This is a genomic window from Actinomyces bovis, from assembly GCF_900444995.1.
In the GTDB taxonomy this organism is placed as follows: domain Bacteria; phylum Actinomycetota; class Actinomycetes; order Actinomycetales; family Actinomycetaceae; genus Actinomyces; species Actinomyces bovis.
On sequence record NZ_UAPQ01000009.1, the window covers coordinates 115,343 to 230,685 of the forward strand.

The 115,343-nt window shown below is 63.8% G+C and carries 96 protein-coding genes, 6 tRNA genes, 1 other RNA gene and 1 pseudogene; 33 read left to right on the forward strand and 71 right to left on the reverse strand.

All coding sequences use genetic code 11. The features are described 5' to 3' along the window. Positions 1 to 285: 285 nt before the first annotated feature. Positions 286 to 2,802, forward strand: a complete 2,517-nt coding sequence (locus DR039_RS08675) for a DEAD/DEAH box helicase (RefSeq protein ID WP_111837086.1) — start codon at positions 286 to 288, stop codon at positions 2,800 to 2,802. 100 nt (positions 2,803 to 2,902) lie between these two features. Here DR039_RS08675 and DR039_RS08680 read toward each other — a convergent pair whose 3' ends face one another. The 5 genes from DR039_RS08680 to DR039_RS08700 all read right to left on the reverse strand — a co-directional run bounded on the left by DR039_RS08680 (position 2,903) and on the right by DR039_RS08700 (position 9,401). Continuing rightward, positions 2,903 to 4,618 carry a GTPase gene (locus DR039_RS08680; protein ID WP_229116902.1) on the reverse strand — a complete coding sequence of 572 codons (1,716 nt, stop codon included), beginning with the start codon at positions 4,616 to 4,618 and terminating at the stop codon, positions 2,903 to 2,905. Continuing rightward, on the reverse strand, positions 4,615 to 6,363 hold the full coding sequence (locus tag DR039_RS08685; RefSeq protein WP_229116903.1) for a dynamin family protein: 1,749 nt from the start codon (positions 6,361 to 6,363) through the stop codon (positions 4,615 to 4,617). Before DR039_RS08685 ends, DR039_RS08680 begins: the two co-directional genes overlap by 4 nt. Before the next feature lie 14 nt (positions 6,364 to 6,377). Beyond that, positions 6,378 to 7,775 carry a histidine--tRNA ligase gene (hisS, locus tag DR039_RS08690; protein ID WP_111836984.1) on the reverse strand — a complete coding sequence of 466 codons (1,398 nt, stop codon included), beginning with the start codon at positions 7,773 to 7,775 and terminating at the stop codon, positions 6,378 to 6,380. An 82-nt stretch (positions 7,776 to 7,857) separates the two neighbouring features. Then, entirely contained in the window at positions 7,858 to 8,664 is an 807-nt protein-coding gene (locus tag DR039_RS08695; RefSeq protein WP_111836985.1) for an MBL fold metallo-hydrolase, read from the reverse strand. 62 nt (positions 8,665 to 8,726) lie between these two features. Continuing rightward, positions 8,727 to 9,401, reverse strand: coding sequence for a DUF1345 domain-containing protein (locus DR039_RS08700; RefSeq protein WP_126622247.1), 675 nt, complete (start codon positions 9,399 to 9,401; stop codon positions 8,727 to 8,729). A gap of 168 nt (positions 9,402 to 9,569) precedes the next feature. Here DR039_RS08700 and DR039_RS08705 point away from each other — a divergent pair, with 168 nt between their 5' ends. Together DR039_RS08705 and DR039_RS08710 are read left to right on the forward strand one after the other, a co-directional pair. Next, positions 9,570 to 10,187, forward strand: coding sequence for a class I SAM-dependent methyltransferase (locus DR039_RS08705; RefSeq protein WP_111836987.1), 618 nt, complete (start codon positions 9,570 to 9,572; stop codon positions 10,185 to 10,187). 291 nt (positions 10,188 to 10,478) lie between these two features. After that, complete coding sequence (locus tag DR039_RS08710; protein WP_172458377.1) at positions 10,479 to 12,098, forward strand: DUF349 domain-containing protein; 1,620 nt, start codon at positions 10,479 to 10,481, stop codon at positions 12,096 to 12,098. Positions 12,099 to 12,163: 65 nt separating this feature from the next. Here the strand turns inward: DR039_RS08710 and DR039_RS08715 are convergent, their stop codons facing one another. From DR039_RS08715 to DR039_RS08825, 23 genes are all read right to left on the reverse strand, one after another. Continuing rightward, complete coding sequence (locus DR039_RS08715; protein WP_126622245.1) at positions 12,164 to 12,820, reverse strand: hypothetical protein; 657 nt, start codon at positions 12,818 to 12,820, stop codon at positions 12,164 to 12,166. A 49-nt stretch (positions 12,821 to 12,869) separates the two neighbouring features. After that, positions 12,870 to 15,206, reverse strand: a complete 2,337-nt coding sequence (locus DR039_RS08720) for a RelA/SpoT family protein (protein ID WP_111836990.1) — start codon at positions 15,204 to 15,206, stop codon at positions 12,870 to 12,872. A gap of 141 nt (positions 15,207 to 15,347) precedes the next feature. Beyond that, positions 15,348 to 15,896, reverse strand: coding sequence for an adenine phosphoribosyltransferase (locus tag DR039_RS08725; RefSeq protein ID WP_111836991.1), 549 nt, complete (start codon positions 15,894 to 15,896; stop codon positions 15,348 to 15,350). Then, positions 15,893 to 16,996 carry a protein translocase subunit SecF gene (secF, locus tag DR039_RS08730; protein WP_111836992.1) on the reverse strand — a complete coding sequence of 368 codons (1,104 nt, stop codon included), beginning with the start codon at positions 16,994 to 16,996 and terminating at the stop codon, positions 15,893 to 15,895. Before secF ends, DR039_RS08725 begins: the two co-directional genes overlap by 4 nt. Continuing rightward, the gene (gene secD, locus DR039_RS08735; RefSeq protein ID WP_111836993.1) at positions 16,993 to 19,017 is read right to left on the reverse strand and encodes a protein translocase subunit SecD; all 2,025 of its coding nucleotides are present in this window, start codon (positions 19,015 to 19,017) and stop codon (positions 16,993 to 16,995) included. The genes secF and secD overlap by 4 nt, the downstream gene beginning before the upstream one ends. A 45-nt stretch (positions 19,018 to 19,062) precedes the next feature. Next, positions 19,063 to 19,440, reverse strand: a complete 378-nt coding sequence (locus tag DR039_RS08740) for a preprotein translocase subunit YajC (protein ID WP_318268917.1) — start codon at positions 19,438 to 19,440, stop codon at positions 19,063 to 19,065. 164 nt (positions 19,441 to 19,604) lie between these two features. Beyond that, complete coding sequence (gene ruvB, locus DR039_RS08745; protein WP_111837090.1) at positions 19,605 to 20,612, reverse strand: Holliday junction branch migration DNA helicase RuvB; 1,008 nt, start codon at positions 20,610 to 20,612, stop codon at positions 19,605 to 19,607. Positions 20,613 to 20,628: 16 nt separating this feature from the next. Next, the gene (gene ruvA / locus DR039_RS08750) at positions 20,629 to 21,255 is read right to left on the reverse strand and encodes a Holliday junction branch migration protein RuvA (protein WP_111836994.1); all 627 of its coding nucleotides are present in this window, start codon (positions 21,253 to 21,255) and stop codon (positions 20,629 to 20,631) included. Positions 21,256 to 21,360: 105 nt separating this feature from the next. Beyond that, entirely contained in the window at positions 21,361 to 22,026 is a 666-nt protein-coding gene (ruvC, locus tag DR039_RS08755; RefSeq protein WP_111836995.1) for a crossover junction endodeoxyribonuclease RuvC, read from the reverse strand. A gap of 22 nt (positions 22,027 to 22,048) precedes the next feature. Next, positions 22,049 to 22,813: a YebC/PmpR family DNA-binding transcriptional regulator gene (locus DR039_RS08760; RefSeq protein WP_111836996.1), complete on the reverse strand. Its 765-nt coding sequence runs from the start codon at positions 22,811 to 22,813 to the stop codon at positions 22,049 to 22,051. Positions 22,814 to 22,980: 167 nt separating this feature from the next. Beyond that, positions 22,981 to 23,634: an NUDIX hydrolase gene (locus tag DR039_RS08765; protein ID WP_229116904.1), complete on the reverse strand. Its 654-nt coding sequence runs from the start codon at positions 23,632 to 23,634 to the stop codon at positions 22,981 to 22,983. Between the two features lie 3 nt (positions 23,635 to 23,637). Further along, positions 23,638 to 24,852 carry a PrsW family intramembrane metalloprotease gene (locus DR039_RS08770; RefSeq protein ID WP_229116905.1) on the reverse strand — a complete coding sequence of 405 codons (1,215 nt, stop codon included), beginning with the start codon at positions 24,850 to 24,852 and terminating at the stop codon, positions 23,638 to 23,640. After that, positions 24,849 to 25,475, reverse strand: a complete 627-nt coding sequence (locus DR039_RS08775) for a hypothetical protein (protein WP_111836997.1) — start codon at positions 25,473 to 25,475, stop codon at positions 24,849 to 24,851. Before DR039_RS08775 ends, DR039_RS08770 begins: the two co-directional genes overlap by 4 nt. A gap of 1 nt (position 25,476) precedes the next feature. Continuing rightward, positions 25,477 to 26,664, reverse strand: coding sequence for a glycosyltransferase family 4 protein (locus tag DR039_RS08780; RefSeq protein WP_111836998.1), 1,188 nt, complete (start codon positions 26,662 to 26,664; stop codon positions 25,477 to 25,479). Next, complete coding sequence (locus DR039_RS08785; protein ID WP_111836999.1) at positions 26,661 to 27,704, reverse strand: phosphatidylinositol mannoside acyltransferase; 1,044 nt, start codon at positions 27,702 to 27,704, stop codon at positions 26,661 to 26,663. Before DR039_RS08785 ends, DR039_RS08780 begins: the two co-directional genes overlap by 4 nt. Continuing rightward, positions 27,701 to 28,351, reverse strand: coding sequence for a phosphatidylinositol phosphate synthase (pgsA, locus tag DR039_RS08790; RefSeq protein WP_111837000.1), 651 nt, complete (start codon positions 28,349 to 28,351; stop codon positions 27,701 to 27,703). The genes DR039_RS08785 and pgsA overlap by 4 nt, the downstream gene beginning before the upstream one ends. 40 nt (positions 28,352 to 28,391) lie before the next feature. Beyond that, positions 28,392 to 29,003: an HIT family protein gene (locus tag DR039_RS08795; RefSeq protein ID WP_172458378.1), complete on the reverse strand. Its 612-nt coding sequence runs from the start codon at positions 29,001 to 29,003 to the stop codon at positions 28,392 to 28,394. Positions 29,004 to 29,016: 13 nt separating this feature from the next. After that, entirely contained in the window at positions 29,017 to 31,062 is a 2,046-nt protein-coding gene (gene thrS, locus DR039_RS08800) for a threonine--tRNA ligase (RefSeq protein ID WP_111837002.1), read from the reverse strand. 166 nt (positions 31,063 to 31,228) lie between these two features. Beyond that, on the reverse strand, positions 31,229 to 32,284 hold the full coding sequence (locus DR039_RS08805; protein ID WP_229116906.1) for a lipid II:glycine glycyltransferase FemX: 1,056 nt from the start codon (positions 32,282 to 32,284) through the stop codon (positions 31,229 to 31,231). A gap of 118 nt (positions 32,285 to 32,402) precedes the next feature. Beyond that, the gene (cuyB, locus tag DR039_RS08810; protein ID WP_111837003.1) at positions 32,403 to 33,116 is read right to left on the reverse strand and encodes a cysteate racemase; all 714 of its coding nucleotides are present in this window, start codon (positions 33,114 to 33,116) and stop codon (positions 32,403 to 32,405) included. After that, on the reverse strand, positions 33,113 to 34,450 hold the full coding sequence (locus DR039_RS08815) for a carboxylate--amine ligase (RefSeq protein ID WP_111837004.1): 1,338 nt from the start codon (positions 34,448 to 34,450) through the stop codon (positions 33,113 to 33,115). The genes cuyB and DR039_RS08815 overlap by 4 nt, the downstream gene beginning before the upstream one ends. A gap of 78 nt (positions 34,451 to 34,528) precedes the next feature. Next, positions 34,529 to 34,603, reverse strand: a tRNA-Val gene (locus DR039_RS08820). Between the two features lies 1 nt (position 34,604). Continuing rightward, positions 34,605 to 34,677: transfer RNA gene (locus DR039_RS08825), tRNA-Gly, on the reverse strand. A 213-nt stretch (positions 34,678 to 34,890) separates the two neighbouring features. On the opposite strand from DR039_RS08825, the gene DR039_RS08830 reads away from it, so the two are divergent. Both DR039_RS08830 and DR039_RS08835 read left to right on the forward strand, forming a co-directional pair. Then, a complete protein-coding gene (locus DR039_RS08830) occupies positions 34,891 to 35,478 on the forward strand; it encodes a DUF3000 domain-containing protein (RefSeq protein ID WP_407641287.1) in 588 nt (195 codons plus the stop codon). 109 nt (positions 35,479 to 35,587) lie between these two features. Next, positions 35,588 to 36,751, forward strand: coding sequence for an HRDC domain-containing protein (locus tag DR039_RS08835; protein ID WP_229116907.1), 1,164 nt, complete (start codon positions 35,588 to 35,590; stop codon positions 36,749 to 36,751). 101 nt (positions 36,752 to 36,852) lie between these two features. Here DR039_RS08835 and pflA read toward each other — a convergent pair whose 3' ends face one another. The 4 genes from pflA to dxs form a co-directional block, all read right to left on the reverse strand. Next, positions 36,853 to 37,731 carry a pyruvate formate-lyase-activating protein gene (gene pflA / locus DR039_RS08840; RefSeq protein WP_111837005.1) on the reverse strand — a complete coding sequence of 293 codons (879 nt, stop codon included), beginning with the start codon at positions 37,729 to 37,731 and terminating at the stop codon, positions 36,853 to 36,855. Positions 37,732 to 37,754: 23 nt separating this feature from the next. Beyond that, a complete protein-coding gene (gene grcA2 / locus DR039_RS08845) occupies positions 37,755 to 38,003 on the reverse strand; it encodes an autonomous glycyl radical cofactor GrcA2 (RefSeq protein WP_111837006.1) in 249 nt (82 codons plus the stop codon). A gap of 56 nt (positions 38,004 to 38,059) precedes the next feature. Continuing rightward, on the reverse strand, positions 38,060 to 40,183 hold the full coding sequence (pflB, locus tag DR039_RS08850; RefSeq protein ID WP_111837007.1) for a formate C-acetyltransferase: 2,124 nt from the start codon (positions 40,181 to 40,183) through the stop codon (positions 38,060 to 38,062). Positions 40,184 to 40,408: 225 nt separating this feature from the next. Then, positions 40,409 to 42,391, reverse strand: coding sequence for a 1-deoxy-D-xylulose-5-phosphate synthase (dxs, locus tag DR039_RS08855; protein ID WP_111837008.1), 1,983 nt, complete (start codon positions 42,389 to 42,391; stop codon positions 40,409 to 40,411). 222 nt (positions 42,392 to 42,613) lie between these two features. Here dxs and DR039_RS08860 point away from each other — a divergent pair, with 222 nt between their 5' ends. Both DR039_RS08860 and DR039_RS08865 read left to right on the forward strand, forming a co-directional pair. Continuing rightward, positions 42,614 to 44,626 (forward strand): S9 family peptidase, encoded by a 2,013-nt coding sequence (locus tag DR039_RS08860; RefSeq protein WP_111837009.1) that lies wholly within the window; start codon positions 42,614 to 42,616, stop codon positions 44,624 to 44,626. Beyond that, on the forward strand, positions 44,623 to 46,527 hold the full coding sequence (locus tag DR039_RS08865; RefSeq protein WP_111837010.1) for a chloride channel protein: 1,905 nt from the start codon (positions 44,623 to 44,625) through the stop codon (positions 46,525 to 46,527). The genes DR039_RS08860 and DR039_RS08865 overlap by 4 nt, the downstream gene beginning before the upstream one ends. 4 nt (positions 46,528 to 46,531) lie before the next feature. On the opposite strand, the gene DR039_RS08870 is transcribed toward DR039_RS08865, so the two are convergent. Then, the gene (locus DR039_RS08870; protein WP_111837011.1) at positions 46,532 to 47,029 is read right to left on the reverse strand and encodes a hypothetical protein; all 498 of its coding nucleotides are present in this window, start codon (positions 47,027 to 47,029) and stop codon (positions 46,532 to 46,534) included. Between the two features lie 108 nt (positions 47,030 to 47,137). On the opposite strand from DR039_RS08870, the gene DR039_RS08875 reads away from it, so the two are divergent. The 3 genes from DR039_RS08875 to sucB all read left to right on the forward strand — a co-directional run bounded on the left by DR039_RS08875 (position 47,138) and on the right by sucB (position 51,990). Further along, positions 47,138 to 48,706 carry a leucyl aminopeptidase gene (locus DR039_RS08875; protein WP_111837012.1) on the forward strand — a complete coding sequence of 523 codons (1,569 nt, stop codon included), beginning with the start codon at positions 47,138 to 47,140 and terminating at the stop codon, positions 48,704 to 48,706. Between the two features lie 192 nt (positions 48,707 to 48,898). After that, positions 48,899 to 50,272 carry a dihydrolipoyl dehydrogenase gene (gene lpdA / locus DR039_RS08880; RefSeq protein ID WP_111837013.1) on the forward strand — a complete coding sequence of 458 codons (1,374 nt, stop codon included), beginning with the start codon at positions 48,899 to 48,901 and terminating at the stop codon, positions 50,270 to 50,272. 32 nt (positions 50,273 to 50,304) lie between these two features. Then, entirely contained in the window at positions 50,305 to 51,990 is a 1,686-nt protein-coding gene (gene sucB, locus DR039_RS08885; protein ID WP_111837014.1) for a 2-oxoglutarate dehydrogenase, E2 component, dihydrolipoamide succinyltransferase, read from the forward strand. Between the two features lie 119 nt (positions 51,991 to 52,109). Here the strand turns inward: sucB and DR039_RS08890 are convergent, their stop codons facing one another. Continuing rightward, entirely contained in the window at positions 52,110 to 53,687 is a 1,578-nt protein-coding gene (locus DR039_RS08890) for a serine/threonine-protein kinase (protein ID WP_111837015.1), read from the reverse strand. 90 nt (positions 53,688 to 53,777) lie between these two features. On the opposite strand from DR039_RS08890, the gene lipB reads away from it, so the two are divergent. The 7 genes from lipB to DR039_RS08925 all read left to right on the forward strand — a co-directional run bounded on the left by lipB (position 53,778) and on the right by DR039_RS08925 (position 60,952). Further along, complete coding sequence (gene lipB / locus DR039_RS08895) at positions 53,778 to 54,467, forward strand: lipoyl(octanoyl) transferase LipB (protein ID WP_407641286.1); 690 nt, start codon at positions 53,778 to 53,780, stop codon at positions 54,465 to 54,467. A 109-nt stretch (positions 54,468 to 54,576) separates the two neighbouring features. After that, positions 54,577 to 55,608 carry a lipoyl synthase gene (gene lipA / locus DR039_RS08900; RefSeq protein ID WP_111837016.1) on the forward strand — a complete coding sequence of 344 codons (1,032 nt, stop codon included), beginning with the start codon at positions 54,577 to 54,579 and terminating at the stop codon, positions 55,606 to 55,608. Position 55,609: 1 nt separating this feature from the next. Continuing rightward, complete coding sequence (locus DR039_RS08905; RefSeq protein WP_111837017.1) at positions 55,610 to 56,377, forward strand: DUF4191 domain-containing protein; 768 nt, start codon at positions 55,610 to 55,612, stop codon at positions 56,375 to 56,377. A gap of 175 nt (positions 56,378 to 56,552) precedes the next feature. Beyond that, on the forward strand, positions 56,553 to 57,977 hold the full coding sequence (gene glnA / locus DR039_RS08910; RefSeq protein ID WP_111837018.1) for a type I glutamate--ammonia ligase: 1,425 nt from the start codon (positions 56,553 to 56,555) through the stop codon (positions 57,975 to 57,977). A gap of 189 nt (positions 57,978 to 58,166) precedes the next feature. Then, the gene (locus tag DR039_RS08915; RefSeq protein WP_111837019.1) at positions 58,167 to 59,102 is read left to right on the forward strand and encodes an ABC transporter substrate-binding protein; all 936 of its coding nucleotides are present in this window, start codon (positions 58,167 to 58,169) and stop codon (positions 59,100 to 59,102) included. A gap of 63 nt (positions 59,103 to 59,165) precedes the next feature. Then, positions 59,166 to 60,149, forward strand: coding sequence for an amino acid ABC transporter permease (locus tag DR039_RS08920; RefSeq protein WP_170166883.1), 984 nt, complete (start codon positions 59,166 to 59,168; stop codon positions 60,147 to 60,149). Further along, a complete protein-coding gene (locus DR039_RS08925) occupies positions 60,146 to 60,952 on the forward strand; it encodes an amino acid ABC transporter ATP-binding protein (protein WP_111837020.1) in 807 nt (268 codons plus the stop codon). The genes DR039_RS08920 and DR039_RS08925 overlap by 4 nt, the downstream gene beginning before the upstream one ends. 44 nt (positions 60,953 to 60,996) lie before the next feature. On the opposite strand, the gene DR039_RS08930 is transcribed toward DR039_RS08925, so the two are convergent. From DR039_RS08930 to glnA (DR039_RS08940), 3 genes are all read right to left on the reverse strand, one after another. Continuing rightward, positions 60,997 to 61,650, reverse strand: a complete 654-nt coding sequence (locus DR039_RS08930; RefSeq protein WP_111837021.1) for a histidine phosphatase family protein — start codon at positions 61,648 to 61,650, stop codon at positions 60,997 to 60,999. Positions 61,651 to 61,719: 69 nt separating this feature from the next. Next, positions 61,720 to 65,238, reverse strand: coding sequence for a bifunctional [glutamine synthetase] adenylyltransferase/[glutamine synthetase]-adenylyl-L-tyrosine phosphorylase (locus tag DR039_RS08935; protein ID WP_111837022.1), 3,519 nt, complete (start codon positions 65,236 to 65,238; stop codon positions 61,720 to 61,722). A gap of 9 nt (positions 65,239 to 65,247) precedes the next feature. Further along, positions 65,248 to 66,570, reverse strand: coding sequence for a type I glutamate--ammonia ligase (gene glnA / locus DR039_RS08940; RefSeq protein ID WP_111837023.1), 1,323 nt, complete (start codon positions 66,568 to 66,570; stop codon positions 65,248 to 65,250). A 214-nt stretch (positions 66,571 to 66,784) separates the two neighbouring features. Between glnA (DR039_RS08940) and panB the strand changes: the two genes are divergently transcribed. The 3 genes from panB to DR039_RS08955 all read left to right on the forward strand — a co-directional run bounded on the left by panB (position 66,785) and on the right by DR039_RS08955 (position 70,114). Beyond that, positions 66,785 to 67,657: a 3-methyl-2-oxobutanoate hydroxymethyltransferase gene (panB, locus tag DR039_RS08945; RefSeq protein WP_111837098.1), complete on the forward strand. Its 873-nt coding sequence runs from the start codon at positions 66,785 to 66,787 to the stop codon at positions 67,655 to 67,657. A 133-nt stretch (positions 67,658 to 67,790) separates the two neighbouring features. After that, entirely contained in the window at positions 67,791 to 68,681 is an 891-nt protein-coding gene (map, locus tag DR039_RS08950) for a type I methionyl aminopeptidase (RefSeq protein ID WP_111837024.1), read from the forward strand. Between the two features lie 158 nt (positions 68,682 to 68,839). Beyond that, entirely contained in the window at positions 68,840 to 70,114 is a 1,275-nt protein-coding gene (locus DR039_RS08955) for a hypothetical protein (protein WP_111837025.1), read from the forward strand. Positions 70,115 to 70,203: 89 nt separating this feature from the next. Here DR039_RS08955 and rnpB read toward each other — a convergent pair. Next, an RNA gene (gene rnpB / locus DR039_RS08960) (RNase P RNA component class A) lies at positions 70,204 to 70,583 on the reverse strand. Positions 70,584 to 70,663: 80 nt separating this feature from the next. Here rnpB and DR039_RS08965 point away from each other — a divergent pair. Further along, on the forward strand, positions 70,664 to 71,458 hold the full coding sequence (locus DR039_RS08965) for a YaaA family protein (RefSeq protein WP_111837026.1): 795 nt from the start codon (positions 70,664 to 70,666) through the stop codon (positions 71,456 to 71,458). Positions 71,459 to 71,481: 23 nt separating this feature from the next. Here DR039_RS08965 and DR039_RS08970 read toward each other — a convergent pair whose 3' ends face one another. From DR039_RS08970 to DR039_RS08985, 4 genes are all read right to left on the reverse strand, one after another. Further along, positions 71,482 to 72,222: a zinc ribbon domain-containing protein gene (locus DR039_RS08970; RefSeq protein WP_111837027.1), complete on the reverse strand. Its 741-nt coding sequence runs from the start codon at positions 72,220 to 72,222 to the stop codon at positions 71,482 to 71,484. 44 nt (positions 72,223 to 72,266) lie between these two features. Beyond that, the gene (locus tag DR039_RS08975; RefSeq protein WP_111837028.1) at positions 72,267 to 73,157 is read right to left on the reverse strand and encodes a Nif3-like dinuclear metal center hexameric protein; all 891 of its coding nucleotides are present in this window, start codon (positions 73,155 to 73,157) and stop codon (positions 72,267 to 72,269) included. A 57-nt stretch (positions 73,158 to 73,214) separates the two neighbouring features. Then, a tRNA-Leu gene (locus DR039_RS08980) sits at positions 73,215 to 73,296 on the reverse strand. A gap of 22 nt (positions 73,297 to 73,318) precedes the next feature. Then, a tRNA-Ile gene (locus DR039_RS08985) sits at positions 73,319 to 73,409 on the reverse strand. Between the two features lie 217 nt (positions 73,410 to 73,626). Between DR039_RS08985 and DR039_RS08990 the strand changes: the two are divergent. After that, positions 73,627 to 74,801 (forward strand): annotated as a pseudogene (locus tag DR039_RS08990) (aminotransferase class I/II-fold pyridoxal phosphate-dependent enzyme). Here DR039_RS08990 and DR039_RS08995 read toward each other — a convergent pair. The 4 genes from DR039_RS08995 to DR039_RS09010 all read right to left on the reverse strand — a co-directional run bounded on the left by DR039_RS08995 (position 74,729) and on the right by DR039_RS09010 (position 76,772). Then, positions 74,729 to 75,445, reverse strand: a complete 717-nt coding sequence (locus tag DR039_RS08995; protein WP_170166881.1) for a YdcF family protein — start codon at positions 75,443 to 75,445, stop codon at positions 74,729 to 74,731. The pseudogene DR039_RS08990 and the gene DR039_RS08995 sit on opposite strands and share 73 nt — an antisense overlap. 81 nt (positions 75,446 to 75,526) lie before the next feature. Further along, entirely contained in the window at positions 75,527 to 76,141 is a 615-nt protein-coding gene (locus DR039_RS09000; RefSeq protein ID WP_111837030.1) for a hypothetical protein, read from the reverse strand. A gap of 101 nt (positions 76,142 to 76,242) precedes the next feature. Beyond that, positions 76,243 to 76,318, reverse strand: a tRNA-Val gene (locus DR039_RS09005). A 49-nt stretch (positions 76,319 to 76,367) separates the two neighbouring features. After that, positions 76,368 to 76,772 carry a DUF3052 domain-containing protein gene (locus DR039_RS09010; RefSeq protein ID WP_111837031.1) on the reverse strand — a complete coding sequence of 135 codons (405 nt, stop codon included), beginning with the start codon at positions 76,770 to 76,772 and terminating at the stop codon, positions 76,368 to 76,370. 292 nt (positions 76,773 to 77,064) lie between these two features. On the opposite strand from DR039_RS09010, the gene aceE reads away from it, so the two are divergent. The 6 genes from aceE to DR039_RS09040 all read left to right on the forward strand — a co-directional run bounded on the left by aceE (position 77,065) and on the right by DR039_RS09040 (position 84,583). After that, a complete protein-coding gene (aceE, locus tag DR039_RS09015) occupies positions 77,065 to 79,818 on the forward strand; it encodes a pyruvate dehydrogenase (acetyl-transferring), homodimeric type (RefSeq protein ID WP_111837032.1) in 2,754 nt (917 codons plus the stop codon). 148 nt (positions 79,819 to 79,966) lie between these two features. Beyond that, positions 79,967 to 80,716, forward strand: coding sequence for a hypothetical protein (locus DR039_RS09020; protein WP_111837033.1), 750 nt, complete (start codon positions 79,967 to 79,969; stop codon positions 80,714 to 80,716). A gap of 108 nt (positions 80,717 to 80,824) precedes the next feature. Continuing rightward, positions 80,825 to 82,009, forward strand: coding sequence for a PucR family transcriptional regulator (locus DR039_RS09025; protein ID WP_111837034.1), 1,185 nt, complete (start codon positions 80,825 to 80,827; stop codon positions 82,007 to 82,009). A 2-nt stretch (positions 82,010 to 82,011) separates the two neighbouring features. Continuing rightward, entirely contained in the window at positions 82,012 to 82,974 is a 963-nt protein-coding gene (locus tag DR039_RS09030) for an ACP S-malonyltransferase (RefSeq protein ID WP_111837035.1), read from the forward strand. Between the two features lie 120 nt (positions 82,975 to 83,094). Next, positions 83,095 to 83,343, forward strand: a complete 249-nt coding sequence (locus DR039_RS09035; RefSeq protein ID WP_111837036.1) for an acyl carrier protein — start codon at positions 83,095 to 83,097, stop codon at positions 83,341 to 83,343. A gap of 4 nt (positions 83,344 to 83,347) precedes the next feature. Further along, positions 83,348 to 84,583 (forward strand): beta-ketoacyl-[acyl-carrier-protein] synthase family protein, encoded by a 1,236-nt coding sequence (locus DR039_RS09040; RefSeq protein ID WP_111837037.1) that lies wholly within the window; start codon positions 83,348 to 83,350, stop codon positions 84,581 to 84,583. Between the two features lie 41 nt (positions 84,584 to 84,624). Here DR039_RS09040 and DR039_RS09045 read toward each other — a convergent pair whose 3' ends face one another. The 4 genes from DR039_RS09045 to DR039_RS09060 all read right to left on the reverse strand — a co-directional run bounded on the left by DR039_RS09045 (position 84,625) and on the right by DR039_RS09060 (position 87,051). Next, entirely contained in the window at positions 84,625 to 85,557 is a 933-nt protein-coding gene (locus DR039_RS09045) for a DUF7916 family protein (RefSeq protein WP_197719062.1), read from the reverse strand. A gap of 23 nt (positions 85,558 to 85,580) precedes the next feature. Beyond that, the gene (locus tag DR039_RS09050) at positions 85,581 to 86,081 is read right to left on the reverse strand and encodes a DUF3145 domain-containing protein (protein ID WP_111837038.1); all 501 of its coding nucleotides are present in this window, start codon (positions 86,079 to 86,081) and stop codon (positions 85,581 to 85,583) included. A gap of 237 nt (positions 86,082 to 86,318) precedes the next feature. Further along, a tRNA-Asn gene (locus DR039_RS09055) sits at positions 86,319 to 86,393 on the reverse strand. Between the two features lie 91 nt (positions 86,394 to 86,484). Continuing rightward, the gene (locus DR039_RS09060; RefSeq protein ID WP_126622243.1) at positions 86,485 to 87,051 is read right to left on the reverse strand and encodes a hypothetical protein; all 567 of its coding nucleotides are present in this window, start codon (positions 87,049 to 87,051) and stop codon (positions 86,485 to 86,487) included. Positions 87,052 to 87,115: 64 nt separating this feature from the next. Between DR039_RS09060 and def the strand changes: the two genes are divergently transcribed. Continuing rightward, complete coding sequence (gene def, locus DR039_RS09065; protein WP_111837040.1) at positions 87,116 to 87,607, forward strand: peptide deformylase; 492 nt, start codon at positions 87,116 to 87,118, stop codon at positions 87,605 to 87,607. 52 nt (positions 87,608 to 87,659) lie between these two features. On the opposite strand, the gene dnaG is transcribed toward def, so the two are convergent. Next, a complete protein-coding gene (dnaG, locus tag DR039_RS09070; RefSeq protein ID WP_111837041.1) occupies positions 87,660 to 89,702 on the reverse strand; it encodes a DNA primase in 2,043 nt (680 codons plus the stop codon). 62 nt (positions 89,703 to 89,764) lie between these two features. Further along, on the reverse strand, positions 89,765 to 91,048 hold the full coding sequence (locus DR039_RS09075) for a deoxyguanosinetriphosphate triphosphohydrolase (RefSeq protein WP_229116908.1): 1,284 nt from the start codon (positions 91,046 to 91,048) through the stop codon (positions 89,765 to 89,767). A gap of 407 nt (positions 91,049 to 91,455) precedes the next feature. Between DR039_RS09075 and DR039_RS09080 the strand changes: the two genes are divergently transcribed. After that, positions 91,456 to 92,469: a LacI family DNA-binding transcriptional regulator gene (locus DR039_RS09080; RefSeq protein WP_111837043.1), complete on the forward strand. Its 1,014-nt coding sequence runs from the start codon at positions 91,456 to 91,458 to the stop codon at positions 92,467 to 92,469. A gap of 16 nt (positions 92,470 to 92,485) precedes the next feature. On the opposite strand, the gene DR039_RS09085 is transcribed toward DR039_RS09080, so the two are convergent. Beyond that, entirely contained in the window at positions 92,486 to 93,694 is a 1,209-nt protein-coding gene (locus DR039_RS09085) for a glycerate kinase (protein WP_111837044.1), read from the reverse strand. After that, positions 93,691 to 95,082, reverse strand: a complete 1,392-nt coding sequence (locus DR039_RS09090) for a dipeptidase (RefSeq protein ID WP_111837045.1) — start codon at positions 95,080 to 95,082, stop codon at positions 93,691 to 93,693. Before DR039_RS09090 ends, DR039_RS09085 begins: the two co-directional genes overlap by 4 nt. 40 nt (positions 95,083 to 95,122) lie before the next feature. On the opposite strand from DR039_RS09090, the gene DR039_RS09095 reads away from it, so the two are divergent. Both DR039_RS09095 and DR039_RS09100 read left to right on the forward strand, forming a co-directional pair. Next, positions 95,123 to 95,737: a DUF3043 domain-containing protein gene (locus DR039_RS09095; RefSeq protein WP_229116909.1), complete on the forward strand. Its 615-nt coding sequence runs from the start codon at positions 95,123 to 95,125 to the stop codon at positions 95,735 to 95,737. Positions 95,738 to 95,789: 52 nt separating this feature from the next. Then, entirely contained in the window at positions 95,790 to 96,797 is a 1,008-nt protein-coding gene (locus tag DR039_RS09100) for an aldo/keto reductase family protein (RefSeq protein ID WP_111837047.1), read from the forward strand. 17 nt (positions 96,798 to 96,814) lie between these two features. On the opposite strand, the gene DR039_RS09105 is transcribed toward DR039_RS09100, so the two are convergent. After that, positions 96,815 to 97,858 carry a quinone-dependent dihydroorotate dehydrogenase gene (locus tag DR039_RS09105; protein WP_111837048.1) on the reverse strand — a complete coding sequence of 348 codons (1,044 nt, stop codon included), beginning with the start codon at positions 97,856 to 97,858 and terminating at the stop codon, positions 96,815 to 96,817. 146 nt (positions 97,859 to 98,004) lie between these two features. Here DR039_RS09105 and ypfJ point away from each other — a divergent pair, with 146 nt between their 5' ends. Next, complete coding sequence (ypfJ, locus tag DR039_RS09110; protein WP_111837049.1) at positions 98,005 to 98,910, forward strand: KPN_02809 family neutral zinc metallopeptidase; 906 nt, start codon at positions 98,005 to 98,007, stop codon at positions 98,908 to 98,910. An 89-nt stretch (positions 98,911 to 98,999) separates the two neighbouring features. Here the strand turns inward: ypfJ and DR039_RS09115 are convergent, their stop codons facing one another. From DR039_RS09115 to DR039_RS11130, 16 genes are all read right to left on the reverse strand, one after another. After that, positions 99,000 to 100,319, reverse strand: a complete 1,320-nt coding sequence (locus tag DR039_RS09115; RefSeq protein ID WP_111837050.1) for a lysophospholipid acyltransferase family protein — start codon at positions 100,317 to 100,319, stop codon at positions 99,000 to 99,002. A 17-nt stretch (positions 100,320 to 100,336) separates the two neighbouring features. Next, positions 100,337 to 101,248, reverse strand: a complete 912-nt coding sequence (locus DR039_RS09120) for a phosphatidate cytidylyltransferase (protein WP_111837051.1) — start codon at positions 101,246 to 101,248, stop codon at positions 100,337 to 100,339. A gap of 7 nt (positions 101,249 to 101,255) precedes the next feature. Next, on the reverse strand, positions 101,256 to 101,912 hold the full coding sequence (locus DR039_RS09125; RefSeq protein ID WP_111837052.1) for a CDP-alcohol phosphatidyltransferase family protein: 657 nt from the start codon (positions 101,910 to 101,912) through the stop codon (positions 101,256 to 101,258). A 150-nt stretch (positions 101,913 to 102,062) separates the two neighbouring features. Then, complete coding sequence (locus tag DR039_RS09130; protein WP_111837053.1) at positions 102,063 to 102,305, reverse strand: DUF350 domain-containing protein; 243 nt, start codon at positions 102,303 to 102,305, stop codon at positions 102,063 to 102,065. A 216-nt stretch (positions 102,306 to 102,521) separates the two neighbouring features. After that, a complete protein-coding gene (locus DR039_RS09135; RefSeq protein WP_111837054.1) occupies positions 102,522 to 102,923 on the reverse strand; it encodes a metal-sulfur cluster assembly factor in 402 nt (133 codons plus the stop codon). Positions 102,924 to 102,965: 42 nt separating this feature from the next. Further along, complete coding sequence (gene sufU, locus DR039_RS09140) at positions 102,966 to 103,433, reverse strand: Fe-S cluster assembly sulfur transfer protein SufU (protein ID WP_111837055.1); 468 nt, start codon at positions 103,431 to 103,433, stop codon at positions 102,966 to 102,968. Next, positions 103,430 to 104,782 (reverse strand): aminotransferase class V-fold PLP-dependent enzyme, encoded by a 1,353-nt coding sequence (locus DR039_RS09145; protein ID WP_111837056.1) that lies wholly within the window; start codon positions 104,780 to 104,782, stop codon positions 103,430 to 103,432. The genes sufU and DR039_RS09145 overlap by 4 nt, the downstream gene beginning before the upstream one ends. Before the next feature lie 133 nt (positions 104,783 to 104,915). Beyond that, positions 104,916 to 105,665 (reverse strand): Fe-S cluster assembly ATPase SufC, encoded by a 750-nt coding sequence (gene sufC / locus DR039_RS09150; RefSeq protein ID WP_111837057.1) that lies wholly within the window; start codon positions 105,663 to 105,665, stop codon positions 104,916 to 104,918. Between the two features lie 57 nt (positions 105,666 to 105,722). After that, a complete protein-coding gene (locus DR039_RS09155) occupies positions 105,723 to 106,994 on the reverse strand; it encodes a SufB/SufD family protein (protein WP_111837058.1) in 1,272 nt (423 codons plus the stop codon). Between the two features lie 59 nt (positions 106,995 to 107,053). Then, positions 107,054 to 108,490, reverse strand: a complete 1,437-nt coding sequence (gene sufB, locus DR039_RS09160) for a Fe-S cluster assembly protein SufB (RefSeq protein WP_111837059.1) — start codon at positions 108,488 to 108,490, stop codon at positions 107,054 to 107,056. Then, complete coding sequence (locus DR039_RS09165; RefSeq protein ID WP_111837060.1) at positions 108,490 to 109,221, reverse strand: helix-turn-helix transcriptional regulator; 732 nt, start codon at positions 109,219 to 109,221, stop codon at positions 108,490 to 108,492. The genes sufB and DR039_RS09165 overlap by 1 nt, the downstream gene beginning before the upstream one ends. A gap of 193 nt (positions 109,222 to 109,414) precedes the next feature. Next, positions 109,415 to 110,083 (reverse strand): NUDIX domain-containing protein, encoded by a 669-nt coding sequence (locus DR039_RS09170; protein ID WP_111837061.1) that lies wholly within the window; start codon positions 110,081 to 110,083, stop codon positions 109,415 to 109,417. Positions 110,084 to 110,153: 70 nt separating this feature from the next. After that, positions 110,154 to 111,299: a glycosyltransferase family 4 protein gene (locus tag DR039_RS09175; RefSeq protein WP_111837062.1), complete on the reverse strand. Its 1,146-nt coding sequence runs from the start codon at positions 111,297 to 111,299 to the stop codon at positions 110,154 to 110,156. After that, positions 111,296 to 112,933, reverse strand: coding sequence for a murein biosynthesis integral membrane protein MurJ (gene murJ / locus DR039_RS09180; RefSeq protein ID WP_111837063.1), 1,638 nt, complete (start codon positions 112,931 to 112,933; stop codon positions 111,296 to 111,298). Before murJ ends, DR039_RS09175 begins: the two co-directional genes overlap by 4 nt. Next, on the reverse strand, positions 112,930 to 113,898 hold the full coding sequence (locus tag DR039_RS09185) for a hypothetical protein (RefSeq protein ID WP_229116910.1): 969 nt from the start codon (positions 113,896 to 113,898) through the stop codon (positions 112,930 to 112,932). The genes murJ and DR039_RS09185 overlap by 4 nt, the downstream gene beginning before the upstream one ends. Before the next feature lie 62 nt (positions 113,899 to 113,960). Then, on the reverse strand, positions 113,961 to 114,689 hold the full coding sequence (locus DR039_RS11130; RefSeq protein WP_126622241.1) for a hypothetical protein: 729 nt from the start codon (positions 114,687 to 114,689) through the stop codon (positions 113,961 to 113,963). Positions 114,690 to 115,343: the final 654 nt, after the last annotated feature.

A 115,343-nucleotide genomic window follows, 5' to 3' on the forward strand; every position in this document is an offset into this window, starting at 1 on the left:
ACCCATGTCACCTGTGATCCCTTGCGTTGCCGCATTTCCAGGCACGCCGGTCCCGTAGGCTCGGCACAGGAGCGAACCGCATCCTAGGAACCCCGTTCGGGCTCCGGACACCTTTGGTGACTGGTTGCCCGTGAGTCTGTGCGTATAGCCCCCAGTTTTAGCCCCTGAGCGGGCAGGGGCGAGTGTGGTGGGTCCGGTGCGGCAAGAGCGGAGGGCGAGTTGCCCTCCCCCACACTCCGCAAGAGTCCCAGCCCACTGCTGGGACCAGAACGGGAAAACCTGAATATGTCTAACTCCGTCAACGGCTCCGAGCCGACGGGGCGCTCCGGCGCCGCCCCCGAGACCGCCCCCCTAAGCCTAAACGACCTCTTCTCCGCGGCGGTCGACTCCACCTCTCCTGAGGACTTCAACAGCCCCGTCTCCGCTGACACTCCCGAGGATCCTGCAGACCTGGATCACGAGGAGGAGGCCGACGACGTCGACACCAACGCCCCCGAGCTCGATCCTGAGGACGAGTCAGAGGAAGAGGAAACAGACGAGACTGACGACGATATTGACGAAGACCAGGTAGACGGACACGCCGCCTTCCTGGAGGGCGACGATGAGGAGCCCGAGCCAGCCAAGTCGTCTGAAGAGATGACCTTCGCTGATCTAGGCCTGCCTGAAGACCTGCTGCGTGCAGTCACCGACATGGGCTTCCAAACCCCCACCCCCATCCAGCGGGAGGCCATTCCCGTGCTGCTCTCCGGCCGCGACGTCGTCGGCGTGGCCCAGACGGGAACCGGCAAGACTGCAGCCTTCGGGCTGCCCCTGCTGGATGCTGTAGACGCCCGCAACGGCGCTGTGCAGGCGCTAGTCCTGGCCCCCACCCGTGAGCTTGCGTTGCAAAGTGCCGAGGCCATTTCGGATATGGCTCACCGCTCCCGCGGCCTGGACGTGGTGGCTGTCTACGGCGGTGCCCCCTACGGCCCCCAGATCGGTGCTCTTAAGGCAGGCGCGCAGGTGGTTGTGGGTACGCCCGGCCGCATCATTGACTTGCTGGAGAAGGGCGCGCTGACGCTGGAGGAGGTCAAGTTCTTCGTCCTCGATGAGGCCGATGAGATGCTCCGCATGGGTTTTGCTGAGGACGTGGAGACGATTGCCTCTGACATTCCTGGTGAGCGGCGCACAGCTCTGTTCTCCGCCACCATGCCTCCGGCGATCCAGGCCGTGGCCCGCCAGCACATGACCAACCCGGTGCATGTGGAGGTTTCCCGCCAGGCCTCCACCGTGGACACCGTGCATCAGACCTACGCGGTGGTGCCATTCCGCCACAAAATCGGCGCCGTAGCCCGCGTATTGGCAGTGACGGAGGCACAGGCCGCAATTGTCTTTGTGCGCACCAAGTCCACCGCTGAGGATGTAGCCATTGAGCTGGCTGGCCGCGGCATTCAGGCCGCAGCTATCTCCGGTGACGTGCCACAGCGCGAGCGCGAGCGGCTAGTGGAGCGCCTGCGGGCCGGCACGCTGGATGTCCTGGTAGCCACCGATGTTGCCGCCCGTGGTCTGGATGTTGACCGCATTGGCCTAGTGGTGAACTTTGATGTGCCACGCGAGGCCGAGGCCTACGTGCACCGTATCGGCCGCACTGGCCGCGCGGGCCGCCACGGTGAGGCTGTCACCTTCCTCACTCCCAAGGAGAAGGGCAAGCTCCGTCAGATCGAGCGCCTCACCGGCACCCGCCTGGAGGAAATCACCCTGCCTTCCCCTGCGGATGTTTCCGCGCATCGCGCCCGCAGACTGTTGGAGCGGGTGACTGCTCGTCTGGAGCGTGGTCGCCTGGAGATGTACTCGGAGCTAGTTGCCGCCAAGGCTGAGGAGCTGGAGGTGGAGGTCACTGACATTGCCGCCACCTTGCTGGCCCTGTCTGTAGGTGACGAGGGACCGCGTACCCGTGAAGAGCGCAAGGGTGAGCCGCGTCAGCGCGTGCGCCGCGAGGAGAATGTGGACTCTGAGGGCACCTTTGTCTCTGCTTCCTTTGAGGGCGGCCGGGAGCGCCGCGAACGTCCCGAAGGCAAGCCCGGGGCAGCTCGCGGCGGACGCCGTCATGAGGATGGCTTCGGCACCACCTACCGCTTGGAGGTTGGCCACCGTGACCGTGTCCTGCCCGGCGCGATTGTTGGTGCGATCGCCAATGAGGCGGGTATCTCTGGCTCTGATATTGGCCGGATCGACATCCTGCAGTCTTTCTCTCTGGTTGAGGTGCACACGCCGCTCAGCCAAGAGCAGTTGGATCGGCTCAAGCACGCGACCTTTGGTGGCCGCGAGTTGCGCATTCGTGTGGACCAGGGCCCTGGCCATGGTGGAGACAATGACGGCAATGCTCCCTCAGACTTCGCTGGTGAGCGCTCTGGGCGGCCTCGTGGCAAGGGCGGCTTTGGGGGCGAGCGTGGTCAGCGCGGTGGTTTCCGGGGAGACCGTGACGGCGGGCGCGGCTTCGGTGGCCGGGGCTTCGGTGGTCGCGGCGAGCGCGGCGGTGAGCGGCGTTGGGATGACCGTGGTGATCGCGGTGGTTTCCGGGGTAATCGTGACGGTGGCCGTAGCTTTGGTGGCGACCGTGGTGAGCGCGGCGGTTTCAACAACGACCGCGGTGGTTTCCGTGGTAACCGTGACGGTGGCCGTAGCTTTGGTGGCGACCGTGGTGAGCGCAGCGGCTTCAACAACGACCGCGGTGGTTTCCGGGGTAATCGCGACGGCGGCCGGGGTGGCAAGGGCTTTGGCAAGTCCGGTGGCCCGCGGCAGGGGCGCGGCGACCGCTGGTGAACTGCAAGCCTGTGTCTGAGACACTAATTTGAAGCTGGCGGGAGGCCTCACCGATAAGTGAGGCCTCCCGCCAGATCTAGCTGTTAGCACCGCTCTGGGCTTAGCTGCGCAATTCCAAAATGCTGCTGGTGAGCTCATCCCAGGAGTACAGTTCTTCATGCAGCGGAGCAATCACCTGCTCCTGCACGACGGCGTCGGCAGCTTTATATAAGCGCTTGTGCACCCGGGCCGCGACTCGGCGAGCACCAATACGTGCCAGCAAGGTCCCGAGCACGGCAAGTAGTAGGCCCGAAAGGAGCCCAATACCCAGCAAAACAGTGGGGTACGGGAGCCTTCCCAGCATTGGTGGAGAAACCTTAACTAACAGGTAGCTGCGCGCTAGGTGCAGACCAAGCAGCCAGGCGCCACCCACCAAAGCCGTCACCAGGCTGAGCCACTGGAAGGAATTGGCCAGCTTCCACCAGTTGGGGCCTTTGCCGCTCTCTAGGTCAGTACTTACGACGGCGCGGTCTAGCGCCTCGGGCAGCTTCAAGGCACGTTGGTCTGAGCGGGCCAGCACTTCGGCTGCCCAGTTTTCCGGCAGAGCGGCAAGGGCTGCAGCGGCGCAGTTATGTGCGCTGGTGCGCAGAGTTCCAGCGGCTGCGGCTGATGGTGCTGGCAGCGACGAGCGGCCCACGACGACGTCGCGCCCAGATTCCGCAGTTGCTGAACGCTTTGGCTGGTCTTTCAGCAAGTGCAGGACCCGGAGCGGATCTTTGCGGAGCCGGGCCAACCAGCGCAACGGAATCCAGCCGACCCGCAGCTGCGCGCTGCGGCGGTAAGAGCCGGAGACGGCCTGGCTGACCAGCTCCACTGAGGCAGCGGCCCGAGCCGCCTGGCGTAGCGCATCCCAGGGCTCAGTGGCGGCGCCCTCTGCTTGGCTCTGCCCGCTGCCACTGGTGGCCTTGATTCCAAGCTGGTCACTGAGTTGCGTAGCCCAGTGGCGCACATCAGCTGACAAACGCTCATCGCGGGCAGTGCGCGCCTGTGCGACCTGGGCGATCTGCTCGCGCAAAGCCTCCAGGCCCTCGCCGGTGCGGGCACTGACCGCCAGCAGTGCTGAACTACCCAGCCCCTCCTGGTTCAGGAGTCGCGCCAGATCCGCCAGCACGTCTTGGCGGTCGGCTGGCGCTAAGCGGTCCACCTGGTTAAGCACCACCAAGGTGACCCGGGCGTGCTCATACAGCTGGGAGAGGAAGTCACGGTGCACCAGTGCGTCGGCATACTTCTCCGGGTCCAAAACCCAAACGAGCACGTCGACCAGCTGGGACATGCCTTCGGTAATCACGCGGTGTTCGCGGGCGTCAGAGTCGATATCCGGCAGGTCCAGCAGCACGGTGCCGGAACCCAGGGCGGCGGCCCCGGGGGCGGTAGTTACCTCAGCCCGCTCGTCTACGCCCAACCAATCCAGCAGTGCGGTAGCTTCCTTGGCCTGGGTGGCGGTAGCGGCAGGTACTGCAGCTAAGGGCTTGGTGGTGGTAGGGCGCGTGACGGCAGTGCGAGCCACCTCCTGGCCCAGCAGCGCGTTAAAGAGTGAAGACTTGCCAGAGCCGGTAGCTCCTAGCAGTGCCGCCACAGTCAGGCTGGGGGCCAGGCGACGCCGCTGTCCAGCTCGCTCATGCAGCTGTCTGGCGGCTTGCAGCTGCCGCTCATCCAGCAGCCCCTCCCCCAATTCAGTCACACGGGACAGCTGCCACAGGGCACGATCCAGCCCTTCTGTCTGCGATAAGGCAGTACCTGCACGGCCTAGGCGGGGCCCCATAGGCAACATGGTCATGCCTTGGCCTCCTGACTCAGCGCCTGCAGGCCAGCTGCCGCAGCGTCTACAGCTTCCACAAGCTGTTGCCTGCTAGGAAGCACCGGAGGCAGAGCGGCAGTGAAAGCCTCCAGCTGCTGGTTCAGTACGGCGGTCCAGCGGTCGTGTAGATCTTGTCGGGCGCGCTGGGCGAGGCTGCGCATAGCTTGGTCTCCAAAGACGGCTTCCAGCACCTTCTGTGCCAGCACTGCTGTGCCGCCAACGATGCCGACCTCACTGCCGGTTAGGCCGCCGGTATGAGCAAAGACCAAGACCATTAGCGCCAGCCCAATCCCGTTGACGCCGTAGGACAGGACGCGGGCGGTCAGACGACGATCCGCCCCCTCAGAACGGACCAAAGCCAGCACATCTCCCTGCCACTCACGCACCAGATCACCGGCTTGCTCGGTCAAACTAGCCGCTGTGGGCAGCTCAGAGAGCGCCACGCTCAGGGCGTAGGGAGCGGTTGCCTCCCGGCGCCAGACTCGCTCGGTCTCCAGCGCTGCACGCTGGCATTCGGCCACCACCAGGGCGGCCAGCTGCTCCTCGATCGCAGCAGTCACGGTTTCCGAGGGGGCGGGCTTCCCGCGCAGGGCATTGCCCAGGCGGTCACGCAGCCAGCCCACCCGGCTCTCCAAGGCCCGCAGCAACTCTCCGGTGCCGATGTATTCCTGCCAGCGGGCCAAGACCTCGCCGCGCAGCATGGCCCCATCGGCTGTGGCCGCCTCCAGGCGGCGCACGGCTTCCATGTGATTCTCAGCGGCCAGGGCGGCTAAGCGCTCAGCGGTCTGGGCCTGCTCGCCGAGCTCTGTGGCCACCTCACTGGAACGGGTTAGCGCAGCAGTCAAGGCCCCCTGAGCGGTGCGGCGGGCCACAGCGTGCCGGGCGACGGCGTCGGCAGCCAGTTGGGCGAGCCAACTGCGCAGTGGAGCTACCAGGGCATCAGGTAAAAAGCCCTGCGCATCAAGCTGACTCTCAGCAACCTGAAACACCGGAGCCTGCCCCATTCCCGCATCTACGAGGCGTTTTCGTAGGTCGGCCTCCACAGCTTCCCCAGCTCCCGGCGGCACCCGGTCCAGGACCACGGCTACCAAAATGTCACGGCTAGCAGCTTCACGTAGATGATCCCAGGGAACAGCATCCGCGTAGCGGGCTGCGGTGGTGACGAATACCCAGAGGTCAGCTCCGGCCAGGAGGGTACCTGCCAGGGCCCGGTTCTCCTCCACCACCGAGTCAACGTCGGGGGCATCGAGCAGGGCTAGTCCAGCCGGCAGATTGGAGCAGGCGCGCAGCTCGACCTCTCGGGGCGTGACTTCTCCGGCGGGGGTGGGTGGGGACCCTTCAGGAACGCGCACGCGGGCCAAAGACGCCAAAACTCGGTCGGTGTTGAACCAGAGGGCATCCGCTGGGGCGTGCAGTAACAGTGGGCGGCGGGTGGTGGGGCGGATGGCTGAGGAAGCGGCCACCTGGGCCCGTACCAGGGAGGAGACCAGGGTGGATTTTCCCGCACCGGTTGAGCCACCAACTACGGCGAGCAGGGGCGCGTCCAGGCTGGCTAGTCGGGGCAGGACGTAGTCGGTGAGTTGGTCTACAACTGTCTTAGCACTGGCTTTGGCTTTGGGGGCACCGGGAAGCGTGTAGGGCAGTTTGGTGGTGGAAAGCAGATCGCGTAAGGCGGCGACCCGTTCCGCCGCCAGGGTGGCGGTTGGCAGTCCTGCGGGGCTCACATCTCCTCCGTGGCTCAGGGGTTAGGCGCGGTGGCCTGTAGTTTGGGGCTGAGATCTGCTGGGTCTGCAGGGGTCCAATTGGCGGCGTGTGCCTCCACCTGCTCCCCAGAGCGGATGTCCTTTACCGAGTCGGCTTGTCCCTCCGTGCCGGGGAACCAGACAAAGGGAATGCCGCGCTTATCTGCGAATTTGATCTGCTTGCCGAACTTTGCAGCGTTGGGTGCCACGTCCGCGCTGATGCCGCGTGCCCGCAGAGCGTCGGCGACGGCGTCGGAGGCGGCACGGTGCTCCTCGTCAGTGACCGCTACCAGCACAGCTGTGGGCACGGCCCGAGTGACTGCCACAGCGCCGTCGGCAATGATGCGGGAAAGCAGACGGGACAAGCCGATGGAAATGCCAACTCCAGGGAAGGTGCGCTTGCCGTTAGTGGCTAGGTTGTCGTAGCGGCCGCCGGAACACACTGAACCGAGGTCTGCGGCGCCCTCCATAAAGGACTCGTAGACGGTGCCGGTGTAGTAGTCCAGGCCACGGGCGATCTTAAGGTCGGCGATCACCGCACCGGGGCGGCGGCGCGCTGCCGTGGCAAGCAGGTCAGTGAGCTCGTCCAGGCCGGTGAGCAACAGTTCGCTGGGTTCGGCACCGTCTAGGGCGGCGATGACCGTGTCTCGGATCGCTTGGGGGTCGGCGCCTTGAATGCTGGCCAGGCGCAGGGCAGCAGCAGCCTGCGCGGGGCTAGCGCCTACGGCGTCGGTGAGTTCACTGGTGACGGCCTCCGGGCCGATCTTGTCTAGCTTGTCCACCACTCGCAGGACCTCAGCGAGCTGCTCGTCTTTGATGCCGACGGACTGATAGAAGCCCTGGGCAACCTTGCGGTTGGAGACGTGGATGGTAACGCGCGGGATCGGCAGGGCGGAGAGCGCTTCGTGCATGATCAGGGGCGTCTCCACGTCGTAGTGGAGGGGCAGGTTGCCGTCGCCGACCACATCGATGTCAACCTGGTAGAACTCGCGGAAGCGTCCTTCCTGTGGGCGCTCACCGCGCCAGACCTTCTGGATCTGGTAGCGCTTAAAGGGAAAGTGCAAAATGCCAGCGTTGTCGACGACGTAGCGGGTGAAAGGCACCGTCAAGTCGAAGTGCAAGCCCAGTTGCTTGGCCGGGTCGGCTTCCACAGGCTCATCGGGGTCAGCTTGCAGACGCGAGAGCAGGTAGACCTCTTTGGAGGTCTCGCCCTTCTTGGTTAGCTGGCTCAGTGGCTCGACGGCGCGGGTCTCAATGCCGCTAAAGCCGTGCAACTCAAAGGTGCGGCGCAGGGTATCTATAAATGTCTGCTCCACGATGCGGGCGGCGGGAAGCCACTCGGGGAAGCCGGAGAGCGAAGACTGAGCCATTCGTGCCTGTGCCATAGGTGGCATTCTGTCACGCCGTCACGAGCCTTTCCCCGGCAGGCGCAGGCTTTGGCACGTGCCAAAGACCACGCCTGGGCGGCGCTGGCGCCTAAGCTCCCCGTTCGCCGCCGCGGACCTTAGCCTCGGCCAGGTACGGGTTTCCGTGGTGCTCGTGCTCCATGGTGGTTACAGCTCCGTGGCCGGGCAGCAGCACTGTGGCCGGGTTGACCACACTGGCCAGCAGCCGCAGGGTGGCCCACATTTGGTACTGGTCCCCGCCGGGCAGGTCAGTGCGCCCCACAGAGCCCTTAAAGATCACGTCCCCAGCCAGCGCCACCAAGTAGTCCTGCTGCGAGATGCTGCTGGGATCGTCCAAGACCTCCGCTTCCCACAGCAGTTGGTTATCCCCCAGTTGAGCGTTGAAGAAGAATACCGCCGAGCCTTCTGAGTGCCCCGGCGCGGGCACAGCCTGTAAGGCCACACCCTCCGCCAGTTCCACCGCCTGCCCGAAGCCTTCCGCAGGGAAGGGACGCACATCATTCGGGCATACCCACGGGGTGTCGGCCATATCCGCAAAGCCCATTCCAGCAGCACGGATGCCGGTGGTGCCATCTGGATCATCCATGCGGTATAGGTCCGGCTCAGGGATGTAGACCGGCACCTTGGTGGCACCATCGGCGACGCGCCCATCGGTGACGGCGGCGTCAATCAGGCGCTGCGAGTCCCATACGTGGTCGGCGTGGCCGTGAGTCAGGAGCACCGCTCCAAGCGTCAGGTTGCTCGAACGCAGCAGCGCCAGGGCACCGCGCGCCGCCCCGGCACCGGGGTCCACCACCACGGCAGGCCTGCCCGGCCCAGCCGCCAAGACGTAGCAATTGGCTCCAAATACGGCTGCAACCGTGCGCTCAAGGATCATGGCAGCAGCCTAGGTGCAGGATAGGCGCCACCCAAGTTCCAGGTGCCGGGTCAACCCGTTCACTAACCCAGATGCTTTTGGAGCACCTGGAAGGCCACAGCCACCACCAAAGCGTTGCAAAAGAAGGCGACCACCGAGTGCACTAGCACCACGCGCCGCACCCGGCGCGAACGCACAGCGACATCGGAGGTCGCAAAAGAAGAACCTACGGTGAAGGAGAAGTAGAGGTAATCCGAAAGGAACGGCTCTGCGGTGCCGGGAAACTTTAAGAGGGGCTCGCTGGCAGTCAGGCATATCGCCCGGTAGATGCCCGCAAAACCGACCTGCAGCAGTAACCAGGAAAGGATCACCCCCAGGCTGGAAGAGATCGCCAGGAAACTCGCCACGACGCCCTGTACGCCGGACCGATCTACGCCCAGGGCGTGTATAGCGGTGACCACACCGGTTGCAGAGGCCAGCAGCGGCAGCACCCAACTCCGCCCCAGACCTTCCCGGACCTGTCTGCGTTCTATCCGACTTTCTAGCTCACGCCCGCCCCAAACCCTGTGGGCACCCACAGTCAGGTAGAGCACGCCGAGCAGTTCCCAAATCAGCAGCAGCAGGACAAAGCCGAAAAGGACAAAGGCCAGCGAGGTGGCCATGATGGCAAGCTCAAGCAGCCACTGTGCGAGTAGCCAGCCCTGCCGACGGCGTTGGGCGTTGCTGGTTGCTGACGACGGCACTGACTCCTTGCTCACGCGCAGAGTATGCCCTAACCGGACGCTTGAACCCGCAGACGGCCAAACACTCAGGAGGCCCTGACAGAAGCTGCGACCCACCTCTAGACAGCAACGGTTTGGTCACAGGACCCAAACTTTGTGCTAACGCGCCTAGTGCGAACGAATGACTAACGTCACGATTGCCATATGACCATTGCGATGTCCTCCACCGCTGGCCTTGAGCAACCCCGCCTCAGTCAGGCCCGGAAGCTCACCTTGCCATCCTTCCGCATGGGCCGTGGCCGCATGCAGCGGTGGGCCTTGGACCTCGCCCAAATTGCTCAGAGCGACCGAGTGCTCAATATGGGCTGCCAGAGCGGTGGACTGGTGCGTCAGATTATGCATCTGACATCTGGCCAGGTCGCTGCCGTTGACTGCAGCCTAGATGCCACTGAGTTGGTGCGGACGCTAAACCGTGCTGCCGTCGAGTCCGGCCGTCTCCGAGTCTCCGTGGGCACCAGCGGCATGCTCCCCTTCCGTTCCAGCGACTTTGATGTGGTCACGGCCCTAAATGCCGTGTCTCACTGGCCGAACCTGGGAACCGGCCTGCGCGAGATCCGTCGGGTACTGCGCAAGGGTGGCCGCCTGGTAATCGTCAATGAATACGCCTCTCAGGCTGAAGCCGAAAGATGGCGCCAGACACCGAAGTACCACGTCCCAGACGCAGACGAGATCATCGCTATCTGTCAGCGCATCGGCTTCCGTCGGGTTACCGCTGAACGCCACGAATCCAAAGGTTGGCTTGGCGTTGTGGCCTCTGACTGAGGCTGGAAGCTTGCCAGCATGACCTCCAGCCACTCAACCAGTCCAGAGGTCAGGCTTAGCGCCTCCTGGGAGTCCCGTCCTGCTGCGGTTTTAGGTAGGCTCTGAGGCACCGTCGTTGTTGCGACGGCCAACCATCACCCGGTACCGCACCGGGCGTGAACGGAACGGCGTGGCACTGCCTCGCCCACCCCGTCAGTCCTAAAGGAGCACATCGTGTCTGAGCAGTTGCAGCACCCCACTGAGCCCGCTGTCCCCAACGAGGTAGAGGCCAGCACCGTCGATCCCACCACCATGGCTGAGCCTCAGGCCCCTGAGGCGAGCACCGACGCCCCTACTTCGCAGGTTGCCGTTCCGGTGCCCCCCAGCTCGAAGTCGGCACCTTCTTCGCCCTCGTCTCCTTCAGCTAGCTCAGCTAAATCAGCTCCATCTGCAACTACTCCCGACGCCGCTGCTGCGCCTGCCGAGCCTGCAGAGACCCCTGAAGCGGCTAAGGCTGCTGAGACCAGCGAGGCCCCGGCGCCAGAAACTCCTGCCGAGCCCACAAAGGACGCCCCCACGCCTGCTGCCAAGGCAGAAGACACCAAGGTGGATGAGCCCAAGGCGGAGGTGCCAGTCCCCAGCCCCGCAACTGTGCCTACCCCCGTCGAGCCAGCCATCGACCCCGAGGAGGCCATGGACGCCGCCAAATGGGGCCGGGTAGACGGCGAAGGCAAGGTCTTTGTGCAGGACAACGGGGAAGAGCGTGAGGTTGGCCAGTTCCCTGACGCCCCAGTTGCTGAGGCCCTCGCCTTCTACGTGCGCCGCTTCCTGGATCTCAAAGCCAGCATCGACCTCTTTGCCACGCGCCTGCCGCAGCTCTCCGTGCGTGAAATCGACTCCACCGTGAAGTCGCTCGAAGAATCACTGGTCTCCCCTGCCGCCGTCGGCGATCTGGATGGTTTGCGCGCACGCTTTGCCGCCCTACGGACCGTGGCCGCCGAGCGCCGCGAGGCGGTTTCAGCTGAGCGAGCCGCCGCCAAGGAGCAGGCCCTTAAGGACCGCACGGCCATCGTGGAGCGCGCTGAAGCAATCAGCGAGCAGGACCCCGCCCGCACCCAGTGGAAGACCTCCGGTGCAGAGCTGCGTGAACTGCTGGAGAAGTGGAAGGAGGCGCAGCGTCGTGGACCACGCCTGGACCGCCCCACCGAGGACGGCTTGTGGAAGCGTTTCTCTCACGCGCGCACTACCTTTGACCGGCACCGCCGTCAGTTCTTCTCCGAGTTGGACTCCAAGCAGTCTCAGGTGAAGGCCGCCAAGGAGGCCCTGATCCGCCGGGCGGAGGAGCTGTCTTCCTCCACCGACTGGGGCACTACTTCCGCCAAGTACCGCGACCTTATGGAGGAGTGGAAGAAAGCTGGCCGGGCTTCCCGTAAAGAGGACGATGCCTTGTGGGCGCGCTTCCGGGCCGCCCAGCAGGTGTTCTTTGACGCTCGCCGGGCCAAGGACGAGGCCACCGACGCTGAGTTCGCCGAGAACCTGAAGGTCAAGGAGGCTCTGGTCGCCAAGGCTGAGGCTCTGCTTCCCATTAAGGATGTCAAGGCTGCTAAGAAGGCTATGCGTCCGATTCAGGACGCTTGGGAAGAAGCCGGTCGGGTGCCGCGTGCCGCCGTGCGTCGCATTGAGGGACGCATGCGTGCCGTAGAGGACGCGATCCGTGAAGCGGAGAACGCCGAGTGGCGTCGCACCGATCCTGAGACCAAAGCTCGCGCTGAGGGCCTAGCTGGCCAGCTTGAGGACTCGATCGCTGAGCTGGAGAAGGATCTGGCTGCTGCACAGGCTGCCGGCAACGCCAAGAAGGTCGCGGAGGCGGAGGCTGCGCTCACTGCTCGCCGTGCTTGGCTGGAGCAGGTCCGCCAGTCGGCCCGCGCTTGATCGCGGTGCGCGCAGTTAGCTCTCCCCTAAACTGCGCGCCTTAGCCAAAGGCACCTGCCGCACCGTCACTCCTTCTGAGTGGCGGTGCGGTCTGGTTTCCGGCGCCCGGTCCCCAAATAGCGCCGCAGAGCAGGCTCGCCATAGAGCTCACGGATCAGCCGTTCCACCCGGTCGCGACCACGCACCTGTGCCCCCACACAGTGGGAAACACAGTTGTAAAGCTCCTGAGGCTTGATGCCAGCGTGCTGCGCAGCCAACAGGGCCTCCACTGCGCGCGCAGCTGTGTCCAGGCGCGCTACGTCTACGGCTGCCCGCGCCAAAGTGCAACAGGACAGTCCTCCAACCAGCATCACGTCTGAGGCCGGCAGCCGCCCCTGGCACATGCGCAGCCGAGCAGCCCGGCCAGTATGCACCGGCCGGATGGCTTCAAGCACTTCAGGTGGACGCAGTCCGGTGTGCACCCACAAGGCACTGGCACCGTAAATCGACGCCCCGTCCGGAAGGAAGCTTCTCAGGCAGCGGGCCCGGGCACCAGGCGTAGAAACCTGCTCTAAAACCATCGCCTGGCCAAGTACTGACACGGTGAGTTCCTCGTCCAATCCGTGGCAGCGCAACACACCTAGTTCCGCAGGCGTCAGTTCACGGGTGGCAGGCTGCAGGGGCCGCCTCTCCAACCAAGCCAGGGCGGCCATGGTGCGCTGTGGGCGGCGTCTAGTTTCCATGCCTTAATGCTGGCAGGCAGCTCCTTGCAAAAACGGGCCTGTGGATAACTCAGGGGCGTGGACGGCGTGACGGCGAGGAAGAACGGTGGGCCTCAAAGACGCCGTCGATCCGGCGCAGTGAGGCCAGAGTGTGGTCCAGGTGGCTAGGTTCAGCCAGCTCCACCACAAAACGCCCAATGACCACGCGATCACGGCTGGTACCGATATTTGCGCTGACCATATTCACGTGGTTATCCGCCATAACGCGGGTGATATCTGCCAGCAAACCGCCGCGATCAAGAGCCTCCACCTCGATCTGCACCAGGAAGGCAGTTTGGGCGTGATCCGCCCAGTGCACGGCGATCATCCGCTCCGGCTCAGCTTGTAACTGCTCGACGTTCTGGCAGTCAGTGCGGTGCACGGAGATGCCCGAGCCGCGGGTGATGAAGCCGACGATCGGGTCACCAGGCATAGGCGTGCAGCAGCGGGCAAGTTTGACGTACAGGTCGCCGGCATTCATACCTTCCACGATGATGCCGTTGTCTCCGCTGCGAGCCGCAGCTTGGCGAGCAGTGGAGGCGGCCCGGGTGGGTAGGATCGCCTCGGCGAGGGTTTCCTCCGTTCCGGCTTCCCCGCCCATGGAAGCCACGAGAGTTTCCACAACGTGTTGGGCGGAGATATGCCCCTCCCCTACTGCGGCGTAGAGGCCGTCGATATCGCCTTTGTCCAGGGTCTTAGCCACGTCCAAAAGGGTCTCGTGACTCATGAGCCTTTGTATCGGCAGGTCCTTCTTGCGCATGGCCCGGGCGATTTGGGCCTTGCCCTCTTCAATGGCCTCTTCGCGACGCTCCTTGGAGAACCACTGCCGGATCTTATTGCGAGCGCGTGGGGAGCCTACGAATGACAGCCAGTCCCTGGAAGGTGCAGCGGAGACAGATTTGGAGGTGAAAACCTCCACCGCGTCACCGGTTTCCAGGTGAGAGTCCAGTGGCACCAGGCGACCGTTAACCCTGGCACCAACGGTGCGGTGGCCTACCTCGGTGTGAACGGCGTAAGCAAAGTCCACTGGCGTAGAACCAGAAGGCAGGGCCAGCACGTCGCCTTTAGGAGTGAAGACGTAAATCTGCGTGCCGGTCATCTCAAAGCGCAAGGACTCCAGGAACTCAGCCGGATCCTGGGTCTCTTTCTGCCAGTCCACAAGCTGGCGCAGCCAGCCGAGCTCACCCTTGTCAGAGTCGCCCGGGGCGCCGCCCAGCGGCGTAGGTCCGGTGGCATTGGGGTCAGCCTTGTACTTCCAGTGGGCCGCCACGCCGTATTCGGCACGTCGGTGCATCTCATGGGTGCGGATCTGAATCTCTACAGGTTTGCCCCCCGGGCCGACGACGGTGGTGTGCAAAGACTGATAGAGATTGAACTTGGGTACGGCGATGTAATCCTTAAAGCGCCCACTCATGGGGGTCCAGCGAGAGTGCAGAGATCCGAGCACGGCGTAGCAGTCCTGGATGGTCTCCACAATTACACGCACAGCCACCAGGTCGTAGATATCGTCGAATTCTTTGCCTCGTACGATCATCTTCTGATAGATCGAGTAATAGTGCTTAGGGCGACCGGTAACCGTACCTTTGATCTTGTTGACCCGCAGGTCCTCCTCGATCTGCAGGCGCACTTGACGGAGGTACTCCTCCCGAGCAGGAGCGCGCTCCGCCACCATATGCTCGATTTCTGCGTAGACCCCGGGGTACAGGGCTTTGAAGGAGCGATCTTCCAGCTCCCATTTGATGGTATTCATACCCAGGCGATGCGCCAGGGGGGCGTAAATCTCCAGGGTTTCCTTGGCCTTGCGGGCAGCATTTTCAGGCGAAACGTATTTCCAGGTGCGGGCGTTGTGGAGCCGGTCCCCCAGTTTGATGACTAGGACACGAATGTCCTTGGACATGGCCACGATCATCTTGCGGACGGTCTCCGCTTGGGCGGCGTCCCCGTACTGGAGCTTGTCCAGCTTGGTGACGCCGTCCACTAGCAGGGCGATCTCCTCCCCAAAGTCAGCGCGCAGGCGTTCCAGGGAGTAGCTGGTGTCCTCCACAGTGTCATGTAGCAGGGCCGCTGCCAAAGTCTGGGAGGTCATACCCAGCTCTGCCAGGATCGTCGCAACCGCCACCGGGTGGGTGATATAGGGCTCGCCTGACTTTCGCATCTGGCCCTCGTGGGCCTTCTCCGCCACCTCATAGGCGCGCACGATCAGGCTGGTATCAGCCTTGGGGTGGTTGGCACGGACAGCACGCAGGAGCGGCTCAATCGCGGGGGGCGTGGAATGCCCTCGGGCGCCGAACCAGGCCAGGCGGCTGCGCACCCTGGACCCAGGAACTACTGTGTCGGCTGCGCCATTCGTGCTCGTGGTGTCCGTCATTCCCGCATCATAGCCACCAGGCCTGAACAGCTTTGACTATCTGCACGGCGCGGGAGGCAGGTTCGCGGCGGCCCTCGTCCTCTAGATGCACTGAGGCCCCGGGATTGCTTACGGGCAATCCCGGGGCCTCAGCGATCAGCGTCAGTAGGAGACGACGCAGTCAATCTCAACATCGCCCAGGCGAGCCCGTCCACCGAGTTCTTTGAGCTCCAGCAACATGCAAACTGCCGCCACTTCTGCTCCGGCCCTCTCGATGAGGTCCATAGAGGCGCGCGCGGTGCCGCCAGTGGCGAGCACATCGTCGATTACCAGGACTCGAGCCCCCGGCCGGACTGAGTCAGGGCGCAGCTCCATGCGGGCAGTGCCATATTCCAGCGAGTAATCCTCACCAATTACCGGCCCAGGCAGCTTGCCGCCTTTGCGGATGGTGAGCATGCCAATTCCCAAGCGCACAGCCAGGGGCGCAGCCAGAATGAAACCCCGGGACTCCAGCCCGGCGACGGCGTCAACGCGTCCCTCATAGCACTGTGCCAGGCCCTCAATGAGGGCGGCAAAAGCCGGGCCGTTGGCCAACAGCGGCGTGATATCCCGGAACAGGACACCCGGCTCAGGAAAGTCCGGAATCTCCCGAATATTGTCCAGCACCAGCCGGGTCAGGCCGGCGGGGAGATTGGGTGCAGTCTCGCTCATGAGCGCTTCTTCTTCCGCTTGGGCTGGGCGGAGACACCCAGGTGGTGCCCCGGAGTCAAGGGAGCAGCAGCTGGCGCTGCAGCCAGCGAGGCAACGGCCTCCTCGTCACCGTCCAGTTCAGCCACACGCTTGGCCCGGGCCTTGGCAACCTTCTCAGCCTGCTCAGTAATGACCTTCTCGCGGGAGCGCAGATCGACCAGTAGTGGGGTGGCCAGGAAAACCGAGGACAGCGTTCCAGCAAGCATGCCGATGAACATGGTCAGGGCAATATCGCGCAGAGTGCCTGCGCCCAGGATGAAAGCACCCACGAATAGCAGCGAGGCCACTGGCAGGACCCCTACCACCGAGGTGTTAATGGAGCGGATGAAGGTCTGGTTCACCGCCAGGTTGGCTAGCTCCGCGTAGGTGGAGCGGCTCTGGGCCTGGAAACCGGCGGTGTTTTCACGAATCTTGTCGAAGACCACCACGGTGTCGTAGAGCGAGTAGCCCAGAATCGTAAGCACGCCGATCACGGTGGCTGGGGTGACTTCGAAGCCAGAGATCACGTACACGCCCATGGTGATGACGATGTCGTGACAGAGGGCCAACAGCGCGGCTGCCGCCATCTTCCAGGTGCGGAAATAGGCCCAGATCAGGGCGCCGACCAGCAGGAAGAAAATAATCAGACCGCGTAAAGCCTTCCCGGTCACGTCACCGGACCAGGTCGGGCCGATGGTGGTGGCGGATACCTCGGCGTTGGTAACGCCGTAGGCGGTGGCTAGCTCACCGGCCAGTTGGTCAAGCTTGGCCTTCTCCAGAGACTCGGTCTGCACCCGGACAGAGGCTGAGCCCATGGTGGTCACTGAGGAGCCAGCCGAATAGCCGCCCTTAGCAATCACATCGTTGGCGGGACCCACTTGCGGATTCTGAATACCGGTAATGGTGACTTCTGAGCCGCCCTTGAAGTCGATGCCGGGGTTGAGTCCGATCGCACCGAGAAGAGCGAAAGAGGCAATGATTACGACGGCGGCGATCCCATACCAAATGCGCCGTTTGGCGATGAAGGGGATGGAGGTCTTGCCGGAGTAAAGCTCGTTGCCGAGCACCGCGAGTGACTTCATTCCTGGTCACCGTCCTTTCCGCTGGTGGCCTCGGCTTCGACCGCCAGACCGCCCTCCTGAGCGGCCTGACGCTGTTCTGCCTTGCGGCGAGCCAGGGATCCGGCGACCGCCCCCGCTATGGCCTCACGGCCTTTGCCATAGGCTTCCAAACTGCGGGCGCCTAGGTGCTCAGGGTCTAGACCGGAGAGCCTGTGCCCCTGGCCGAAGAACGGGAAGCGCAGAATAAAGGCCATCATTGGGTGGGTGAACAAGAAGATGACCAGCAAATCCACGACGGTGGTCACGCCCAGGGTGAAGGCGAAGCCCTGCACGCCGCCTACAGCCAAGAAGTAGAGCACGACGGCCGCAACTAGGTTCACGGAGTCTGACACCACGATGGTTTGGCGAGCGTGCTTCCAGCCTTCGTCCACTGCGGCTCGCAGAGTGCGGCCCAGGCGGACCTCGTCACGGATTCGTTCGAAGTAGATGATGAAGGAGTCCATGGTTATACCAATGGACACGATCAGTCCGGCCACACCTGCCAAGGAGAGGCGGTAGCCCATGGACCAGCTGAGCAGGGCGATGACGACGTAGGTTATTACGGCGGCCATCAGCAAGGACGCCACCGCCACGATGGACAGGCCGCGGTACTGCCAGGCCAGGTAGACGATGATGAGCAGGAAGCCGATCACTCCGGCGATCAGGCCGTTGCGCAGCTGTTCGGTGCCCAGGGTCGCGGAGATCTGCTGCTCGGACTGGACCGTGAAGGTCAGAGGCAGCGAACCGAAGGAGAGCTGGTTGGCCAGGGTGTTGGCCCCGGCCTGCTTGAATCCGCCGGAAATCTGCACGCGCCCGTCAGTGATGCCATTAGTGACACCCTCGGCAAAACCGGAGGCCATAATGGTCAAGCCATCCAAGACGATGGCGAACTGTGCCTTTTCACTGTTGTGGGTCGTCGGGGTGCTCTGGGGCTTGCCCTTGGCCGCAGCGGCCTCAGCCTTGGCGGCATCACGGAACGCGATGAGGCGCTTGGAGACCTCTGCGAAAGTCTGGGTACCCTTGTCGTCGAACTCCAGGTTCACCACCCATTTATTTGTGGTTTTCCCCTGACTAGTGGTCTCCAGACCTGACTGGGCGTTCTTGATCTCGGTGCCCGCAATATCGGCTGGGCCCAGCAGGTAGGTGGTGCCACTGCCGTCCTTGGCGCAGGAGATGACCGCCTTGGTAGGGTCCTGCGGTCCGCCTTTGAGATTCTGCTCCGCGGTGCAGTCCGTCATGTAGGCGTCGTAAAGCATCTTCTCGGTCAGGGAGGCGTCCGAGGAGCTGTCCTGGCTCGTGGCATTCAACGGTGTGTCAGTCACCTGGCCGTCGCCGTTGGCGTCAGCGTAACGGGTGGCAACTTGCTCGGCCGTTACCGTGGGCACGGCGGTGGGTGTGGCACTGGCCTCCGGTGCGGCTGTGCTGGGCTGGTCCGCGGCCGCCTCAGCGGTTTCAGTGGGAGTTGGCTCAGGAGTCGGCGAGGCCGTCTCGCTGTCGGTTGAAGGTGCGGTAGCCCCATCGGTTGGCGCAGCACTGGCGCTAGCACTGGCCGCTGCCGAGGCGGCCTGCGCCGCAATCCTGTTCTGCGCCTCTGCGATCCGGGTTGCTGAACCGCGCAGGATCCGCAGTACGGGCCGGAAGTACAGGACGGCGGAGGTGCGCACCAGCTCAAGGGTCTCGGCGCTGGGGGATCCAGGCAGAGACACCACGATGTTCTGACCACCCTGCCGGGAGATCTGGGCTTCAGCCACACCCGAGGCGTCAACGCGCTGACGGATAATGTTAATGGCCTCATCCACGTTTTTATCGGTGATCTCGGAGCCATCAGTGGTGGTGGGCGTAAGGATCAGCTGGGTGCCGCCCTCAAGGTCCAGGGCTAAGCCAGGGGTCATGGAGGTGCGCTTGGTGGCCGCACCGTAGACCAGCAGGCCATAAGCCAGCGCAATGATCAGCAACAAGGCCGTGATGACGCGGCCTGGACGCTTTAACTGTTTGGTGGACACGGGGTCCCTTCCTGGTAATCAGCGGGGCTAACGCCCCGGGGCTTGTCAGGCCTGCTGGTCTGGCACGTCGTTAGTGGCAGGCTCCGTCACAGGTGCCTCAGCGGCAGTGTCGATTGCAGTCTGGGACTCTGCGGTCTCAGTAGCCGCAGCAAAAGGCGGCTCCTCTGCACCGAGCAAGGCGCGCTTGTGCCACAGGGACTCGTCACCCAGGGGCGTGGCGAGTGTGACTACGTCACCGTCAACCTCCACGAGCTTGCCGTAGAAGCCGGAATGAGTGCGCACCCAGGTACCAGGGACCATGGCTTCTTCCAGCCGACGGTCCTGCTCAGCCTGCATCTTCTCCTGCTGGCGCCGGGCGAGACGAGTCATGAGCCAGAAACCACCGCCCATGATTACGAGCATCAAAATCAGCGTGGGATCCATCGGGCACACCTCAATGTTGGGAACTTGACATCAGGAGTCTAGGCCACCCGGAGGACTACGCCGCTCTCAAGGCCAATTTGTAGCCCGCACGTAAGGCAAACCACATAATCTGACCGCGGGTTGCGACGCTTCCATCGCAGCGGATCATCAGCAGCAAACGCCCTTCAACTAAACAGGCCACCATCCGTTGGAGCTTCCAAACCCAAGTGGCTGTAAGCCGCGGGGGTCGCGGATCGCCCTCTGGGAGTGCGCACCACTAAGCCCTCGCGGACGAGGTATGGCTCCGCCACCGTCTCCACCGTTTCCGGCTCCTCCCCCACGCTCACCGCCAGCGTCGTGAGTCCAACCGGGCCGCCTCCAAAACGGGTGCATAGGGCGTGCAATACCTGCCGGTCCAGGCGATCCAGCCCCAGCGCGTCCACCTCAAAGATCTTAAGGGCGCCTTGGGTTGCCTCCAGATCCAGCTGTCCTGGGGTGCCATGCACTTCAGCCCAGTCCTGCACCCGGCGCAGTAGTCGGTTGGCGATGCGTGGTGTCCCCCGAGAGCGGCGAGCTAACTCACTGGCGGCGTCTTCGGCTAGGCGGACCCCCAGAAGCCCTGCTGAGCGTTTGAGGATTCGCGCCAGTTCGCTAGGGCCGTAGTAGTCAAGGTGTCCGGTAAAGCCAAAGCGGTCCCGCAGGGGTGCAGGCAACAGACCGGCGCGAGTGGTTGCCCCTACCACCGTAAATGGCGGCAGCGTAAGCGGGATGGAGGTGGCGCCGGGGCCCTTGCCCACCACGATATCCACCCGGTAATCCTCCATGGCCAAGTAGAGCATTTCCTCTGCTGTGCGGGCCAGCCGGTGGATCTCGTCAATGAAAAGGACGTCCCCCTCCTCCAGAGAGGACAGAATCGCGGCTAAATCTCCGGCATGCTGGATCGCGGGGCCGCTCGTCAAGCGCAGTGAGCCTTCCACTTCCGCTGCAATGATCATGGCGAGGGTGGTCTTTCCCAGTCCAGGTGGACCGGAGAGCAGCACGTGATCTGGAGTGGTGCCACGGGACAGCGCAGCTCGCAGAACCACGGAGAGCTGGCCGCGCACCACTTCCTGGCCCACGAAGTCTTCAAGGCGCTTGGGCCGTAGTGCGGCCTCGGCTGCGCGTTCGGCGTCATCTGCGCCGCCACCAACCATGCGGCTTTCTTCCCAATCAGGCACGGTGTCCGCCTCCCAGCCAACGCAGCGCGGCTCGCAGCAGCTCGGGGATGCTCATATTCTCCCCACCGAGCCCCGCTTCCACTGCTGCTACGGCTTGGGTGGCTGCCGCCTCGTTCCAGCCGAGCTGGACCAGCGCGGCGACAACGTCCGGGTTTGAGGCACTCACTGGACTCGAGGTCGGCTCGGCAGCACTACTTACAGGCAGCCCTCCTCCCTGCACTGGGCCCAACTTGTCCCCGACGTCGATAATGACGCGCTGGGCTCCCTTGGGGCCGAGTCCGGGCACGCGTTTGAGAGCAGCGACATCCTGGCTGGCAATGGCGCGGCGCAAGGCATCTGGAGTGTGCACCGCCAGCATGGCCAGAGCCAGTTTGGCACCCACGCCCTTAGCCCCTAATAGCACTTGGAAACAGTCGCGCTCGTCGGCGTCGGCGAATCCGTAAAGGGTCATGGAGTCCTCGCGCACTATGAGCTCGGTGTACAGCAACGTCTCCTGTCCCACTCGCAGGCTAGCCAAAGTCGTGGGGGTGGCTAGCACCCGCAGCCCCGCTCCCCCGGTCTCTATGACCGCGGCGGTGAGGCTCAGGTCAATCACTTGGCCGCGCAGTGAGGAGATCATGGGCCTTTGCTCCCTCTCAGTTTCGCTGGACCAACCCGCTTGCTGGGTGGGCCGGAGTCTGCATACTCGCAGACCATTCGAACATCTGTGCGAACTCTAGCAGGGTCAGGTGGCCTTTCCTCGGTAACTGCGCCGCGGGTCAACCGCACCGGTGCGCCGGGAGGCCGCCTGAGCAGCAGCCCACTGGCGCTGAGCCGGGGTACGGGCGCTGGCCCGCACTGCCCCACCGGCAGAGACCATCTCGGCGACGCCGTCAGCGCCGGTGCCCCCACCGCGCCAACCATGACAGATGGCTTGGGCCAAAGCGTCAGCGGCATCGGCTGGCTTGGGTGCGGCCTCCAGTCCCAAAATGCGCTGCACCATGGCCTGCACCTGGGCCTTATTGGCAGTACCTGAACCAGTGACAGCTGCCTTCGCTTCTGAGGGGGTGTGCTGGGCAACCTCCAGCCCTGCACGCGCTCCTGCCACCATCACCACCCCCATCACCTGGGCCACGCCGATAACTGAACGCAGATTGTCCTGCGCAAATACTCGCTCTACGGAGATGGCATTGGGGCCCAGCCGGGCGATCCAGTCATCCAGGGCCTCAGCGATCGCCAGGAGTCGCAACTCGGGACTGGAATGAGGCGCGGTGCGCACCACGCCCACCTCAACCAGGCGGGCGCGGCGGCGAGGGTCAATGTCCACACAGCCCAGACCACAACGAGTCAGGCCGGGGTCCACGCCTAAGACGCGGAGCTGGCTGACAGCCGCTTGGCTGGAGGCTGGCATGGTTGTTGAACGGACGGGAGACTCAGTCCTCGCCAGCTTCAAGTTCCGCAGCCACCTCGGCGGAGATCTCAACCGAGGTGTAGACGTTCTGCACGTCGTCCAGGTCCTCCAGCGCGTCGATTAGACGCATCACCTTCTTGGCCCCCTCTAGGTCCACCTCGACCTTGGTGCCAGCCACGAACTGGGACTCCGCAGATTCGTATTCCATGCCGGCTTCAGTGACGGCGTTGCGGACGGCTAGCAGGTCCGTGGGCTCGCAGATGACCTCAAAGGACTCTGCACCTTCCTCAACCTCGTCAGCACCGGCCTCAAGCACAGCCATAAGGATGGTGTCCTCGTCAATGCCTTCCGCCTTGGCGATCTCCACGATGCCCTTGCGGCTGAAGTTGTAAGCCACCGAACCAGGGTCCGCCAGGTTGCCACCGGTGCGAGTGAAGGCCACGCGCACATCGGAGGCAGCCCGGTTGCGGTTGTCTGTCAGGCACTCCACCAGGAAGGCGACGCCAGCGGGGCCGTAGCCCTCGTACATGATGGTCTGCCAGTCGGCGCCACCGGCTTCTTCACCACTGCCGCGTTTGACGGCACGCGTGATGTTGTCTGCGGGCACGGAGTTCTTCTTGGCCTTTTGGATGGCGTCGAAGAGCGTCGGGTTGCCAGCGGGGTCACCGCCACCGGTGCGAGCCGCCACCTCGATGTTCTTGATGAGGCGCGCAAAAAGCTTGCCGCGCTTGGCGTCAATGGCGGCCTTCTTGTGCTTGGTGGTGGCCCACTTGGAGTGTCCCGACATCTGTCCTCCTGGCTGTAGTTAGTGCCGCGCCCGACTCCGGACGCCTCGCTGCTGCCGTGAGCCCGGCTTGGCTCACGAAAATCCTCAGCAATCCTAACGCCAGCTGCCCCATCGGCCCGCACGCTCCAGGCTTGGTGCACTTATACCGCGCGAGAACTTCCCCACGCTCAGTCCTCCTCCCTGAGGGACCTAAGTACGCCATCCCAGCCCGCAAGCAGCTGCCTGGCCAAGCTCGGCAAGGTGTGGGGGTAGACCGTTAGCCCCGCCGCGACGGCCTCGTCCAGTTCCTGAAAGCTCCACCAGCGCAGCGAATCCAAGACCTCACGCTCCATCTCGGTCCAACCAGTGCGGTCTAACTCGCCGTCGGCGTCGAGAAGCTGATCGGCCTTGGCAACGGCGCTGTCCTCCAGAATGGCTAGGAAGTAGAGCTCGTGCTGACGGCAGGTGACTAGGTTGAACTCAAAGCGGGAACTGCGCTGCAGCACAGGTCCTGCCAGCTCGCTGACGCCCAGCTGCAGGCCAGTCTCCTCTGCGAGCTCACGGCAAGCGCCATCTCTATGACTCTCACCTGCCAGCAGTCCGCCACCAGGCGTAAAAGCCCAACTGTGTGCCGCGTCAGAAAAGTCGTGGCCTTGTACCAACAAAATCGCTGGTTCCGGCTCACGGCGCAGCACAATCACGCGCGCAGCATCCCGAGCTGGCAGCCCCTCGTGGTTCAGCTGCCATTCTTGGGGGTCCAGCAGTTCCTCCCAGTTAGCGGGTACCCGCCGCGAATCACGCCCGTCTAGGGCAGGTGCACAGCCGTGATCGTCTGCAATCAAGGCTCAGGCCTGTCCCAAGAAGACTCTGCGCCCCTTGACCACCCGGTCCAACAGTGCCTGCTCACGAAGCTGAAAGTCGGCTTCGGCGTGCCCCTGCATGGCGCGACGCCGCAGATTAGCTAACTCGGATGAGGCTTTCTGGAAGTCCTCCATCGCAGCGCCTTGACGCGGCCCCATCCGACCAGCCCAAGCCCGGGCCAGCCGTCTACCAGTAAAGGTTGAAAGCATCTCAATCTCTGCGGGTACGAACCAGCCGGAGCTGGCGTAGTCGATCAGCCGGTTGCGCAGATTCTTCTGCTCAGCCGCGCGCAGAGCAACCACCAGGGCGACAAAGCCGATGAACAGCGGCATCTCCACCGCAAAGTAGGTCAAGGGCTGAGCCGCGAGCACACCGTTCCAGAAAGCATGCATAGCAATGGCGCCAGCCAGCCCTAAAGGGGCCATCCAGACCCAAGCTTGGCGGGACCGCATGCCGGTGCTTAGGCCCAGGGCCAGACCGGTGCTGGCGGTAAACATGATGTGAGCAAAAGGTGAAGCCACCCCGCGCAACACGAAGACCCTAACGATAGAGTCTTGGAACTTCACGAAGTAAAGGATGTTCTCCGCAAAGGCGAATCCCGCAGCGCTCACTGCGGCGTACACGACGCCGTCGACCGGCCCGTCAAAGTTGCGCCGCCAGATCAGGAAGATCAGCAACACCCCTAAACCCTTGGTGCATTCCTCAATCAGCGGTGCGGTGATAACTATCGAGAAAGTGTTCGCCTGGTAGGGATCTCCGGTGGCGCCGTAGGCCAGTGAGGAGGCCGTGGTGTTCACAACCAGGGAGATCAGCGTGGCCACCCCAGCTCCCCACAGAAAAGCCATTAGCAGCACCCCAAAGGGCTCAGGCTCCCAGCGATCCACCCAGATCACAGATCCCAGCACCATACCTAGCGGGATGAGAGCCAAAAGGGTCGGAAGCAGCAGGTTCGTAGCCCCACCAGCCTGCATGGCAATGAACCACAGCAGGATCAGCAGGCTTAATCCCCCCACCGACGTGAGCCCATAGCGGGCGTAATCCTTACGGCGAGAACGCGCAATTGTCTCCGGCTGGGTCCAGGTCACGGAGTTCTCGTAGCTAATGCCCGGCGACTGGACCGGTTTCAAAGGCAAACTGCGGCCTTTAGGCGTGTATCCGGGGCGCGGCGCCCAGCCATTGGCTGGCCGGTACATGGTCATAGCTTCTCCTCGGACGCAGGGAGGCAGTTCGGGGTGGTTTCATCGTCGACGTCGAATGTGCCCGGACTGGGCGCATGACCAGCCAGGTGAAACAGGCGCACATCCCAGTTGGTGCGGATGCGCAGAGTCTCAGAGACGTGTGTGTCGTGAAAGCGCCGGGCGAGAACCAGTCGGTAGCAGCAGCGGTCCAGGCGTTCTAGGAGGCTGGCGGCTATCGGGTCCGGTTCCAACTCGGCACGAGTCTCTGCATCCAGGACTGCGCGCAGCACCCGCGAGAGGTCCGACTCCACCTGGGCTCGTACCCGCTCTTGCCCAATTGCACCGGTGGCGCGGTGCTCTGGATCTAGACCATCGTCAACCACAGGCGCTTCACTAGCCATGGCTTCCCGCGCTGCTTGGCTAAGGAGCGTGGCGGATGCCGGATCCAGAGCTTGACAGGCAGCCAGGTCCAAGGCCGCTTGGGCACGGTGCACCAGTTGGGATTCCAGGGTGGCGCGAGCACCAAGCACCTGGCGGTGGAGCCGGTCCACGCGCAGGGCTTTAGCGTTCAGGAGCCAGCCCAGCAGGGCCAGCACCAGGATGGCTGCCAGGATCAAGACCAGTATTGAGGAACTTGCGGGCATCTCAGTTCTCCAGGGCATCGCGCAGCCGCCCTAGGACGGTGCGGCGTCCGGGTACAAGCGAAACCCGCGTATGGGCCGTGGACAGGGCCATGTCATACACGTCTAGGACGGCGTCAGTTACTGCCGACCAGTCGTAGCGGCCCACTACGCCATTGGCCGCCTGTACTCGAGCCAAAGCAGCAGGACGATCCTTGAGCGTGTCAGTGATGACGCGGGCCAGGTCAGCGCTGTCCTCATTGCGGAAAAGGGCACCGTAGCGGCCTTGGCCAAGCACATCGGAGAAAGCCTTGAGGTCTGAGGCGATCACGCAGGTTCCAGCAGCCATAGCCTCCACCAGCACGATGCCAAAGGACTCCCCGCCGGTCTGTGGCGCCACATAACAGGTAGCGGAGGTCAGGAGGGCAGCCTTGTCGGCGTCGGAGATTCCACCCAAGAAAACCACCCGGTCACCGTAGGGGGCCAGCAGCTCACGGCTGCGTTCGGCCTCCCCCCTGCCAGCGATGAGGAAACGTGCACCGGGCACCTGTTCCAGGACTGTTGGCACAGCGGCCGCTAAGACAGGCAGGCCTTTACGTGGTTCATCTATCCGCCCCAAGAAAGCAATGGTTGGTGCTTCTGGGGTGCCGGTGAAGCGCGGGTCCCTTTGAGCTTCGCGGAAAGGCTGCACATATACGCCGTTTGGAATCACGACGGCGTCGCCCCCGTGGTACTGGATAAGGGTGCGGCGAGCCTCCTCCGAGACTGCTATGCGCGCCGTGAGCTTCTCCATCAAGGGCACGGCAGCTGGGGAAATAAACTCGCGCGCGTAGGAGCGTTCCAAAGCAGCATGGAAGGTGCCCACCACTGGACCTGTGGCCGCTTGGAGCGCCAACATGCCGACGCTGGGGGTGATGGGTTCGTGAATATGCAGCAGGTCAAACTCACCTTCTGCAAGCCAGCGTCGCACGGCGCGCATGGCCTTGGTGCCGAAGCTGAGCCGCGCCACGGAGCCGTTGTAGGGAATAGCCACGGAAGCGCCAGCACTGGTGAACCACTCGGGTAGCTCCGCCAGGGCACTGTCTGAGGAGACTGGAGCCAGTACCTGGACCTCGTGTCCCCGCCTGCGAAGTTCTCCCGCCAGGTCCATGACATGTACCTGCACGCCGCCCGGAGCGTCAAAGGAGTAGGGGCAAACAATGCCGATCCTCATCTCTCCTCCTCCCTAGGTGGTTGTGCTGCTGCCTCATCTCTGCGTGACTGTACTGCGGTGGTCTCTTCCTGGGCGTGGCGGCGAGCCAGCCGCGCAGGATCCAGGTCAGCGGTGAAAACTGCTTGGAGCATATGCCAGTCGACGGCCTTCGCAGCCAGCAGCGGGGAGAGCTCCCCGATCCAAGCCCGAGTGTGCTCTGCCACTAGCTGTCTTCCGGCCAGTCCGGTGGGCCTGGGCACGTGCCGGATGGTCAGGACCACGCCCCAGGAGCTGCCTGCCTGGAGGCGCCGCTGACCGCTGAGCCGCTCATAGTGAATGGTGCCGGTGTACAGCGGGAAATTTAGGCGATTGGCCAGGGCGGCCGGTCCGGCGGCGACGCGAGCGGGATGGCCGCACAGCTCCACTTCTACCCCGGAGGCTGACAGATCTCGGTCGGCGAGCAGTGCAATGATCTGGTGCTCCCCGCGCGCCTGGGCCGCAGTGGCGGCCCGCACGAGGCCTTCGAAGACACGCTCGCCATGAGCTTGACCGATGATGCTCAGCCCTAAACCCTCACGGAATGCCACGAACTGTTCAAAGAGTTCCGCAGGCTCTAGTTTTTCCGCCACCACGAGCACGGGTGCCAAGTGTTTAACGGCCCAGGCTGCAGTTAGGTCCCAGTTGCCCATATGAGGCAGTGCGATGACGACGCTGGAAGCTTCCAGGTCTGTTTTTAGTTGCGGGTCTAGGTCTGGGCGCAGGCGGTGCCGCAGTTGCTGTGGGGTCAGTCGGCTGAGGGTAAAGGCTTCATAGAAATAGCGCAGGTAGGAGCGCATGGCAGCGCGAGACAGGCGGTGCAGTTGGTGATTGCTGAGCCCGGGAACTACGCGGGCCAGGTTTTTCTCAAGCTGCCCAAGGCCCTTCTCCCCTCCACGCAGACGCTGTACGGCCCAGGTGGCATCGGCCCCTAGGTTGAACAATCCGCGCCCCACCGGAGTGGGCAGTTTGCCCAAGTACTTCCAGGCCAGGCGGTAGGCGTCTTGAACGCCCGGAGGCCTCACGATTGGGCCTGCTTGGCGGTCTGCGCTTCCCGGGCGTCTAACTGCCGTTTGGTGGTAGCCACTCGTTGTCCCACGGTGATGAGAGATCCCAGAGCCACCGCACCAAGAGCCACAGTCAGCACCCAATTGGGCGCACCTAGCCCTACGGCAGCAACGCCGAGCCCACCGACTATGAGTCGGTCAGTGCGCTCAGCAATCCCCACCGCGGCAGTAGCCCCGAGGGACTCTGCCTTAGCGCGCGCATAGGAGACAACTTCTGCCAGCACCACCACGGCCAGGGCGAGCGCAATAGTGGTGGTGCGCAAGGTTCCAGGCTGCAGTTGCAGGGCAGCCCAAACCGCTAGCGAGCCAAATACGGCGCCATCAGCAATCCGGTCCATGGTGGAGTCAAGGAAGCCACCAAAGACTGAGGTCTTGCCGGTGGCCCGAGCCAGGATCCCATCAAAAGAATCCCCCACAATGGAGAGAATCAACAGGGCCACGCCCAGCAGGAAGTGTCCCTGTGGGAGGGTAAGCACCGCGATGGTGACCGTGAGCAGGGTGCCAGCCACGGTGAGCATATTTGGGGTTACGCCCAGCCGGGCCAGGGCGAGCGCTGGGCGGGTAAACAGCGCCTTGGTGACTCCGCGTCCATGTTGTCCAAGCATCTGTGCGGTCTCTCTTCTTAGGCGGGGTGGCTGTAGGCGCTCAGGCCGGGGCTCCCGGTGCGGTGTCCCAGGCTGCTGCGAGCATTTCCCGTTGTTCGCCGAGTAGCTGTGGCACCGGTTTGGTCTTGCCGATGATGGGCATGAAATTCGCGTCGCCAGTCCAGCGGGGCACGATGTGCTGGTGTAGATGTGCGGCGATACCTGCACCCCCGACTTCTCCCTGATTCATCCCCAGGTTGAAGCCTTGCGGGTGAGATACCTGCCGCACCACCTCCATGGCCCGAGCAGTCAGGGCGCCGATCTCAGCGCGTTCCTCCGGGCTGGCCTCAGTCCAGTCGGAGAAATGCCGGTATGGGCAGACCAAGAGGTGCCCGGTGTTGTACGGGTAGAGATTCATGAGCACGTATGCCCGCTCTCCTCGATGCACAACCAAGCCCTCGGCATCAGCGCGGCTAGGCGCAGCGCAGAAGGGGCACTGGGCGGCACTGGCGTCCTTGGGTTTGTCCTGACCACCGATATACACCATGCGGTGTGGAGTCCATAGGCGCCCGAAGGCCTCGGGGGCGTCGGGATGTTGGAAGGGCAACTCCACCCGCACGCCGTCGACGACGGTGCCCTGCGTCTGCTCGGGGCTGGGCACCGCCGGTGGCATCACGTCAGGCTGTTCATTCACCGGAGAGCTTCTCCCCCGCCGGATCATTGACCCGTTCAGCGATCACGCGGGCAATGTGAGCCACGGCCTGGTCCACGGGCACGCCGTTGGTCTGGGCACCGTCACGGTAGCGGAAAGAGACGGCACCGGCGTCGGCGTCCTCGCCACCAGCGATCAGCGTGAAGGGGATCTTGTCTTTGGCTGCGTTGCGGATCTTCTTGCCGAAGCGGTCGTCGGAGTGATCCACCTCGACCCGCACTCCCCGCTCGCGCAGTTTGGCGGCGACGCCGTCGACGTACTCGTCAAAAGCCTCCGCAACGGGCACCAGGCGCACCTGCACCGGGGATAGCCAGGCCGGGAAGGCACCGGCGTAGTGCTCGGTGAGCACACCAATAAAGCGCTCCACGCTGCCGAGCTTGGCGGAGTGAATCATGATGGGGCGCTGGTGAGAGCCGTCAGCTGCCGTGTACTCCAGGTCAAAGCGCTCAGGCTGGTTGAAGTCGTACTGAATAGTGGACATCTGCCAGGTACGGCCGATGGCGTCCTTTACCTGCACAGAGACCTTGGGACCGTAGAAGGCGGCGCCGCCCGGGTCCGGCACGAGTTCCAAACCGGTGGAGTCGCAGACCTCCTGGAGGGTGCGCGTAGCGACCTCCCAGTCCGCGTCGGAGCCGATGAACTTGTCCTTCTTGGTGCCGTCTTCATCTCGGGTGGACAGCTCCAGGTAGAAGTCGTTCAGGCCAAAGGCGGAGAGGATGGAAAGGAAGAACTCGATCTGGCTCTTGATTTCCGCACCGGCTTGCTCGGGGGTGCAGTAGGTGTGGGAGTCGTCCTGAGTGAAGCCGCGCATGCGCGTCAGTCCGTGAACCACACCGGACTTCTCGTATCGGTAGTCGTGGCCCATCTCGAAGAAGCGCAGCGGCAGCTCACGGTAGGAGCGGCCCCGGGAGCGGAAGATCAGGTTGTGCATGGGGCAGTTCATGGCCTTGAGGTAGTACTCCTGGCCAGGTTTGGTGAGTTTTCCTGCCTCGTCGCGTTCCTCGTCAGCGAGCATGGGCGGGAACATGGTGTCCGCGTAGTAGGGCAGGTGCCCGGAGGTGTGGAACAAGCCGCTCTTGGTGATCTCTGGGGTGTGCACAAAGTCGAAGCCTGCCCGCTCGTGGCGCTCGATCACGTACTTTTCGATTTCATGGCGCAGCATGCCGCCCTTGGGGTGGAAGACCACTAGACCGGGGCCAATCTCCTCCGGGAAGGAGAAGAGGTCCAGTTCGGCACCCAGCTTGCGGTGGTCGCGCTTGGCGGCTTCAGCCATGCGGTTTTGGTAGGCCTTGAGGTCCTCCTTTGAGGCCCAGGCGGTGCCGTAGATCCGCTGCATGGAGTCACCGTTCTGGTCCCCCTTCCAGTAGGCGGAGGAGGATTTGGTTAGGGCGAAACCCTGCCCAATTAAGCGGGTGGAGGGCAGGTGCGGGCCGCGGCACAGATCTTTCCACGCGACGGTGCCGTCGCGGCGCACATTGTCGTAAATGGTCAGGCCGGAGGCGCCCACCTCCACGCTGGCGGAGGCCTCTGCCCCCTTGCCTTTGGTGGTGATGAGCTCCAGTTTGTAAGGCTGGTCTGCCAGCTCCTCGCGGCCTTCAGCATCGGTGATGTCACGACGGCGGAAGGTCTGCCCCTCCTTGACGATGCGCTTCATGCGCTTCTCAATATCGCGCAGCATTTCAGGGGTGACGGCGTCGATGCCACCAAAGTCGTAGTAGAAGCCGTCAGCGATGAAGGGCCCAATACCCAGATTGACCTCGGGGAAGAGCTCTTGAACGGCCTGAGCCATGACGTGGGTGGTGGAGTGGCGCAGGATCTGCAGGCCATCTTCACTGTCCAGGGTGATGGGCTCGACGGTGGCCCCAGCTGGCAGCTCACGGAACAGGTCCCAGGGCTCACCATCTACCTTCATGGCGATGATCTGCTTGTCGGTCTCAAAGAGGCTTGTTCCCGTGGTGCCTAGCTCGATGCTGCGCTTGGCGCCTGCGATGGTGATCTCAATGCTGGGCTGTGCGGCCACGGGTGCTCCTTTGTAGCTTGCTTCCAGGCGCTGTACGGGTGCGCCCGGTCGACGCCGAGTCTACTCGGGCGCAGAAAGTACCTTGGTCTTAGCCTGGTGAAGCCTGACGACGGCCGGGGTGGCGCTCTGAGCACCACCCCCGGACAGCCGCCCCGTTTTGCTCCTGCTACTTGCCGAGGCGCTGCTTGAGCCCACGCGCTAGGTCGCGGCCCTGCTTGGCAGCTAGGAGCGCCTGATACAGGGCTGGGCGCACAGGCAGGTCCCAAGCGCCGTCGACCTCTGTAGGGTGCTGCGCGTAACGGCGCTTGTACTGTCCCACCTTGTACAGCTGTGGCACGCGGGCGGAGTCGGCACCCATCAGGTCCATGCCACGGAAGCCTTCTTCCGCGAGTTTGCAGGCCACCCACCAGTCCAGGGCCTCTGCGGCGCGGAAACCTCTGGACTCGTTGGAGGAGGCGCCATAAGGCACCACGGCGTCTTTGCCGACGGTGGTCACAATGTCCCAGGCGTGAGGCACACCATCTTTGCGGAGCACAAAGAGGCGGGCGTGCTCGGGGCCAAGCGCGGTGAGAAAGCTCCAGTAAGTCTGGAGGGGGTGGGGGCGGAAGCCGTCCCGGCGGGCGGTCTCCGCCAGCACTTCGTAGACCTCTGCGAACTGAGTGCGGGTCAGGCCGGTCTCCTCGGCGATAGTGCAACCAGCCTCATCAGCTACGCGCTGGGCGCGACGCACTCCGCGCCGCCCGTCACGGGGCATGGCGTTGCTGATTGCCTCAGGGGTCTTGGCAGTCAGGTCGATCACGTAGGTGCGGTCATAGGTGATGGTGTTGGCCAGCTCGTGTAGGTCTGGGGCTTGGTAGCGGGCGTGCATGCGCACAAAGAGGATGGAGGAGTCGCGTTTGCGGACCTCTTCAAGCAGCAGCTTGCGCAGGTGAACTTCGCGCTCAGGTGACTGCTCCCGGAACCAGGTGGGGCCGTTCTTGGCCCACAGGAAGCGGCGTCCACCCAATTTATAGGGGTAGAGGGCAATGGTGGCCACAGCCTTTTCGCCCTCTTCGTAGAGGTAGCGGCCCCACACGGGGCGGCCCTGACTGCGTTCGAAGCGCTCCCAGGCTTCCGTCTGTTCGATGGCGACGGGGGTACAACCTGCCGCGATACGCATCTGCTTGGCGTCAACGGCCCGAAGGGTTTCGGTGCGGTCAGCAATGTCAAGGGTGTAGCCCACGGTTTCCTCCGATGCGTACTGGTCAGGTCTGTCAGAGCCTAGCGGCCAGGATGCTATTGAGGCGGCACTGTGGCCTGGTAAGCACGGCCCGAGCGCAAGCCCTACGGTTTTGTGCGGGTCAGGCCAGCTCGCAGCCACACTCAATCACGGTGCGGCGTGCCAGTGAGGCCAAGGAGTCGACGATCTGTCCGCCGTTAGCGCCAAAGTGTGAACACAGGACGGACAGTTCGGTACAGCCGGTGATTACCGCGTCTGCTCCGGCCTGGCGCAGAACCTCCACGCATTCGAAGAACTCTTGGCGAGGCACGTCGCGCCCTGCCTTGACGCCGTCGTAGATCATGGCCATGACCCGGGCCTGAGTGCGCTCGTCAGGCACGATCACCTCAAAACCGGCGCGCTCAGCGGCATCGTGATAGACGCGCGCAGCCAGGGTGCCGTCGGTGGCCATCAGACCGATCGAGCTGGCTTGGGGCAAGCGCCGCTGTACCTCGGAAAGGGTCTCCTCCACAATGGAAACTACCGGAATGCTCACGGCTTCCTCCACGGCACCAAGGAACTTGGAAGCCGTGTTGCAGGGGATCACGATGAACTCTGCCCCGGCAGTCTCAAGACGTTTGGCGTCGGCAGCCATCACCGGGGCTGGCGAGGGACCGTGCCTCAGGATGGCGGCGGTCCGATCCGGGGTGGAGGAGCGCTGCGTAACTATGAGGTCAGCGTGTTCCTGCTCCACCTTGGCCACGGTGGCGGCTGCCACCATGCTCATGAACTCGATGGTGGCCAATGGCCCCAGCCCACCGAGCACTCCGGCGGTGCGTCTTTGGCCGCCGCTCACAGTGCATCCTGGCGCTCGCGCCGAGCCTGGGACAGCGGGTAATAGCGGTGGAAGCGACGCAGCTGGTTAAGCGCGGAAAGGCTCATGTGGTAGGCGCGGCGCAGGTCCTTGCATTTGGCTCCGGGCCAGACCTTGATAAGTGGGTTGCGGACCCGGCCGGTGAGCACAGCCTGCAGGATGTGCTTGCGGGCACCGTGGCCATAGGCCAGGGCTAGGACCACCGGAGTCACTAGGTACATGCCTTTGCGGCTGGTGTCGGTGACCACGTGCTCAGAGTCGCCACCCACCCAGTCCTCGGCCATGAGCTCAACGGGGTTAAAGCCGGAGACGGTCAGGTAGTAGTTGGAACGGCCTAGGCGCGGGTTGAGCTCGAAGACATTCGGGCTGTCGTCACGCGGGTCGACCTTAATGTCAAAGTTCGCGTAGCCCACCCAGTCCAGGGAGTCGAGCAACTCGCTAATGCGCTTGCCTAGCTCGTCGGCGTCTAGGCCGGTGAGGATAACTGCCGGGTTACCGCGCAGCAGCGGCTCGTGTTCCTCCACCACTGAGTGGCCATAGGAGGCAACGCGCACCTTACCCTGGGTGTCGCGGTAGCAGGTGAGGATGCGCATCTGGGAGTCGGGGCCAGGGATGCGCTCCTGGAACAGGAACTCGCCGGTGAATCCGGACTCATCAATGCGGCGGACCAGATCGTCCACCTCGGCCTTGGAAGCCAGGATGAATACCTTCTCCTGGCCCTCCATACCAACCTCGGTGAGATCGTCACCGTTGGCGGGCTTACAGATCAGCGGATAGCCGAGGGCCTCGACGGCGGGGACTTTGCCGGAGCCACCGGTCATAAGCATGGTCCGCGGCTGCTTGATCCCTGCCTTCTGCGCTAGCTCAGCAAAGCGAGCCTTGTTGCCAACGGTCAGGATAAGTTCATTGGTGGTGTAAGGGATGACGACGTTGCTGGCGAGGTCATCTCGCCGGGCAGTCAGGTTGACGATCACCGGGTCCTGGGAGGTGGAGACTAGCAGGGTGGAGTCGTCCAAGGCAGCGATCTCATTGATGAAGCTGACGAGCCCATCTGGGGTGGTGTAGACGTCGTCGTAGCGCAGGTGGAACATGGAAGAAGACGTGTGGTACGGGGTAACCGCCCTGGAGATAAGGGAGGCAGGCACCCCGTAGGCCTCATAGAAGGAGCGGGCCTGTGACAGTGCGCCGATGTCGCCGCCGATCAGCAGCAGACGGAAGGGCTTACCGGAGCGGGTGTAGGCCAGGTTGCGCCCAAAGTCGGGGTGCTCGGCGGGAGGCGTGGGGTGGAGCAGTCGTCGAAATAGCTGGTTCGTCACTGTTATCAGTCCACCATCCGTGTTCGATTAGTCCAGGGTAAAAAGAAAACGCCCAGACTGCGACAGTCTAGGCCTTCGTGGTGGGCGATACTGGGATCGAACCAGTGACCTCTTCCGTGTCAGGGAAGCGCGCTCCCGCTGCGCCAATCGCCCGAGCGGATGACGGGACTCGAACCCGCGACCCTCACCTTGGCAAGGTGATGCTCTACCAACTGAGCCACATCCGCAGGCACCCATGCTCTGGGCGCAGGAGGAAATTAACAGAGATCGCAGAGCAGCACAAACTTGGAGCGTCCTCGGAGAAATGCTCTCGCTCACAGGGCCATTTATTGTCGTAAACCTTCTGAAGTTCGGCTGGATGCCTGGCGCCAAGCCCATTGTGCGGCGTGCCTGCACTGCAGGAAATCGCCTTCCCGGATAGCCTGAGCCACGTGACCACAATCCCCCAGGAGACGAACGCCACCGATGCGGCGGCACCCGAGCGGTTCCGTGAGGTGTTGCTATCCCTGCGTCACGCCCCACTTCCCCGACAGATGGTTGTCGAAGAGGTTCCCGCCCCTTCTCGCATTGCCCCCTTCACTGCTGCAATCAGCGCCGCCACTGAGCTTGAGTCTGATGGCCAAGCCGTGGCCTCCGGCCGTTTTGTGGTGCTGCATGACCCCGCAGGTCAGAGCGCCTGGGATGGTGATCTACGCCTGGTCATTCAGGTGCGCACGCGAATTGAGGACGCGATGGTCTCGGACGAGGCACTGGGGCGGGCGGCTTGGTCCTGGCTGGTTGAGAGCCTGGAGCAGGCTGGCGTTGGCTACCGCGCCTTGGTAGGCACCGTCACCAGAGTGGTTTCTGAGACCTTTGGTGGTCTTGAGCTTTCTGACACCTCTGCCCAGGCAGAGATCCGTGCCTCCTGGTCACCCACGACCACCGATTTGGGCCCGCACCTGACGGCCTGGTACACCACCATCCACCTGTCAGCAGGGAACTCGCCTGAACTCGCTCTTCCGCTGACAGCAGCTAGGGCGGAAAGTTGACTCGCAACCCCATCCCTCTGCCAGTTGACCCTCCGGGCACCACGGATGATCCAGTGCTGGAGGAGGATATTCTCCCACTGCGCGCCCCCGTGAGGGCGTGCCTCCGGTGGTGGCTGACCCGGAGTCATTGGCGACAGCGACGGCGCGGCTTGCACGTGGCACCGGCCCGGTCTCCGTTGACGCCGAGCGAGCCTCTGGCTTCCGCTACGGCCAGGATGCATACCTAGTGCAGTTGCGCCGCGAAGACGCTGGAACGGTGCTGATTGATCCGGTTTCTGCCGGCAGCATGGCGGAACTGGCCCTGGTTCTTGCTGGGCCAGAGTGGATTCTGCACGCTGCGGATCAAGACCTGCCGTGCCTAGCTGAATTGGGCTTAGCTCCTACGAGTCTTTTTGACACCGAACTGGCTGCACGGCTGCTGGGACGCCAGCATGTGGGCCTAGGCGCGGTGGTTGAAGAGACTTTGGGGCTGCGGCTAGCCAAGGACCATGCTGCCGCAGACTGGTCTGTGCGTCCTTTACCTGAATCATGGCTCGTGTACGCAGCATTGGATGTGGAACTGCTGGCGGACCTGCGCGAGGCCCTGGGAGACGAATTAGCTTCAGTGGGTAAAGATGCGTGGGCTGCGCAGGAGTTCGAGCATCTGCGCACACGCCCACCCAAACCGGCGAAAACCGATCCTTGGCGTAAGACACCTAGAGCAGGCAAAGCTGTGCGCTCCCCGCGTTCGCTGGCGGTACTGCGGGAGCTTTGGACCGTGCGTGAGCGGATCGCCAAGGCGGAGGACCGTACGCCCTCCAAGGTGCTCCCTCACGCTGCCCTGATCGCCGCCTCACTGGCACGCCCAAGTTCACGTAGAAAGCTCGCGGCCTTGCGGGAGTTTTCTTCTCGCCAGGCCCGTCTGCATCAGGAGGAGTGGTGGCAGGCAGTTGAGCGAGCTCTGGCGCTGCCGGAATCCGAGTTGCCAGCGCCCCACGCTCAGCTAGCTCCTGGCGAATTGCCACAGCCACGTTCTTGGGCCAGACATCATGCTGACGCCGCAGAGATCCTCACTTTGGTGCGTCAGGCGGTGCGTGACCGGGCTGATGAGCTGCGGCTTCCGCAGGAGCTGCTGCTCTCCCCCGATACCCAGAGGCATCTGGCTTGGGACCTTGGGGAGGTGGGTGAACGCCACCCCAGCCTGGGGATGGTGCAGGAAGTGCTGCGCGGTCACCAAGCTCGACCGTGGCAGGTGGAGCAAGCCAGTCCGAGACTTACGGAGGCGCTTTCTTAGGCAGCCGCTCCAAAACAGCAGCGGGCCCGGCACCACCTTGGTGATGCCGGGCCTCTTTGCTTGATCTTGCTAGCGGCGTCAGCCGCGCGAGCTAGGGCTGGTCAGTGCACGGTGAAGCCGTGGGAGCGGAAGATCGCCCTGGTGGACTCCACGAGTTCTGGCTCAGGCGGCCTGGTTTCCCGCAGCTTGTAGTCCAGGCCTAAGCTGCCCCACTTGTCGGTGCCCATCTGGTGGAAAGGGAGTACCTCCACACGAGTCACAGATGAACGCCAGCGCTCGATGATGCGCGCCACCTGTTCCACATTCTCGGGGGCGTCGGTCAGGCCGGGCACCAGCACGAAACGCGCCCAGATCTCAATACCCTTGGCGGCCAGCCGGTCTCCGAAGGCGATGGTCGGGGCAAGTTCACGGCCGGTGACCTGCTTGTAGGTGTCCTCGTTGCCGCTTTTGACGTCTAGGAGCACTAGGTCAATGTCGTCGAGCATCTTGTCGGTGCAGTTGACCCCCAGAAAACCGGAGGTGTCAATGCAGGTGTGGATGCCCATCTCCTTGGCGCCGCGCAGCAAGCGCGCTGCGAAGGCTGGCTGCATGAGCACCTCGCCACCAGAGAGCGTGATCCCTCCACCGGAAGCGCGAAAAACACCCCGGTAGCGCTTCATGCGCCGCAGCAGCTCATCTGCAGAGATGGGCTCGCCGTCCTTCATGAGGAAGGTGTCCGGGTTGTGGCAGTACAGGCAGCGAAGAGGGCAACCGTTCAGAAAAACAGTCATCCTCGTGCCGGGACCGTCTACGGCTGTCACCAACTCCCAGGAGTGGATCGAGCCGAGGGTACCTTCGCGCATTCGCGCCAACCGCTCTGAGCGTTGAATATCTGTGAGCTCCTCGAGCCCACCGGTTCCCGCCCCGCGCAAGCGGGCGGCCGGGGCCAGAAAGTCCTGGTCCCGGCCGCCCGTCACGTCGGGGGTGATGGTCTCAGTCATCTGAGTCCCAGCACCCTTCTGGCTCAGGCGCCAGCGTGGAAGGTGCGGTTTAGCACGTCAAGCTGCTGCTCACGAGTCAGCTTGACGAAGTTCACCGCGTAGCCGGAGACGCGAACGGTGAGGTTCGGGTAGTTCTCCGGGTGCGCCATAGCGTCCTCAAGGGTGGTGCGGTCCAGGACATTGATGTTGGCGTGGTACAGGCCCTTAACGCCGCCATTGTCCGCGCGCTGAGCCTTCATCGAGGCAAGGCGCTCTTCGTAGGTGGTAGCCATAATGGCACCCTTTCTAGTTGTGTGAAATGAGATGTGACAGGTGGTCCGGGGTGGACTCAGACGTCAGCGCAGTCCTCAGGGACGAAGCCGGCGTCGAGGATGCCCACCAGGTTGGCGACCCGCTCATCGAGCGTGCGGCCCAGGCCCTGGGGCGTGATGGTGTTGGTCAAAGAGATGCCGTCTAGCGCGTCGTTGTAGTCGAGCTTGCCCACGGACAGCATGGAGGCAACCATGCCGTGCGTGTCCATGCCGTTCTCCGGGTTCGCACCCGGGGAGAAGGGGGTGCCCTTCTGGTGGCCGGAGGGGAAGGAACCGGTGGCCTTGCCGTACACCACGTTGGAGGTGATGGTCAGCACCGACTGAGTCGGGATGGCGTCACGGTAGAAAGGCTGCGCCTTGATCTTGGACATGATCGTGTGCACCACGGTCGCGGCGATCTCGTCAGCGCGGTCGTCGTCGTTGCCGTAGATCGGGAACTCGCCTTCGGTGACGTAGTCGACCACCAGGCCGGTCTCGTCACGTACGGGGGTGACCTTGGCGTACTTGATGGCGGACAGGGAGTCGGCAACGATCGACAGACCAGCGATACCGCAGCCCATGGTGCGGATGATGTCGGAGTCGTGCAGTGCCATCTCGATGGCCTCGTAGGCGTAGCGGTCGTGGCAGTAGTGGATGATGTTGAGGGCCTCAACGTAGGTGCCCACCACCCAGTCCAGCATGTCCTCGTACTTGGCCCAGACCTCGTCGAAGTCCAGCGGGCCATCGCCCTCAATGCCTGGCAGGCCAGTGACGATCTGCTTGCCACTCATCTCGTCACGGCCACCGTTGATGGCGTAGAGGAGAGCCTTGGCAGAGTTCACGCGGGCACCGAAGAACTGCATCTGCTTGCCTACACGCATCGGGGAAACACAGCAGGCAATGGCGGCGTCGTCGCCCCAGTGGTCACGGATCTGCTCGTCAGCCTCGTACTGGATGGAGGAGGTCGTGATGGAGATCAGCGCACAGAAGTCCTTGTAGCCCTGCGGCAGCTTCTCGTCCCAGAAGATCGTGATATTCGGCTCGGGGGCGGGACCGAGGTTCCGCAGGGTCTGCAGTAGCCGGAAGGAGGTCTTGGTGACCTGGGAGCGGCCGTCCTCACTGAAGCCAGCGTCAGACCAGGTGGCCCAGTAGGGGTCACCGGAGAAGATCTGGTCGTAGTCAGTGGTGCGCAGGAAGCGGGTGATACGCAGCTTCATGACGATGTTGTCGATGAGCTCCTGGGCGCGGGTCTCATCGATAATGCCCGCCTTGAGGTCGCGCTCAAAGTAAATGTCCAGGAAGGCGGAAAGACGGCCGATGGACATGGCAGCGCCGTCCTGGGACTTCACAGAGGCCAGGTAGGCGAAGTAGGTCCACTGCACAGCCTCGTGCGCGTCCTTGGCGGGGCCGGAGATGTCGAAGCCGTAGGACTCGGCCATCACCTTGAGCTTCTTGAGGGCCTTGATCTGCTCGGAGTGCTCCTCACGGAATCGGGCCCAGTGCTCGGAGAAGCCCTGCGAGGCCACGGAGTCCTTGGCCTTCTCTTTCTCGGCGATCAGGAAGTCGACGCCGTAGAGGGCCACGCGGCGGTAGTCACCGATGATGCGGCCACGGCCGTAGGCGTCCGGAAGGCCGGTGATGATATGCGAAGAACGGGCAGCACGAATGCGCGGGGTGTAGATGTCGAAGACGGCGTCGTTGTGGGTCTTGCGGTACTTCGTGAAGATCTTCTTGACCTCGGGGTTGACCTCTTTACCGGCCTCCTTGATGGCCTGCTCAACCATGCGCCAGCCACCGTTGGGCATCATGGCGCGCTTGAGCGGGGAGTCAGTCTGCAGGCCGACGATCACATCATCGGACTCGGAGATGTAGCCGGGCTTGAAGGCGTCGATGTCCGAGGGGGTGTCGGTGTCGACATCAAGGATACGGACCTTGCGCTCCTCTTTGAGGAAGTTGTCCTCAAGGGTCTGCCACAGTCCCAGGGTCTTCTCAGTGGCGCCAGCAAGGAAGGAGGCGTCGCCGTCGTAAGGGGTGTAGTTGCGCTGGATGAAGTCGCGAACATCAATGTCCTCGGCCCACGGGCCCTTGGTGAAGCCCTCCCAAGCGTCCTCGCGAGTGCTGCTGCGCTCCGCGCTGGCGGAAGCTGTGACCTCAGTGGTCATCCGTGCCCTCCATGTTGTGGGTGACGATCCGGCCACCCGTGATCTGGTCGCCCTTTTGGGGCGCGTCAGCACTCCGGCGCGCTGACGAGGCAAGCCTATGCGGGCCCTTGGTCCGTGTCCGCTTTCCCTGCCTATCGATCCGGTGTTCTCACTCACAGCCCTAATAGGCACACTCAAGGCAGGGACCAAAGTCCATGCCGTGGTGAGGACCAAAGGTCACCACACTCAGCGAACAGATAAACGGCCTAAGCCGTCCCGCACGCTGCGTGCAATACCGACGGCGTCCATGCCAAGTTCAACCATGAGTTCAGACCTTGAGGCCGTAGGCAGGAAACAACCTGGAATCCCTACCCGCCGCACTACGGGCAGCTTGGCGCCCGGCATATCGAACTCGTCTAGGGCATCTCGCAGCGCCGAGCCAACGCCGCCATCGACCAGACCATCTTCTGCCACCACCACTAGGTCGAAGCCCGCCGCAAATTCCACCAGGGTGGCAGAAACCGGCAGCGCCCAGCGCGGGTCCACCACCGTGACCCGCAGTCCTTCAGCCCTGAGGTCTCGGGCTGCCGCGAGCACCTCGGGCGCCATGGCGCCTACGGAGACCAGTAGAACATCCGGCTGACCCGGCGCTGCCTCCCCCTCCGGCTCCACCAACACATCCACCCGCGCGAAGACGCTGTCAGCCCCATCCACATCACCGCCTAGCACTCGCAGTGCAGGTGCGGCCTCCGGCAGCGAACCTTTGGGATAACGCACCACCGTGGGAGCATCCGCCGTCGCAAAGGCCTCGCGCAGCTCCTCGCGCAGGCTGGCCTCATCGCGCGGCGCTGCCAAATGCAGCCCAGGCACCCGCGCGAGCATGGCGATATCCCACATGCCGTTATGGCTAGCTCCGTCTGCGCCGGTCAGCCCGGCACGGTCCAAAGCAATGGTCACGCCTGCTCCGTGGAGCGCCACATCCATAAGCACCTGGTCAAAAGCCCGGTTCAGGAAGGTGGCGTACAGCGCTACCACCGGGTGCGCACCGGCAAAGGCCATGCCCGCAGACGCCGTAAGGGCATGCTGCTCAGCGATACCGACGTCTATCACGCGGCCAGGCAGTGCATCCGCCAATGGTTGCAGACCAACCGGGGCCTGCATGGCGGCGGTCACCCCCACGATTCGCTCATCTGCCTGCGCGGCAGTCAAAACCTCCTGAGCAAAGACTGCCGTCCACCCAAAGCGCGAGGGCACTACAGGCAGACCCGTCTCTGGATGAATGCGCCCCACCGCATGAAAGCGGTCAGCCAGGTCCTCTTCCGCTGGCGTGTAGCCGCGACCTTTCTGCGTGATCACATGCACGATCACCGGCTCGGCGTACTCGCGGGCGCGGGTGAGGGCAAACTCCAGGGCGGTGATGTCATGCCCGTCTACTGGCCCGGTGTACTTGATGCCCAGGTCCTCAAAGAAGGCCGAGGGCACCAACACGTCTTTCAATCCTCGTTTCAGGCCATGTAGCGCCTCAAAGGCCTTTTTGCCCGGCGTGCCTTGCGCCAGCAGGTGCCGCTTAACCCCCGATAGCACCCGCTCGTAGCCAGGGTTGGTGCGCAGCGCATCCAGGTGATGCGCTAGGCCGCCAATGGTGGGCGCATAGGAACGGCCGTTGTCATTGACAACTATGACCAAGTGCCGGTCCTCAGAGTCGGCGATATTGTCCAGTGCTTCCCAGGCCATGCCACCGGTCATGGCACCGTCACCGATCACCGCCACCACATGCCGCCCATCGTGCCCCAGTATGCGGTTGGCGCGGGCAATGCCGTCTGCCCAAGACAGGGCAGTGGAGGCGTGGGAGTTCTCCACCACGTCGTGCTCAGATTCGGAGCGGCTCGGGTAGCCAGACAGGCCGTCACGCGCGCGCAGCTTAGAGAAGTCGCGACGCCCAGTGAGTAGCTTGTGCACGTAAGCCTGGTGACCGGTGTCAAAAACTATGGCGTCTCGCGGTGAGTCAAAGGTCCGATGCAGCGCGATAGTCAGCTCCACCACCCCCAGGTTGGGTCCTAGGTGCCCACCGGTCTGGGCTACTGAGGCAACTAGGTAGGCGCGAATCTCGGCAGCGAGTTTCACCAGCTGAGCACTGGTGAAACGAGACAGATCGCTGGGACGCTCCACCAAGTCAAGCATCGGATGAGCGGGACGATCCTGCGCCTGGGAGCTGCCCGTCGTGGTCATCGGTCGCGCCTCCAATTCCTTCGCCCTTATAGCAATGCGACCAGGCTAATCCTGGTCGTTGCTTCCACCAACGTCGGCAAGGCGTGGCGGCATCGAGTAAGCATAGGCTCACTGCCTCTTCCTTGTGACCGCGAGCGCCGCGCCACACGGCAAAGGCCTTAGGCTTGCCCCAAGAAGCATGCGGCCACCCAATAGTGCCGCCAGGCCCGTACAGGAGGAACCATGAGCGTGAAGGCACCGTACGGAAGTTGGCCCTCTCCTATTTCTCCAGGCACGCTCACCAGCCGGACCGTGCGTTTATCACAGGTTCGGGTGGATGGGCCCGATACTTACTGGGTGGAGCAGCGCGCTTCTCAGGCGGGGCGCCAGGTGCTGCTGCGCCGTGACGGTGCTGGCCAGGTAGGTGAGGTTCTGCCTCTCACCCCCTCGGATGAACTGGTAGACACCCGCACCCGGGTGCATGAGTACGGTGGACGCGCCTACGCCGTCGACGGTGGAATCATCGTCACCTCCCATGCCGGGGACTCTCGTCTGTACCGCTACGACGTCGCTCACCGCCTGCGGGGACTGGTGCCATTGACTGTTTTCGGGGATGTGCGCCACGGTGACCTAGAGATCGACACGGCCCGTGGCTTGGTCTACGCCGTGCGTGAGGACCACCGCGGCCCCGGCGAGCCGGTTAACTCCCTGGTGGCCATCCCCTTGGATGGCTCCGCAGCTCGGGATGACTCCGCCATCGTCACGATCGCGTCTGGCACGGACTTCGTCTCCTCCCCCACACTGTCCCCGGATGGTGAGCACCTCGCTTGGATCAGTTGGAACCACCCGGCGATGCCTTGGACTTCCACGCAGTTGCATGTAGCTGATCTGAGCCGTGAAGGGCAGATCGGTGAGCAGACTGTGGTAGCCGGCGGTGACAGTGTGTCCGTGGCCGAGCCTCGCTGGACCGAGGAATGCGAGTTGGTGCATGTCTCTAATGAGTCAGGTTTCTGGAACCTTTATCGCACTGAGGGCTTCCCTCGGCGTGGCACCCACCAGGCCGGTTGGACCACCAAGCTGCGTACCCGCCCCTTGCACCCCAAGGAGGCCACCTTCTCCACGCCCGCCTGGAACCTGGGCCCACACTCCTACGACGTGCTCGACGGCGATCACCTGATCACCTCTTGGGCGGCGAAGGCCATTTGGCATCTAGGAACGGTGCGCCTGGCTAATGGTGAGCTTGAAGAATGGAGCACTGGCTGGCAGCCGATTGGCAATGTGGCTGCTTCATCCACACTGGGGCGCGTCGTGATGCTAGCGGGCTCTGAGACTTCGCTGCCTGCCATTATTGAGGTGCGCGGCGGCAAGGTGCAGGTGCTGCGCGGTTCAGGCGAGTTTGCCCCTGAGAATGAGGGTGTTTCCTTGCCAGAACCGATGGAGTGGCCCACCAGCGACGGAAAGCGGGCCTACGGCTTCTACTATCCGCCGGCCTCCGCCACTCATGAGGGGCCCGACGGCGAATTGCCGCCCCTGGTGGTCAATGTCCACGGTGGCCCCACCGCCAACGCCCGCCCTGGTTACGACCTGGGTATCCAGTACTGGACCACCCGCGGCTTTGCCGTGCTCGATGTCAACTATCGCGGCTCGACTGGTTACGGCTCCCAGTACCGCAAGGAACTTGACGGCAACTGGGGCATTATCGACGCCGAGGACTGCGCTGACGGGGCTCGCCACCTGATTGCGCAAGGCCTGGTGGACCCCAAGCGGGTGGCTATTCGCGGGTCATCTGCTGGCGGATTCACGGTGCTCAGTGCTTTGAGCCGCACGGAGCTATTCTCCGCCGCCACCTCGCGTTACGGCGTCACTGACCTAAGTCTGCTGGCTCGCACGACTCACAAATTCGAGTCGCGCTACGTACAGACCTTGGTGGGAGCCGAAGGCCTGGATGATCCCGTGCTCGCCGAACGCAGCCCGCTGCATCACGTAGAGCAGATCCATGCCCCCCTGCTTATGCTGCAGGGCTCAGAAGACCCGATCGTCCCAGCGGAGCAGGCCACCGCGATGTTCGAGGCCGTTCGAGACAAGGGCTTGCCGGTGGCGCTGGAGATCTTCCACGGTGAGGGGCATGGCTTCCGCCTGGCAGCCAATATTCGCCGTTCCATGGAGGCTGAGCTGAGCTTCTACAGCCAGGTGTGGGGCATCACCCCAGCCGATGAGGATCTCACTCCGGTCGTCGTGGAGAACCTGGGCAAATGAAGACACTGCGGGCCATGCTGCTCGCATTCTTCCGCCACCACCGCTCCGGGATGATCGTCCTGGCGCTGGCGGTAGGTGTGCTTTCCGGGCTGGCGGCCGTGGCCTTCAGGCTAGGCATCGACGCTTGGACGGAACTGCTCTCAGGGGCCAAGGACTACACCCTTTCCATGGGGCCGTCTGTTGGTCTTTTGCATGCCACTGGGCGCTGGTTCGTGCTACCGGGCCTGCTGGTATCTGCACTGCTGATAGCCGCTTTAATGCGTTTGCTGGGGCGTACCGCCACCGGTCATGGGGTCTCCGGGGTCATGTGGTCCTCCCGTCATGGGGATGGCACCATGCGGCTGACACCGGCAGTAGCCACCACCGCTGCCTCTGCGCTGACCATTGGTGCGGGTGGTTCAGTTGGCCCAGAAGGACCGATCTCTGAGCTAGGTGCTGCCTTAGGCTCCAAGGTTGGCGGCAGCCTCGGGATACCTCCACGCTGGATCCGAGTGTTGGCCGCAGCCGGTACGGCTGCGGGAATTGCCTCAGCCTTTGATGCTCCTTTGGCTGGTGCTTTCTTTGCCCTGGAGGTCATTCTTCTGGACTTCACGGCGGAAACTTTTGGTTATGTGGTGGTGTCCTGTGTGGCCTCAACCGTGGTTTCCCACCATCTCTTGGGCACTTCCCTGTCCCTGTCCTTGCCTTTCCTAACCCTCAGCGATGACCTAGAACTCGGTTGGGTGGCGCTGCTTGGAGTCCTGGGTGGTGTGGTCGGTACCTTGTTTACGCGGGCCACGGTGGTGCTGCGTTTCCTGGTGCGCAGGCTTTGGGCTGGACCGGACTGGGCGCTGCCATTGCTGGGAGCTCTGCCGCTGGCGGGCCTGCTGCTCTTGGTGCCAGAGATGTACGGCGAGTCTGGCGCGGTTTTAGATCGGGCGCTGGACGCCCGTTACGGGGCCATCGTTCTTCTGGGGCTCCTGCTGGCGAAGATTCTGGCTACTTCAGCGACCTTGGCATTGGGCTTCCAGGGCGGCGTCTTTGCTCCCTCACTGTTCATTGGCGACCTGCTGGGCGCGTACCTGGGAACGGTGCTAGCCCCTGGTGAAGCGACCAAGGTGGCGGTCTTTGGCGTAGTTGGTATGGGAGCGGTGTTCACGGGATCAGCTCGCGCACCGATCACCGGCGTGGTGCTGATCGTGGAGATGACCCGCCAGTACAGCTTGTTGTTGCCCCTTATGCTCGCGATCGCGCTGGCAACTGTGACCAGTCGGTTTCTGACCCGTACGACGATCTACACCGAGGAATTGCGCCGTCGTGGCGACGACGTCGAAGACCCGGTGGCCTCCACCCTGATGGGCCGCACCCGCGCCTGGCGTCTAATGAGCCGCCCGCCTGCCGTATTGGATGAATTAAGCACTCTGGCTGAGACTGCTCGAGCGCTGTCTCGCACCGGCGCGGGCTGCCTGCCAGTTGTCGCCGGAGAGGCCAAGATTGCGCCTCCCCCAGCCACCGACATAAGCGCATTGGGACAGTCAGGTCTAGCTAATACGCTCCAGCGACCTGAGGAGGCTCGGAGTCTGGGCCAGCTACTAGGCTGTATCTCGGCCACGGGGCTTGCCGTGGCTGCCCTCCAAGGCGGTAGCGGCAGACCGGTGACTTCGCTGCTATTGGCGGGTGAGCACGTGGATCTCATGGCTGGCAGCTCACAGGTGCTGGCCAAGATGGTAGAAGCCCGGCTAGATGCATTGCCCGTCACTAGAACTCTGCCCACGGGAGAGCTTGAGTTGGTTGGTTGGATCACCAAGGACTCACTGGTACAGCGCCTCTACCAACAGCAGCGGCAGGCCTTGGAGACTGCACAAGCCCGCAGTTCCTTTGGTTCACGTACCCGAGAGTGGTGGCGGCAGCGGAGTCACTAAAAGCTCAGCGCCCTTTGGTGCGGCGCTCAGCCAAACTGTCCGAAAGATCGGTCATACGCTCAGCGTTGGCCACGATCCGGCGGGGGTCACTTAGCCACATCCACACTCCGGCAACCACCGGAAGTAACAGGGGCAGGTAACCACGCGGACGACCACCCACTGACCACACACTGTCTTTAAGCTCAGGTGAAATACCGGCAAGCGTCAGCAGACCGATAAGGAGTGCCGTAGTCAGCAGCGCTGAAAGCGTCATCCAGCCGATCATCCGCATGCGGCGTCCGTTATGGGCCAGGCAAACAGCCAGCAACAGGTAGAGCAGGCCCCCAATGAGGTCCAAGGCCCCCACCACTGCGGAACGCTCTGGGAAACGAATCAGGGAAACCAGCGCAGGCCCCGTGATCACAAGTCCAAACACCGCGTAGACGCCCACCAGGATGCGGCTCCATCCGTGCGCCGGGCGCCGGTTATCCGCCACCGTGGAGACCTTAGGTCCCTCTGTCATGTTCTGGTGCCTCCGGTTTAGTGCTCGCGCTGAGTACGTGAGGAACAGGGCCTGCTTTAGCTCGCGCTAGGGCAACGCGGACCAGATGCTGAGGCTACCATTCGCCGGGTGACTGCGATTGCAATGACCTCAGACCAAGACTCCGTCCTCTCTGCCGAAGTGATCATCCTGGCGGCTGCGCCTGCTCAGGCCCCCGAGGCCGCCCCGGTGCTGCTGCTACCCGAGGCTGGTTTTCCGGGGCTCGACGCCGCCGAGGCCGGCAAGCTCCTGGCGCGCCTAGGTTTCCGGGCCAGCACTGATGAAGTGCTGCGCCTACCTGCAACTGCCTTGCTGCCAGAAAGCGGCCGCATTGACGGCTCCGTGCTGGTGGTGGGTGCTGGCTCCGACTGGGACCGGGCCCAGGACCCGTGCCGCGACGTCGCCGCGCTGGGAACAACTCGCGACCAGGTGCTGCGCCGTCTGGCCGGGCGCGGCGTCCGTGCGCTCACCGGCTGCCAAGATGCTTGCCTAGTGCTGCCTACAGACACTGCCAAGGCCCTAGGGGCCGTGCTCGAGGGTGCCTTGCTCGGTGGCTACACCTGGACTGGTGCCTCAAAGCCCGCAAAGGCCCCGCTTGCAAAAGCCACCGTGCTCAGTCCTCTGGCCAACACGGCTACCGGCGAGAGCAGCTTGAAGCGTGCCCAAGTGGTGGCAGACGCCGTCGCCCTAACCCGCGACCTGGTCAATGAACCCCCAAACCGCCTGAACCCTGTGACCTTCGCGCAGCGCGCCGCGGATATGAGCCAGGCGGAAAACCTCGAAGTCCTGATCCGCGACGAGGCGCAGTTGGCAGCTGAAGGCTTTGGCGGGATCGTGGGTGTGGGCCAGGGCTCTCCCACGCCACCGCGGCTAGTGCGTATGGCCTGGGTGCCGCCAGAGGCAGATGCCACCACCCCGCACGTGGCGTTGATTGGCAAAGGCGTCACCTTCGACTCCGGTGGTCTGTCCCTCAAGCCCCCTGCCTCTATGCCGGAGATGAAATCTGACATGGCTGGCGCTGCCACAGTCCTCGCGGTGGTGCGGGCGGCCGCACGCCTGGAATTGCCGATCAAGGTGACCGCTTGGCTGGCCCTGGCGGAAAATATGCCGGGCTCCAGCGCCCAGCGCCCCAGCGACATCGTCACCATGGTCAATGGCACCACTGTGGAGATCACCAACACTGATGCGGAGGGACGCCTGGTGATGGCTGACGCCTTGGCCCAGGCGGTCACCGAGTCCCCGAGCATGGTGCTGGACGTCGCCACGCTTACGGGTGCGCAACTGGTTGCCCTGGGCGAGCGGGTCACTGGGGTTATGGGCACGCCGTCACTCCGGGACCGCGTAGTGGCTTGTGCCCAGGCTGCCGGTGAAGCGGCCTGGCCTATGCCACTGCCTGAGGACCTGCGTTCCAAACTGGACTCTCCCTACGCCGATCTGCGCAATTCCGCCGTGGGTTCGCGCTGGGGCGGGATGCTGGTGGCGGGCTTGTTCCTGCGGGAGTTCGTGGGCCAGACAGATTGGGCACACCTAGATGTAGCAGGCCCAGCTTTCAATGACGGCGCTGCTTGGGGTCTGACCAGCACGGGTGGCACGGGCGCCGGGGTAGCAACTTTGTTGGGTCTACTTGAGGACTGCTGCAAATCGGCGCAGGCAAGTTGAGCGGCACCCCCTCGGGGTCGGCTCACCAAGCACCTCACAACACATTCAGAGTGGCAGATCTCATACAGCAAGAGGGACTGTAGTCCCCCTCTCACCCATGGATCGGCCCCTAACTCGCAGCCTGAGTGAAACAATGAGCCTGTGCTGAGCCGACCCGCTGGGGGCCGGAAATCTACACCCGAGGAGTTTTCAGTGACTGAACCCGTGTACGACATGGTCATCCTGGGAGCAGGGTCCGGCGGCTATGCCGCAGCCCTGCGCGGCGCCCAGCTTGGCCTAAAGGTCGCCCTGGTCGAAGGAGACAAGATTGGTGGCACCTGCCTGCACCGCGGCTGCGTCCCCACCAAGGCGCTGCTGCATGCCGCGGAAACCGCCGATGCCGTCCGTGAAGCTTCCACCCTGGGCATCAAGGCGGCCTTTGAGGGGATCGACATGCCCGCGGTTCAGGCCTATAAGGACGGCATCATCACCCGCATGTACAAGGGACTGCAGGGCTTGGTTTCCTCGCGCGGCATCGACTTCGTGCAAGGCTGGGGCAAGCTGGTAGCCAAGGACACCGTCGAGGTGGACGGTAAGCGGTATACCGGAAAGAACGTCGTACTGGCCTCCGGTTCTTGTTCCAAGACCATCGGTCAGGAGATTTCTGGCCCCGTTATCACCAGCGAGGAAGCCCTGGAACTCGACCGCGTGCCCGCCTCTGTAGTGATCCTGGGCGGTGGCGTGATCGGCGTCGAGTTTGCTTCTGCCTGGGCCTCCATGGGCTGCCAGGTGACCATCGTGGAGGGCCTGCCACGCTTGGTACCCAATGAGGACGAGGCCATTTCCAAACAGTTGGAGCGAGTCTTCCGCAAGCGCAAGATTGCTTTCAAGACCAACACCATGTTTGACCATGTAGACCGCCACGACGGCGGCGTCACCGTGCACACCAAGGACGGCAGCACCCTCGAGGCTGAGGTGCTGCTTATCGCCGTCGGCCGTGGCCCGGTCACTGCGAACCTGGGCTATGAGGAGGCCGGGATTGCTATGGACCGGGGCTTCGTCCTGGCTGACGAGTACGGCCGCACCAATGTGGAAGGCATCTGGGCTGTTGGCGACATCGTCCCCGGCGTGCAGTTGGCACACCGGGGCTTTGCCCAGGGCATTGTGGTGGCGGAGAAGATCGCCGGTCTGAACCCCACTCCGGTTGACGACGTGCTCGTCCCCAAGGTCACCTTCTGCGAGCCGGAGATCGCCTCTGTCGGTCTTACCGAAGCCAAGGCCAAGGAACTCCATGGCGCTGACAACATCACCACTTCTGAGTTCAATGTGGCTGGCAACGCCAAGAGCCAGATCCTGGGCACCACCGGCTTCGTTAAACTAGTGGCCCTCAAGGACGGCCCAATCGTCGGCTTCCACGCCATCGGCACCCGCATGGGTGAGCAGGTTGGCGAGGGCCAGCTCATGGTCTCCTGGGAGGCAGATGCCAATGACGTCGCCTCCCTGGTGCACGCCCACCCGACCCAGAATGAGACTCTCGGTGAGGCCGCCTTGGCGCTTGCCGGCAAGCCGCTGCACAATCACGGCTGACCAAAGACTCACAAGAAAGAAAGCGTTGTTTTATGTCTGAGAACGTGTTGATGCCCGCTCTGGGCGAGTCTGTTACCGAGGGCACCGTCTCCTCCTGGCTCAAGGCCGTGGGCGACACCGTCGCCGTCGACGAGCCTCTGCTGGAGGTCGCCACCGACAAGGTAGACACCGAGGTCCCCTCCCCCGCCGCCGGCACCATTTTGGAAATCCGCGTCGCCGAAGACGAAACCGTAGAGGTCGGCACCATTCTGGCGGTTATCGGTGACCCCGCTGAAGCTGGTTCCGTTCCAGCCCCGGCTGCACCGGCCGAGGTCGCAGCCCCCGTGCCAGAGCCTGCAGCTGCCGAGCCCACCCCGGTGTCTCCTGCCGCACCTGCGGGCCCGGTGACTGGCACTGAGGTGAAAATGCCCGCTCTGGGCGAGTCTGTTACCGAGGGCACCGTCTCCTCCTGGCTCAAGGCCGTGGGCGACACCGTCGCCGTCGACGAGCCTCTGCTGGAGGTCGCCACCGACAAGGTAGACACCGAGGTCCCCTCCCCCGCCGCCGGCACCATTTTGGAAATCCGCGTCGCCGAAGACGAGACCGTAGAGGTTGGTACGGTGCTAGCCATCATTGGCGACGCCGCTGGCGCACCAGTCGCCGCTGCACCGGCTACTCCGGCTCCGGCTGCAGTTCCTACCGCTGCCCCAGAGGCGACCGCGGCCCCTGCGCCCGCTGAGGCCCCGGCGCCGACCTCTCACGCCGCTCCGGCTGCTGAGGCCCCATCTGCCGCTGCCGTCGCTGCAGCCGCCTACGTAACCCCGATCGTGCGCAAGCTCGCCAGGGACAAGGGCGTAGACCTGACCACGCTCAAAGGCACCGGCGTTGGTGGCCGCATTCGCAAGCAGGATGTAGAGGAGGCTGCTGCCGCCGCGGCTGCTGCTGCCACAGCTTCACCGGCGGCTGCGGCACCTGTCGCTCCGGCAGCACCAGCTAAAGCCGCTCCGGCTGTAGACACCGAATTGCGCGGCACCACGCAGAAGATGAGCCGCCTGCGTCAGGTGATCTCCGAGCGCATGATTGACTCCTTGCAGACCTCTGCACAGCTCACCACCGTGGTAGAGGTGGACGTCACCCGCGTTGCCGCCCTGCGCGCCCGCGCCAAGGACGCCTTCCTGGCCAAGAATGGCACCAAGCTGACTTTCTTGCCCTTCTTCGTACAGGCGGCCACCGAGGCCCTTAAGGCTCACCCGAAGCTCAACGCCTCGATCAACGGCAAAGAGGTCACCTACCACGATGTCGAGCATGTTGGTATTGCCGTAGACACGCCGCGTGGTCTGCTGGTGCCGGTGGTTAAGCACGCCGGGGATCTGAACATTCCCGGCCTGGCCAAGCGCATCAATGACCTAGCTGCACGCACCCGTGACAACCAGGTGAACCCAGACGAGCTGTCTGGCTCTACCTTCACCATCACCAACACCGGTTCCGGTGGCGCCCTGTTTGACACCCCGATCATCAACCAGCCTGAGGTCGCAATCCTGGGCTTGGGCACGATCGTCAAGCAGCCCCGCGTTATCAAGGACGCTGACGGCAACGAGGTCATCGCCATCCGTTCCGTCTGCTACCTGGCGCTGTCCTACGACCACCGTCTGGTCGACGGCGCTGACGCTGCCCGCTACCTCATGACCGTCAAGAAGCGGCTTGAGGACGGCGACTTTGGCGGCGAACTCGGTCTGTGAGTTCCTGAGCCGATAACGCCGCATTAGCGAGCTTTGAGGGGTCGTACCCGTTTGGGTGCGGCCCCTCAAGCATGCTGCTCCACTGACCTAGCCCGGTCAGCACTGAGGCCTGAAAGGTGTTACTCCCCGGCAAGGACTTCTTGTACGCGCCAAGGTCCGGGAACTAGCACCAGCACTACCTTCCTCGCAGGCCGTGCAGGAACCACCCGACTTCCGTCGGCACCAGAGCGCGTACAGGCCGGTTGTCGCAGAGTGGCTCGCACTGCCCGTGCTCCATCCGGCGGCACTGTACTTAAGGTCAGGCCGGTTAAAGGCACTTCACTGACATTTTGGAGTTCGGTGCGCAGACCGGAAACCGTTTCCCCGCTCTCTTGCAACTGCCGCAAAAGCGCCTCGTCAGACTGTGCCGCGGGTGAGCCAGCGACGCTAGTGGCCGCGAGTGCGGCGGCGTCACCAGATTCCACGGCGGCATCGCGAACTCGCACCAGCCCCAACACCACTGATATCAGCTCAGAGGCGACCGCCTCCGCCGTGCTAGCAGTGGTGGACGCCGGAGCAGGCGCGCTTAGCTCGGCCACTGCTGGCGCTGCGGCGGCAAGTTCACCGGAAGGCTGACCCAAAGGCCAGCGAAGCCACTGCGCGCCCCCAATAGCGAGCACCAAAGCAAACACTGCGAAGGCAGTGCGCATCCCTTTAGCCCTGCCATGCTGACGGACCTTGGCGCAATGCGCGCCCCGGCGTCGCCTTCCGGGCGGCCCCTCCGCTGTCCCCCGCGCCCAAGCTTTCTGCTGTGCCTTAGGGCCAGCTTCAGCCGGTCTCCTGTTACCAGGCCCGACTGCCAGACGGGGAGTACCTTTGCGAAAGCGCGGCCTCCAGCGGCGCCCTGCCCGCCGCCGGGTGGGAGACTGCACGCAGGCTCGCAGTAGCCCTGCCGCCAGGCCTGCTTCCTCCGGCAGTTCAATGGGCACCGGGGCCGCCAGACGCGGCGCCCGCTCCGCTAAGGCACGGGCCGTCGGCCGCTCAGCCGGGTCATCGCTCAGCGCATCTTCCAGCAGGACCAGATGTCCAAGTGCCGTGCGCTGGGCGGCCACAGCTTGTTCCACGAGAGCTGCGAGCGCGCGCACATCACTGGCTGCAGTCGGGGCCACGCCAGCACTGCGTTCGGGAGCGGCGAAGGGCGCCGTGCCAGTCTCTTGGGGCTCCCCCAGGAGGTCAATTAGCACCGCATGCCCCTGTGGGGTAATCACCGTATTGGCTGCGGAGACATCGCCATGGGCAAGCCCTTGTTCGTGTAGGTGTGCCAGAGCCGTCCCGAGATCGACTAGGAGCTGGGCGGCCTCATCGCGACGCAAACGGCCGCGGGCACCCAGCAAAATCGCCAGGTCAACCCCCTCAACCTGCTGCCAGCAGACGGCCACGGCCCCGCCCGGAAGCTCATGAAGGTTCAAGAGGCGTGCCAATCCTGGGTGTCGCAGCCGCCTTAACTCAGCGAGGCGACGCAGCAAAGCCACCCGGTCTGCGCCTTTGGGCAACTGCACGAGACGAAGCAGCACTGACTCCCCGTCGGGAGCTAAAGCTCTCAGAGGCGAGTGCTCTTCTACGCCTGCTGGCTCGCTGATTACGTACCCCAGCTCCTCAAGGGCAGCTTCCTGCTCGAGGGTCAGCGATGCGATGCCTGCTGCAGTGCCTTTGTTCATATCTCCATAGTGGAACGCTAAGTGGGCCTGGAGCGGGCGGCACCAAAATCTGTGGATAACTAGCTGCTGCGCGGGGCCTAGGCTGAGCCTGTGGATTACTTGTTGCACCGGCTAGGACGGGAACTAGTTTCTTATGCCGCAGGCCGGGAACTGCAAGCCCTGGTGCACTCCGAGGTGGTGGCAGGTACGCGCCCAGCCACTCTGATCGCCTTAGAGCATGAGCCGGTTTACACGGTGGGCCGCCGGGCCCGTTCCCGGGAGCGACCGGAGGGCAGCTTTGTGGAGCCGGGGCATATTCCGGTGGTGGAGGTGGACCGTGGGGGGAAGACCACCTGGCACGGCCCCGGTCAACTCACTGTCTACCCGATCCTGCGGTTGCGCCCACCTCTGGACGTGATCGCCTATGTGCGGGCACTGGAGGCGGCAGTAATGGCATTCTGTGACTCCTTGGGCCTAGAGACCATGCGGGTGGATGGACGTTCTGGGGTTTGGGTTCCTCCCAAGCTTGCGCCAACCGGCGAGCAGCTCCCTGAGCGGAAAGTCTGTGCGCTGGGCGTGCGGGTGGCGCGCGGTGTGACCATGCACGGGATCGGTCTGAATATTTGCCCGGACTTAGAGGTTTTCTCCCTGGAGCGGATTATTCCTTGTGGCATTGCTGATGCGGGGGTGACCTCGCTGGCGGTGGAAACTGGGAGAGAGCTATCAGTGCTTGGCCTGGCCCCACAGTTGCTGGCGGCCCTGGAGATGCATTTGCAGCCGATAGTGGCTGAGGCCACGTAGCCGCTACCCGCCTGCCTGGGCCTTCAGTCCCAGACTGCTTTGTTTGAGGCCTAGACTCGTGCCAAAGCCACGCAGGGACAGCACCTGGGTGGGGTCAGACCATGGAGGGATGCCCGTGACCGACGCCGTCACATCAGAGAGCCGCCGCCTACTGCGCGTGGAGGCCCGCAACGCCGAGACCCCCATCGAGTCCAAGCCGTCCTGGCTCAAAACCCGCGCTGTCGTCACTGATACCTATGAGCAGGTGCGCGGCCTGGTACGCCAGAAGCAACTGCACACGGTCTGTGCGGAAGCGAACTGCCCCAATATCTACGAGTGCTGGAACGACCGCGAGGCCTCCTTCCTGATCGCCGGTGAGATCTGCACCCGCCGCTGCGACTTCTGTGATATCGCCACTGGCCGCCCCACGGAGTACGACGAGGATGAGCCCCGCCGCGTGGCTGCATCTGTGGCGGAGATGCAGTTGCGCTATGCCACCGTCACCGGCGTGGCCCGGGACGATCTATCCGACGGCGGCGCCTGGCTCTACGCCGAAACTGCCCGCCAAGTGCACCTGCAAGCGCCCGGCTGTGGGATAGAGCTGCTGGTACCAGATTTCAAGGGCGACGCCGCTGCCATCGATGAGGTCATCTCCTCCGCCCCAGAGGTTTACGCCCACAACCTGGAGACTGTCCCGCGAATCTTTAAGAAGATCCGCCCGGCCTTCTCCTACGACCGCTCCTTGGGCGTGCTGCGGCGGGTGGCCGACGCTGGGGTGCTCACGAAGTCCAACCTGATCCTGGGGATGGGCGAGACACGGGACGAGGTGGAGACAGCGATCAAGGATCTAGTCTCTGCTGGCTGCGACATTCTGACTATTACGCAGTACATGCGTCCTTCCAAGTTGCACCACCCGATTGCTCGATGGGTAAAGCCCGAGGAGTTCATTGAGCTAGCTCAGCTAGCTGAGGAGGCTGGTATTCCAGCGGTTATGAGCGGTCCTATGGTTCGTTCCTCCTACCGTTCCGGCATGCTTTGGGGTCGGGCTATGCGTGCCAAAGGCCGTCCCATCCCTGCAGGCATGGAGGAGACGGCAGCGTCAAGCACTGCCCGCCAGGAGGCTGCTGTGCTGATCCAATCGATCGGCATGCGCCCCCAATGAGATGCCCAGATCAGGCACTTCAGCGCAGTCGTCTATTCTGAGCCATGTGAGCAAGACTGAGGCCCCCGCCCCCAAGAAGAAGAACCGAGTCGCGCGCTTGGCGTCCAACCTGAAGGACTCCTACACCATCTCCAAGCGCACCTACCCCTGGATCGGCTGGGCCCTCCTGGGGATCCTGGCAGGGAGCGTCATTCTGGCGGTTCTGCTGTCTGTGATCACCAGTCAGCCGCTGTGGTACTGGCTGTTCCTGCTGCTCATGATTGCCCTGGTGGCAGATATGGCCCTGCTGTCCTGGGCTGTGCGCCGCGCCTCCTACTCCCAGATTGAGAACGCTCCCGGTGCTGCGAAGGCAGTCTTGGACCAGATCAGACGAGGCTGGAATATCGAACAGAATCCGGCCTTTATCGACCCCAAGACGCAGGACGTGATCTGGCGGGCAGTTGGCCGCCCCGGCGTCGTGCTGATCGCGGAGGGACCAGTCAACCGCATACGCCGCAGCACTGAGGATGAGGCGCGTAAAATTAAGCGCATTCTGCGTAACGTCCCGGTGCACACGATCTTCGTTGGCCCTAAAGAAGGCCAGACCCGCCTGATCGACCTAGAACGCACCATGCGCAAACTGCCCACCAAGCCGACCTCTCTTACTGACACCGAGGTGGCTGAGGTATCTAAGCGCCTGACTTCCCTAAACTCCAAGGGCCTGCCCATCCCTAAGGGCATAGACCCGAGCAAGGTGCGTCCAGATCATCGGGCTCTGCGCGGCCGCTGAGCTGCCTAGACCGTTGGTGTGGCGCCTCCAGGCCGGCCTGGAGGCGCCACACTTCTTTCTAACGCCGGGAAACATCGCGGACACATGTCTGGCACTGGGGTGTCATGCCTTTCCCACTAACCTGGGAGCAGCCGACCATCCCGGTAGGACGAAGTTGTACGGAGGGCAGAAACCTATGTTCAAGGATGCAAGCGAGGCGCTGGAGTTCATCGACAGAGAAGGTGTTCAGCTGATTGACGTCCGCTTCTGTGATCTGCCTGGTGTAATGCAGCACTTCACCATTCCTGCCGCTGCTTTCCGGGAAGACGCCCTGGTCGATGGACTTATGTTTGACGGCTCCTCAATTCGCGGTTTCACTGCAATCCACGAGTCCGACATGAAACTCATCCCGGACGTAAGCACTGCCTACCTGGACCCCTTCCGCAAAGAGAAGACCCTCATCATCAACTTCTCGATCGTGGACCCCTTCACAGACGAGGTGTTCTCCCGCGACCCGCGCTCAATTGCAGCTAAGGCGGAGGCCTACCTGCGCTCCACTGGCATCGCGGACACCTGTTATATCGGCGCTGAGGCGGAGTTCTACCTCTTCGACTCGATTCAGTACGAGACCACCCCCTCCTCCACGCGCTACGCCATTGATTCGGTTGAGGCAGCTTGGAACACCGCTCGCCCAGAGGAGGGCGGCAACAAGGGCTACAAGACCTCATTCCGGGGCGGATACTTCCCCGTCTCCCCCAATGACCAGATGGCTGACATCCGCGACGCCATGGTGCGCAGCTGCTTGGAGGCCGGACTGAAAATCGAGCGCGCCCACCACGAGGTTGGCACCGGTGGGCAGCAAGAGATCAACTATCGTTTCGCCTCTCTGCTGGCTGCGGGCGACGACATGATGAAGTTCAAGTACATCGTCAAGAACGAGGCCTGGCGCCAGGGCAAGACCGCGACTTTCATGCCCAAACCGATTTTCGGTGAGGCAGGCTCCGGCATGCACACCCACCACTCCCTGTGGAAGGACGGGAAGCCGTTGTTCTATGACGAGCGCGGCTACGGCCAGCTCTCTGACCTGGCGCGCTGGTACATCGGCGGCATTTTGAAGCACGCCCCCAGTCTGTTGGCCTTTACCAACCCATCGGTGAACTCTTACAGACGTCTAGTGCCTGGTTTTGAGGCTCCGGTGAACTTGGTGTATTCGGCCCGCAACCGCTCCGCCTGCATCCGGATCCCGGTCACTGGGACCTCTGCTAAGGCCAAGCGGGTGGAGTACCGCGTGCCCGACCCTTCGTCCAACCCGTACCTGACCTTCTCCGCCGTGCTGATGGCTGGCATCGATGGCATCAAGAACCGAATCGAGCCGCGCGAGCCCATCGACAAAGACCTTTACGAACTGGCGCCTGAGGAGTACCACGACATCGAGAAACTGCCCCACGATCTTGAGGCCGCCTTGGACTGCCTGGAGGCGGACCACGACTACCTGACCGAGGGCGGAGTATTCACTCCGGATCTGATCGAGACTTGGATTCAGTACAAGCGGGACAATGAGGTAGCGCCTATGCGTATGCGTCCGCACCCCTATGAGTTCGAGATGTACTACGACATCTGAGCCTGGCACCTCAATGTGCCGCTGGCTTCACGTGGTCCCGGTCCACTTCTGTAGTGGTCGGGACCACGTGTGTTCATGACAACAGTTTGAAAACACCCAGCAACCTGCATATTTATGCATGACCTCGGCTATGGTTTCCGCAGAGCCGATCGGAATCACCGACGGCACCCTCGACCACAGGAGCACCTAATGAAGCGCATACCTACAGTCCTCATCGGCCTGACCGCTGCGGCGCTCGCCCTGTCCGCCTGCACCAGTGCCTCTGACTTGGAAAAGAAGTCTGGCGCCTCAGCTGGCGCCTCCGCCGTGGCCATCCCCGTCTATGACAATTCCAAAGTCACCGAACAGAAGGACATCTCCGCCCTGTTGCCTGACTCGGTTAAGTCTGACGGCAAGCTGAGCATTGGCGCGTCTACCGACTATGCCCCTGCCGAGTTCCTCGACCCTGCTGGCAAGGCCGTGGGTTACGACGTCGACTTCGCCAAGGCACTCGGCAAGGTCTTGGGCCTAGAGGTGGAGGTCACCACCGCCGAGTTCGACTCGATCATCCCCGCCGTCGGCACCAAGTACGACCTGGGCATTTCCTCCTTCACAATCACCAAGGAACGCGAGGAATCCGCCACGCTGGTGTCCTACATCAACGTTGGTTCCCAGTTCAATGTTGCCAAAGGCAACCCTAAGAAGCTTGACGTATCGGACACGATCAACCTGTGTGGCCTAACGATTGGCGTGCAGACCGGCACCGCCCAAGAGGAGGCCCTCCAGGGCTACAGTAAGGGCTGCCAGTCCACGGGGCACAAGGCCATCGATATCAAGTCCTACGCCGCTCACTCAGACGCGGCTACCGCCCTGGCTGGTGGAGCCATTGACGCGACCTTCTCTGACTCCACCGTAGCTGGCTACGCCCAGATTCAGACCGGTGGCCAGGTAGAGACCGTGGGTGAGGTCATGGCTTCCGAGCCTCAGGGCGTCGTCGTCGCCTCTGCTGACCAGGCCACAGCCGACGCCGTACAGAAAGCCATCCAGTACCTCATGGACCAGGGCATCTGGAAAGAGATTCTCAAGACTTGGGGTATCGACGAGTCTCAGGCTCTGGAAACTGCTGAGATCAACCCCCAGCTCTGAGCCTATTCTGGGGCGTCGCCGGTGCGGGCGGCGCCCCAGCCACGTCTGCGGTAAGGAAGGCAAATGCAAAAGCAAGCTAAACCGAGCTCGGGCTCCGATCCCAACAGCGGACTCACCCTGAACCACTTGCGCCCAGTGCCCCATCCGGGGCGCTGGCTGTCAGCTGCGGTGGTGGCGCTGCTTGCGGCCATGCTGATTCACGGTCTGGTCACCAACGAGAAGCTCCGTTGGGACTTGGTGGTCTTCTATCTGCGCTACGACCTGATCATCCAGTCTGTCGGCTGGACTCTAATTCTGACGATTTGCGCGATGTTCATCGGGATCGTCTTGGCGGTGCTTACCGCTGTCATGCGGCAGAGCGAAAACCCTATCCTGCGGGGTGTGGCCTATGCCTATGTCTGGTTCTTTCGCGGCACCCCCATCTACACCCAGCTGGTGTTTTGGGGTCTACTTCCCGCCTTGTACACCCGCTTGAGCCTCGGCGTGCCTTTTGGGCCAGAGTTCTTCGTGTTTGAGACCAGGGAGCTCTTCACCGGGGCGGTATGCGCCATCGTGGGACTGGGACTAAACGAGGGCGCCTACCTCTCGGAGATTGTCCGGTCCGGCCTGAACTCAGTGGACCCAGGGCAACGTGAAGCCGCCAGCGCCCTGGGCATGAGCAACGGCCAAATCCTTCGCCGCGTGGTCATGCCACAGGCCATGCGCGTGATTGTGCCGCCTACTGGCAACGAGACCATTTCCATGCTCAAGACGACGTCGCTGGTCACAGCTGTTCCCGTGTCACTGGAGTTGACCTTCGTGGCTAGCCAGGAAGGCTCCCGCACCTTCCAGCCAATTCCGTTACTGCTAGTCGCCTCCATCTGGTATCTGGTTATCACCACGATCCTGATGATCGGCCAGCACTACCTGGAGCGCTATTACGGGCGTGGCTTTGAGGGCGGTTCCTCTCGCAGCAACCGGGCTCGGCGCGGCATGTCCCAGCGGCAGCAGGCCATCCTGGATGCCGGCACCACCAAAACGGACCCAATGATCGAGTACACCCCATGAGCAAGAAAACCCAGAACAATTCTGCCGGCAGTCCAATGGTCCAGATCAAAGGGGTGCACAAGCTCTTTGGAGACCTGCATGTCCTCAAAGGCGTGGACCTAGAGATCGCCAAAGGCGAGGTTTGCTGCATCATTGGCCCTTCCGGCTCCGGTAAGTCCACTCTGCTGCGTTGTGTGAACGAAATGGAGACCATCTCAGCGGGACGGGTCTATGTGGACGGCGAACTCATGGGCATGCGCGAGGAGATCAAGGCGGACGGCAAAGTAGTGCTCCACGATCTGCCGAACAAAGTCAAGGCTAAACAGCGCAGCCGGATTGGCATGGTCTTCCAGCGCTTTAACCTGTTCCCCCATATGACTGCTCTGGGCAATGTGATGGAGGCTCAAGTTCAGGTACTGGGCCGTTCTAAGGCCGAGGCCAAGCAGATAGCCACCGAGCAACTCACTCGCGTGGGCTTAGCGGATCGCCTGGACCATTACCCCGCGCAGCTCTCCGGTGGGCAGCAGCAGCGGGTGGCGATTGCCCGCGCCCTGGCCATGAACCCGGAGATCATGCTCTTTGACGAGCCCACTTCTGCTCTGGACCCCGAGTTGGTGGGTGAGGTGCTACAGGTGATGAAGGACCTTGCGGCTTCCGGAATGACCATGATCGTTGTGACCCATGAGATTGGCTTCGCGCGTGAGGTTGCGGACGCCTTGGTCTTTATGGATGACGGCCTGGTTTGCGAGGCGGGTGCTCCGGCTGAGGTGATTGATCACCCGCAGCAGGAGCGGACCAAGGCATTCTTGTCTTCTGTGCTTTAAGCACCGCTGCTGGCCGCGCTCCCCCAGTCAACGCTGGGCACCATTCAGGGCTGGGGCACCCATTCACCGTTGTTCCACCCAGCTAAGCGCCAACCGCGCTCCGGGTCACCTTCTACACCCGTGATTGCAGTGTTGCCCATGGGATGTTCGGCAATCCACGCGGCGGTTGCCCCCTGTGCGGCTGCTGCCTTTCGGGAAGTCCAGAGGCGCAGGATCGTGCCATGGGCCAGCAGCAGTGCAGTGGCATTTGGGTCAGTTGTGGTGGTGGTCCGCCAGGCTTCCGTCACGACGTCGTCGAAGCGCGCGAGCGTCTGGGCGCCGTTTTCGGGTGAGCCGGGCAGGCGGCAATATGTACGCCCCACCATCCATGAACGGGTGGTATCCACCCAGCAGCGGATGGAGTCTGGGTCATTGGCCATCTCCAGGTCTCCAGCAAGCACCTCCCGCAGGCCGTCACGGACCTGCGCTTGCTGCCTGAGCGCGAGCTCCAGTGGGGCGATGCTCTGGCGGGCCCGCAGCACTGGTGAGACCCAAAGCGAGTTGATTGCTTCTAAAAGCCCCTGCTCCCGCAGAGTGGTTACCAGCGCCTGTGCCTGGGCCTGGCCGGTTTCATCCAAGGGCGCCCCGGGCAGGGCAGTGTCAAGCGCCGAGATTGCGTTAGAAGCCGTGTGTCCGTGACGAACTAGTAGGAGTCTCACGGAGCCAGTCTGCCAGGCTGAGGTTATGGACAGAGAACTCGCTATGACTGAGCCAATGCCTGAGCTTGCTTAACTCCAGGGGTAAGGTCCCAGACCTCGACCGGGACGCCTTGCGGTTTTCCGGATGGCCCCCTCTTGGGCCGTTCCTGCACGCTTGGGCACAACTGCGCCTACTGGCGCACTGCCGCGAGCCTGGAACCGAGCTTGCTGTGCGCTCACCAGAGGCTGATCCTTCACCGGCGTGGGTGGCAGTGCTGATGGCGCCGCGCTGATCAGGTGCCCAGCGTCACCGTCCAATAGAACCTTCTCCACGATTACTCGCGCGCGGCGAGCAGCACGACGGTAGCGGTCCTCCAGGGTTTGCACATCTGGGGCGCCCAGCAAGGATGCAAGCAGCTTCATGTCTCGGGCGTTTGTGGGCAAGATATCCACGCGTGCCCCGGTAGTCCTGCCGGTACCTAGCACGATGGCGGAGCGGATACGCCCGGCCAAAGTCCAGGCTTCCTCTAGCCGCTCTGCCGAGTCCACCTCCAGCACGCCGCAGGCGGTAGCTGCTGCCATGGCGCGTGTAGTAGAGGGTGTACGCAGTGAAGGTTCTTGACCGCCGTGGGCAAGTTGGAGCACCTGCACCGTCCATTCGACGTCGCTGAGCCCACCGGGACCGAGTTTGAGATGGTGGGCGGGCTGGACGCCCCGGGGCAGGCGCTCGGTCTCCATGCGTGCCTTTAGACGCCGAATTTCCCGTAATTCCGCACTGCTCAGGCCGTCGCTGCGCCAACGCAGCGAGTCCACCAAGGCCATGAACTCTGCCCCCAGGGCCGGGCTGCCAGCAGCGTACCGGGCGCGTACCAAGGCGTGTCGTTCCCAGACAGAAGCCCAGTTGGCGTAGTAGTCCCGGTAGGAGTCAAAGGAGCGGGAGATAGCGCCATTGCGCCCCTCCGGTCGCAGGTCGCAGTCCACCTCTAAGGGGCGGGGCTGGCACTGCCCCAGCAGCCGCATAGTGTGGCGGGCTACAGCCTCGGCCTCACGGGCGGCGGCGTCCGGGTCAGCGTCTGGCAGAGGGCGGTGCACAAAGAGCACGTCGGCATCTGAGGCATAGCTGATCTCACCGCCGCCTAAGCGCCCCATGGCGATGATGGCGTGCTCGGCTAGAGCTCCTGGCCACTCGCCGCGGTTATCGCGGCCACCAGCTAAGGCCTGGGCGCCTTCTCTCTCGGCGATAGCCAGGGCGGTAGCCACCCAGAGGGCTCCCTCCAGGGCTGCGTCGGTGGCATCGCTGAGGATCCGGCCAGTGCGTTCAATATCTACACCGTCCAGGGAGTCGGCCAGGGCGGCTCGCACCAGTTCACGCTGGCGCACGCCCATGACTGCCTGAATCGCGTCCACAGCGGTCTGTTCCAAATTGGCGTCGGTCAGTTCCCTGAGGCTGCGACGTCGCAGCACCCGATCCACTTCCTCGGCCACAGCTCCGGTAGGGCGGGCGCGCAGTTCGGAATCGTCATCCAGCCAGGCAATAGACTCAGGGAGTTCGCGCAGCAACTCAACGGTCCAACGAGCGCCCGAAAGCACACGGGCCAGGCGACGAGCTGCCACCGGCGAGTCACGCAGCATGCCCAGATACCAGTGGGTACGGCCTGCAGTCTCTGACAGGTTGCGGAAGTTCAGCAGCCCAGCATCGGGGTCTGGGCCGTCACCAATCCAACCAATCATGACTGGCAGCAACTGCCGCTGAATTGCCGCAGCTCTGGAGACGCCCTCGGTTAGCGCTTGGATGTGGCGCAGGGCGCCGTCGGGGTCTAGATAACCGGTGGCGGATAGGCGTTCACGCGCAGCCTGAGGCGTCAGACGCATCTCATCGGTGGACAGGTCGGCCACGGCGCCCAGCAGGGGCCGGTAGTAGATCTCCTCGTGCAGGGCCCGCACGCGGCGGCGGATGGTGGTGAAGGCCCGTTTAAGTTCGTCAGGGTCTACGGGGGCACGAGTGATGCCTCGGCCCAGGCGTCGCAGTTCAGAGTCGCGGCTTGGCAGGGTGTGGGTACGGCGGAGGCGGTAAAGCTGGCAGCGATGCTCCAATAGCCGCAGCTCGCGGTAGCCGTCAGCCAATGCGGCGGCGTCCTCGCGCCCTACGTAGCCGCCTGCGGTCAGTGCTTCCAAGGCTTCTAGAGTGCCGCGGTGACGCAGTGACTCGTCGCTGCGCCCATGGACCAGTTGGAGCAGCTGGACGGTGAACTCCACGTCACGCAGTCCCCCAGGTCCGAGTTTGAGCCGTAGATCCTCGCCGGGACGTTCGGAGTCATGCTCCACACGTTGGCGCATGTCACGGGCGTCCTGCACGAAGTTCTCTCTAGCGGCGGCGCTCCATACAAAGGGCGCAATTGCTTGCTCGTAGGCGCTTCCCAGGGCCCGCTCACCAGCGCAGGTGCGGGCTTTGAGAAGTGCCTGGAACTCCCAGGAGGCGGCCCAACGCTCGTAGTAGGTGGTGTGTGAAGCGACAGTGCGCACTAGGGCGCCATCCTTGCCTTCCGGGCGCAGGGCGGTATCCAGGGGCCAGAGTGCTGGCTCATCGCTGGGCTCGGAGACCACCCGCGCCAGTTCAGCCGCCAAGATCGTTCCCTGGGTAACCAGCTGGGTCTCTGGCGCCTCTGCCCTGCCCGGGGTGGGGCCGACGACGTACACCACGTCAACATCAGAGACGTAGTTGAGTTCGCGAGCGCCAGTCTTGCCCAGGGCGATTACAGCCAGGGAGACATCCTGACACTGGTCTTGATGGACCTTTCGAGCGAGGAGCAATGCGGCTTCAAGGGCGGCATCAGCCAGGTCTGAGAGTCGTCGCCAGGCTATGGATACGTGCTGCTTGGGATCTGGGCTGGTCAAGTCGTCCGCAGCTAGGGCTAGCAGGCGCCGATAGTAGGCGCGGCGCAGAGCATTAATTCCAGCCCGGCGGCGGGCAGCAGGTTGACTGTAGGTGGCCCGCAGCGCGGCGGCTACGGCGTCGGAGAGCAGTTTTGCCACAGGGGGCTGGCCTGGGGCGTCCCAGGCTTGGGCGTGGGCAAGCTCGCCCAGGTACTCGGGATGCGCGACCAAGAAGTCCCCCAGGGCCTGGGAGGCCCCCAGTACGGCCACGAGCCGACGGCGCTGAAAGGCTATTCCCGCGGTGTAATCGTTGTCCGCGTCATCAGCGTTTGGATTCAGTATGACGCGCAAGGTCTGTTCATAAGCGGGCTCACCGGTGCCTTCGGTTACCCTGCCGGCTGCTTCTCCATTTGCGCCATGCCGATCCTGGCAGGCTTGAACCAGGCGCAGGAGATTAATCAGGGCCAAATCCGGGTCCGCACAATCTCCCAGGGTCTCCGCCAAAGCCAGCAATGGCTCGGGTAATTCAGGGATCTGCTCCTCAACTGGGGTGGGCAGACCTTGCGGCGGCACAGCCTCTTGCGGGCTGCCGCTTAGGTCAACCCACTTGGCCAACACCGGATCCTCCAAAAGGCGCAAAGCGCGATCAGTGTCGGCAAAACCTGCCCGCAGCAGTCGCGCCCGGGGGCTGACCCGCCGCAGCCGCAGCGGCTCGGCTGGTGGAGATGCAGGCATCTGCGGCCTTTAGAGACGCGGGAAGAACTGCTGGAATTCGAAGTCCGTCACCTGGGCGTCATAGGCTTCGTACTCGCGGCGTTTATTGGAACGGAAGAACTCGAATGCGCCCTCCCCCAGGGTTTCGGCCACCAGTTCAGAGTCCTTCATGGCGCGGATGGCGCTCTTTAGTGAGCTAGGCAGTTCGGTGATACCCAGGGCAGAACGCTCAGCCTCAGACAGGGACCAGACGTCGTCCTCAGCCTCCGGGGGCAACTCGTAGCCCTCTTCTATGCCCTTCATCCCAGCAGCCAAGATGACGGCGTAGGCCAGGTAGGGGTTGGCGGCAGAGTCGATGCCGCGGTACTCCACGCGCACAGACTGGGCTTTGCCAGGTTTGTGCATAGGCACGCGCACCAGAGCGGAGCGGTTGTTGTGTCCCCAGCAGATGAAGCTGGGGGCCTCGTCCCCACCCCACAAGCGCTTATAGGAGTTGACGTGTTGGTTGGTGACAGCGGTGATCTCAGCGGCGTGACGCAGCAGGCCGGCAATGAAAGAGCGCCCAGTGGCCGAGAGTTGGTACTGGCCAGCGGGGTCGAAGAAGGCGTTGCGGTCCCCTTCAAACAGTGAGAAGTGGGTGTGCATGCCGCTGCCCGGGTGCCCTACGAAGGGCTTGGGCATGAAGGTGGCGTAGCTGCCTTCCTGTAGGGCGACCTCTTGGACCACGGCGCGGAAAGTCATGATGTTGTCCGCCATGGACAGAGCGTCGGCAAAACGCAGGTCGATCTCGTTTTGGCCAGGGCCACCTTCGTGGTGGGAGAACTCTACGGAAACGCCCATTTGCTCCAGCATGAGGATGGCGCGGCGGCGGAAACCGTGAGCAGTTCCGCCTGGCACATGGTCGAAGTATCCGGCGTGGTCCGTGGGGTGCACGGAGCCATCGGAGTGGCGGTCCACCAGGTAGAACTCAATCTCTGGGTGCACGTAGCAGGTAAATCCGGCGTCTGCTACGCGCGCGAGCTGACGCTCCAGGACGGCGCGCGGATCGGTGCGTGCTGGCAGACCGTCGGGGGTGAGGATGTCGCAGAACATGCGGGCTACGCCGTCACGCCAGGGCAGCATCTGGAAGCTGGCAGGATCGGGCGCCAGGAGCATGTCTGACTCGTAGATGCGAGTCAGACCCTCCACGGCAGAACCGTCGAAGCCAATGCCCTCTTCAAAGGCCCCCTCGATTTCTGCGGGGGCCACGGCCACTGACTTGAGTTGACCAAGCACGTCGGTGAACCACAGGCGTACAAAGCGAATGTCGCGCTCCTCGATGGTACGCAGTACGAACTCCTGCTGCTTGTCCACTGCGGTTCTCCCTCCAGCCCCGGTGGTGGGGCAACGACGCCGGGGCGCCCCGGTTTGGGTCATTGTGCCTCGCCTCTGCCTCGGGTTGAAGTGCCCGCACCGCAGGCGCAGGCTCCAGACGGTATTGCGTGTCCTGTGTGCTGAGTAGGCTGGTGGTATGAGCGAGCCCAAAAGCAAGACCTCAGTCCCTGGCACTGGAGACAACCCAAGCACCATGTCCCCCTACGCCCCAGGTGCCGCTTCCCCTGTGTCCGGTGGCACCCAGCCTGACGCTGCTGCGAAGGCACCGCGTAAGCCCTTCCGGGTGCAGCACATTGCCCAGGCGAAGGCACGTGGGGACAAACTGGTGATGCTGACCGCCTATGACGCAATCACGGCCCGGATTCTGGATGAGGCAGGCTGCGACATGCTGCTGGTTGGGGACTCCTTGGGCAATGTGATGCTGGGCCTTGACTCGACGCTCCCAGTGGAGTTGGACGAGATGGTGGTGGCCACTCGCTCGGTGTCACGGGCCACCAAGCACGCGATGGTGGTGGCCGACCTGCCCTTTGGCTCCTATGAAGCAGGCCCTAAGCAGGCCCTGGCCTCCGCTACCCGGCTGATGAAGGCTGGCGCCAACGCCGTCAAACTTGAGGGCGGTAAGCCGCGCGTAAAAACGGTGCAAGCGCTAGGCAACGCAGGCATCCCCGTGATCGGGCACCTTGGTTTCACGCCACAGTCAGTCAATATGCTTGGCGGCTTCCGAGTGCAGGGACGTGGCGATGAAGCTGGAGACCGCCTGGCAGCGGATGCCCAAGCACTTGCCGCTGCCGGCGCACCCGCCATCGTCCTAGAGATGGTGCCTGAGCCTTTGGCGGCGCGAGTTACTCAGGAGTGCCCCGCTGCCACTATCGGCATTGGTGCTGGCGCCCGGTGTGACGGCCAGGTACTGGTTTGGACCGATATGGCGGGTATGACTGATTGGAAACCGCGCTTCGCCAAGCACTTTGGGCAGGTTGGTGCGGCCTTAGCGCAAGCAGCGGAGAGCTACGCAGCGGCGGTACGGCAAGGGTCCTTCCCCGATGCCGAGCACTGGTTCGAGTCCTGAGGCTGTGCTGCAGCTAGCGTCAACCGGCTGATAGAACTAACGCCATCTATCTACCTCTTCAGATCCAGGCTTTTACCTAGGCGATAAGACCCTGCCGGTCTGCAACCAAGGCCAGCACTCCTATGCTGGGCCTATGACTTCCTCCGCCACCTCCCTGGCAGACCGCGCTCCCCGAGGCACCCTCACTAAGGGTGTGCTCACTCCTGAGCGGCAGGTCCCCAGCATGATCGCCCGCCCTGAGTACATGTTCCACGATGGCCCGGAGGTGGTTACGGCCTCTGATGTGAAAGACGCTCAGACGGTTGAGCGCATCCGTGAGGCCGGCCGGATTGCGGCCCAGGCCCTGGCTGAGGCTGCCAAGGCCATTGCACCGGGCGTAACCACAGATGAGCTGGACCGGATCGCCCACGAGTACCTGTGCGACCACGGCGCATACCCCTCCTGCCTGGGTTATATGGGCTTCCCCAAATCCATCTGCACCTCAATCAATGAGGTCATCTGCCACGGAATCCCTGACTCCACTGTGTTGCAGGAGGGAGACCTCATCAATCTGGACGTGACTGCCTATAAGGGTGGCGTGCACGGAGACACCAACGCCACTTACCCAGTGGGTGAAGTGGACCAGGAGACTTCTCTGCTAATCGAGCGCACCCGGGTGGCGATGGAACGCGGCATCAAGGCTGTGTGTCCGGGGCGCGAGGTCAATGTGATCGGCCGGGTCATCGAGAAATACGCCAAACGCTTCGATTACGGCGTGGTACGCGACTACACGGGGCACGGCGTGGGAGAGGCCTTCCACTCCGGGCTCATCATTCCGCACTACGACGCCGCACCTTTGCATGCCGAGGTAATGGAAGTAGGCATGGTCTTTACCATCGAGCCCATGCTTACTTTGGGAACGGAGGACTGGGAGCAGTGGGATGACGGTTGGACTGTAGTCACCAAGGACCGCTCCCGTACTGCCCAGTTTGAGCACACCCTGGTAGTAACTGAGGATGGTGCGGATATTTTGACCCTTCCCTGAACCCGCATCTGTTCTCACAGTTCCGCATTGCGTCCGCCAAAGGATAGGACTCCCCGTGCAGCCAGGGCGCTTGGCAAGCCACTTAGTGGACGCTTGCGTGTAGATTGAGGGTGTTCATAAGGCTCATACCGCCCCAATACCCTAGACGGAGGTTCTCCATGGCCCTGCGCTTCAACCCGCCACCGAACTGGCCCGCCCCACCCGAGGGTTTCGTGCCGCCGGCCGGTTGGCAGCCTGACCCTGCTTGGGGGCCGGCGCCTGAAGGCTGGCAGCTCTGGGTGGACGACGCGATGCCTGCGGCTGACGCCTCAGGAGTTGCGCCCACTCAGGCCATTGCCCTAGGTTCCCCGGCACCCGGATCACCCTCTGTGGGCTCTGCGCCTTCCTTTGAGGGGGGAGCGCCCTCTGTGGGTTCTGCCCCATCCTTTGGTGCTTCTGCCGCCTCTGTGGGCTCCGCTCCGGCTTTTGGCGCTTCCGCACCTTCTGTTGGTTCAGCTCCCGCTTTCAACACGACGCCGTTGGGCAGCTCTGCCCCGGTTGCAGGCTCCGCTCCCTCTTCAAGTCCCTACGCGGCCAACCTGGACTACGCGCAGGCCCCTACGCCATATCACTCGGCACCTGGTCAGCCCCAGGTTGCTGGCTGGCAGCCGGTTGACGTCAGTGGCGCTGGTCAAGCGGCTGCTACTCCGGTAACTAAGCAGTGGTGGTTCTGGGCACTTATTGTCGGTGTGGTTGCGGCGCTGGTGCTGGTCGCCGGGCTGGTGTACGCGATGAGCGGGGACGACGATCCCAAGCCTGTCTCCCAGCCGTCGAACTCGACCAGTTCTGAACCCGACCCGACTACGGAGCCGAGCGAAGACCCGGCTCCCCCCACTCAGGTCGCCACCGTCAACCCCACTGCGGCGCCCAGTGCTGCTCCTTCCGCCAACCAAAGTGCCGCTCCCAAGCAGGGTGGTGATGTCGGTAAGACGCGGGAGAACCCGATTGACCCCACGGTCAACGGTTTGACCTTCCACGCCAGTAAGTACAGCGATGACCCAAAGGCGTACATTGAAGTGCAGTTCGGTGCGGTCACCTGGGATGCCACCGAGGCACTCCGAGCTTCCATGAGCAAGTACAGCTTTGAGGACCCGGGGGACGGAAACCAGTACATGCGTGTGCCGGTCACTCTGACCTATCACGGCAAGGGCCAGTTTGAGAAGTATCAACTGACAGTGGACTACGTTGACGACAATGCTTCCTCATACAAGGCCAAGTCGATTTACAACCTCGGCGGCACGCAGGATGACTTCAACCGCATGGACATGCCACGTGACGGCGGCAGCGTCACCGGTAACTTCACCTTTGTCATCCCGAGCGGCCAGGTGAACAAGGGCGTGTTCGCGGTCAAGGCTTTCTACGGCAGCGACGAGCTCTACGTGAAGGCCAAGTGACATACCGCTAGCTGCGGCGCCTGCGCCATAGCTGAAGCCCCGTCAGGAATCATCCTGGCGGGGCTTCGCGTGCGATAACCAGCATGAGGCGGACGAGCCGACCTGTACGCCGGGTTCTGTTGCCGCCTGCCGTTGCCGGCATGGCGGTGGCGACCATCCATCTTGGACCACCGTTGCCGGTGGCCTCACGCGACCTACCCGCAGGCTCGGGCGAGCAGCCCTCAGGCGTCTGCTGTGCGGTCTTGCTCCGGACGGGGTTTGCCTAGCCACCGCAGTCGCCTGCGGTGCTGGTGGGCTCTTACCCCACCCTTTCACCCTTACCTCCGGCATGCCGGCGGCGGTCTGCTCTCTGTGGCACTTTCCCGCGGGTCGCCCCGGGTGGCCGTTAGCCACCGTCCTGCTCTGTGGAGCCCGGACGTTCCTCGATCCACTGGTATCCCAGCGGTACCGCGGCCGCCCGGTCGGCTCGTCCGCGCTGGCGAGTATATCGCTCGGACAGCCGGCCCAGCGTTGCCAGGTATTCCGCTGGCGCCCCTTACGATTGCCTGCGTGCCAATCCTTCTGCCGCCCTCTGAGGGCAAAACCTCTCCATCCCAAGGACCACAGCTGGACCTGCTTTCCCTGGCCTTTGCCAAGGAGCTGACCGCGCCACGCCACGAGGTTATGGCGGAACTAGCTCGGATCAGCGCTTCCCCACAGGCTGCACAGATCTTGGGATTGGGACCACGAGCTGCTGCTGACGCCGAGCTAAATACGGTGCTGACCACGGCGCCCTGTGCTCCAGCCTCCCAATTGTTTACAGGGGTGCTCTATGAGGCTGCGGGATTGTCAGAGCTGGGTCCACAAGATCAGGCCTCCGTGGCGGCACAGCGTGAACTGCTCATTTTTTCGGGTTTGTGGGGAGTGCTACGCCCGTGCAACCTGGTTCCCGATCACCGGGCCGCTATAGGGGTGCGACTGCCGCAGCTTGGCGGCCTGGCTGCCTTCTGGCGCCGCCATCTCAGTGCTTTGCTGGACCAGTTCTGTGCTGCCGGCGTCGTGGTGGATTGTCGATCAGCTAGTTATGCAACGGCCTGGCAGCCCTCCGCCGGGGTGTGTGAGTTGCTGCAGGTGCAAGTAGTCAAAGAGCAGGCTGGAAAACGGAAAGTCGTATCCCATCATGCGAAACACACGCGGGGACTGCTCACGGGAGCTTTGCTTGCAGCCTTAGGGCGTGGCCAGAAAGCCCTAAGCAGTGCGGAGGCGGTGGCTGAGGTGGCCGCAGAACTAGCTGAGGTGCGCGCAGTAGAGCTTGGCGCGCCAGACCGACGCGGTCGGCGTCAGCTGTCTTTGGTGCTCACCTAATTCATTCCACAGGGCTGCGTCAGTCAGTCCTGTGGGTCGTTCATGCGCACGATGATCACGTCGTTTTCCTCGGCGTGAATGATCTGTTCCTCCGGGGCGGCAAGGATACGGGCCAGCTCTTGGGGGCTGATTTCCACGGCCCCGTCCAAGCGCTTGCCGTAGAGGGCGACGGCGCCCAGGCCGCCGGTGCGGGCACAGACTTCTTCGTACTCGGCCAGCAGCGCGTGGTCTAGGTCAGCTGCTAGGTCTGCGCGGCGTTGTGCAATCTCGGCACGCTCTAGGTCGATCCGCGCGAACTCTTGGTCCCGGGTGGCGGTAAAGCTGCGGCCTTCTTCACGGATTTGCTGCTCGGCAGCATCGAGTTCTGCTGCCGCGGCCTGCGCACGCTCTAAGGCTTCCATAGCTTCAAGTTGGCGCTCTTCTAGGGCACTCTGGCGGCGGCCCAGCTGGTCAATCTCGCCCTGGAGGGCGGATAGGTCGCGCGCAGCTGCCGCCCCCGAATGGAGCCGCTCGCGCAGCGTGGCCGAGCGAGTAACGACCTGGCTGACCTCCTCCTCTACGCGCGTGGCCTCCCGCTTGGCGTCCTCAAGCGCACCTTGGGAAACGACGGCGTCCCGTCGGTTGGCCTTTAGGCGCTCGATGGTCTTCTCTATAGAGGCTAGAACCGGCAGGTGGGAGCGCTCGTATGCCAGACGTGCCAATTTGGAGTCGAGTTCCTGAAGCTCGATGAGGCGGCGCTGCTGGGCAATAGGGGCACTCGTCACGGGGTTCCTCCTGTGGTCTTGAAGCAGTTTGGCGTTGCGGCTACTTAGCCGCGAGGGCCGGTGGCTAGGCGAGCGGCCCAGGGGTCGGTGACTGTCTGGGACACGGTCACGCTAAGCCTATGCCCCTGTTGCTCGGCAAGTGCTTCCAGGTGCTGGGCTAGTGGCGGCAGGCCTACCCATTCGGTAGCCCAGTGGGTGCCACACAATAGGTACGGGCGCCCGCCTTCAAGGTGCTCGCTGGCTGGGTGATGGCGCAGGTCAGCGGTGAGGAAGACATCGGCCTCGGCGTCGCGAGCCTGGCCGAGAAGCGAGTCACCGGCGCCCCCGGAGACGGCCACGCGACTGACTTTGGCCTCCAGATCACCGCCTACCAGCAAGCCTGGGGCCGAGTCAGGCAGCGCCGCAGCCACTTGCTCAGCCAATTCGCGCAAGGTGATCGGCTCTGGGAGGCTGCCAACGCGTCCAATCCCTAGCTCCGGATTACTCGGAGCTGGGCTTAGGACCGTGGTGTTCTGTAGCCCGACGGCGGCGGCCAGGGCCTCAGCCACGCCGCCGCGGGCAGAATCAAGGCTGGTGTGGGCGTTGGCTAAGGCGATGCCTGCGCGAATCAGCCGGTGAATGAGTCGCCCCTTGGGGTTGGTAGCGGATACCTGGTCAGTGCCGCGCAGGTAGAGGGGATGGTGGGTGATCAGCAGTTGGACACCGCGCTCAATCGCCTCATTGACCGTAGCTTCAACCGGGTCTACCGCCAGGAGCACAGCGTTAACAGCATCGGCGGGATCACCACAGATTAGGCGGTTGGAGTCCCAGGGCTCGGCGAGTTCGGTGGGTGCTAGTTGGCGCAGCAAACCCTCCACCTGGCCAACCGTCAGTTGGGCAGCTTCAGCATTCTTGGGTTTCGGCACGGCGGAAGTGGCGGCAGCATGACTGGTCATGCTCCCAGGTTATCGAGGAGCGAAGCGGGCCACGCCACCAGCACAATCCAAACGCAGTGCCCCCGACGGGGCTCGAACCCGTACGCCTTGCGGCAGCGGCTTTTAAGGCCGCGGTGTCTACCAATTCCACCACAGGGGCTGGCCCGGCGGACCGGGCGCGGTACCCCCGCTGGGATTCGAACCCAGGACCATGTGCTTATCAGGCACGGACGAGGTATAAGCTCGCTGCTCTAACCGCTGAGCTACGGGGGCGTGTTGGCGGGCCGCAGGGCCAGACAACAGCGCACAGCCTACCTTTGGTTCACACCTCCTGCGCACCAGAAACAGTCGGTCTAGACCACAACTGGGTCTGTGAGCGGCACCAGCGCAAGCGAACTGTGGCGCGGACCTGCGCATTCGGAGCGAATCCGGCGAGACCGGCACTACCCTAAGTGGCATCAAACTCGCCGTCGATGCCCTTGAGGAAACCATGCAGCCCGCCCCGCGTGCCCTTTCCGCCCAGCCTTTTCACGCCATGTCCATTGGCGCCCGGGCCTCCGAATTGGAGGCCGCGGGCACGCATGTGGCAGCACTGTCACTAGGAGAGCCAAGTTTTGGCGTCCCGCAGCGGTACGGGAGGCCATGCAACAGGTTATGGACGGTCGCCCGCTCCCCTACACGCCCGCCCTGGGCCTGCCTGCGCTACGCGAAGCCATAAGCGGCTACTACCTGCAGCGGCACGGCGTTGCGGTGGACCCGGCACGGATTGTGGTGACCTCTGGTGCCTCGGCGGCACTCCTACTCACAACCTTCGCAACTATTGGCGACGGCGATGAGGTAGTCATCGCTGATCCCTGCTACCCATGCAATCGTGAGTTGGTGGAGGCGGCAGGTGGCTCCCTGCGGCTGGTACCCACCACTGCCGGCTCACGTTTTCAACTGGATCTGGCCGGGGTACAGGCCGCCTGGGGGCCAAAGACCAAGGCCGTGATGGTAGCTACGCCGTCAAACCCCACGGGCACCAGTATTGAGATGCCCGAGTTGGAGCGGATCTGCGCTTTTGCACGGGAGCTAAGTGCCTGGCGCATTGTGGATGAGATTTACCTGGGGCTGGCCGATCATGACTGCGAGGGCAATCCCGCACGCACGGTGCTAGAGGTGGACCCAGAAGCGATCGTGGTGTCCTCCTTCTCCAAGTACTTCGGGATGACCGGCTGGCGGCTGGGCTGGGCTGTGGTGCCTGCGCAATTGGCTCAGTTGGTGGAGAATCTGGCTGTCAACTTCTTCTTGTGTGCGTCCACGCCGGCGCAGCATGCGGCCCTAGCCTGTTTCACTGCGGAGGTGCTGGCCGAATGCGAGCAGCGGCGCCAAGAGTTGCTCGGTAGGCGAGGCCTAGTGCTGGAGGGCTTAGCGCAATTGGGTCTGCCGGTGCCGGTGAAACCGGATGGCGCCTTCTATGTCTACTTTGATGTCTCTGCAACCGGATTGAGTTCCTGGGACTTCTGTGTGCGGGCACTAGAAGAGGCACAGGTCGCGTTGACGCCGGGCCGGGACTTTGGCCTAGCAACTGCCGATACACATGTGCGTTTGTCCTATGCGGCTTCACGAGAAGACCTGGTTCTAGGGCTTGAGCGCTTGGGCCGATTCCTCGCCACACTGCGCTGAAAGTGCGCCTTGCGCCGGTATGCGCTTATCCGACGCAGGATGTCTTGCATACCTTGCGCATCGCGCCCCCAAGTAGGGAAAAACGCCGCCAGGAGCAGGTCCACCGCTCCGAGCAAGGCCCTTCCAGGCTTAGCAAAGACTGATTCTCCTAGGCGATGATCGCAGGCGCGACGGAGGCGGTCAGCCAGGTCTGGGCGCTGGCGGCGCAGCAATAGGCGCGCTTTGGCGGCGTGTAATGGGTCGGACACCAAGAGGATTTCCGCTGCCTCCTGCACCAAAGGCAGGCTGTTAGCAAGGTTCTGCCAGGTTGTGCGAGACCCCATCTCCTTGAGCAGTTCGCCTCGCCAGCCTAAGCGCCGCAGTTCAGCCTCTAATAGCTCCGCCTCTGAGCGTTGCCCAGCTACCGCTCCCCCGCTGAGCACCACGCGCGTTGCCGGATAGCTACGCAAGGTGCGCAAAGCATGGCGAGCTCGGCGCTGGTTGATCGCCCCAGCCCGCGTGCCGACGTCCGCATGCCCGAGCACGACGACGGCACGGTGCGCTGCAGAAACCGTCGACTGTGGCGGACTGGCCCAGGCGCGGGAGGCAAAGCTATGCGCCGCCTCCGCAAGCAACCAAGCTGTCGCTCCTGAGGCTGCGAGCACAACCGCGATACCAATTCTCCGCGATGCTAGCGGGCCTTATCGTGCTGCCACAGCGAATCTTTAAGCCGCAACCGTGAAGGCTCAGACTGTTGCCCAGGCCCGGCGCAGCTCGCCGTCAGTAGCCGTGAAGCCTTGCCGCTCGAAGTAATGGCGGTCATGTACCGCGCTCTGCGCCACTACCAAGCTCTCGATGCCACTCTTACGGATCGCGGGGTCGGCGTAGAGAGTGCGCCCAGGTTTGAGATCGCGGAAGCGGTCAGTCACATAGTCCAGCAGGATCTGTCCCACAGTGCCCTGCTGCTGGTAGGCAAAGAGGCCAATAATCTCGTCATCACACAGGGTGACAAAGCTGCGTGCCCCCTCCAGCGTAGCCCCCTCAAAACCAGGGAAAGCCTTGCTAATGCCCGCGCCGTGCCGCTCCACGAAGCGCGTCACCAGGGCCGAGCCAGGCTCAACCGCACACACCGAATAGTGGCGCTCGCCGGACTGGCGCAGACGAATCAGCCAGTAGGCGTCAATAACCGCAATGACGGCGTTCATGGCGGCATAAGGCCAGATCATGAAGACCACGTTGTAGACCGTGGCGATCAAACTGCCGCTGAGGTTTAGCAGCCGGAACCGGCGGACGCTCGGCACCATCAGCGAGACCACCACGAGCACCGAGCCCGCCCACCCAATAACTTCCCACCAAGGCATGGCATTCCCTCCAATGGCGCCGCACTATCTGGCGGCAAAGCGTACCTGCTGCAAGGCAGGCAGAGAACCCGGGAAGCGCGGGCATAATCGTGAACAGACAGTGGTGGACCCGGCCGGACTCGAACCGACGACAGACGCGGTGTAAACGCGGCGCTCTACCAACTGAGCTACGGGTCCCTTACGGGCACAAGCCCGCAATGTAGCAGGGATTAGGCTCCCTGCCCACTCAGTGCCCGCGACTGGTGACGCGAATCCCGCTCCAACGCTCGCCAACTGAGGCAGCGGAGGTGGCGTGCATCCCAGCGGTGCGCACGGCTTCCTCGACGTCGGAGACTGGCACAGCGCCCTTGGTACGCGCCTTGGGAGTCAAGACCCAGATCAGTCCGGCACCGTCCAGATTGGCCTGAGCATCGACGAGCAGGTCCGTGAGGTCGTCCACATCGCCGTCATCAGCACGCCACCACACGATGGCGCCGTCAGCGACATCCTCATAGTCCTCATCCACCAGCGCTGTGCCGGTGGCCGCCTCAACTGCTTCACGCAGGCTGGCATCAACATCCTCGTCCCAGCAGAACTCCTGGACGACCTGCCCCGAGGTGAAGCCCAAGGCTGCACCTGCTGTGCTCGCCACTGCTCGCACCATCCTTCCGGGCCCCCTGGCCCAACCTGTCGGGCGGTCTTTGACCCGCCCGTAGGGCACTAGCCCACCGCATGAGGCACCACGCGCGCAAGTGCCCAAAACAGCAAGCCTCCATGTGCCCGCCAATTTCAACCAATTTCCAGTGAGTCAAACCACACGTGAGCTAGGACTTTCTTCCTGATTCCAGCCCCCAGCAGCACTAACTAAGTCGTAGATTTGGGACCGTCATGGCAAGCGCCCCAAAAGGGCGATTCACCGCACCGACGCGAGGAACGAGGAACCCGTGAGCCCCACCAGCGACTCTGCTCCACTTATCGACGGACTCCTAAGCAAGGTCACCGACAACGACCCCGAGGAGACCAAGGAGTGGCGCGACTCGCTCGACGCCCTCATCAAGGAGAAGGGCGCACCCCGGGCCCGCTTCATTCTCCTGTCTATGCTCGCTGAGGCGCGCCGCAAGAACGTTGCCGTGCCCGCCCAAACGGCCACCCCCTACGTCAACACCATCAACGTGGAGGACGAGCCCTACTTCCCCGGCGACGAGGACACCGAGCGCACCTACCGCCGCTGGCTGCGTTGGAACGCGGCAGTCATGGTGACTCGCGCCCAGCGCCCCGGCGTCGCCGTCGGTGGCCACATTTCCTCCTACGCCTCCACCGCCACCCTCTACGAGGTCGGCATGAACCACTTCTTCCGGGGCAAAGACCACCCCGGCGGCGGTGACCACGTTTTTTTCCAGGGCCACGCCTCCCCTGGCAACTACGCCCGTGCCTTCATCGAGGGGCGTTTAACGGAAACTGATCTGGACGGATTCCGCCAGGAGTACTCCCACCCAGAGGGCGGCCGCGGCATGCCCTCCTACCCACACCCGCGCCGTATGGAGGACTTCTGGGAGTACCCCACCGTCTCCATGGGCCTGGGTCCTGCCGAGGCCATTTACCAGGCCTGGTTCGACAAGTACCTGCAGGGCGCAGGCATTAAGGACACTTCTCAGCAGCACACCTGGGCCTTCCTGGGTGATGGCGAGATGGACGAGCCCGAGTCGCGCGGCATGATCCACCTGGCTGCCGGCCAGCAGTTGGACAACCTGACCTTTGTCATCAACTGCAACCTGCAGCGTCTAGACGGTCCGGTGCGTGGAAACGGCAAGATCATCCAGGAGCTCGAGGCCGAGTTCAAAGGTGCCGGTTGGAACGTCATCAAGGTGATCTGGGGTCGTGGCTGGGACCAGCTGCTTGCCGCAGACAAGGACCACGCCCTGGAGCACCTCATGATGGAAACTCTCGACGGCGATTACCAGGCCTTCAAAGCTAACGACGGCGCCTACGTGCGCGAGCACTTCTTCAACCGCGACCCACGCACCGCCGCACTGGTCAAGGACTGGACCGACGAGCAGATCTGGGCCCTGCAACGCGGTGGCAACGACTACCGCAAGATGTACGCCGCCTATAAGGCTGCTATGGAGCACAAGGGCCAGCCCACCGTGATCCTGGCGCACACTGTTAAGGGCTACATGCTGGGGTCGCACTTCGCCGGCCGCAATGCCACCCACCAGATGAAGAAGCTGTCGCTGGATGACCTTAAGGGCCTGCGCGACCGCCTGCGCATCCCGATCACAGATGAGCAGCTAGAGGCCAATCCCAAGCTGCCGCCCTACTACCGTCCCGCAGCGGACGACCCAGCCCTGCTGTACATGCTGGAGCGACGCCGTCAGCTCGGTGGTTTTGTGCCCGAGCGGCGCGATCACGGCAAGGAGTTGGAACTGCCTGGGGACAAGGCCTACGACATCCTCAAGTCTGGTTCTGGCAATCAGGAGGTGGCCACCACGATGGCTTTCGTGCGCCTCCTCAAGGAGCTCATTAAGGAGAAGGGTATCGGGCGTCGTATCGTGCCGATTGTCCCCGATGAGTCCCGCACCTTCGGCCTGGAGTCGCTCTTCCCCACCAAGAAGATCTACAACACCCAGGGCCAGAACTACACGCCGGTGGACGCTGACATGATGCTGTCCTACCGGGAGTCCACCTCCGGACAGCTCATGCACACCGGCATCAACGAGGCTGGTTCCGCTGCGCTATTCCAGGTGGTTGGGACCAGCTACGCCACGCACGGCGAGCCGATGATCCCCGTCTACATCTTCTACTCGATGTTCGGCTTCCAACGCACTGCGGACCAGTTCTGGGCTGCCGGTGACCAGCTGGCACGCGGCTTCATTATGGGTGCCACTGCGGGCCGCACCACCTTGGCAGGTGAGGGCACCCAGCACATGGACGGCCACTCGCCGCTGATCTCCGCCACAAACGAGGCGGTGGTAACTTATGACCCGGCTTATGCCTACGAAATCCGCCACATCGTGCGCGATGCCATCGAGCGCTGGTACGGCCCCGACTCCGGCCGCAACCGCGACATCATGTACTACCTGACCATCTACAACGAGCCCATCGTCCAGCCGGCTGAGCCGGAGAATGTGGACGTTGAGGGCATCCTCAAGGGCCTTTACAAGCTCGACGACGCCCCCGCCGGGGACGGACCAGAGGTCACGCTGCTGGCCTCCGGCGTCGGCGTGCCGTGGATCCGTCAGGCCCGCGAGCTGCTGCTAAACGACTGGGGCGTGCGCGCTTCTACTTGGTCGGTCACCTCCTGGAACGAGCTGCGCCGTGAGGCCCTAGCTGTGGAGAAGGCCAATTTCCTTTCTGGAGATGCTGCTGGCCAGGTCCCCTACCTGACGCGCCAGCTCTCGCAGGCCCAGGGGCCCTTCATCGCCACCAGCGACTTCGATCACCTGGTCCAGGATCAGATCCGCGCCTGGGTGCCCGGTGACTTCCACACCCTGGGTGCGGACGGCTTTGGCTTCTCCGACACCCGCCCGGCAGCCCGCCGCTTCTTCCTAATCGACGCACACTCCGTGGCGGTCAAGGCCCTGCAGGCCTTAGTGCGTCAGGGCAGACTGGACCGCTCAGTGCTGGAGCAAGCGCTGGCCCGTTACGAACTGGAGAATATCCACGCTGGCTCCTCAGGTTCTACGGGTGGCGACGCCTGAGGTAAGGGTTCCTGAGCATCTGAGTGACTCCTGACAGTTCCGGGCCTGGTTACCGATAGGTTCCAGGCCCGGACTTTTGTCTCCAGTGACGAAGCAGCTGGCGACATCACTCCTATCGTCATGGATGCTTTACCTATAGGCTGCGTTTATGCGATCCCTGAAGTCTCTCGCTTACACCAGACGAGCTCTCGCCGTCGCCCTGGTGCTCGGGCTGCCCCTGCTGACCTCATGCTCCAGCACCAAGCCAGCGGCAGCGCCCTCCGCAACGGCTGGAAGCGCGGCGGCAGCCTTAAGCAGCACAGCGGACGCAACGCCCGCAGCAGCCGCTGGGGCAGCCTCGAACAGTCCCACGCAGAGTGTTAGCCCCACGGAGCAAAACACTGAAGCTGCCACGTCACCTTCTGCCGCAGGCACCTCTAACGCTGGCGGCGGCACATCCGCAACGGTGACCAAGGGTGAAGAGGTGGAGCGCGGACCTCACTGCACCGCAGAGGACCTCAAACAGCCCACCTCACCCGATGAGCTCACCGCCGACACGAGCCGGGAGCAGGCACTAAAGGAAGTTGGAAAGACCATCCCTGCCTCCCCTCACACGGTGGTGGAAAACTCTTTCGACAACACCAACGCCTACGTGGTGAAGGTGGAAGCCGGGGCCACCACCGTGGAGGTCAACGCGGCAGCGACAGTGGTCGTGATCGAGGGCGATATCGATACGCTGATTGTTAACGGCACCGCCTCCACCATTTGGGTGGACAACGTTGACCATGTCCAGATGGGTGAAAACTCAGCTGGAAACTACGTCATGTGGACCGGCAGCAAGCCGGACCTCCAGGACCAGGGCACAGGTAACACCACGGCCCGGGCCGAGTATGCGGTGCACGTACACAACTATTGTTGAGCTACTGATAGGCGATACTGCTAAGCCCGGCTTCAGCCTTACGAGTGTCAAGACTGTAAGGACTTCGGTCTTGTAATTTTCCTACAAGCGTTCCTCTACGATCAGTGTATGGCTGAACTAAGCGCCCCCGTAGTCGCCGCCCTTCGCAACGCACAAGACCAGATCGTCGAGCATTCCCTCGATCTTGTCAGTGCCGAGTACCCCTGGTATCGCACGCTTCCCGAGGCTTCCCGCCGCCAGATCGAGGCTGTCGCCCGTATGGGCGTGACCATGTTCGTTGATTCAGTCGAGGACCCCGAGAACGCCACCAAACCCTCACAGATCTTCTCTGTGGCCCCAGCCACTCTCACGGGCACGATTTCACTGGAACAGACGCTCTCCCTGGTGCGTTCAGTGGTCTCTGTGGTTGAAGAAGAGTTCCCCGAGGTGGTGCCGCAAGAGCACCGGGACGCGGTGCGAATCCTGGTGCTGCGCTTCGGCAGGGACATCGGCTTTGCAGCAGCGCAGGTATACGCCCGCGCCGCAGAAGCACGCGGCGCCTGGGACGCGCGGCTGGAATCCGTATCCGTAGATGCGATGCTCCATGACTCCCCACAGGACGCAGAGACCCGCGCTGGCACGGCCGGCTGGCACGGGACCGGGCCTGCCGTCGCTATTGCCGCCCGCATTGCGCTGGATGCCTTGGCCGTTTCCAATCTGCGGCGGCAGTGCCGCAGCCTGGCCGGGGATTGCCTAGTGTCCGTGCGCGGCGACTCCGTTTTGGTGGTCATGGGCAGTCCCAAGGAAGGCAAAGATGCCACCAACCGGGCCACCAGCGTGGAGTCGCGACTAGACCAGGCCGCTATGACCCTGAGCGCTGGTCTCGGGGACTACGCCGTGGTCGGCCCCGTAGTACCTGGGGTGGCGGAAGCTGGCATGTCATTGCGCTCCGCTATGGCTGGCCTGCGGGCTTTACCTGGCTGGCCTGAAGCCCAGTGTCCGTTGCGCGCAGACGACCTACTGCCAGAGCGGGTGCTTGCTGGCGACCCCTTGGCGCCACAGCAGCTGCTGGCACTCGTGCACCGGCCTTTGCGTGAGATGGGTGATCCCTTTGAGGAGACCGTCGCCGCCTACTTGTCCAATGGCCGCAGCCTGGAAGCCACCGCTCGGGCCTTGTTCGTGCACGCGAACACAGTGCGCTACCGGTTGGGAAGAGTCACTGAGCAGGTCGGCTGGGACCCCACTGACCCACGCGAAGGCCTCATGCTGCACGTGGCCATCATCATCGGGCGTCTAGAGGCCGTAGGACGCTGAAGGTGCGGGCATTGCTTTGCCCCGGGCAGGGGGCGCAAAAGCCCGGGATGCTTTCGGCTTGGTTGCCGGGGGCCGCCGGGGCCGAGGCTCAGGCCGCGCAAGAGGTGCTGACGCTGGTGCGCGCCGCCTCGGAACAAACCGGCCTGGATCTCCTGCGGCTTGGAACGCAGGCGTATGCAGCCGAAATCCGGGACACTGCTGTGGCGCAGCCACTAATTGTGTTGGCGTCGCTGGCCAGCGCCATTCACCACGGCCTATTGCTGGATGACGAGGGTGCTCAGCGCGCCTCTGGCCAGCTAGCTGCAAGCGATGGATCTGGCGACGCCGTCGCTGGGCATTCTCTGGGTGCGCTGACTGCCCTGGCGCTGGCTGGGGTGCTGACGCCGTTGGAGGCCGTAACTCTGGCAGCTAAGCGGGGTGCCGCCATGGCCCAGTGCTGCCGCATTGGGGAGCCGGGCGGAATGACTGCCCTGCTTGGTGGAGACCGTGCAGCGGTGCTGGCAGCTGTTGAAGCCGCCGGGCTCTACGCCGCCAATATCAACGGCGCTACGCAGCTTGTGGCTGCCGGAACACTCAGTGCCCTGGATGGTTTTCAGGCACCAGTCGGGGTGCGCACGGTGCGCCTAGAGGTGGCTGGAGCATTCCACTGCCCTGCGATGGCTCCAGCCGCATCCATGCTGACTCAGGCTGTGGAGGAGCTACCTGAGCGGGTGCTGCGGCGCACGATAATTGATGAAGCCACTGGTGAGGTACATCCAGTGGGCAGTTCCGGGCGAGAGTTGCTGACCGGGCTGATTGCGCACTTAACCGCTCCCGTGCGTTGGGATCTGGTGCAGGAGCAGTTGCTGCGCCTAGGTGTCACCGAGGCGGTTGAGCTGGCACCAGCTGGGACGCTGGCGGGATTCGCACGGCGTGACCTGCCCGGAATCACCGTCACCCGCCTGCGCGCTCCCGCCGTCGTCTGAACCTTCCCCGGGCACCGGAGCCCTCAGAGGCGCGCAGCAAGCCAATTCTGGGGGACAATGGTCCCGTGCCCGCTGGGCACCAAACACACCAGCCCCAACCCGCAACTTCAAGGAGTCCACATGTCTGCTGAGCCCACAGAGGTCTTTGCTGCCGTCACTGAGATCCTCGCGGAGGAGGCGGGTATAGATGCCGCCACTATCACTCGAGACACGGACTTAGCTAAGGACCTAGACATTGACTCGCTGGGGCTGCTGACCATCGCCACGCAGATCGAGGAGCGCTTCCCGATCACTCTGGAGGACTCTCTGCTCACCAAGCTAACCACCGTGGGACAGCTGGTGGACCAGGTCTGCGACGCCCAGGCCTGAGCCCATGACGCGCACGGCCGAGGTGGTGGTCACTGGGCTTGGCACTGTCAACCCACTTGGCGCCGATGTGCCCAGCACCTGGCAGGCATTGCATGAGGGACGCTGCGCGGTGCGCAACCTGGATGCTGCTTGGGCGGAGGAGTATCAGCTACCGGTACGCATTGGTGCAACTTTGGCCTGCGATCCGGCTGATGAGTTGAGTCCCAAGGAGTTGCGTCGCCTGGACCGGGCCAGCCAGTGCGCCCTGCTGGCGGCCCGCCAAGCCTGGGCACAGGCAGCCTCCCCGGAAGTGGACGGTGAGCGCCTAGCGGTGAGTCTGTCTCCTGGTATGGGGCCGGTCCTATCGGTGATGCAGGCCTGGGACACCTTGCGGGAAAAGGGCCACAGGCGGGTACTGCCCACAGCCGTGCCGGCACTTATGCCTAACAGCCCGGCTGTGGCCGTGGGGCTGGCGCTTGGAGCCCGCGCAGGCGTCCACGCCCCAGTTTCAGCCTGTGCGTCTGGCGCAGAAGCCATTGCCTATGGCGCCGACTTGATCGCCCTAGGGCGTGCCGACTTAGTCCTAGCCGGGGGCACTGATGCTGCCCTGCACCCCATGAGCCTGGCGGCTTTTGCCGCCATGCGGGCCTTGTCCACCCGCAATGAGGACCCGGGTACAGCTTCGCGGCCTTTCGCAGCTGACCGCGATGGCTTTGTGATGGGTGAGGGCGCCGGAGTACTCGTATTGGAGTCCGCCGAGCATGCAGCCACACGTGGAGCGAAAGTTCTAGCCCGCTTGGCGGGCGCTGCCGTCACAGCGGATGCCTACGACGTAGCTCGCCCAGAACCGCAAGGGCGCGAGCAGGAACGGGCGCTGCGCCTGGCTTTGGAGCGCGGTGGCCTCTCCCCCGCGCAGGTGGGACATGTAAACGCGCATGCCACCTCTACGCCTGCCGGCGACACGGTGGAGGCGCAGGTACTGGCACGAACCGTTCCCGGCGCCGCAGTGAGCGCCACCAAGTCCGCCACCGGGCACCTCCTAGGCGGAGCCGGAGGGTTGGAGGCAGTGCTGACGGTGATGTCCTTGGTAGACGGCTGGTTGCCACCAACTTTGTTGCCTGGCGGTATCGATCCAGCGATCGCGGCCACGGGGATCGACGTCGTCGGCCCCTGCGGGCGTCAGGCCCTTGACCTAGAGGCGGCTGTAAGCACTTCCTTTGGTTTTGGTGGGCACAATGTGGCCTTGGCCTTTAGCCGTTGAGGCGCTGCGAGGCGGCAGGTGCAGGATTTAAGCCCAGAGCCTTAGCGCTGCTGGGAGCGGGCCATGCGGTGCCAGGTGTGGCGGCGACCCCGAATGGCCAGCGAGTAGGCGTAGATATTCTCCGGTGGGGCAATACCGAAGTAGCCAGAGTCGCCAATGTGGTGCACATCCGCCCCGGAGGCCTTGGAATCCATGCCAATGCGCTCAATCACGTTGCGACTAGCCCCTTCCTGAGAGGTGCCGATTGAGTTCCAGACAAGCAGACCGCGCGCTTGAGCTGCCTGCACGCGTTCGGTGGTGGCCTGCATGGAGGATCCGGGAGTGGTGCCGGGCGCTGGTTGGAGGACCCCATGGGCGCCGGCGTCTGCCAGGCGCAGGATGTCTGCGGTGGTCATAACTGGCTCACCGGCTCCGGCCGCGTGCATGCGTCCGGCGAAGATAACCAGCTGCCCGTCCGTGGCGGCACGGATTTGGACGGTGGCCTGCACGATGGCCTCCATGGTGACGCCGCTGCCAGGGTTGCCGGTGATCACCGCGATGGCGCCTCCCTGCTCGACTAGTCGCTCCGCGTTATCCACTGTGGCCCGCCTGCCTGCGGGGAAGCTACTGCGGGCGGGATCCACGGGCTCCAGGTTCACGGCAGTGAGGCGGCCGGTGTAGCGCGCGACATCACCTGCGGTCCGTCCCCGTCCAGCCGGAAAATCGCCAAACTCAGCCGGTGGTGCAGGCTGATTGTCGGCATCTGGCAGTCCCCAGACCTGCGGGTGAGCGACGTCGTAGAGGTTCAGGCAGATGATGTCGGCACCGAAGGCGGCGGCGAGTTCGGGATTGGAGCAGCCGTCCTGCAACGGGGGCACCGCGACAATTGTCTCGGCGGCGATGGTGCGGCCCTCGGCTTGGCGGATGGAGTCGACCAGCTCCATTCCGCGTAGCGCCGTCAGGGCTTTAGGGCTGAGATCCAGGATGCGTGACATGGGTGATCCGCGCTAGGCCTGCTTCAGCCGACGCGGTGGAGCCAGCGCACGGGGGCGCCGGAGCCGGCGTAGCGGAAGGGTTCAAGCTCGTCGTCCCAGGCTTGGCCGAGAGCTAGGTCCAGAGCGCGGCGCATGGCCAGCATGTCGGTGCCGTGCTCTAGGGCGGCGCGCACGCGGTCCTCCGGGATAACTACGTTGCCGTGAGCGTCAGTCTGAGCGTGGAAGATGCCGAGATCCGGGGTGTGAGACCAGCGTCCGCCGTCAACGCCTTGGCTGGCTTCCTCGGTGACTTCGTAGCGGAGGTTTGCCCAGCCGCGCAGGGCGGAAGCGAGTTGGGCACCGGTGCCAACGTGTCCCACCCAGGAGCACTCCCCGCACAGCATGCCGGGGGCAGCCGGTTGGTCGATCCAGTCAAGGTGGACGCGGCTACCCAGCACCTCAGCTAGAGCCCACTCGATGTGCGGGCACAATGCCGCCGGTGCTGAGTGCACAAAAAGTACACCGCGGGTGTAGGCACCGTTCATGAAGATCGCCTCCTGGTCGGTTTGAGGGTCGTCTTCCCCAACGTCCTCAGTACCGAATGGGCTGTCTGCATGACGCACGCGGCGTGCAAGGTCATTGTGCCCGGTGTGGCAGCCCAGGTCCAGTCGCTAGCCGCAACAAGCCTCCGACTCCAGCACGTGGAGTGGCCGGCTCAGCAACAGGCGCCACTCAAGGCCAGGAGAACAAGAGAACCCCGGCTCTCAGGCCGGGGTTCTGGTTGGCTCCCGCGAGTGGACTCGAACCACTAACCGTCCGATTAACAGTCGGATGCTCTGCCATTGAGCTACGCGGGATTGCGTTTTGGCGCAGGTTGAACTTTAGCAAGCTAGTCTGCCGGCGTCGAATCGCCTCATTGACACAAAACCTAGGTGGCGCAGCGAAAACTCAGGTTGTGGGCAGGCCCACACCGTCTTTAAGTCGCCGTTCTAAAGCTGCCAGGACCTCGCGATCCGCCTCTGACAGGTCCTCCACCAGGACCCCGCTGACGGTCGTAAAGAGGCTGCCGTCAGCGGCCCGCCGCGCGCTCACACTCACTGGCTCGCCACCGGACAAGGTCCCGCTAACGCGGTGCACCACCACGGAGTCCACGCGCTCACGCAGCACCCGGGCAAAGGGGTTGGGATCTACCTCAGCCGTCTTATCCCCAATTTGGATCTCCTCTGGGACCACCAGCAGAAGCGGCTCCTGGCCCGGTTCCAACCAGTGGAGGGTAAAGCAGCGCTCCTCCCCCGCCCAGGACGCCCGATCCACTTGCGCCCATTCCCAGCAGCGCAGCTCTTCGCCCGCTATCAAAGTGAGGCTGCCCGCCAGGGCCAGCGCCCAAGCAGAACCATCCGCAGCGATAGGCACCGCCGCCAGCAGCTTTTGGCCTGGCTCCAAGCGGGAAGTCACGGCAGGCGGCACCGTGGCACTGGGGCGACGGCGTCGGGGCAACAGCTGCGAAAGTGGCACGACTCAACCCTACCGAGCCCCCAGCTCGACACACGGACCACTGCTGGCGTGAAAGGATGCGCATATGGCTTACCGCGACATCCGTATCATCGGCGACCCAGTTCTTCGCACTCCCTGTGAGTGGATCCAGGACATTGACGACTCCGTTAAGTCCCTGGTGGAGGACCTCTTGGAGAACGTGGATGCGGACGGTCGCGCAGGCTTGGCCGCCAACCAGATCGGGGTGAGTCTGCGTGCCTTCTCCTGGAATATCGACGGCGAGATCGGCTACATCCTGAACCCACGCCTGGTAGAGGTCTCCAAAGATGAGTACCAGGACGGCGACGAGGGTTGCCTCTCCGTTCCGGGACTGTGGTTCCCCACAGAACGCGCCTGGTACGCCCGCGCCGAGGGCATCGACCTGGACGGCAAGCCCATCATCGTGGAGGGCGAGGAACTCATGGGCCGCTGCATCCAGCACGAGTGCGACCACCTAGAGGGCCACCTCTACCTGGATCGCCTGGACCGCAAGAACCGTTCCAAGGCTATGAAGGAGCTGCGCGCTCAGGGCCTGTAAAGGCTCGTAGCCCCAGCCGCCCAGCTCAAGCGCCCCTACTCCAGGGCGGGCGTCAGTCTCGCTCAGAAAGCGCGGCCCGCTGTGCTTCCAGGGCCACAATCCGCTCGAAGATCTCCCGGTTGCGTTCACTGCTCGGCTCAATGCGCCGCTGCTCGCTACGCAGGGCCGCGAGCGCCCGGGTCACGCTGACCCGCTGGAAGGAGCGGATGACGCCGCGCGCGTAGGCCTCCTCCGCGCCACGGTCGGCCTCCAACAGGGCCGGGTTGGTCTTGGAGGGTCTGGCTGGAATCGGTAGGGCGACTACGGCCAGCTCTGTTAAAGCCTGGTCTACTTCACCAATGGCACCTGCGCGGATTGTCTTGAGCCAGTGGTTGGTTACGGTCATCGCTAGACGTTCCTTGGGAACCCCAGCTTGCTCAGCCTGAGCGGTCAGCACACGCACCTGGCTGGCCCCGCCAGCGGCAAGTATGGCCTCGAAGACGGCGCGGTGTACGGGTTGGGTGAAGCCTTGCGCATCTAAGTCGTCGGCGCCTGCAGCTTCTGCCTGGCCGGGCATTTGCAGCATGACTGCGAGCACATCGTGCTCCATGCGCACCACTGGGTCACTTAGGTCGGGGAGCACTGAGCCCCGCGGGGCCATGGGTGCTTCTTCGCCGCCGGGCCGAGCTCCAGCCTGGGCCCCCGCGCCCGCTTGGCTTCCGGGGCGCGCCCCCTGCCGCCCAGCGTGCTGCTGGGCGTAGCGCACCTCGGAGACGACGTCGCGCTCAGGCATGCCGAGCCATCCGGCCAGGGCACGGGTGTATTCGCGGCGGAGCGCGAAGTCGCGGATTCCGGCGACTACCGGGGCGGCGGCGTGCAGCCCGCGCACGCGCCCCTCCGGGGTGGATAGGTCCAGGTTCTTCAAGGAAGTGCGGATCACGAATTCGAACAGGGGCTTGCGGGAGTCGATTAGGGCAGGGATGGCTTCTTCGCCGTGGTTTAGACGTAGGTCGCAGGGGTCCATGCCAGATTCGGCCACGGCCACGAAGGTCTGGGTCGCGAAGTGTTGGTCTTCCGCGAAGGCCCGCATGGCGGCTTTCTGCCCGGCAGCGTCGCCGTCGAAGGTGAAGATAACTTCGCCACCGCGTGCTCGGTAGCCGGTGAGGATGACTCCGGCAGCGGGGTCGGCGCTGTCCCCCAGGAGGCGCCGCACAATGCGCGTATGTCCTTCTCCGAAGGCTGTGCCACAGGTGGCCACGGCGGTGGTGACGCCGGAGGCGTGGGCGGCCATGACGTCCGTGTAGCCCTCCACGACCACCACTCGGTGCTGCTCGGCGATCGCATTCTTGGCCAGGTCTAGGCCGTAGAGCACTTGGGCCTTGTGGTAGATGGCGGTCTCGGGGGTGTTTAGGTACTTGGGACCCGGGTCTTCCGTAGACATGCGGCGGGCACCGAATCCTACCGTGGCGCCGGTGATGTCTCGGATGGGCCAGATGAGACGGTCCCGGAAACGGTCGTAAAGGCGGTTGGAGTTGCGCCCGGTGGTGGCTAGACCGGACTCCATTAGCTCTGCCTCTGTGTAACCCTTGGAGCGCAGATAGTTGCAAAGGTTGTCCCAGCCGGCTGGAGCGTAGCCCAGGCGGTAGCGTGCGGCATGGGCTTGCGTGAAGCCGCGGGAGGTCAGGAACTCGCGGCCAGCTTGGCCCGCGGGAGTGGCTAACTGATCGTGGTACCAGGCTTCGGCCAGGCGGTTGGCGTCCAGAAGGCGTTGCCGGGTGCCGGGCTCGATGCCACGGGTTACCTGCCCACCTTCCTCATAACGCAATTGCACGCCGGTGCGTCCGGCTAGTTGCTCTACGGCCTCGGAGAAGGACAGGTGGTGGACGCGTTGGACGAAGTCAATGACGTCCCCGCCTTCGCCACAGCCGAAGCAATGCCACAGTCCCAGTTGGGGACGGACGTTGAAAGAGGGGGTGCGCTCGTCGTGGAAGGGGCACAGGCCTTTTAAGGAACCGACGCCGGCGCTTTTGAGCGTGACATGCTCACCGACGACGTCCTCGATGCGCGCACGCTCGCGGACCGCCTCGATATCCTCGCGTTTTATCCGACCGGCCACGGCCTCATATTAGGCGAGTCCGCTGACACCTATGGTCGCTGTGATCGGCTGAGGCTCGTCTCCTACACCTGGGAGAACAGGCCGCAGAGGCGGGCGTGCCACTGTTGGGCGGAGGTGTCTGTCAGGGAAGCGATTTGGTCAATAACCGCGCGGCGCCGTCCGGCCTCCCCTTCGGCTTCCTCCCAAGCCTGCCGGAATAGTGGGTCCAGATCCTTCCCCCGGCCCTCTACCAAGGCGTCCGTTAGGTCAAAGATGAGTGTGCGCTGGCGTAGGTAGACGGGCTCGTGTTCGCGGGGTGCCATCACGTAGCGCACTGCGGCGCCTTTGAGTACCAGGATCTCGGCGGCAGTCTCCTCAGGGATAACGAGTTCTGCCTCGTAACGGGTCAGGGGGCCGTCGCCGTAAACCTGTCTGGTGGCGGTGGCGACGGCGGAGACGAAGCGGCCGATCATCTGGCTGGTGAGGTTCTTGAGCCTGGCTTGGGCCGCCAGAGACCCATCGAAGCCGTCTATCCAAGCGGGGTCGGCCAGGAGCCGCTCCCATGCCGAGCCGAGTTCGTCACGGCTGAGCTTGGGCTGGTACCAGTCCTGCAGGGAGTCCAGCAGATTCTCAATCTCCTGGTCGTGCCTCAGGTCGGCCGGATCCATGCGGCCCAGGGCCATGGCATCCTCCACGTCGTGCACTGAGTAGCCGACGTCGTCGGAGAAATCCATGACCTGGGCCTCCAGGCAGGAGCGCCCCCAGGGGCAGCCTTGCCGCATCCAGGAGAAGACCTCGGCGTCGTCGTCGTAGACAGAGAATTTGCGGGCGCTTTTGCCCTGCGGTCCACCGGGTCCTTGGCCGCGCTGCCAGGGGTACTTGCAGACGGCGTCGAGGCTGGCGCGGGTGAGGTTCAGTCCTACGGAGCGGCCTTGTGCGTCCAGGGTCTTGGGCTCCAGGCGGGTCAGCAGGCGGAAGGTCTGGGCATTGCCCTCAAAGCCACCAATGTCCTGGCTCACGGCGTCCAGGGCCCTCTCCCCGTTGTGCCCGAAGGGCGGATGGCCCAGGTCATGGGAGAGGCAGGCGGTATCCACGACGTCGGGGTCGCAGCCCAGGGCGTGCCCCAGAGCCCGGCCCACTTGGGCGACTTCCAGGGAGTGGGTCAGACGGGTGCGCACGAAGTCGTCTGCACCGGGGCCGAGCACCTGGGTCTTGGCCCCGAGGCGTCGCAGCGCGGAGGAGTGCAGGACACGAGCGCGGTCCCGCTCGAAAGGCGTGCGACGCGCTGATTTGGGGGGCTCACTCACCAGGCGGGCCACGTCGACCGGCCCATACCCACTGAGCCCATCGGCCGACTCGCTGGCCAACCTGTTAAGCGTACTTGAAATTGCGGGTTGCGAGGCTTTTGCCGCAGCCGGTGTGAGCGAGTCGGGCATGGGCTCACGGTACCGCAGCAGCGCGGGTGGGCCTCCTGCACGAAACCGGGCGTCACTTTGCAGACGCGCTCGCATGCCTGCAAGATCGCTTCGCACCGACCATGCAATCACCGCAGTATCTCGTGGCTCTGAGGCAACCGTGTCGTCCTGGTAGCCCCCCGGTGTGTATAATCCTGCAAGAACCCGCCGCTTGCTCTTTGCAGTTCTTGCAAGGGTGTCACATTCTGGACGTTCGCTTGGAGACCTCGATGCCCGCCTCGGCAGCACCTCGGAGTGGCAGGCAACCAGTCCACTCCCACCGGTGGCACAAGCTGCGCGTCTTAAACGAGGAGGATCGAATGCCTCAGCGGATCACCCTGTCCGACATCGCCGAGCAAGCCGGGGTCTCAACCGCGACTGTCTCACGCGTCCTGAACGGCAAGTCAAATGTCGCTGACGCCACGCGGCGGCAGGTCTTCGTGGCTCTGGACCTGTTGGGATACGAGCGGCCAGAGCACCTGCACGAGTCCTCCCGAGGGCTAGTCGGCCTCATCATCCCTGAGCTATCCAACCCGATCTTCCCGATGTTCGCTCAGCAGATCGAACAGATCTTGGCCTCTGACGGTCATACGCCCCTGCTGTGCACGCAAGCGCCCGGCGGAACCAGCGAGGATGAGTACATCGCCATGCTGGTGGACCGTGGCGTGGCAGGCATCATCTTTGTCTCTGGGCGCCACGCAGACACCACCGCGGACCTGACCCGCTACCAACGTCTGCGTGAACGCGGCATTCCAATCGTCACCGTCAATGGCAACACTCCGGGCTTGGACTCCCCCGGATTCACCACCGACGACGCCGCTGCCGCCAGCATGGGCGTAAGGCATTTGGTCTCCCTGGGGCACCGGCGCATCGGCCTAGCTATGGGCGCCACCCGCATGGTCCCGGCCCGCCGCAAGTACCAGGGATACGTGCGCACTATGCATGAGCTCCTGCCAGATGAGCCGCTGCGCAGCGTGGAGAGCCTCTTCACTTACGAGTCTGGCGTCAACGCCGCCCGCCAGCTGCTGGAACAGGGCTGCACCGGAATCATCTGCGGCTCAGACATCATGGCCCTGGGCATCATCCAGGGAGTGCGCTCTATGGGTCTTAGCGTGCCAGAGGACGTCTCCGTAATCGGCTATGACGACTCGCCACTGATCCCCATGATGAACCCCCCACTGACCACGCTACGCCAACCCGTGGATGCCCTCTCGCGGGCAGCGGTTGCCTGCCTGCTGGCACAGATCAGTGGGGAAAAGGTCGAGGACACCGAGCTGTTCTTCAACCCGGACCTGATCGTGCGTGGCTCCACCGCCATCGCCCCACGGGACTAAGCACCCCAGGCTGCGCTCAGCGTGACCAACTGCGTGCCAGCCGCTCCCCCAGAAGTTTCAGGAGCCGCGCCAATTCTGCGGCGCCAAGTTCCTCCCACGGCAGTCGCTCATCCTGGTCAGTCAGGGCCTCAAGCTCGTAAACACTGACAATCCCAGCCTCTGCCAGTTCTGCCCGCGGTGACCGGCAGCGCCCAGCCACCAGCACACCGGGAACCGCCTGTGTTAGGGCCTGCTCGCCCACTACAGCGCAAGCAGGCGCTCCGGCCAGGGTGTAGAGGCTGCCGGTCGCCGTGATGCAAAGATCCTGGCTCCGGGACGCGGGAATAAGGCCTGTCAACCAAGCGAAGACCCTTGCCCCTGGCGCGGCGGAGGCCCCGGCTAGGCGCAGTGCCAGGGCTGCTCCGCCCGCGGCACCGGTGCCCCAAGAGCTGGCTGAGAGTGCCACCGAAACCTGCCCTAGCACTGGCAGAAGCCGGGAGTCTTCCTGTTTGGCGGCGCGCACGAGCCTGCCAGCAACCGCGCAGGCCCGCTGGTCCAGCACCTGGGCCTCCACTTCATCCAGGCTGGTGGCCTCACGCAAAGCCGCTCCAGCCCCGTTGAGACCCCCCAGTGCCAACTCGTCGGCTAGCGCCAGGATCACGGAGTAGCCGCGCAGCAACTCTCGGGCAGCCGTCAAACCGCCCAGGGCCTCTAGCAGCCCAGCGCCGCCGTCGTGAACTGCCGTGCGAGTCAGGCCCACAATCAGCGTGCCGCCAAGGCCCACCGTCTCCAAGGCTTGGGCCAGCAGCAAGCCCAAGCCTCGGGTGGAGCCCTCCCGGGCTTGGCGCCCGGCTTCCACACGATCCGCTGGCAGGGCGGTTAGAGATGCAGCGTCCAGGTACCAGGTGCGGGCTTCGCCGCCACTGGAAGGATCAGTGAGCACACTCAGGTCAGCCGGGGCGGGCGCTGTCAGCTGTGCTAGCTCTACCTCCCGCGAGCTGCCCAGGGGGTCCTGGGCAGCCAACTGCACACGCTCAGCGATCAACCAGCCAGGCAGAGTGTCAACTGCGCCAGGCGCCCCGTCGCCTAGGGGCAAAACAGTGAGTTCGTCGGCAGGGCGAGCTGCGCGCCACCCCGCCGCCAGAGCGGTGGCTACAGCGGCAGCGGGCAGGCCTTGAGGAGAGCCAGCCAGGGGCGTGCCGCCGGGCTCCGGCCATAGCGCCCCTGGGGCCAGCAGAATCCTCACTCGGCCGCGATGGCGTTGCCCAGGCGAGCTAGGAGCAGTGCCTCAGCCACGACCACCCGCTCCAGATCCCCTAGGTGCATGGACTCATCTTCACTGTGAGCCCGAGTGTCGGGGTCCTCCATGCCGGTAACCAGCACCTCCGCTTGGGGGAAGACTTCCTGCAGGGTTGAGATGAAGGGGATAGAACCTCCCTGTCCGATCTCCACGCACTCGGTGCCGAAAGCCTCAGCCAGAGCCCAATGCGCGGCCTGGCCAGCAGGGCTCGCAGCAGAACCGTCAAATGCGGGTCCCGCTTCACCAGCCTTAACGGTGATCCTGGCCCCAAAGGGTGCGTTGGCCTCGAGGTGCTGGCTAAGGGCCTGCAGCGCAGCCTGCGGGTCTTGCCCGGGGGCAATGCGCATGGAAATGCGAGCCGTGCAGCTAGGCGCCAGGACGTTTCCTGCCAAGCTCAGGGGGGTTACATCCATGCCAATGACGGTGACGGTGGGTTTGGTCCACAGGCGCGCGGTCAAGTCACCGGTGCCCACCAGTTGCACGCCGTCCAGGACTCCGGCGTCAGCGCGGAAGTCAGCCTCGGGGTACTCGGGAAAGTCTGGGGCAGCCTGAGAGCGAGAGACCAGGCCGGGGACGGTGACGTCGCCTGCGTCGTCGTGAAGAGTGGCGACCAGCCGGCACATGGAGGTGACGGCGTCCAGCACCGGGCCACCGTACTGGCCGGAGTGCAAGGCGTGATCCAGAATGTCCAGGCGCACATCCACCTGGACCACCCCGCGCAGGGAGGTAGTCAGAGCAGGCACACCTACCTTCCAGTTGGAGGAATCGGCCACGATGATGACGTCGGAGGCTAGGCGCTCCCGGTGGGTGTGCAGGAAGTTCTCAAAGGAGGGGGAACCGACCTCCTCCTCGCCCTCGATGAAGACGGTAACGCTGCAGGGCAGCTCCCCGTCGCCCAACTCATCCAGGAGGCGCAGGGCATGCACGTGGGTGATAACGCCAGCGCCGTCGTCGGAGGTACCGCGCCCATACAGGCGCTCGCCGCGCTGCACCGCAGCAAAAGCATCCGGCTGCTGCCATTTATCGGGGTCTCCTACGGGCTGGACGTCGTGGTGGGCGTAAAGGAGCACCCGGGGCGCTCCGGGTACCCCCTCCCGGTGTGCCAGCACAGCTGGCCGTCCAGGTACGCCGTCGGGGCCCTCAACACTGAGGACCTCGGCCTCTAAGCCGGAGGCGCGCAACAGATTGGCAACATGCTCAGCAGAGCGGGCCACCTGCGCCTGGTCATGGCTGGCAGCGGAGACAGACGGTATAGCTACCAGCTCTGTCAGGTCAGCGACGATATTGGGGAAGCGGTCATGGACGGCGGTGCGCACGGAAGTAGCGGTGATCATGCTTTTCAGGGTAGCGCGCCCCTGGCCTTACACTCGCCCGGTGAGTTGGTTTAAGCGTGACGCCGCCAAAGGCACTGAAGAGACGACCTCCCCTGACCAGAACGCTAGCCCCAGGTCTGGAGGCAAGGGCCGCCCCACCCCCAAGCGGCGCGACGCCGAGGCTGCAGGCCTACGTCCCGTGGTCCCAGCTGACCGCAAGGCCGCGAGGAAGGCAGCCCGGGAGCAACGCGACGCTGCCTGGCGCCAGCAACAAGACGCCCTGCACAGCGGCGATGAGCGCCACTACCCCGCCAAGGACCGAGGCCCGGTCAAGCGCTACATCCGGGACTACATTGACGCCCGCTACTCCATCGGGGAGATCTTTGTGCCCGCCTCCTTCCTACTGCTGGCGGGAAGCTTGGCTCTGTCCTTCGTGCAGCGGGCCGGAGCCCTGAACGTGCTGGTGCTCCTGTCCATGTACCTGATCTTCATCGCGGCCATCTTGGACACCACCTGGTGCTACTTCCGCCTGCGCTCCAAGCTTTATGCGAAATTCGGGCGGGAGCAGGTGCGCAAGCAAGGCTCCGTGTTCTGGTACACCTTCACGCGCTGCTTCAACCTGCGCCGCTGGCGCTCCCCCAAGGCTGTGGTGGCCCGAGGCGAGTACCCCGCCTGATTGGCCTACCCATCCACTCCCCTGGCGGTAGCTAGAGTCTTAGGCTGGGCGCATGGTCGCTCACCGCTATCTTGGCTCATCTGGTCTAAAGGTCTCTGAACTTGCCTACGGCAACTGGCTGACCCATGGTTCGCAGGTAGAAGCAGAAACCGCCATCAGCTGCGTCCACAAGGCCCTAGACCTGGGCATCACCACTTTTGATACGGCAGACGTATATGCCAACACCGCGGCAGAGACGGTGCTGGGACAGGCCCTGGCCGGGCAGCGGCGTGAATCCTTGGAAATCCTCACCAAGGTCTACTGGCCTACCGGGCCAATGGGCCCCAACGATTGCGGCCTGTCGCGCAAGCACATCATGGAATCCATCAACGCCTCTCTGCGGCGCCTGCGCACCGACTACGTGGACGTGTACCAAGCGCACCGTTTTGACTACGAAACGCCGTTAGAGGAAACCATGCAGGCCTTCGCGGACGTGGTGCGTTCTGGAAAGGCCCTGTACATCGGGGTTTCGGAGTGGACAGCAGAGCAGATTCGGGCGGGTCAGGAACTAGCTGTGCAATTGGGCTACCGGCTGGTGTCCAATCAGCCCCAATACTCCGCACTGTGGCGGGTTATCGAAGCCAAAGTGGTGCCCACATCTGTGGAACTGGGTCTAGGCCAGGTGGTTTGGTCGCCGCTGGCGGAGGGGGTACTGACCGGCAAGTACCTGCCGGGGGCGCAGCCACCAGCGGGTTCAAGGGCTACGGATGACAAGGGCGGCAAGCAGATGATCGCGCGGTGGATGGATGATGCCGTGTTGTCTGCAGTGCAACGCCTAGCGCCAATAGCCCAGGAGGCGGGTTTGAGCATGGCGCAGCTAGCAGTGGCCTGGGTGTTGCAACATGACTTTGTCTCGACGGCGATCCTGGGCGCCTCTCGCCCCGAGCAGCTAGAAGAAAATGCCAAGGCCTGCGGCACGCAGCTGGATGCTCAGGTAATGGAGGCTATCGACCTTGCCCTGGGTGAAGTGGTGGAGCGGGACCCGGAGCACTCCCGCTCGCCCAAGACGCGGCCTTGCTGAAGACAAAAGCTGCCTCCTCAGCGGCGGCGCATCCGGGCTAGGGCGCGGTTAATGCGTCCAGGCCAGGCTGGGCCGTTGTAAATAAAGGCGGTGTATGACTGCAGTAGGTCGGCTCCGGCGTCGAGCATTAGCTCAGCATCCAGGATGGAGGAGATTCCGCCGACGCCGATAATGGTGGGACCTTCACCCAGCTGGCTGCGCAGGCGACGCACCACTTCTAGTGAGCGTGGCAGCAGAGGCGCTCCGGATAGGCCGCCCTCCCCTAGGTCGTGGTTAATCGTGGTGTTTGTAGCTACAACGCCAGCCAATTCCAGCTCTAGGACTAGGGCGGCGACGGCGTCGATGTCTTCATCTGCTAGGTCTGGGGCGATTTTTACTAGCAGCGGCACCTGCCGCTGGGCGGCCTGGTCCGCAGCCACGCGCACGGCCTGCAGAATGGGGCGCAGGGCTTCCACGCTTTGCAGGCTCCGCAGGCCCGGAGTGTTGGGGCTAGAGACGTTGACCACCAGGTAATCCACCCAGCGGGCCACCTTGGAGGCGGAGTACACGTAGTCAGCCACCGCCTCTGCGAGCGGCGTCACCTTGGTCTTGCCAATATTGGCGCCCACCACGATTGAGCGGCCTCGTTTGGTGGAGCGCAGGGCGCGCAGGCGCTCAGCCGCGGCGTCGGCCCCGGAGTTGTTGAAGCCCATGCGGTTGCGGATCGCCCGGGTGCGCGGATAGCGCCACATGCGAGGCTTGTCATTTCCAGGCTGGGCTTGGGCCGTGAAAGTACCCACCTCCACGAAGCCGAAGCCGAGCATATCCATGCCCTCAACGGCCCGCCCCTCCTTGTCCATGCCGGCGGCCAGCCCCAAAATGCCGGGGACCGGGCGGGCAAAAGGACCACCTTGGTTGGCAGAGGGCACGGGGAAGGCGGGACGGCGCCCGCAGGCCTGGCGTACCACGTCCCGGACCAAAGGAACCTTGGCGCCAAGCTCGATCACGCCCATGGCAAGGTAGTGGATCACCTCCGGGTCAATGCGCGTAAAGACGGTCTTGTACACCAAGTCGTAGATCACGTGCTACACGTTACCTGGCGCGGGTATCGGTTGCTTACCGCCTAAACGACTACGATTAGGACTTGAGGTAGTTGCCAAGACACGAACTGCCAGCGGCACAGTGCCACAACCGCCTCCAGGCACCACGACTCCTCTCAGAGGTTCCCATGTCCTTTAACAACAACGTCCAGCTTGACCCTGACCGGGTGCGCACGCGCTCAACCGGTGGACGCGGCGCGGCCATCGGTGGCGGCTCAGTGCTTATGGTGATAGCCGCCTTAGTCCTCTCCCAAGTGACCGGAGTTGACCTGACTGGCCTGGTATCCGGAGCCCCCCAGCAAGGTGGGCAGCAGACCACCTCCGGCGTAGACACCTCGATGTGCACCACCGGCGCGGCAGCCAATAAGTACACCCAGTGCCGCATGGTGGCCACCGCCGAGTCACTTGACGCCGTATGGAGCGAGCAACTGCCCGGCCAGGCCGGCACTGCCTATCAGAAGCCCGCCTTCACCCTGTGGGACGGCTCCTATGTCAACACGGCCTGCGGCAATGCCTCCTCGGCGGTAGGTCCCTTCTACTGCCCCGGTGATTCCACCGTCTACCTGGACATGAGCTTCTTCTCCCAGATGGAAGGCCAACTGGGTGCCAAGGACTCCCCCCTGGCCGAGGAGTACATCGTGGCCCACGAGTTTGGCCACCACATCCAGAACCAGCTTGGGGTCATGAAACGCACCAACCGCTCCGGCACCGGGGCCGACTCCGACTCCGTGCGCACTGAGCTACAGGCCGACTGCTACGCCGGGGTGTGGGTGCACTACGCCTCTTCTACCCCGGACGCGGAAACTGGCCAGCCTTTCCTGGTCAAGCCCACTCAGCAGGAGATCCAGACTGCACTGGACGCGGCAGCCGCCGTCGGTGATGACCATATCCAGCAGCGCTCCAGTGGCCGAATCGACGCCGACTCCTGGACCCACGGCTCCTCAAAGCAGCGTGTTCGCTGGTTCACCACTGGCATGGAGAAGGGTGACCTAGCCCAGTGCGACACCTTCTCAGTGGACTCCCAGAACCTCTGAACTCAGCTAGAACCGGCCTGCTTGGCGGCAAAGCCCATCAAGCAGACCGGTTCTCTGTTGTGCTTTCGTGCTCCTAGCCTCCGGGCGCTTCAGCGTTCCCAGTGGCGGATCACTTTGCGCAGCAGCACCGCAAACACCAGCCCGGTGCCTGCCAGGTAGGCGCCGTAGTGCTGACGCGCCAGGTTCCCCAGTGGCTTCTCTGCCACCCGAATGAAAGCTGTGGAGCCGTACATGCGTGCAGCTCGCTCCCCTGCCGCATGGGCCAGCACTGGTCCCAGGGGCAAGCCACGCCGCCCAGACTCGGCAGCAAAGAGCTTCACGGGGATGCCTGTAAGCGCCTGTTGCCAATAGCCACGTGCTCCAGCGTCGAGATGCTGCGCTACAGCGGTGCGCATGGCAGCCGTGGTCCAGGGCGCGGGCAATCGCAGACCACGTCCGGCCGCCAAGTGCCCTATGGCCACGCCAGTTACGGAACCTGCTACGACGGCGGCGCCACGCCGCCACAGTCTCTGCGGCTGGGTAACCCCCAACCACACCTGACTCATCTCCGCCATGATGGGGAAGGACAGGGCCTCAGCCATCCCCCAGGTGAACATGATGGCGTCACCCTTCCAACCGCTCATGGCGCCAGCCAGCACTGTATGCACATCTGAAACTGGGAAGGGGCGGCGCGTCCTGGACAGCAGTGCCTCCACCTGGGCTTGGGCCGCTTGGGTGACGGCCTCCACGTCGTCGGAGGCAGTGATCGGCTCGCCCACGCGCAACTCCACCGGTGAAAAGCGGGGCAGGCCGCCTTTCTTTGGCAAGAGCTCGCGGCTGCCTACTAAGGCCACGGGCAGCACCGGGATGCCGAAGTCTCTGGCCAGGCGGGCTGCTCCGGTGTGGAATCGCCCCAGCTGACCGTCAGTGGTGCGCGTGCCCTCTGGGAAGATCAACACGCTCATTGACTCGGCCACGCGGTTGGCTAGCTCGCCGCGCAGCTCTTCGTAAGCGCCTTCGCCGTCGCGGCGCACCGGGTAGGCGCCGAGCAATCCCCGCGCTATCAGGCGGCGGGAACTGCGGGTAAACCAGTAGTCCTGCGCGGCTACCGTAACCACCCGCAAGATGGTGGGAGAAGCGCTCATCATGGCGATGGTGTCGGCGTGAGAGCCGTGATTGGCAACCACGACGTAGGGCCCCTCCCCCGCAAAGTCGCCTTCTACCCGCACGCCACCAAAGGGCCAGATAACTGCGGACCAGAACCACTGCCGCGCCACCGCCCGCCAGGTGACCTTGGCTGGGCTCTGCACGATGGAGCGCAGGGCGCGGCCAGCCCGGCTCAGTTCACTGCCGATGGTGCCCACCAGACTGGGGGCCGACTGGCTAGCTGCTGGGCTGTTTGGTACTTGGTTCTGCGGGGCCTCGCTCATGGGTTCTCCTGTGGATTTCAGCCGAGCACAGCGGCTAGCGGTAGGACAAGTAGCAGAGAGTCAACGCGGTCCAGTAGTCCCCCAAAGCCCGGCAACCAGGCACCTGCATCTTTAACTCCGCTGGTGCGTTTGACCAGTGACTCCAACAAGTCACCCAAAACGCCCCCTACGGCCACGGCGACGGCGTAGCCAGGGGTGAGGTGCCCCAGGAGCAGCAGCACCAGCACGCCGCCGATAACCGCTCCAACCAGACCGCCCCAGGTCTTGTTTGGGGACAGGGGGGACAGCGGGCGCCGGGCCCAGGCGAAGCGGCGCAGGCCCTTGCCACCACACCAGGCGGCGACGTCAGCGGCGGAGGCGGCGAAGGCGATCAGGAAGGCATCCTGCCAAAGCACCACCAGGTGGGCCAAGGACCAGGCAATCCACACCGAGGCAAAGCCGGTCAGGCTGGCGCGGCGCACACCGTCTGCCGTGTCTCCAGCTAGGACCGCGGGCAGGGCACATACGAGGACCATAAGCGGAGCCAAGCCGAGCAACTCTGGTCGCAGCCAGGCGGCGATGGGGTACCCAATCGCCAGCAGGGCCAACAAAATGGTCTCAGCTCTTGGCAGGTGGGTGAGCTTAGAGAACTCTCGGATGGCTTGCAGGGCGAGCGCCGCCGCTAGGAAGGCTGTGGTGCCGCGCCCCATCCAGATGGGTATCCCAACCACCGGGATGATGATTGCCCAGGTGATCCAGCGGCGTTCTAACTCGGCTTTGCCGGAGGCGGCCACGCCAATGCCGGCCAGCAGCAGCACAGTGATGGCGGTGAGGGCGAGGAAGACCGCGCGACCAGTCAGGACGATATCCACCACGGGCAGATGCACAGTCCAGTCACGCTGGCTGGACAAGAGCCAGTCAAGAACTCCGGTGGGAATCAAGGCGTTCATAGAAGGCTCAGTGGGTCGGCTTTGGGGCACTAGCCGCACTGGGGCACAAGGCGTCCTGTGAGTCTCCAGATGGCGAGGCAGCCAAGGTGCGCCCGGTGCGCACCAACCGCATAGCGGCAGTGAGCAGGGAGCCCAGGATGATGATCCAAGCAATCGGCACCAACCAGGCGGGCACCGCTGCGGCGACCACTGCTAGCAAGCAGCGTTCAGTCTTACCCACCGGCCCGCCGTTGAGTCTGGGAGCACCGGCTCCGGCAGCAGACACAGAGATGAAAGTCGGCAAAGTGGCAGCCAAGGCGGCCACCAGCAAAAGGACCACGGTGGAGTGCGGGGCGCCAGTCCGCAGGGCCAGTCCCACCAGTCCCCCCATCATGAACAGGTCTGAACTACGGTCCCCCACCTCGTTTAAGACAAATCCAAAAGGTCGGGACACGCCGCGGGCCCGGGCCACGGCGCCGTCAAGATTGGCACCTCCGAGTCGTGCGGCCAGCAGGATGAAGGCCGCGGGCCACCAGCCCATGACTACGGCTGCAGCACCCAAAGCACCCGCGACCACCCCAACCACGGTCCACACATCCGGGGAGATGCCGCGACGGACGGAGGCCTGCACCAGGAAGTTGAGGCGACGCGTGTACCAGTGCTTGAGGCCGTACAGGGAAGGCATGTGCTCACGCTAACAATGGCGCCCGCTCGAGGTGGCGTTTCAGCATGGGCAGCACTGGCCATGCGTGATCGTTGCGGCGCAAGTGGCGCACACGCGGACGCTGTCAGGCGCAATTGCACCTGACAGCGTCTTGGAGCAGCTAAGCGAGCCTTAGCCCAAGATGGTGGCCGCGATGATGATGGCGATGGCGATGGCCATGCCTCCAATTGCCGTGCCGAGGGCCGGATTCTGGTCTTCAAGCAGCTCGCGGCGCAGATCCAGCCGGAAAACTTTCGAGGCAAAGACGGCGAAAAGCAGCAGCACCATGCCCAGCAGGGCATAGACCACGGTGGCGAGCAGGGAGATGCCGTCAAGGCCTGCGCCTAGGGAGGTGGGCAGGAGAAGCGTATTCATAGTTTGAGCTTCATCGGTTGGTGGCACCTCGGTCTTCGCAGGTCAGTGCCACTGTTGGCTGCTTAGGATCATGGTTCCTGTTAGATGGAACCAGGCTGCTCGGAGTCTAGCCTGGGGTATTCGCTCTGGCAGAGCTTCCTGGGCAGGTGGAGTTGCCAGAGGCATGGGTAGGCCTGCCCGACTCCCTGCCTGTCTGGCGCTGGCGAGCCGCTGCAATCAGACGTTGAATCCTAAGGCCCGCAGTTGTTCACGGCCCTCTGGGGTGATCTTGTCCGGGCCCCACGGCGGCAACCAGACCCACTGGACACGCACATCGTGAGACAGATCCACCAAGGCCTGCTGAGCCTGCTCCTCAATGACGTCGGTCAAGGGGCAGGCGGCGGTAGTCAGGGTCATGTCTAAGACGATCGCGCCATCGGGCTCAATATTGACGCCGTAGAGCAGGCCTAGGTCAACGACGTTTATACCCAACTCTGGGTCAATGACATCGCGCAGTGCCTCCTCTACCTCAGCTGCGTCCACCGCACCGGCTACTGCAGCGGCTGGCTGGTGTTGTGCCGCCATGGGGTTGGCGGGGACCTCGGCGTCTGGGCCGGGCTCCTGGGGGGTCTCGCTCATGCTTCTCCTTGCTTGGTTCTGATTTAGTCAGAGGCGGCCTGCTCAGGCCTGCTCGGCTTGGGGCAGGGCGATCCCGGCTTTGGCCAGGGCATCCTTGAGGGCCATCCAGCCCAGCAGGGCGCATTTGACGCGGTTGGGGTACTTGGAGACGCCTTCGAATGCGGCAGCGTCCTCCAATTCGTCCAATACCGCCTCGTCAACACCGCGCCCGCGCGAGTGCATGAGCTGGCTGAACAGGGCGTCTAGGTGGGCGATAGTCTCCAGGTCAGCGCCATCCACTAGGTCATGCATCACAGAGATGGAGGCCTGAGAGATAGAGCAACCCTCGCCTTTCCAGCCCACCGCCACCAGTTTGCCGTCCTCCACCCGTACGGCCAGATCCACCTCGTCACCACAGGTTGGGTTCACCTGGTGGCTCGAGCCTTGGGGGGCCTGTGGGAGGCCTTCACCATGGCGTTCCCGGGAATGGTCCAAGATGACCTGCTGATAGAGCTGGTCAAGCTCGTTCATGCTTGCCTCCCGAAGTATTGGCGGACGGTGGCGACCGCCTCCAGGAAGCGGTCAACCTCGCTGACTGTAGTGCAAGGCCCGAAAGAAACCCGTGCGGAGGCGTGCACACCGAAGTGCTGGTGGATTGGCTGGGCGCAGTGATGGCCGGTGCGCACGGCCACGCCGGCAGCATCGAGCACCTGGCCGACGTCGTGCGGGTGCACGCCCTCAAGGCTGAAGGCCACGACGCCTAGGCGGTCGGTAGCGTCTGCAGGGCCTAGCAAACGCAGGCCGGGGACCTGAGCCACGCCGTCGAGCAGGTGAGTCAGGAGCTGGTGCTCGGTGGCCTGGAGCCGGTCCATGCCTACTGCCCTCAACCAATCCACGGCGGCATGCCAACCGACTGCCTGTGCGAGGGCCTGGGTGCCGGCCTCGAAGCGGGCGGGGCCGCTCATATAGGTGGAGGACTCCATGGTGACTACCTCGATCATGGAGCCTCCAGTGAGCACGGGGGGCATGGCCTCCAGCAATTCGGTGGTGGCTACGAGGGCACCAATGCCGGTGGGGCCGCACATTTTGTGTCCGGAGAGCACCATGGCGTCTACGCCTGCGGCAGACAGGGCCTGGAAGTCGACAGGCATATGGGCGCTGGACTGACAGGTGTCCAGTACTACCACCGCGCCAGCTTCCTGCGCCCGGGGCAGGAAGGCCTCCAAGGGCGTGACGGCGCCAGTGACATTGGAGGCATGGGTGAGCGCCAGCACGCGAGTGCGGGCGGTGAGAACCTCCGCGGTGGCGGGGTCTAGACGACCGTCAGGGGTGAGGTCGAGCCAGCGCAGGTGGGCGCCTGTGCGAGCGGCAAGTTCCTGCCAAGGCACCAGGTTGGCGTGGTGCTCGGCGCGGGTCACCACAATCTCGTCGCCCGCCCCTAGGCGCAGGCGGTGCGCAGGGTCCGTGACAGCGAGCTCAGCGGCAGGTGGGGTGGCGCCGCCGCGGCTGGCCGGGCGGCCCAGGGAGGCGTGTCCGATGGATAACGCCAGCAGGTTGAAAGCCTCGGTGGCGTTCTTGGTGAGTACCAGGTTCTCACTGCGGGCTCCCACAAAGGTGGCGATGGCCTCGCGGGCGTCCGCTAAGGCCTGGGTGGCTTCATCGGCCAGCTGGTAGGTGGAGCGTCCGGCGGCGCCATTGCGTCGGCGGTAGAAGTCTTCCTCCGCAGCAATGACGCTGGCAGGCTTCTGCGCAGTGGCGGCCCAGTCTAGGTAGGCGACCTGGCTGCCATCCCGGGCAGGGTGCTCCAGGTAGGGGAAGTCGGCACGCAGGGCCTCCAGCTCAGTGTCGCTGAGCGGCTTAGCGCTGGCTGGCGTGGTCATGCGGCTTCCTCCTTGGTTTACTGCTGGGCTTGTTGGCGTTCTCGGCGGTCTGCTTGGCTATGGCTCGGGCTTAGACGACTGGCCGGATGCCGACCGCGTCTGGAGCCCGGCGGCGATCCGCCGGGCCTACGATTTAGGCGAGGAAGCGGTCGTAGCCTTCCTCCTCCAGCCGGTCAGCCAGGTCCGGGCCGCCTTCCTCAGCCACGCGGCCATCCACGAAGACGTGCACGTGGCTGGGCTTGATGTAACGCAGGATGCGCGTGTAGTGCGTGATGAGCAGGAAACCTGCCTCTGAAGCCTGATGCAGTCGGTTCACGCCCTCAGAGACGATGCGCAGAGCGTCCACGTCTAGGCCAGAGTCGGTCTCATCGAGCACGGCGAAGCGCGGCTTGAGCAGCTCCATCTGCAGAATCTCAAAGCGCTTCTTCTCACCGCCGGAGAAGCCAGCGTTGACGTCGCGCTGGGAGAAGGCCGAGTCCATCCGCAGGCTCTCCATGGCGCTGTTGACCTCACCGACCCATTGCCGGACCTTAGGGGCTTTGCCGTCGATGGCGGTCTTGGCGGTGCGCAGGAAGTTTGCTACGGAGACGCCGGGGACCTCAACGGGGTACTGCATGGCCAAGAAGAGGCCCGCGCGGGCCCGCTCGTCCACGCTCATATCCAGCAGGTTCACGCCGTCGAGCAGGACCTCGCCGTCGGTCACCTCATAGTCGGGATGCCCGGCGATGGAGTAGGCCAGTGTGGATTTGCCGGAGCCGTTGGGGCCCATGACGGCGTGGACCTCGCCGGAGCCGATGCTCAGGTTTACGCCCTTGAGGATGGGCTTGGGGCCGTCGTTGGTGGCTACCTGTACGTGGAGGTTCTTGATCTCGAGGGTGCTCATAAGGTCTCTTTCAAAGTCTTTCGCGTTTTGGGGCTGTGTTCTGGGGTTAAGCGCGGCTCAGGCTTCGGCGGGAGCGTCAGGTTCCGCGTTAGCAGAGACCAGTCCGGTTAAGGCCAGTTCGCGCTCAATGGCAGCCATGAGGGTTTCCTCCACCTCCGGCACGCCGATCTCCTGCACGATCTCGTTGAAGAAGCCAAGCACCACTAGGCGGCGGGCTTCTAGCTCTGGGATGCCGCGGGATCGCAGGTAGAACAGCTGAGAGTCGTCAAAGCGGCCGGTGGCGCTGGCGTGCCCGGCGCCTTCGATATTGCCGTTCTCAATCTCCAAGTTGGGCACAGAGTCGGCTTTGGCTCCCTCTGTGAGCACCAGGTTGCGGTTGAGTTCGTAGGTGTCGGTGCCGCGTGCGGCTGCACCGATGAGGCAGTCACCTACCCAGACGGCGTGGGCGCCGTCGCCTTGGAGGGCACCTTTGTAAGTGACGCGCGAGTAGCAGTGTGGCTCCGTGTGGGCCACGTAGGGGCGGTGCTCCTGGTGCTGCCCAGTGTCGGTGAAGTAGACGCCAAAGGAGTCAACGTGTCCGCCTTCGCCGGCGTAGCCAAAGTCTGGGCAGATGCGCACGTCCCCGCCTAGGGAAACGACGACGTGCTTGAGTGTGCCGCGTCCCTCCACGCGCACGCGGTGATTGGAGGCGTGGACGGCGGCGTCATCCCAGTCTTGGACAGTGACCAGGGTCAGTTCGGCGCCCTCCGTAACCACCACTTCCACAGTCTGGGTCAGGGCGGCAGCGCCGGTGTGTTCCAAAATGACGGTGCCTTTGGAACCGGGTTCGGCACGCAAGAGGAGATGCTGGGCGGTGGGAGCAGACCAGGCGCCGTCGCTGAGCGTATCTGCGCCCTTGATGAGCACCCGCAAGGCCTCAGTCAACTCGGCGCCGGCAGTCAGGGTGATGATGGTGGCCTGCCGGCTGGCGGCCCAGGCCACCACTCCGGTGCGGTCCACCGGCGCGCCGACGGTGCCAAGGCGGGCGTCGTCGCGGCTGACTCTCTCCACAGTGACGCCAGGCAGCTCGGGGGCGTTGAGCTGCAGGGCACCTCCCTGGGCGGTGGCGGCCTTGACGGAGTCAAGGTTGAACAGGGGCTTAAAGCGCTTCATGGGGGTGAAGCGCCATTCTTCTTCACGACCTCCAGGGACCGGGATGTCTGCCGGGTCAAAGGAGGTGGGGCGGTCGGCGCGAGAGGCAACATAGCCGCGGACTGCCTTGATGGCAGGTCCGTGGGAGTGGGCGCTGGTGAGCGTTGCCTCCGAGTGGTCGGTGGACAGTTCAGGCATGGGTGCTCCTGTGCTGGCCGGTGCCAGCTGTGGTTGGGTCTGTGGTTTGAGAGGCACGATCAGCCGACGGAGTTCTCCATCTGCAGCTCAATCAGGCGGTTGAGCTCTAGGGCGTACTCCATCGGCAGCTCGCGGGCGATCGGCTCCACGAAGCCACGCACGATGGTGGCCATGGCCTCGGTTTCGGTTAGGCCACGCTGCATGAGGTAGAAAAGCTGGTCTGCGCTGACTTTAGAAACGGTTGCCTCATGCCCCATCTCGACGTCGTCTGTGCGCACGTCCACGTAAGGGTAGGTGTCGGAGCGGGAGATCTCATCTACTAGCAGGGCGTCGCACAGCACATTGGATTTGGAGTGGCGCGCGTTCTTCATGACCTGCACCAGTCCGCGGTAGCCGGAGCGGCCACCGTGGCGAGCAATGGACTTGGAGACGATGTGGCTGGAGGTGTGGGGGGCCATATGGACCATCTTGGCGCCGGTGTCCTGGTGCTGGCCGGCGCCAGCGAAGGCGATGGACAGAGCCTCGCCGCGGGCGTGTGGGCCCATGAGGAAGACAGCCGGGTACTTCATATTGCGCTTGGAGCCGATATTCCCGTCGATCCACTCCATGGTGGCGCCCTCCTCGCAGGTGGCGCGCTGGGTGACCAGGTTGTACACGTTGTTGGACCAGTTTTGGATCGTCGTGTAGCGCACGCGAGCATTTTTCTTAACCACGATTTCCACGATCGCGGAGTGCAGGGAGTCTGAGGAGTAGATGGGGGCGGTGCAGCCTTCCACGTAGTGCACGTAGGAGTCTTCGTCGGCAATGATGAGGGTGCGCTCGAACTGCCCCATATTCTCCGTGTTGATGCGGAAGTAGGCTTGCAGCGGGATCTCCACATGCACGCCTTTGGGAACGTAGATGAAGGAGCCGCCGGACCACACGGCCGTGTTGAGGGCCGCGAATTTATTGTCACCGGCGGGCACCACAGAGCCGAAGTACTCGCGCATCAGCTCGGGCTGTTCCTTGAGCGCAGTGTCGGTGTCCAGGAAGATGACGCCCTGCTCAGCCAGGTCATCGCGAATCTGGTGATAGACGACCTCGGACTCGTACTGTGCGGCAACACCAGCCACCAGACGGGCGCGTTCAGCCTCTGGGATGCCGATGCGGTCGTAGGTGGCCTTAATGTCCTCAGGGAGGTCTTCCCAAGAGTTGGCGGGGCGGTCAGTGGCACGCACGTAGTACTTGACGGCGTCCATGTCGAGCTGACTGAGGTCTACACCCCAGTTGGGCATGGGCTTGCGCTCGAAGATCTCAAAGGCTTTCAGGCGCTTGGCCAGCATCCACTCAGGCTCACCCTTGATAGCGGAAATCTCCCTGACGACGCCCTCATTGAGGCCGCGCTTGGCCTGGGCACCAGCCTCATCGGAGTCGTGCCAGCCGAAGTCGTAGCTCGCGGAGATCGACTCAATGATCTCATCGTCACTGCGAGTGGCCTCCGTGGTGGGTGAGGTCATCAGTTTCCTTCCAATCGGGGGGCCCGGTTGGCCCGGTTGTCGGCCACGACCCGGGCAGCGCGCTTGCGCAGGCGGTGCATAGCGATGGGGACGTGGGTGGTGCAGACGTGCTCGCCGCCGGCCAGGGTGGCTAGCCGCTGCACAGGTACACCAAGTAGGCGTGAGAAAGCGCCGGTCTCGGCGTCGCAGAGTTCATGGAACTGGCCGGCGACGTCGCGCACCGGGCAGTGTCCCTGGCACAGCTGGATGGCGAAGGAGCCGTCGCCAACATCGCGGATAGTGGCCGCGTAGCCGTCCAGGCTGAGCGCATCGGCTAGGGCGCGGGCGCGATCAGCTGGGTCTGGTCCGGCGGCCTCAACAATGGCGGTGTAGCGGCGCTCCAGGTCGCGGCCACGGGCGGCAGCGAAGGAGTCTACGGCTTTCTCTCCGGCCACCTGGGACAAGTAGGTCAGGGCACGAGCGGCCAGCTCGGAGTATCCGTCCCCCAGGTTGGTGCGGGCCGCTGAAGTGGCGACGTAATGCCTTGCGGGCCGACCACGTCCACGTTTGCCATTGCCATTGACCTGGTGCACCTGGATCTCGTGGGTTTCCTCCAGGGCGGTGATGTGGCGGCGCACTGCAGCAGGTGTGAGGGCCAGGACCCGGGCTAGTTGGGCGGCTGAGACCGGCCCTTTTTCAACGATGAGCTCGAGGACCCGGGCCCTGGTTGAGGCGTCGTCGGTGACGTTCATCCTGGCTCCCTTCCTGATGCGGCTCTGGCCACTGGCAGCCTTATGGGCGGGCCGGTCGCACAGAAGCCACTTTAGCGAAGATTGTTGTGCCGTATTATCCAGGCGCGGACCTTAGTCACAGTTTGCTCAGTGTTCTCCAGCACGCAAGGAAGCCATCAGCTATGCCTATGAATCACTCCTAGGGCATGCAGTATCAGCGTTCAAAACTCACCGGGGAGCGCAGCCAGGGGGAATCAACCGGCCGCAATCCTTGAAAACCTTGGATTCTGGCACGGTCAGCTGCCAACAGTCCGGCCACAGTGGAACAGTTGTGTAGGTGACCTTCCAGGGCGGCCTGCACAGCCTGTTCCAGGGGCACCCAGGTGGGAACGAACTCCGCTTCTTCAGCCTCCCGCTCGGTGCGTTCCGTGCTGGGCAACTCGTACAGACCGCGGGCTAGGAAGACGCGCACGGACTCCGTGGTGAAGCCGGGTGAGGCGTAAAGGTCCACCAAGGTGTCCCACTGCTGAGCGCCTAGGTCTGTCTCCTCGGCCAGCTCCCGCTGGGCGGCGACCACCGGTTCTTCCCCCACAAGGTCCTGTAAGCCTGCCGGGATTTCCCACAGGCAGGCGCGCATGGGGTGGCGGTACTGGCAGATCATGAGGACTTCTGGGGCGCCATCGGCCTGGGATGAGGCCTGGCCTTCACGCAGGGCGACGACGGCGACGGCGTTGTCGTGCAGCACCACCTGCCGAGCCACCGGCTCATCCTGGGGTCGCAAACGCAACTGGTCGGCGTCGACAGCAAAGATTGGGCCGCTCCAGACCCGCTCACTAGCTATCAGTTCTCGACTCTGGTCCTGCTGGTCACACAGCTCGCTCACGGGTTACTTCCTTAAGACGCCTGCCAGGACTGTTTCCGGGCTCCGCCGAAGCCTACGAGAGCTTGGCCTTTTAGCTCAGGCGCAGCGCCGCGGTGAGTTGGGCTTGCAGCTGCGCAACGCCGGGCAAATCTTGAGCGGCTTGACGGGAACGGGCCCGCAGACCGTCCAAGGTGCCAGGCGTGGTCAGCAGGCGACACACCTCTGCCGCCAATTTGGCTGCCTCTGCAGGCACCAGGGCGGCAGCACCGCGGGCCGTGTGCGCCGTCCCGCCGACGTCGGTGGCCAGGACCGCAGCCTCTGCTTGCAAGGCCTCTTGGATGGTCAGGGGTTGACCTTCCCACAGGCTCGTCTGCACCACTAAGTCGGCCTGCGTCATAAGCGCAGGTGCGTCTTCGCGGCGCCCCAAAAGCCGCACCGCCAGGTGCTCAGTGTCAATCCGAGCCTGGGCGGCTTCACGCCCGGGCCCCTCCCCGGCCACCACCCAACACCAGGCAGGTAGACGCCCAGCCTCCACCTCCTGCGCCAGGATGGCGGCGGTGTCCAGCAACAGGTCCAGGCCTTTTTGGGGTGCCAGGCGGGCGACGGTGAGCAGTCGGATGGTGTGGGCAGGCCAGGCCGTGCTAAGCCCCGCGTCTCCAGGAGCCAGTTGTGCGCGCTGTGGGGCAGGCACCACCGCTAGTTCTACCTGGGGGCAGCCTGCCGCTTGGGCCTGTTCGGCCAAATCTGGGCTTACGGCTAGCACCAGGTCGGCGTGGGAACAGACAAGACGATGCAGGCACTGCCCGATCCAGCGCGTGAATCTGCCACCGACGGGCAGGTTGTGCAGCGTGACCACCAGGCGGGTGCGGCCAGAGCCTTTGCGGCCCAGAGCCAGGGCGGCGGCAGCGCCAGCGCGCAGGCCGTGGGCATGCACAACCTCTGCTCTTTGACCTAGCCGCCTCAGACGAGCCAACACCAGCAGATCGCCGACCCCGGGCCGGGGGCCGAGTTCTAGCGCCTCTGCCCTGGCAGCTCCCAGCTCTAGTCCTGTCAGGACCGCTGCGGGCGCCTCAACGATGACGTCGTGCCCAGCTTCGCTGAGCAGGCGGGCGCACTGTCCCAAGTGGGCGCGCACTCCCCCAGCCGCTGAGCCCGAGACCTCTAGAACCCGACGCCGTCCCTGGGCGCCCTGTCCCCCGGCGCCCGCATCTACCTGCTCCTCATCTGGCGTATTCACAATGCAGGCTCCTTTTCACGCCGTTCCTCGTCGGCGGCTGTGCGGCTGCCCCGCCCCAAGATCGCAAACAGACCTGGTTGGGCTAGGTGCCCAGCCGCCAGCACCAGTCCAGCCACCGCTATCGCCAGCAAGAGTGCCATCAGAATCATCAGCCAGGCCCCACTGAGCGCCAAAGTCAGCAGCCGCGCAAGATAGCCACCCAAGGCAGCCACTGGCAGACACACTCCCAGACAACGCCATATTGGCTTAAGCGTTGCTGCCCCCACATAGAGGGCTAGCAACCAAATTAAAGCCCCAGCAGCCACCAGCATGCCTGCGCTCAACCCCAGGGACAGCGCCAAAAGCGTGGCGCTGCCAGCACCGCCTCCAGGCGCCAGCAGGCGCACCGCCAAGGCGGAGGCGCCAATCACTACTAGCCACCCCAAGCTGGCGGCCAAAGCAGCTTGTCGGGAGCGGTGCGCGGCAAACAGCACCCGAGTGAGCTGGTGCAGCAGGCTGAATCCCAACACTGCCGGTGCTAAGGCCACAAGTGCCCAGCCCATGCCGTCAACCTCCGTGAGTTGGTTGAAGAAGCGTTCTGCTCCTGCGGAGGCAGCCACTAAGGCAGCCGCTCCAGCGCAGGCGACTGCCGTCACCAGGGCGGTGCCACGGGCCGCCAAAGCCTGGGCCTTTCCGGCGTCCGGACCGGCCCCAGAGAAAGCAGCGGAAAGCCTGGGGTAGAGCACTGTGGCCACCGGCACCGCCAGCACGGCATAAGGCAGCAAGTAGACGGCCTGCGTGTACTGGTAGACCGCCACAGTTCCAGAAGTGCCACCAGAGCGAGCCAAGGCCAGCACCACCAGCACGCTGGCCTGCTGGGCTAACAGAGTCCAGGCTCCCGCCCCAGCCAGACTCAGAGCGCGGCGGCGGTCCTCCCGCGCCAACCCAAGTGCGGGTCGCAGGCGTATACCCAGCTGACGAATGGGTATGAGGAGGGGCAGACTGAGTGCGGCCACACCGGCAGTGGTGCCCCAGCCGAGCAACAGCAATGCTGTTTGCGGGGAGGAGTCTCGCAGCTGCCCGTAAAGGCCATAGGTGGCCATAACCACCAGGCTGGAGAGCACCGGGGCTAGGGCTGGCCAGGTGAATGAATGGTGAGCTTGCAGCACTCCGGTTAGCACCACGCCTAGGCCGTAGAGCGGCACTTGCAGAGCAAACATCCGCAAGAAGGAAGTCACCAGTTCGCGCTGCAGCACGGCGTCGGCGTCGACGGAGACTGGTAGCAATTCAGCGATTGGTCCGGCAGCTAGGGCCAGGATCGCGGCGGCGGGCACGAGCACCAGCATGACCACGCCGAGCAGACCGGAAGCCACCCGGGCGGAGCGCTCCGGGGTAGCGCCGTAGGCAGCGGAGGCCAGTAGGGGAACCACGGTGGATGCCAGGGCCCCACCCACCACCACCTCGTAGAGCACATTGGGGACCTGGTTGGCGGTGGCATAGGCGCCGGCGACGGTGCCTGCCCCGACTGTCGTTGCTTGGACCACCCAGCGCAGGAAACCTAAGGCGCGGGAGATCAGGGTCAGGCCAGCTACTGAGCCGACGGCTGCGGCACCTTTGGGGCCGGGTACCCGGCGGCCACCCGGCATGGAGTTCATGACGGTTGGCGTCCCAGGCGGTCAAGTGCCGCCAGCCAGGGCGTCTGGTCGATAACTCGACTAAAAGAAACCTTCTCGCTGGCCAGCACCAGTGCTACGGCAGTGGTTGCAGCACTGGTACGCAAAGCCGGACAGGGGTGCGCTGCCAAGGCGGTGCCCAGGAGCGCTCCTAGCGCATTGGCCCCGGTGTCCCCCAGCATGGTGCGTTCAGCCAGGTCACTGGGAGCGCTGGCGGCGGAAACCGCAAGCACGCCAGAGGCCAGCAGCCTGCTAGTCGCGGTGGCGGGACTGCCCGAGATGAGAGCCAGCGGCGCAGCACTTAGGGCACATGCCTTGAGGGCGCGGCCCGGGCGCAGGTCTAAAAGATTGATGAGATTAGCCCAGCCAGCCACCGCCACCGTGCGCACGGCGGCGTCGGTGAGCAGCTGCACGGTCCCCTGACCTTGCGTACTCCGGTGGGCAGCGTCCCGAGCCAAAAGGAGGCCAGTGACGGCGGCTCCGGCACCAATGACGGCGATCTTGAGCACCCCGGTGGTAACGCGGCCGTGCGCTAGTGCCCCTAGGTGACCGCGCAGCCCTTTAGCTGGGGCGACGCCGTCATGCTTGCCGGCGTCTAGGTCATCTGCGAGTCCGGCGGCGCCCCCGGCCGAGACGGCGATGACAGCGGCTGCGGCGGGGCTGCTGGCAGGTGCACCCGGCTGGATAAGAGCGCCAGCGCGGCTGGCGGCTATCGTGGCGCCGACAGCGGCGGCGATACCGCCTCGCAGGGAGACGGTGCGCCCTTGGAAGTTGCTGCGCTCGAGGCGCTTCTGCCGGGGCAGCGCTCGCAGGGCGAGACAGGCGCACGCTGTGCCCACAAGGCCGCTCGTGATGGTGCTGAGCACATGGCAAGCCGGGGATCCGGCGGCGTGAGCTGCATGCCCCAAGGGGCGGCTACGACCTCTAAGACACAGTGCAGGAGTCATGGCCCTAGGCTAACGGCAGCGACGCTTCCGCGGGTTCAGGCAGCCTCGCATAGCCGGTGTCCTCAGGGCGACCAGATGGCCGCCGCCCGAGCAGTGGCCCTACTGGCTGACCAGCCTGCCCACAGGGCGGTGATCGCGGTGAGGGCGAGCGTCCCTACGATGAACTCGGGGCTGAGCTGAACTAGGGCGTCACTACGTGTCGAGCCCGCCAGCCGGTTATCCAAACCCACGGGCAGGAGGGCATAGGCGGCCACGCCGATGAGTCCGGCGATGAGCACCGGCAGACAGGTCGTGAGCCAGGCTGTCCGGGAGGCGATCCCGGGCGCACCGGATACGACCCCGACTGAGGCCAGGCGCTCTGCATTCGAGCGCGCCTCGACGCCGACGCAGGCAGCGAAGAACGCCGCCATGAGGAGAATCCCAAGCGAGCTGAGACTCAGGACCCAATTCCCCATGATGCTTCTCTGGCTAGCCGTTATCGCCTGCCCTAGTCCGACACTAGAGAAGCCGATGCGAGGATCTACGGCGATCGCCTCCCGCCGCAGTCTGGCCACGTCTATGTTCTCATCCGACAAACTCAGAAGGACCGTGCGGGCTAAGACCTCCGGAACTGCGGAGCCGCTATCGGCAGAAGAGGCATCCAGGGGCTCGATGGTGATGCCGATGGTGGGATCAAAAGGCGCGATGAGCCAGAGCTTTTCGGATATTTCAGACTCAGTCAAAGTATGAGGGGAGCAATCAATGCCTAGCGTGGCGAATACGGAGCAGGAGGCGGTGATGGTCTGACTCATACTCCTTGGTCCCTGTGAGTCAGAAGACCGCTCGGAAGAAGCGAATGCCACGCCGACATTCTCAGGGAGTGAGGCAAAGAAGCGACTAGCGTAGGGGCCGGAAAGATCCCCTCGAATCTGCACCACCCGCGTCCCCCACCTTTCTCGCTCTTGGAGGGCCAGTTGGGACTGGCCGTCCAAGAGGCTTGTCCAGAGCTGGGCCTGCCCGCCAACGAGGATGGCAACGCAAATGCCGAGGGCCAGCCGTGAACTCCGCCCGCTGAGGGCTTCGAGGTACCGTCCAGAGACTAGGTCTTGGGGCTTCGAACGGCGCAGACCGCGCCTGGCGAGCTGCGTTCCTGCACGAGCCACGAACCTCGCCACAAGAGCCGGCAGGGAGATGGCTACCAGGATAACTCCTAAGTAATAGGAAAGAGGCCGATAATCACCTTCCAATAAAAGGATTGGCCCTACGATGGCGACAATAAACCCTATAACGCCGATAGCTATTCGCAGATCGGTACGAGTTGCGCTTCTTGCACGCCGCCTGCGCTTGCCTCCCCTGACGGAGAGGAATCGCGAAGAGGCTCTCACACTCAGCATGATCACCGCCGATAGCATGGCGCCGATAGTGGCCGCCCCGAGAAGCGATCTAGTCGATTGTCGGGTTTGAGC

Coding starts and splice junctions, on each gene's coding strand:
- DR039_RS08675 (WP_111837086.1), top strand. CDS start 286: ATGTCTAACTCCGTCAACGGCTCCGAGCCGACGGGGCGCTCCGGCGCC.
- DR039_RS08680 (WP_229116902.1), bottom strand. CDS start 4,618: ATGACCATGTTGCCTATGGGGCCCCGCCTAGGCCGTGCAGGTACTGCC.
- hisS (WP_111836984.1), bottom strand. CDS start 7,775: ATGCCACCTATGGCACAGGCACGAATGGCTCAGTCTTCGCTCTCCGGC.
- DR039_RS08695 (WP_111836985.1), bottom strand. CDS start 8,664: ATGATCCTTGAGCGCACGGTTGCAGCCGTATTTGGAGCCAATTGCTAC.
- DR039_RS08705 (WP_111836987.1), top strand. CDS start 9,570: ATGACCATTGCGATGTCCTCCACCGCTGGCCTTGAGCAACCCCGCCTC.
- DR039_RS08710 (WP_172458377.1), top strand. CDS start 10,479: ATGGCTGAGCCTCAGGCCCCTGAGGCGAGCACCGACGCCCCTACTTCG.
- DR039_RS08715 (WP_126622245.1), bottom strand. CDS start 12,820: ATGGAAACTAGACGCCGCCCACAGCGCACCATGGCCGCCCTGGCTTGG.
- DR039_RS08720 (WP_111836990.1), bottom strand. CDS start 15,206: ATGACGGACACCACGAGCACGAATGGCGCAGCCGACACAGTAGTTCCT.
- DR039_RS08725 (WP_111836991.1), bottom strand. CDS start 15,896: ATGAGCGAGACTGCACCCAATCTCCCCGCCGGCCTGACCCGGCTGGTG.
- secF (WP_111836992.1), bottom strand. CDS start 16,996: ATGAAGTCACTCGCGGTGCTCGGCAACGAGCTTTACTCCGGCAAGACC.
- DR039_RS08740 (WP_318268917.1), bottom strand. CDS start 19,440: ATGGATCCCACGCTGATTTTGATGCTCGTAATCATGGGCGGTGGTTTC.
- ruvB (WP_111837090.1), bottom strand. CDS start 20,612: ATGGTTGGTGGCGGCGCAGATGACGCCGAACGCGCAGCCGAGGCCGCA.
- ruvA (WP_111836994.1), bottom strand. CDS start 21,255: ATGATCTCCTCACTGCGCGGCCAAGTGATTGACCTGAGCCTCACCGCC.
- ruvC (WP_111836995.1), bottom strand. CDS start 22,026: ATGCCAGCCTCCAGCCAAGCGGCTGTCAGCCAGCTCCGCGTCTTAGGC.
- DR039_RS08760 (WP_111836996.1), bottom strand. CDS start 22,813: ATGTCGGGACACTCCAAGTGGGCCACCACCAAGCACAAGAAGGCCGCC.
- DR039_RS08770 (WP_229116905.1), bottom strand. CDS start 24,852: ATGACCATGTACCGGCCAGCCAATGGCTGGGCGCCGCGCCCCGGATAC.
- DR039_RS08775 (WP_111836997.1), bottom strand. CDS start 25,475: ATGCCCGCAAGTTCCTCAATACTGGTCTTGATCCTGGCAGCCATCCTG.
- DR039_RS08780 (WP_111836998.1), bottom strand. CDS start 26,664: ATGAGGATCGGCATTGTTTGCCCCTACTCCTTTGACGCTCCGGGCGGC.
- pgsA (WP_111837000.1), bottom strand. CDS start 28,351: ATGCTTGGACAACATGGACGCGGAGTCACCAAGGCGCTGTTTACCCGC.
- DR039_RS08795 (WP_172458378.1), bottom strand. CDS start 29,003: ATGCCACCGGCGGTGCCCAGCCCCGAGCAGACGCAGGGCACCGTCGTC.
- pflA (WP_111837005.1), bottom strand. CDS start 37,731: ATGACTGAGACCATCACCCCCGACGTGACGGGCGGCCGGGACCAGGAC.
- grcA2 (WP_111837006.1), bottom strand. CDS start 38,003: ATGGCTACCACCTACGAAGAGCGCCTTGCCTCGATGAAGGCTCAGCGC.
- pflB (WP_111837007.1), bottom strand. CDS start 40,183: ATGACCACTGAGGTCACAGCTTCCGCCAGCGCGGAGCGCAGCAGCACT.
- dxs (WP_111837008.1), bottom strand. CDS start 42,391: ATGACCACGACGGGCAGCTCCCAGGCGCAGGATCGTCCCGCTCATCCG.
- DR039_RS08860 (WP_111837009.1), top strand. CDS start 42,614: ATGAGCGTGAAGGCACCGTACGGAAGTTGGCCCTCTCCTATTTCTCCA.
- DR039_RS08865 (WP_111837010.1), top strand. CDS start 44,623: ATGAAGACACTGCGGGCCATGCTGCTCGCATTCTTCCGCCACCACCGC.
- DR039_RS08870 (WP_111837011.1), bottom strand. CDS start 47,029: ATGACAGAGGGACCTAAGGTCTCCACGGTGGCGGATAACCGGCGCCCG.
- sucB (WP_111837014.1), top strand. CDS start 50,305: ATGTCTGAGAACGTGTTGATGCCCGCTCTGGGCGAGTCTGTTACCGAG.
- DR039_RS08890 (WP_111837015.1), bottom strand. CDS start 53,687: ATGAACAAAGGCACTGCAGCAGGCATCGCATCGCTGACCCTCGAGCAG.
- lipA (WP_111837016.1), top strand. CDS start 54,577: ATGCCCGTGACCGACGCCGTCACATCAGAGAGCCGCCGCCTACTGCGC.
- DR039_RS08905 (WP_111837017.1), top strand. CDS start 55,610: ATGCCCAGATCAGGCACTTCAGCGCAGTCGTCTATTCTGAGCCATGTG.
- glnA (WP_111837018.1), top strand. CDS start 56,553: ATGTTCAAGGATGCAAGCGAGGCGCTGGAGTTCATCGACAGAGAAGGT.
- DR039_RS08915 (WP_111837019.1), top strand. CDS start 58,167: ATGAAGCGCATACCTACAGTCCTCATCGGCCTGACCGCTGCGGCGCTC.
- DR039_RS08920 (WP_170166883.1), top strand. CDS start 59,166: ATGCAAAAGCAAGCTAAACCGAGCTCGGGCTCCGATCCCAACAGCGGA.
- DR039_RS08925 (WP_111837020.1), top strand. CDS start 60,146: ATGAGCAAGAAAACCCAGAACAATTCTGCCGGCAGTCCAATGGTCCAG.
- DR039_RS08935 (WP_111837022.1), bottom strand. CDS start 65,238: ATGCCTGCATCTCCACCAGCCGAGCCGCTGCGGCTGCGGCGGGTCAGC.
- panB (WP_111837098.1), top strand. CDS start 66,785: ATGTCCCCCTACGCCCCAGGTGCCGCTTCCCCTGTGTCCGGTGGCACC.
- map (WP_111837024.1), top strand. CDS start 67,791: ATGACTTCCTCCGCCACCTCCCTGGCAGACCGCGCTCCCCGAGGCACC.
- DR039_RS08955 (WP_111837025.1), top strand. CDS start 68,840: ATGGCCCTGCGCTTCAACCCGCCACCGAACTGGCCCGCCCCACCCGAG.
- DR039_RS08975 (WP_111837028.1), bottom strand. CDS start 73,157: ATGACCAGTCATGCTGCCGCCACTTCCGCCGTGCCGAAACCCAAGAAT.
- DR039_RS09000 (WP_111837030.1), bottom strand. CDS start 76,141: ATGCCTTGGTGGGAAGTTATTGGGTGGGCGGGCTCGGTGCTCGTGGTG.
- DR039_RS09020 (WP_111837033.1), top strand. CDS start 79,967: ATGCGATCCCTGAAGTCTCTCGCTTACACCAGACGAGCTCTCGCCGTC.
- DR039_RS09025 (WP_111837034.1), top strand. CDS start 80,825: ATGGCTGAACTAAGCGCCCCCGTAGTCGCCGCCCTTCGCAACGCACAA.
- DR039_RS09035 (WP_111837036.1), top strand. CDS start 83,095: ATGTCTGCTGAGCCCACAGAGGTCTTTGCTGCCGTCACTGAGATCCTC.
- DR039_RS09040 (WP_111837037.1), top strand. CDS start 83,348: ATGACGCGCACGGCCGAGGTGGTGGTCACTGGGCTTGGCACTGTCAAC.
- DR039_RS09045 (WP_197719062.1), bottom strand. CDS start 85,557: ATGTCACGCATCCTGGATCTCAGCCCTAAAGCCCTGACGGCGCTACGC.
- DR039_RS09050 (WP_111837038.1), bottom strand. CDS start 86,081: ATGAACGGTGCCTACACCCGCGGTGTACTTTTTGTGCACTCAGCACCG.
- def (WP_111837040.1), top strand. CDS start 87,116: ATGGCTTACCGCGACATCCGTATCATCGGCGACCCAGTTCTTCGCACT.
- DR039_RS09080 (WP_111837043.1), top strand. CDS start 91,456: ATGCCTCAGCGGATCACCCTGTCCGACATCGCCGAGCAAGCCGGGGTC.
- DR039_RS09090 (WP_111837045.1), bottom strand. CDS start 95,082: ATGATCACCGCTACTTCCGTGCGCACCGCCGTCCATGACCGCTTCCCC.
- DR039_RS09100 (WP_111837047.1), top strand. CDS start 95,790: ATGGTCGCTCACCGCTATCTTGGCTCATCTGGTCTAAAGGTCTCTGAA.
- ypfJ (WP_111837049.1), top strand. CDS start 98,005: ATGTCCTTTAACAACAACGTCCAGCTTGACCCTGACCGGGTGCGCACG.
- DR039_RS09115 (WP_111837050.1), bottom strand. CDS start 100,319: ATGAGCGAGGCCCCGCAGAACCAAGTACCAAACAGCCCAGCAGCTAGC.
- DR039_RS09120 (WP_111837051.1), bottom strand. CDS start 101,248: ATGAACGCCTTGATTCCCACCGGAGTTCTTGACTGGCTCTTGTCCAGC.
- DR039_RS09125 (WP_111837052.1), bottom strand. CDS start 101,912: ATGCCTTCCCTGTACGGCCTCAAGCACTGGTACACGCGTCGCCTCAAC.
- DR039_RS09130 (WP_111837053.1), bottom strand. CDS start 102,305: ATGAATACGCTTCTCCTGCCCACCTCCCTAGGCGCAGGCCTTGACGGC.
- DR039_RS09135 (WP_111837054.1), bottom strand. CDS start 102,923: ATGAGCGAGACCCCCCAGGAGCCCGGCCCAGACGCCGAGGTCCCCGCC.
- sufU (WP_111837055.1), bottom strand. CDS start 103,433: ATGAACGAGCTTGACCAGCTCTATCAGCAGGTCATCTTGGACCATTCC.
- DR039_RS09145 (WP_111837056.1), bottom strand. CDS start 104,782: ATGACCACGCCAGCCAGCGCTAAGCCGCTCAGCGACACTGAGCTGGAG.
- sufC (WP_111837057.1), bottom strand. CDS start 105,665: ATGAGCACCCTCGAGATCAAGAACCTCCACGTACAGGTAGCCACCAAC.
- DR039_RS09155 (WP_111837058.1), bottom strand. CDS start 106,994: ATGCCTGAACTGTCCACCGACCACTCGGAGGCAACGCTCACCAGCGCC.
- sufB (WP_111837059.1), bottom strand. CDS start 108,490: ATGACCTCACCCACCACGGAGGCCACTCGCAGTGACGATGAGATCATT.
- DR039_RS09165 (WP_111837060.1), bottom strand. CDS start 109,221: ATGAACGTCACCGACGACGCCTCAACCAGGGCCCGGGTCCTCGAGCTC.
- murJ (WP_111837063.1), bottom strand. CDS start 112,933: ATGAACTCCATGCCGGGTGGCCGCCGGGTACCCGGCCCCAAAGGTGCC.
- DR039_RS09185 (WP_229116910.1), bottom strand. CDS start 113,898: ATGACTCCTGCACTGTGTCTTAGAGGTCGTAGCCGCCCCTTGGGGCAT.
- DR039_RS11130 (WP_126622241.1), bottom strand. CDS start 114,689: ATGAGTCAGACCATCACCGCCTCCTGCTCCGTATTCGCCACGCTAGGC.